At 61.3% G+C, this 115,343-nt stretch carries 108 protein-coding genes, 1 rRNA gene and 1 pseudogene (1 of these 110 running past the window's edge); 35 read left to right on the top strand and 75 right to left on the bottom strand.

Features of this window, described 5'->3' with window-relative positions; all coding sequences use genetic code 11:
- Positions 1–481, bottom strand: the 5' portion of a protein-coding gene (locus tag G7Y49_RS00530; RefSeq protein ID WP_165170160.1) for a radical SAM protein. Its footprint begins 803 nt before the window's first position; the window shows 481 of its 1,284 coding nt (coding positions 1–481); its start codon is at positions 479–481; its stop codon lies off the left edge, out of view.
- Positions 482–486: 5 nt separating this feature from the next.
- A complete protein-coding gene (upp, locus tag G7Y49_RS00525) occupies positions 487–1,116 on the bottom strand; it encodes a uracil phosphoribosyltransferase (RefSeq protein ID WP_165170158.1) in 630 nt (209 codons plus the stop codon).
- Between the two features lie 303 nt (positions 1,117–1,419).
- Between upp and G7Y49_RS00520 the strand changes: the two genes are divergently transcribed.
- Both G7Y49_RS00520 and G7Y49_RS00515 read left to right on the top strand, forming a co-directional pair.
- The gene (locus G7Y49_RS00520) at positions 1,420–2,643 is read left to right on the top strand and encodes an LL-diaminopimelate aminotransferase (protein ID WP_165170156.1); all 1,224 of its coding nucleotides are present in this window, start codon (positions 1,420–1,422) and stop codon (positions 2,641–2,643) included.
- 30 nt (positions 2,644–2,673) lie between these two features.
- Positions 2,674–3,150 (top strand): YkgJ family cysteine cluster protein, encoded by a 477-nt coding sequence (locus G7Y49_RS00515; protein ID WP_165170154.1) that lies wholly within the window; start codon positions 2,674–2,676, stop codon positions 3,148–3,150.
- A gap of 82 nt (positions 3,151–3,232) precedes the next feature.
- Here the strand turns inward: G7Y49_RS00515 and G7Y49_RS00510 are convergent, their stop codons facing one another.
- Entirely contained in the window at positions 3,233–4,621 is a 1,389-nt protein-coding gene (locus G7Y49_RS00510) for a Na+/H+ antiporter NhaC family protein (RefSeq protein ID WP_165170152.1), read from the bottom strand.
- Between the two features lie 117 nt (positions 4,622–4,738).
- Here G7Y49_RS00510 and G7Y49_RS00505 point away from each other — a divergent pair, with 117 nt between their 5' ends.
- A complete protein-coding gene (locus G7Y49_RS00505) occupies positions 4,739–5,359 on the top strand; it encodes a phosphatase PAP2 family protein (RefSeq protein ID WP_241157208.1) in 621 nt (206 codons plus the stop codon).
- 115 nt (positions 5,360–5,474) lie between these two features.
- Complete coding sequence (locus G7Y49_RS00500) at positions 5,475–8,192, top strand: RNA helicase (RefSeq protein WP_165170150.1); 2,718 nt, start codon at positions 5,475–5,477, stop codon at positions 8,190–8,192.
- Positions 8,193–8,300: 108 nt separating this feature from the next.
- On the opposite strand, the gene G7Y49_RS00495 is transcribed toward G7Y49_RS00500, so the two are convergent.
- Positions 8,301–8,720, bottom strand: a complete 420-nt coding sequence (locus tag G7Y49_RS00495; RefSeq protein WP_165170148.1) for a peptide deformylase — start codon at positions 8,718–8,720, stop codon at positions 8,301–8,303.
- Positions 8,721–8,931: 211 nt separating this feature from the next.
- Between G7Y49_RS00495 and bfr the strand changes: the two genes are divergently transcribed.
- From bfr to G7Y49_RS00460, 7 genes are all read left to right on the top strand, one after another.
- Complete coding sequence (gene bfr / locus G7Y49_RS00490) at positions 8,932–9,402, top strand: bacterioferritin (RefSeq protein ID WP_165170146.1); 471 nt, start codon at positions 8,932–8,934, stop codon at positions 9,400–9,402.
- Between the two features lie 229 nt (positions 9,403–9,631).
- Positions 9,632–11,101: an aldehyde dehydrogenase gene (locus tag G7Y49_RS00485; RefSeq protein ID WP_241157207.1), complete on the top strand. Its 1,470-nt coding sequence runs from the start codon at positions 9,632–9,634 to the stop codon at positions 11,099–11,101.
- Positions 11,102–11,187: 86 nt separating this feature from the next.
- A complete protein-coding gene (locus G7Y49_RS00480) occupies positions 11,188–12,063 on the top strand; it encodes a TIGR02452 family protein (RefSeq protein WP_165170144.1) in 876 nt (291 codons plus the stop codon).
- An 8-nt stretch (positions 12,064–12,071) separates the two neighbouring features.
- Entirely contained in the window at positions 12,072–13,112 is a 1,041-nt protein-coding gene (locus G7Y49_RS00475) for an RsmB/NOP family class I SAM-dependent RNA methyltransferase (protein WP_165170142.1), read from the top strand.
- Positions 13,113–13,290: 178 nt separating this feature from the next.
- Positions 13,291–15,243, top strand: a complete 1,953-nt coding sequence (locus tag G7Y49_RS00470; RefSeq protein ID WP_165170140.1) for a fructose-1,6-bisphosphatase — start codon at positions 13,291–13,293, stop codon at positions 15,241–15,243.
- Positions 15,244–15,245: 2 nt separating this feature from the next.
- The gene (locus G7Y49_RS00465; protein ID WP_165170138.1) at positions 15,246–16,214 is read left to right on the top strand and encodes a BadF/BadG/BcrA/BcrD ATPase family protein; all 969 of its coding nucleotides are present in this window, start codon (positions 15,246–15,248) and stop codon (positions 16,212–16,214) included.
- A gap of 105 nt (positions 16,215–16,319) precedes the next feature.
- A complete protein-coding gene (locus G7Y49_RS00460) occupies positions 16,320–18,200 on the top strand; it encodes an ABC transporter ATP-binding protein (protein WP_165170136.1) in 1,881 nt (626 codons plus the stop codon).
- An 88-nt stretch (positions 18,201–18,288) separates the two neighbouring features.
- Here the strand turns inward: G7Y49_RS00460 and G7Y49_RS00455 are convergent, their stop codons facing one another.
- The 10 genes from G7Y49_RS00455 to G7Y49_RS00410 all read right to left on the bottom strand — a co-directional run bounded on the left by G7Y49_RS00455 (position 18,289) and on the right by G7Y49_RS00410 (position 31,048).
- Complete coding sequence (locus G7Y49_RS00455) at positions 18,289–18,879, bottom strand: TIGR00730 family Rossman fold protein (protein WP_165170134.1); 591 nt, start codon at positions 18,877–18,879, stop codon at positions 18,289–18,291.
- A gap of 215 nt (positions 18,880–19,094) precedes the next feature.
- Entirely contained in the window at positions 19,095–21,926 is a 2,832-nt protein-coding gene (locus tag G7Y49_RS00450; protein WP_165170132.1) for an EAL domain-containing protein, read from the bottom strand.
- Between the two features lie 1,221 nt (positions 21,927–23,147).
- Entirely contained in the window at positions 23,148–23,696 is a 549-nt protein-coding gene (locus tag G7Y49_RS00445; RefSeq protein WP_165170130.1) for a GNAT family N-acetyltransferase, read from the bottom strand.
- Between the two features lie 116 nt (positions 23,697–23,812).
- Positions 23,813–24,268 carry a hypothetical protein gene (locus tag G7Y49_RS00440; RefSeq protein WP_165170128.1) on the bottom strand — a complete coding sequence of 152 codons (456 nt, stop codon included), beginning with the start codon at positions 24,266–24,268 and terminating at the stop codon, positions 23,813–23,815.
- A gap of 274 nt (positions 24,269–24,542) precedes the next feature.
- Positions 24,543–25,844 carry an MFS transporter gene (locus tag G7Y49_RS00435; protein WP_165170126.1) on the bottom strand — a complete coding sequence of 434 codons (1,302 nt, stop codon included), beginning with the start codon at positions 25,842–25,844 and terminating at the stop codon, positions 24,543–24,545.
- 96 nt (positions 25,845–25,940) lie between these two features.
- Positions 25,941–26,789: a DmsC/YnfH family molybdoenzyme membrane anchor subunit gene (locus G7Y49_RS00430; RefSeq protein WP_165170124.1), complete on the bottom strand. Its 849-nt coding sequence runs from the start codon at positions 26,787–26,789 to the stop codon at positions 25,941–25,943.
- Entirely contained in the window at positions 26,768–27,346 is a 579-nt protein-coding gene (locus G7Y49_RS00425) for a 4Fe-4S dicluster domain-containing protein (protein WP_165170259.1), read from the bottom strand. The genes G7Y49_RS00430 and G7Y49_RS00425 overlap by 22 nt, the downstream gene beginning before the upstream one ends.
- Before the next feature lie 23 nt (positions 27,347–27,369).
- Positions 27,370–29,706 carry a molybdopterin-dependent oxidoreductase gene (locus G7Y49_RS00420; protein ID WP_165170122.1) on the bottom strand — a complete coding sequence of 779 codons (2,337 nt, stop codon included), beginning with the start codon at positions 29,704–29,706 and terminating at the stop codon, positions 27,370–27,372.
- A 176-nt stretch (positions 29,707–29,882) separates the two neighbouring features.
- The gene (locus G7Y49_RS00415; protein ID WP_165170120.1) at positions 29,883–30,083 is read right to left on the bottom strand and encodes a 4Fe-4S binding protein; all 201 of its coding nucleotides are present in this window, start codon (positions 30,081–30,083) and stop codon (positions 29,883–29,885) included.
- Entirely contained in the window at positions 30,080–31,048 is a 969-nt protein-coding gene (locus tag G7Y49_RS00410; protein WP_165170118.1) for a LysR family transcriptional regulator, read from the bottom strand. Before G7Y49_RS00410 ends, G7Y49_RS00415 begins: the two co-directional genes overlap by 4 nt.
- Positions 31,049–31,559: 511 nt before the next feature.
- Here G7Y49_RS00410 and G7Y49_RS00405 point away from each other — a divergent pair.
- On the top strand, positions 31,560–32,225 hold the full coding sequence (locus G7Y49_RS00405; RefSeq protein ID WP_241157206.1) for a cyclopropane-fatty-acyl-phospholipid synthase family protein: 666 nt from the start codon (positions 31,560–31,562) through the stop codon (positions 32,223–32,225).
- Between the two features lie 139 nt (positions 32,226–32,364).
- The gene (locus tag G7Y49_RS00400) at positions 32,365–33,186 is read left to right on the top strand and encodes a MerR family transcriptional regulator (RefSeq protein WP_165170114.1); all 822 of its coding nucleotides are present in this window, start codon (positions 32,365–32,367) and stop codon (positions 33,184–33,186) included.
- Positions 33,187–33,192: 6 nt separating this feature from the next.
- Here the strand turns inward: G7Y49_RS00400 and fetB are convergent, their stop codons facing one another.
- The 5 genes from fetB to G7Y49_RS12380 all read right to left on the bottom strand — a co-directional run bounded on the left by fetB (position 33,193) and on the right by G7Y49_RS12380 (position 37,133).
- A complete protein-coding gene (fetB, locus tag G7Y49_RS00395) occupies positions 33,193–33,993 on the bottom strand; it encodes an iron export ABC transporter permease subunit FetB (protein WP_165170112.1) in 801 nt (266 codons plus the stop codon).
- A gap of 1 nt (position 33,994) precedes the next feature.
- Complete coding sequence (locus G7Y49_RS00390; RefSeq protein WP_165170110.1) at positions 33,995–34,678, bottom strand: ATP-binding cassette domain-containing protein; 684 nt, start codon at positions 34,676–34,678, stop codon at positions 33,995–33,997.
- 240 nt (positions 34,679–34,918) lie between these two features.
- Positions 34,919–35,674, bottom strand: coding sequence for a carboxymuconolactone decarboxylase family protein (locus tag G7Y49_RS00385; RefSeq protein WP_165170108.1), 756 nt, complete (start codon positions 35,672–35,674; stop codon positions 34,919–34,921).
- A gap of 238 nt (positions 35,675–35,912) precedes the next feature.
- Positions 35,913–36,467, bottom strand: coding sequence for a cyclophilin-like fold protein (locus G7Y49_RS00380; RefSeq protein WP_206214489.1), 555 nt, complete (start codon positions 36,465–36,467; stop codon positions 35,913–35,915).
- A 21-nt stretch (positions 36,468–36,488) separates the two neighbouring features.
- A complete protein-coding gene (locus G7Y49_RS12380) occupies positions 36,489–37,133 on the bottom strand; it encodes a sugar O-acetyltransferase (RefSeq protein WP_165170106.1) in 645 nt (214 codons plus the stop codon).
- 336 nt (positions 37,134–37,469) lie between these two features.
- On the opposite strand from G7Y49_RS12380, the gene G7Y49_RS00370 reads away from it, so the two are divergent.
- Positions 37,470–37,961, top strand: coding sequence for a MarR family winged helix-turn-helix transcriptional regulator (locus G7Y49_RS00370; protein WP_165170104.1), 492 nt, complete (start codon positions 37,470–37,472; stop codon positions 37,959–37,961).
- Positions 37,939–38,439, top strand: coding sequence for a flavodoxin domain-containing protein (locus G7Y49_RS00365; RefSeq protein ID WP_165170102.1), 501 nt, complete (start codon positions 37,939–37,941; stop codon positions 38,437–38,439). The genes G7Y49_RS00370 and G7Y49_RS00365 overlap by 23 nt, the downstream gene beginning before the upstream one ends.
- Before the next feature lie 5 nt (positions 38,440–38,444).
- Here the strand turns inward: G7Y49_RS00365 and G7Y49_RS00360 are convergent, their stop codons facing one another.
- Together G7Y49_RS00360 and G7Y49_RS00355 are read right to left on the bottom strand one after the other, a co-directional pair.
- The gene (locus G7Y49_RS00360; RefSeq protein ID WP_165170100.1) at positions 38,445–38,939 is read right to left on the bottom strand and encodes a CDP-alcohol phosphatidyltransferase family protein; all 495 of its coding nucleotides are present in this window, start codon (positions 38,937–38,939) and stop codon (positions 38,445–38,447) included.
- 413 nt (positions 38,940–39,352) lie between these two features.
- Positions 39,353–39,763: a TIGR04076 family protein gene (locus tag G7Y49_RS00355; protein ID WP_165170098.1), complete on the bottom strand. Its 411-nt coding sequence runs from the start codon at positions 39,761–39,763 to the stop codon at positions 39,353–39,355.
- A 94-nt stretch (positions 39,764–39,857) separates the two neighbouring features.
- On the opposite strand from G7Y49_RS00355, the gene G7Y49_RS00350 reads away from it, so the two are divergent.
- The 5 genes from G7Y49_RS00350 to G7Y49_RS00330 all read left to right on the top strand — a co-directional run bounded on the left by G7Y49_RS00350 (position 39,858) and on the right by G7Y49_RS00330 (position 42,238).
- Positions 39,858–40,079, top strand: a complete 222-nt coding sequence (locus tag G7Y49_RS00350) for a hypothetical protein (protein WP_206214488.1) — start codon at positions 39,858–39,860, stop codon at positions 40,077–40,079.
- Between the two features lie 31 nt (positions 40,080–40,110).
- Positions 40,111–40,410, top strand: coding sequence for a type II toxin-antitoxin system RelE/ParE family toxin (locus G7Y49_RS00345; protein WP_165170094.1), 300 nt, complete (start codon positions 40,111–40,113; stop codon positions 40,408–40,410).
- Positions 40,411–40,418: 8 nt separating this feature from the next.
- Entirely contained in the window at positions 40,419–40,700 is a 282-nt protein-coding gene (locus G7Y49_RS00340) for an addiction module antidote protein (protein WP_165170092.1), read from the top strand.
- Between the two features lie 263 nt (positions 40,701–40,963).
- Positions 40,964–41,281: a hypothetical protein gene (locus G7Y49_RS00335; protein ID WP_165170090.1), complete on the top strand. Its 318-nt coding sequence runs from the start codon at positions 40,964–40,966 to the stop codon at positions 41,279–41,281.
- Between the two features lie 24 nt (positions 41,282–41,305).
- A complete protein-coding gene (locus tag G7Y49_RS00330) occupies positions 41,306–42,238 on the top strand; it encodes an ATP-binding protein (protein WP_165170088.1) in 933 nt (310 codons plus the stop codon).
- Between the two features lie 298 nt (positions 42,239–42,536).
- Here the strand turns inward: G7Y49_RS00330 and thpR are convergent, their stop codons facing one another.
- The 10 genes from thpR to G7Y49_RS00285 all read right to left on the bottom strand — a co-directional run bounded on the left by thpR (position 42,537) and on the right by G7Y49_RS00285 (position 52,007).
- Positions 42,537–43,061 (bottom strand): RNA 2',3'-cyclic phosphodiesterase, encoded by a 525-nt coding sequence (gene thpR, locus G7Y49_RS00325; RefSeq protein WP_165170086.1) that lies wholly within the window; start codon positions 43,059–43,061, stop codon positions 42,537–42,539.
- A gap of 36 nt (positions 43,062–43,097) precedes the next feature.
- Complete coding sequence (locus G7Y49_RS00320) at positions 43,098–43,460, bottom strand: arsenate reductase family protein (protein WP_165170084.1); 363 nt, start codon at positions 43,458–43,460, stop codon at positions 43,098–43,100.
- A gap of 252 nt (positions 43,461–43,712) precedes the next feature.
- Complete coding sequence (locus G7Y49_RS12335; RefSeq protein ID WP_255465891.1) at positions 43,713–43,847, bottom strand: hypothetical protein; 135 nt, start codon at positions 43,845–43,847, stop codon at positions 43,713–43,715.
- Positions 43,840–44,052 carry a hypothetical protein gene (locus G7Y49_RS00315; protein ID WP_206214486.1) on the bottom strand — a complete coding sequence of 71 codons (213 nt, stop codon included), beginning with the start codon at positions 44,050–44,052 and terminating at the stop codon, positions 43,840–43,842. The genes G7Y49_RS12335 and G7Y49_RS00315 overlap by 8 nt, the downstream gene beginning before the upstream one ends.
- 598 nt (positions 44,053–44,650) lie before the next feature.
- Positions 44,651–44,866, bottom strand: coding sequence for a hypothetical protein (locus G7Y49_RS00310; protein ID WP_165170080.1), 216 nt, complete (start codon positions 44,864–44,866; stop codon positions 44,651–44,653).
- Positions 44,867–44,869: 3 nt separating this feature from the next.
- Positions 44,870–46,492, bottom strand: coding sequence for an ABC transporter ATP-binding protein (locus G7Y49_RS00305; protein ID WP_241157211.1), 1,623 nt, complete (start codon positions 46,490–46,492; stop codon positions 44,870–44,872).
- Positions 46,493–46,620: 128 nt separating this feature from the next.
- On the bottom strand, positions 46,621–49,881 hold the full coding sequence (locus tag G7Y49_RS00300; protein ID WP_241157205.1) for an energy-coupling factor transporter ATPase: 3,261 nt from the start codon (positions 49,879–49,881) through the stop codon (positions 46,621–46,623).
- Positions 49,878–50,621 (bottom strand): energy-coupling factor transporter transmembrane component T, encoded by a 744-nt coding sequence (locus G7Y49_RS00295; protein ID WP_165170076.1) that lies wholly within the window; start codon positions 50,619–50,621, stop codon positions 49,878–49,880. Before G7Y49_RS00295 ends, G7Y49_RS00300 begins: the two co-directional genes overlap by 4 nt.
- 68 nt (positions 50,622–50,689) lie before the next feature.
- The gene (locus G7Y49_RS00290; RefSeq protein ID WP_241157204.1) at positions 50,690–51,325 is read right to left on the bottom strand and encodes an MptD family putative ECF transporter S component; all 636 of its coding nucleotides are present in this window, start codon (positions 51,323–51,325) and stop codon (positions 50,690–50,692) included.
- Between the two features lie 91 nt (positions 51,326–51,416).
- The gene (locus tag G7Y49_RS00285; RefSeq protein WP_165170074.1) at positions 51,417–52,007 is read right to left on the bottom strand and encodes a TetR/AcrR family transcriptional regulator; all 591 of its coding nucleotides are present in this window, start codon (positions 52,005–52,007) and stop codon (positions 51,417–51,419) included.
- A gap of 624 nt (positions 52,008–52,631) precedes the next feature.
- On the opposite strand from G7Y49_RS00285, the gene G7Y49_RS00280 reads away from it, so the two are divergent.
- Together G7Y49_RS00280 and G7Y49_RS00275 are read left to right on the top strand one after the other, a co-directional pair.
- The gene (locus G7Y49_RS00280) at positions 52,632–53,333 is read left to right on the top strand and encodes an ABC transporter ATP-binding protein (RefSeq protein ID WP_165170072.1); all 702 of its coding nucleotides are present in this window, start codon (positions 52,632–52,634) and stop codon (positions 53,331–53,333) included.
- A gap of 87 nt (positions 53,334–53,420) precedes the next feature.
- Positions 53,421–55,802 (top strand): FtsX-like permease family protein, encoded by a 2,382-nt coding sequence (locus tag G7Y49_RS00275; RefSeq protein ID WP_206214485.1) that lies wholly within the window; start codon positions 53,421–53,423, stop codon positions 55,800–55,802.
- A gap of 251 nt (positions 55,803–56,053) precedes the next feature.
- Here G7Y49_RS00275 and G7Y49_RS00270 read toward each other — a convergent pair whose 3' ends face one another.
- From G7Y49_RS00270 to G7Y49_RS12025, 4 genes are all read right to left on the bottom strand, one after another.
- Positions 56,054–57,796: an ABC transporter ATP-binding protein gene (locus G7Y49_RS00270; protein ID WP_206214484.1), complete on the bottom strand. Its 1,743-nt coding sequence runs from the start codon at positions 57,794–57,796 to the stop codon at positions 56,054–56,056.
- Positions 57,793–59,718, bottom strand: a complete 1,926-nt coding sequence (locus G7Y49_RS00265; protein ID WP_165170068.1) for an ABC transporter ATP-binding protein — start codon at positions 59,716–59,718, stop codon at positions 57,793–57,795. The genes G7Y49_RS00270 and G7Y49_RS00265 overlap by 4 nt, the downstream gene beginning before the upstream one ends.
- Positions 59,719–59,812: 94 nt before the next feature.
- Positions 59,813–60,793, bottom strand: coding sequence for an AraC family transcriptional regulator (locus G7Y49_RS00260; RefSeq protein WP_165170066.1), 981 nt, complete (start codon positions 60,791–60,793; stop codon positions 59,813–59,815).
- 35 nt (positions 60,794–60,828) lie between these two features.
- On the bottom strand, positions 60,829–60,963 hold the full coding sequence (locus G7Y49_RS12025; protein ID WP_241157203.1) for an MptD family putative ECF transporter S component: 135 nt from the start codon (positions 60,961–60,963) through the stop codon (positions 60,829–60,831).
- A 598-nt stretch (positions 60,964–61,561) separates the two neighbouring features.
- Between G7Y49_RS12025 and G7Y49_RS00250 the strand changes: the two genes are divergently transcribed.
- Together G7Y49_RS00250 and G7Y49_RS00245 are read left to right on the top strand one after the other, a co-directional pair.
- Positions 61,562–61,840 carry a DUF6110 family protein gene (locus G7Y49_RS00250; protein WP_165170064.1) on the top strand — a complete coding sequence of 93 codons (279 nt, stop codon included), beginning with the start codon at positions 61,562–61,564 and terminating at the stop codon, positions 61,838–61,840.
- Positions 61,800–63,974, top strand: coding sequence for a heavy metal translocating P-type ATPase (locus G7Y49_RS00245; RefSeq protein ID WP_241157202.1), 2,175 nt, complete (start codon positions 61,800–61,802; stop codon positions 63,972–63,974). Before G7Y49_RS00250 ends, G7Y49_RS00245 begins: the two co-directional genes overlap by 41 nt.
- A 463-nt stretch (positions 63,975–64,437) precedes the next feature.
- On the opposite strand, the gene G7Y49_RS00240 is transcribed toward G7Y49_RS00245, so the two are convergent.
- Entirely contained in the window at positions 64,438–65,301 is an 864-nt protein-coding gene (locus G7Y49_RS00240; RefSeq protein ID WP_165170062.1) for an alpha/beta fold hydrolase, read from the bottom strand.
- Positions 65,302–65,499: 198 nt separating this feature from the next.
- Complete coding sequence (locus tag G7Y49_RS00235; RefSeq protein WP_165170060.1) at positions 65,500–65,934, bottom strand: helix-turn-helix domain-containing protein; 435 nt, start codon at positions 65,932–65,934, stop codon at positions 65,500–65,502.
- Positions 65,935–66,276: 342 nt separating this feature from the next.
- Here G7Y49_RS00235 and G7Y49_RS00230 point away from each other — a divergent pair, with 342 nt between their 5' ends.
- The gene (locus G7Y49_RS00230; RefSeq protein WP_165170058.1) at positions 66,277–66,696 is read left to right on the top strand and encodes a YjdF family protein; all 420 of its coding nucleotides are present in this window, start codon (positions 66,277–66,279) and stop codon (positions 66,694–66,696) included.
- A gap of 287 nt (positions 66,697–66,983) precedes the next feature.
- Here G7Y49_RS00230 and G7Y49_RS00225 read toward each other — a convergent pair whose 3' ends face one another.
- From G7Y49_RS00225 to G7Y49_RS00180, 9 genes are all read right to left on the bottom strand, one after another.
- Positions 66,984–68,471: an ATP-binding cassette domain-containing protein gene (locus G7Y49_RS00225; protein WP_165170056.1), complete on the bottom strand. Its 1,488-nt coding sequence runs from the start codon at positions 68,469–68,471 to the stop codon at positions 66,984–66,986.
- A gap of 260 nt (positions 68,472–68,731) precedes the next feature.
- Positions 68,732–69,193: a DUF4405 domain-containing protein gene (locus G7Y49_RS00220; protein WP_165170054.1), complete on the bottom strand. Its 462-nt coding sequence runs from the start codon at positions 69,191–69,193 to the stop codon at positions 68,732–68,734.
- 436 nt (positions 69,194–69,629) lie between these two features.
- On the bottom strand, positions 69,630–70,880 hold the full coding sequence (nrfD, locus tag G7Y49_RS00210) for an NrfD/PsrC family molybdoenzyme membrane anchor subunit (RefSeq protein ID WP_165170050.1): 1,251 nt from the start codon (positions 70,878–70,880) through the stop codon (positions 69,630–69,632).
- Positions 70,881–70,898: 18 nt separating this feature from the next.
- Positions 70,899–71,522, bottom strand: coding sequence for a 4Fe-4S dicluster domain-containing protein (locus G7Y49_RS00205; RefSeq protein ID WP_165170048.1), 624 nt, complete (start codon positions 71,520–71,522; stop codon positions 70,899–70,901).
- The gene (locus G7Y49_RS00200) at positions 71,522–74,038 is read right to left on the bottom strand and encodes a molybdopterin-dependent oxidoreductase (protein WP_165170046.1); all 2,517 of its coding nucleotides are present in this window, start codon (positions 74,036–74,038) and stop codon (positions 71,522–71,524) included. The genes G7Y49_RS00205 and G7Y49_RS00200 overlap by 1 nt, the downstream gene beginning before the upstream one ends.
- A gap of 486 nt (positions 74,039–74,524) precedes the next feature.
- The gene (locus G7Y49_RS00195; RefSeq protein ID WP_241157200.1) at positions 74,525–75,376 is read right to left on the bottom strand and encodes a slipin family protein; all 852 of its coding nucleotides are present in this window, start codon (positions 75,374–75,376) and stop codon (positions 74,525–74,527) included.
- A 22-nt stretch (positions 75,377–75,398) separates the two neighbouring features.
- Entirely contained in the window at positions 75,399–75,893 is a 495-nt protein-coding gene (locus G7Y49_RS00190) for a GntR family transcriptional regulator (protein ID WP_165170042.1), read from the bottom strand.
- Positions 75,845–76,966, bottom strand: a complete 1,122-nt coding sequence (gene nrfD, locus G7Y49_RS00185) for an NrfD/PsrC family molybdoenzyme membrane anchor subunit (protein ID WP_165170040.1) — start codon at positions 76,964–76,966, stop codon at positions 75,845–75,847. The genes G7Y49_RS00190 and nrfD (G7Y49_RS00185) overlap by 49 nt, the downstream gene beginning before the upstream one ends.
- A 133-nt stretch (positions 76,967–77,099) precedes the next feature.
- The gene (locus G7Y49_RS00180) at positions 77,100–77,645 is read right to left on the bottom strand and encodes a TetR/AcrR family transcriptional regulator (protein WP_165170038.1); all 546 of its coding nucleotides are present in this window, start codon (positions 77,643–77,645) and stop codon (positions 77,100–77,102) included.
- Positions 77,646–77,790: 145 nt separating this feature from the next.
- Here G7Y49_RS00180 and G7Y49_RS00175 point away from each other — a divergent pair, with 145 nt between their 5' ends.
- Positions 77,791–78,411: an HXXEE domain-containing protein gene (locus G7Y49_RS00175; RefSeq protein WP_165170036.1), complete on the top strand. Its 621-nt coding sequence runs from the start codon at positions 77,791–77,793 to the stop codon at positions 78,409–78,411.
- Between the two features lie 117 nt (positions 78,412–78,528).
- Here the strand turns inward: G7Y49_RS00175 and rhuM are convergent, their stop codons facing one another.
- The gene (gene rhuM, locus G7Y49_RS00170; protein WP_165170034.1) at positions 78,529–79,467 is read right to left on the bottom strand and encodes a virulence protein RhuM/Fic/DOC family protein; all 939 of its coding nucleotides are present in this window, start codon (positions 79,465–79,467) and stop codon (positions 78,529–78,531) included.
- A 662-nt stretch (positions 79,468–80,129) separates the two neighbouring features.
- Between rhuM and G7Y49_RS00165 the strand changes: the two genes are divergently transcribed.
- On the top strand, positions 80,130–81,560 hold the full coding sequence (locus G7Y49_RS00165; RefSeq protein ID WP_165170032.1) for a sensor domain-containing diguanylate cyclase: 1,431 nt from the start codon (positions 80,130–80,132) through the stop codon (positions 81,558–81,560).
- A 217-nt stretch (positions 81,561–81,777) separates the two neighbouring features.
- Here G7Y49_RS00165 and G7Y49_RS00160 read toward each other — a convergent pair whose 3' ends face one another.
- The 7 genes from G7Y49_RS00160 to G7Y49_RS12150 form a co-directional block, all read right to left on the bottom strand.
- Complete coding sequence (locus G7Y49_RS00160; RefSeq protein ID WP_206214483.1) at positions 81,778–83,283, bottom strand: hypothetical protein; 1,506 nt, start codon at positions 83,281–83,283, stop codon at positions 81,778–81,780.
- Positions 83,284–83,932: 649 nt separating this feature from the next.
- Positions 83,933–84,607 (bottom strand): Fic family protein, encoded by a 675-nt coding sequence (locus tag G7Y49_RS00155; protein ID WP_165170028.1) that lies wholly within the window; start codon positions 84,605–84,607, stop codon positions 83,933–83,935.
- 453 nt (positions 84,608–85,060) lie between these two features.
- A complete protein-coding gene (locus G7Y49_RS00150; protein WP_206214482.1) occupies positions 85,061–85,573 on the bottom strand; it encodes a hypothetical protein in 513 nt (170 codons plus the stop codon).
- Between the two features lie 127 nt (positions 85,574–85,700).
- Complete coding sequence (locus G7Y49_RS00145; protein ID WP_165170024.1) at positions 85,701–85,991, bottom strand: nucleotidyl transferase AbiEii/AbiGii toxin family protein; 291 nt, start codon at positions 85,989–85,991, stop codon at positions 85,701–85,703.
- Positions 85,988–86,776 carry a type IV toxin-antitoxin system AbiEi family antitoxin gene (locus G7Y49_RS00140; RefSeq protein WP_165170022.1) on the bottom strand — a complete coding sequence of 263 codons (789 nt, stop codon included), beginning with the start codon at positions 86,774–86,776 and terminating at the stop codon, positions 85,988–85,990. Before G7Y49_RS00140 ends, G7Y49_RS00145 begins: the two co-directional genes overlap by 4 nt.
- Positions 86,777–86,971: 195 nt before the next feature.
- Positions 86,972–87,595, bottom strand: coding sequence for an SOS response-associated peptidase (locus G7Y49_RS00135; RefSeq protein ID WP_206214481.1), 624 nt, complete (start codon positions 87,593–87,595; stop codon positions 86,972–86,974).
- A gap of 70 nt (positions 87,596–87,665) precedes the next feature.
- Positions 87,666–87,848, bottom strand: coding sequence for a hypothetical protein (locus tag G7Y49_RS12150; protein WP_241157199.1), 183 nt, complete (start codon positions 87,846–87,848; stop codon positions 87,666–87,668).
- A 121-nt stretch (positions 87,849–87,969) separates the two neighbouring features.
- Here G7Y49_RS12150 and G7Y49_RS12145 point away from each other — a divergent pair, with 121 nt between their 5' ends.
- Complete coding sequence (locus G7Y49_RS12145; RefSeq protein WP_241157198.1) at positions 87,970–88,137, top strand: hypothetical protein; 168 nt, start codon at positions 87,970–87,972, stop codon at positions 88,135–88,137.
- Positions 88,138–88,696: 559 nt separating this feature from the next.
- Here the strand turns inward: G7Y49_RS12145 and G7Y49_RS00125 are convergent.
- The 6 genes from G7Y49_RS00125 to G7Y49_RS12020 all read right to left on the bottom strand — a co-directional run bounded on the left by G7Y49_RS00125 (position 88,697) and on the right by G7Y49_RS12020 (position 93,234).
- A complete protein-coding gene (locus G7Y49_RS00125) occupies positions 88,697–89,095 on the bottom strand; it encodes a hypothetical protein (RefSeq protein WP_370519547.1) in 399 nt (132 codons plus the stop codon).
- Positions 89,096–89,200: 105 nt separating this feature from the next.
- The gene (locus G7Y49_RS00120; protein ID WP_165170018.1) at positions 89,201–91,183 is read right to left on the bottom strand and encodes a hypothetical protein; all 1,983 of its coding nucleotides are present in this window, start codon (positions 91,181–91,183) and stop codon (positions 89,201–89,203) included.
- A gap of 73 nt (positions 91,184–91,256) precedes the next feature.
- Complete coding sequence (locus G7Y49_RS12140; RefSeq protein WP_241157197.1) at positions 91,257–91,478, bottom strand: hypothetical protein; 222 nt, start codon at positions 91,476–91,478, stop codon at positions 91,257–91,259.
- A 63-nt stretch (positions 91,479–91,541) separates the two neighbouring features.
- Positions 91,542–92,084: a nucleotidyl transferase AbiEii/AbiGii toxin family protein gene (locus tag G7Y49_RS00115; RefSeq protein WP_241157196.1), complete on the bottom strand. Its 543-nt coding sequence runs from the start codon at positions 92,082–92,084 to the stop codon at positions 91,542–91,544.
- Complete coding sequence (locus G7Y49_RS00110; RefSeq protein WP_241157195.1) at positions 92,075–92,530, bottom strand: hypothetical protein; 456 nt, start codon at positions 92,528–92,530, stop codon at positions 92,075–92,077. The genes G7Y49_RS00115 and G7Y49_RS00110 overlap by 10 nt, the downstream gene beginning before the upstream one ends.
- Positions 92,531–92,982: 452 nt before the next feature.
- On the bottom strand, positions 92,983–93,234 hold the full coding sequence (locus tag G7Y49_RS12020) for a hypothetical protein (protein WP_206214480.1): 252 nt from the start codon (positions 93,232–93,234) through the stop codon (positions 92,983–92,985).
- A gap of 495 nt (positions 93,235–93,729) precedes the next feature.
- Between G7Y49_RS12020 and G7Y49_RS00100 the strand changes: the two genes are divergently transcribed.
- From G7Y49_RS00100 to G7Y49_RS00095, 3 genes and pseudogenes are all read left to right on the top strand, one after another.
- Positions 93,730–94,002 carry a hypothetical protein gene (locus G7Y49_RS00100; protein WP_165170016.1) on the top strand — a complete coding sequence of 91 codons (273 nt, stop codon included), beginning with the start codon at positions 93,730–93,732 and terminating at the stop codon, positions 94,000–94,002.
- A 1-nt stretch (position 94,003) separates the two neighbouring features.
- Positions 94,004–94,222 (top strand): annotated as a pseudogene (locus tag G7Y49_RS12425) (DUF1156 domain-containing protein); the annotation flags it as partial.
- 6 nt (positions 94,223–94,228) lie between these two features.
- Complete coding sequence (locus tag G7Y49_RS00095) at positions 94,229–96,136, top strand: hypothetical protein (protein ID WP_241157194.1); 1,908 nt, start codon at positions 94,229–94,231, stop codon at positions 96,134–96,136.
- On the opposite strand, the gene G7Y49_RS00090 is transcribed toward G7Y49_RS00095, so the two are convergent.
- From G7Y49_RS00090 to G7Y49_RS00080, 4 genes are all read right to left on the bottom strand, one after another.
- On the bottom strand, positions 96,133–97,077 hold the full coding sequence (locus G7Y49_RS00090) for a HindIII family type II restriction endonuclease (RefSeq protein WP_165170012.1): 945 nt from the start codon (positions 97,075–97,077) through the stop codon (positions 96,133–96,135). The two genes, G7Y49_RS00095 and G7Y49_RS00090, sit on opposite strands and share 4 nt — an antisense overlap.
- A gap of 491 nt (positions 97,078–97,568) precedes the next feature.
- The gene (locus tag G7Y49_RS00085) at positions 97,569–98,084 is read right to left on the bottom strand and encodes a hypothetical protein (RefSeq protein WP_165170010.1); all 516 of its coding nucleotides are present in this window, start codon (positions 98,082–98,084) and stop codon (positions 97,569–97,571) included.
- 102 nt (positions 98,085–98,186) lie between these two features.
- Entirely contained in the window at positions 98,187–98,315 is a 129-nt protein-coding gene (locus tag G7Y49_RS12330; protein ID WP_255465888.1) for a hypothetical protein, read from the bottom strand.
- 51 nt (positions 98,316–98,366) lie between these two features.
- Positions 98,367–98,996 (bottom strand): hypothetical protein, encoded by a 630-nt coding sequence (locus G7Y49_RS00080; protein ID WP_165170008.1) that lies wholly within the window; start codon positions 98,994–98,996, stop codon positions 98,367–98,369.
- Positions 98,997–99,563: 567 nt separating this feature from the next.
- Here G7Y49_RS00080 and G7Y49_RS00075 point away from each other — a divergent pair.
- On the top strand, positions 99,564–99,827 hold the full coding sequence (locus G7Y49_RS00075) for a hypothetical protein (protein WP_206214479.1): 264 nt from the start codon (positions 99,564–99,566) through the stop codon (positions 99,825–99,827).
- A gap of 74 nt (positions 99,828–99,901) precedes the next feature.
- Here the strand turns inward: G7Y49_RS00075 and G7Y49_RS12015 are convergent, their stop codons facing one another.
- The 3 genes from G7Y49_RS12015 to guaA form a co-directional block, all read right to left on the bottom strand.
- The gene (locus G7Y49_RS12015; protein ID WP_206214478.1) at positions 99,902–100,222 is read right to left on the bottom strand and encodes a hypothetical protein; all 321 of its coding nucleotides are present in this window, start codon (positions 100,220–100,222) and stop codon (positions 99,902–99,904) included.
- Positions 100,223–100,366: 144 nt separating this feature from the next.
- Complete coding sequence (locus G7Y49_RS00065) at positions 100,367–100,678, bottom strand: tyrosine-type recombinase/integrase (RefSeq protein WP_255465887.1); 312 nt, start codon at positions 100,676–100,678, stop codon at positions 100,367–100,369.
- Positions 100,679–101,249: 571 nt separating this feature from the next.
- Entirely contained in the window at positions 101,250–102,887 is a 1,638-nt protein-coding gene (gene guaA, locus G7Y49_RS00060; protein ID WP_165170000.1) for a glutamine-hydrolyzing GMP synthase, read from the bottom strand.
- A 518-nt stretch (positions 102,888–103,405) separates the two neighbouring features.
- Here guaA and G7Y49_RS00055 point away from each other — a divergent pair.
- The 3 genes from G7Y49_RS00055 (at position 103,406) to G7Y49_RS00045 (ending at position 106,016) form a co-directional block, all read left to right on the top strand.
- Complete coding sequence (locus tag G7Y49_RS00055; RefSeq protein ID WP_165055110.1) at positions 103,406–103,690, top strand: helix-turn-helix transcriptional regulator; 285 nt, start codon at positions 103,406–103,408, stop codon at positions 103,688–103,690.
- A 154-nt stretch (positions 103,691–103,844) separates the two neighbouring features.
- A complete protein-coding gene (locus G7Y49_RS00050; RefSeq protein ID WP_165169998.1) occupies positions 103,845–104,072 on the top strand; it encodes a cation transporter in 228 nt (75 codons plus the stop codon).
- A 24-nt stretch (positions 104,073–104,096) separates the two neighbouring features.
- On the top strand, positions 104,097–106,016 hold the full coding sequence (locus G7Y49_RS00045) for a heavy metal translocating P-type ATPase (RefSeq protein WP_165169996.1): 1,920 nt from the start codon (positions 104,097–104,099) through the stop codon (positions 106,014–106,016).
- Between the two features lie 6 nt (positions 106,017–106,022).
- Here the strand turns inward: G7Y49_RS00045 and G7Y49_RS00040 are convergent, their stop codons facing one another.
- From G7Y49_RS00040 to rrf, 8 genes are all read right to left on the bottom strand, one after another.
- Positions 106,023–106,742 carry a ThiF family adenylyltransferase gene (locus G7Y49_RS00040; protein WP_165169994.1) on the bottom strand — a complete coding sequence of 240 codons (720 nt, stop codon included), beginning with the start codon at positions 106,740–106,742 and terminating at the stop codon, positions 106,023–106,025.
- An 81-nt stretch (positions 106,743–106,823) separates the two neighbouring features.
- Positions 106,824–107,201, bottom strand: a complete 378-nt coding sequence (gene rplL / locus G7Y49_RS00035) for a 50S ribosomal protein L7/L12 (RefSeq protein ID WP_165169992.1) — start codon at positions 107,199–107,201, stop codon at positions 106,824–106,826.
- Positions 107,202–107,300: 99 nt separating this feature from the next.
- A complete protein-coding gene (gene rplJ, locus G7Y49_RS00030) occupies positions 107,301–107,822 on the bottom strand; it encodes a 50S ribosomal protein L10 (protein ID WP_165169990.1) in 522 nt (173 codons plus the stop codon).
- Between the two features lie 312 nt (positions 107,823–108,134).
- Positions 108,135–110,186, bottom strand: a complete 2,052-nt coding sequence (locus tag G7Y49_RS00025; RefSeq protein WP_241157193.1) for a Tat pathway signal sequence — start codon at positions 110,184–110,186, stop codon at positions 108,135–108,137.
- Between the two features lie 104 nt (positions 110,187–110,290).
- Positions 110,291–112,951, bottom strand: a complete 2,661-nt coding sequence (acnA, locus tag G7Y49_RS00020; protein WP_165169988.1) for an aconitate hydratase AcnA — start codon at positions 112,949–112,951, stop codon at positions 110,291–110,293.
- An 11-nt stretch (positions 112,952–112,962) separates the two neighbouring features.
- Positions 112,963–114,057, bottom strand: coding sequence for an isocitrate/isopropylmalate dehydrogenase family protein (locus G7Y49_RS00015; RefSeq protein ID WP_165169986.1), 1,095 nt, complete (start codon positions 114,055–114,057; stop codon positions 112,963–112,965).
- A gap of 108 nt (positions 114,058–114,165) precedes the next feature.
- Complete coding sequence (locus tag G7Y49_RS00010) at positions 114,166–114,771, bottom strand: HEAT repeat domain-containing protein (RefSeq protein WP_165169984.1); 606 nt, start codon at positions 114,769–114,771, stop codon at positions 114,166–114,168.
- A gap of 313 nt (positions 114,772–115,084) precedes the next feature.
- A 5S ribosomal RNA gene (gene rrf / locus G7Y49_RS00005) occupies positions 115,085–115,199 on the bottom strand.
- Positions 115,200–115,343: the final 144 nt, after the last annotated feature.

Raw genomic sequence — 115,343 nt, 5'->3', positions numbered from 1 at the left:
TGTGCGCGCCGGGCCACAGCTCGCCGGCGCGGCGCAGGAGCGCAAGCGCGTTGTCCAGGTCGAGCAGGGGCTCGCCGCCCGTGAGGCCCACGCAGGCGAGCGCGTCGTTCTCGGCGGCCGAGCGCCTCAGGCCCTCCTCCCACGGACAGCCCTCGTGGAAGAACTTCTCGTAGTCGGGCTGGTTGCGGTTGAAGCAGAAGTAGCAGTCGCGATGGCACCTGAACGTGGTGGAGAACGTCTCCGACCCGCGGTTGCCCGTGCACTCCACGCATGCGGGCGACAGGTGCCCCACCGACAGCGAGGCGCCGGCGTTGCGCACCTTCACGCCGCGCGCGGCCAGCTCGGCGCGCAGCTCGGCGCAGCGCGCCTGGCCCGCGCCCGCCTCCGCGAACACGAGCCCCTTCTCCTCGAGCGCCTTCACGTAGCGCGTGCCCACGGCGGCGTATTCCGCGAGCGCCTTGTCCAAAGCAGCGTTTCCCATGGCGCCTACTTCGTGCCGAAGATGCGGTCGCCCGCATCCCCCAGGCCGGGGACGATGTAGGCGTGCTCGTTCAGGCCCTCGTCCACCGCCGCCACGTAGATGTCCACGTCGGGGTGCGCCTGCTGCACGGCGCGGATGCCCTCGGGCGCCGCCACCAGGTTCATCAGGCGGATGTTGGAGCAGCCGCGGCTCTTCAGGCTGTCGATGGCGTCGTTGGCGCTGCCGCCCGTGGCCAGCATGGGGTCGACTACGATGACGACGGAGTCCTCCACGTTCTCGGGCATCTTGTAGTAGTACTCCACCGGCTGGTGCGTCTCCTCGTCGCGGTACATGCCGATGTGCCCCACGTGGGCGAACGGCATGAGCTCGAGCAGGCCGTCCACCATGCCGATGCCGGCGCGCAGGATGGGGGCGATGGTGATGAAGCGATGCGCGAGCGCGGGAAACGCCCCCTCGCAGACGGGCGTCTTCACCGTGACCTGCTTGGTGGTGAAGTCGCGGGTGACCTCGTAGCCCATGAGCAGCGAGATCTCCTTGAGGAGCTGGCGGAAGTCCTGGGAGGAGGTGTCCTCGCGGCGCATGCGCGTCAGCTTGTCGACGATCAGCGGGTGGGAAAGAACGTGCACTTCACTCATGTCTTAGCATCCTTCGTAGTTGGCTCGGGCCCGTGCGGCCGCAGCCTCCTATTATAATCGTCGAAGCGAAATTGGCCACCAGGCGCGCGGGACGGCGGGACGGCACGACGGCGGGGCGGCACGCGCGGCCGAAAGCGACTGGAAGTGGAAACACGCACGGCGACGCGTGCCCGAAAACGTCCCGAATCATTCTCGAAACAATTCGCCCCTAGAATGACGTGGAGACACAAGCTGGGGGCGTCCTGCGCCCGAAAGCCCGGCCCCGCAGCCTCGAAGGCTGCGCCCCACGCGAAAGGAGCACACGTGGCCCACGTCAACGAAAACTACGCCAAGCTTCCCGGAAGCTACCTCTTCTCCGAGATAGCCCGCCGCACCGCCGCCTATCAGAAGGCACATCCCGAAGCCGACCTCATCAAGATGGGCATCGGCGACGTCACCCGCCCGCTCGCGCCCGCCGTCATCGAGGCCATGCGCGCCGCCGTCGACGACCTGGCCGCGCCCGAGACCTTCCACGGCTACGGCCCCGAGCAGGGCTACGGCTTTCTGCGCGAGGCCATCGCCGAGCACGACTTCCGCGCCCGCGGCATCAAGGTCGACGACGACGAGATCTTCGTGTCCGACGGCGCGAAGAGCGACTGCGGCAACATCGGCGACATCCTGGCGGTCGGCAACCGCATCGCCGTGTGCGACCCGGTGTACCCCGTCTACGTGGACGCCAACGCCATGGCCGGCCGCGCGGGCGACTACGACGAGGAGGCGCAGGGCTGGACGAGCATCGTGTACATGCCCACCACCGCCGAGAACGGCTTCTGCCCCGCCATCCCCGACGAGCCCGTCGACGTCATCTACCTGTGCTCGCCGAACAACCCCACGGGCACCGTGCTCGACGCCGGCCAGCTGAAGACCTGGGTCGACTACGCCAACGAGCACGACGCCCTCATCATGTTCGACGCGGCCTACGAGCGCTTCATCACCGAGGAGGGCGTCCCGCACTCCATCTACGAGATGGAGGGCGCCCGGACCTGCGCCATCGAGTTCCGCTCGTTCTCGAAGACCGCCGGCTTCACGGGCGCGCGCTGCGGCTACACCGTGGTGCCCAAGGCGCTCGTGCGCGACGGGCAGAGCCTCAACGCCCTGTGGAACCGCCGCCAGACCACCAAGTTCAACGGCGCGTCGTACGTGATCCAGCGCGGCGCGGCCGCCGTGTACACCGAGGCCGGCGCACGCCAGGTCGAGGAGACGCTCGCGTACTACCGCGAGAACGCCCGCGTGATCAAAGACGGCCTCTCCGCAGCCGGGCTCGAGGTGTACGGCGCCGTGAACAGCCCGTACGTGTGGTGCCGCACGCCCGAGGGCATGGGGTCGTGGGACTTCTTCAACCTGCTCCTGGAGCAGGCGAACGTGATCACCACCCCCGGCGCCGGGTTCGGCCCCGCCGGCGAGGGGTACGTCCGCCTCACCGCCTTCGGCGACGCCGAGGCGACGAAGGAGGCCGTCCGGCGCATCAAGAGCCTGCTGAGCGCCTGACAAGCGCCGAAACGTGTTAGAGTTGGGTCCATGGACCCAAGAGACGACATAACGGGGGGCGCGGACGACGCGTCGGCGCCCCTTCGCTTCGACGGCGACAACAGCTACCCCGACTGCGAGCAGTGCGGACGCTGCTGCGGCCTCAACGTGATCAGCGCCTCGCCCGACGAGGTGGCGCGCATGCGCGCCTACATGGCCGAGCACGGCATCGCGCCGCGCAACTACCGCAAGGAGCGCTGCTGCTTCTCCGAGGAGGGCGGGATCTGCCGGATATGGGAGGCGCGCCCGCAGATCTGCCGCCTGTACAACTGCCGCGTGCCGCGCCTGGAGATCCTGCGCCGCAACCCCGACATCGTGGTCGACGACGACAAGCCGCTCATCGACCTGCACGACACGTTCATCTTAGGCGACGCGTCCGACCCGCGCTACCGCCCGCAGCACTCCCTCGAGGAGATCGACCGCGCCGCAACCGCCTCCTCCGCGCGCGAGGTAGCGCGAGCCAGCTGACGGCGCCCCGAGAGCACGCCCTCCCCCGCGTCATTCTGAGGCCGCAGCCCCATGCCATCCCGAGGCCGCAGCCCCCTTCCCCTTACTTCTGCGACTTCTGCTCCTGCGCCCTCTCAGGCACGAGGAAGATGAACGCGAGCGAGCTCAGCAGCAGGAGGAACGGGTAGAACAGAAACGGGATGATGTCGAAGGCCGACACGGCGTAGCCCAGCTCGGTGGCCGCCGATATGGCCACGAGCATCTGCGCGCCGTAGGGGATGACGCCCTGCGAGACGCACGAGAACGTGTCGAGCAGCGACGCCGTCTTGCGCTTGGAGATGCCGTAGCTCTTCGCCATCTCGGCGGCGATGGGGTTCGCCATCACGATGGCCACCGTGTTGTTGGCCGTGGCCACGTCCATCGCGACCACCAGCAGACCCATGCCGAGCTGGCCGCCCTTGCGGCTCTTGAACAGGCTGCGGATGCCGTTCAGAAGCGCCACGAAGCCGCCGTGCTCGCGGATGAGCGCGCAGATGGCGCTCACGAGCACGGCCACCATGGTCGTCTCGAACATGCCCGCGGCGCCCGAGCCCATGTTGGCGAGCAGGTCGGTGGGAGCCGTGGCGCCCGAGAACACCATGATGAGCGAGCCCGAGGCGATGCCCAGAAGCAGCACCACGAACACGTTCACGCCGACGATGCCGCCCACGAGCACGATGAGGTACGGGATGAGCTGGATGAGCTCGTAGTCGTGGCTCACGCCTCCCGCGAGGTCGGCGTTGAACGACATGACCAGGATGATCACGAGCGTCACGAGGGCCGCCGGCAGGGCGATCTTGAAGTTCTCGCGGAACTTGTCCTTCATCTGGCAGCCCTGCCCCTGGCATGCCGCGATGGTGGTGTCCGAGATGAACGACAGGTTGTCGCCGAACATCGCGCCGCCCATCACGCTCGCCACGCACAGCGGCAGGCTGAACCCCGACGCCGCCGACACCGCCACGGCGATGGGCGTGATCAGCGTGATGGTGCCCACCGACGTGCCCATCGACACGGACACGAAGCAGCTCACCACGAACAGCACCGCCACGGCGAACTGCACGGGGAACACCGACAGCATGAGGTACGCCACGCTCTCCGCGGAGTCGCGCCCCACCGTGCCCACGAAGACGCCCGCCGCCATGAAGATGAGGATCATGGTGACGATGGTCTTGTCGCCGATGCCGCGGCCCATGATGACGAGCTTGTCGTCGAAGGGCAGCCTGCGGTTCTGCACGCACGCCACCAGCAGCGCCACCAGGAACACCACCACGATGGGGATGTTGTAGAAGCCCATGGGGATGCCGAGCACGTACTCGAACAAGATGCCCAGCCCCAGGTAAAGCACGAGGAACACGCCGATGGGCGCGAGCGCGCCGACGTTGCCCTTCTTCGCGGGCCCCTCTTGGCCGCTCGCCGCGGGCGCGCCGGCCGTCACACTCTTCTCTTCCGTCATCTCAATCCTCTCGAGCGTTCGAATAGTCCGCACATTGTAGCAATCACTTTGCACGGCGGGGCGCTCTTCGCTCATAATGTTTGAACAAAATTGGAGAGCGCGGAAGGAGGCGGCACGTTGACCGAAGAGCAGTACGCGCGCTGGACCGCGCCCCTGCGCGCGCACCCGCGCGCCGCCCGCGCGCTGCTGGCGGCGAACAAGCTGCTCACGTGCGTGGGGTACGTGGCCTACCCGCTGCTGCTCGCGCTGCTGGCAGCCTCCGCGCTCGCGGGCGGCGCAGGCGCGGGCGCGGGCGGGCTGGCGGCGGCTGGCGCTGCGGGCGCGGGCTGGTTCGCGGCAGGAGCGGCCGGCGGCGCTGCGGGCGCGGGCGGGTTCGCGGCATGGTGGGCGCTGGCGTGCTGCGTCGCGGTGCCGGCAGCGCTGTTCGCCGCGTGCAGCCTGCTCCGCCGCGCGGTGAACGCGCCGCGACCCTACGAGGCGCTTCCCATCGACCCGCTCATCAAGAAGGACACGCGCGGGAAGTCGTTCCCGAGCCGCCATACGTTCTCGATGTTCGCCATCGCCGCCGCGTGGATGACGTTCCTGCCCGCCGTCGGCGCCGCGCTCATGGCGGCGGGCGTGTTCATGGGCGGCGTGCGCGTGCTCGGCGGCGTGCACTACCCCCGCGACGTGGTCGCCGGCGCCGCAAGCGCCCTCGTCCTGAGCGCCGCCGCCTACGCCCTCTGCGGCCTGCTCTGACGGACCGCCCGAGCGCCTTGCGCGCAAGCTCCCGAGCGGCCCGCGCGCCGCGCATGCCACGCCCGCTCAACCGTTACAATGAGGCGAACACGTTCGACGAAGCGAGGATGCCGCCATGACCTACCCTGAGACAACCGACCCGTTCGCCCCCGGCTCGCTCGGCGCCCTCGCGCCGAGCTGGTGGCTGCCCGAGGACGCCGCCGAAGGGGACATCGCCGCCGACGACCCCGCAGAAGCCAGCGACCCCAGCGGCCCCGCAGGCGCCAGCGATCCCGCCGACAGCGCCACCAGCTCGCCCGCCGGCCCCGACGCGCCTGCGCCCGACCTCGACGAGACCGACCCGTGGCTCACGCCCGACGAGGCCCTCGAGCGCTTCCTGGACTGGGTGGACGCCCGCGGCATCGAGCCGTGGCCTCACCAGGAGGACGCGCTCATGAACCTGGCCGTGGGCGACCACGTGATCCTCGGCACGCCGACCGGGTCGGGCAAGTCGCTCGTGGCGCAGGGCCTCTGCTTCATGGCGATGGCCACCGGGCGGCGCGCCTACTACACCGCGCCCATCAAGGCGCTCGTGAGCGAGAAGTTCTTCGACATGGTCGACGTGCTCGGCCGCGACAACGTGGGCATGATCACCGGCGACAGCACCATCAACACCGAGGCGCCCGTGATCTGCTGCACCGCCGAGATCCTCGCCAACCAGGCGCTGCGCGAGGGCGAGGGCGCCGACGTGGGCTGCGTGGTCATGGACGAGTTCCACTACTACGGCGACGTCGACCGCGGCTGGGCGTGGCAGGTGCCGCTGCTCACGCTTCCGCGCGCGCAGTTCCTGCTGATGAGCGCCACGCTCGGCGACACCTCCGCCATCGCGGCCGCGCTCGGGGAGCGCACCGGCAAGCCCGTCGACACCGTGTCCGACGCGCCGCGCCCCGTGCCGCTCGCCTTCGAGTACTCGCTCACGCCGCTCGAGGGCACCGTCGAGCTCGCCCTGCGCAAGGGCGAGGCGCCGCTGTACCTCGTCCACTTCTCGCAGGACGCCGCCATCGCCACCGCCCAGTCGCTCGCCAGCTACGGCGTGGCCACCAAGGAGCAGCGCGAGGCCGTGAAGGCCGCCGTCAAGGGCACCGCGTTCACCACCGCCTTCGGCAAGATACTCAAGCGCCTGCTCGAGTGCGGCGTGGGCGTGCACCACGCCGGCATGCTGCCGCGCTACCGCCTGCTCGTGGAGAAGCTCGCCCAGCAGGGCCTGCTGCCCGTGATCTGCGGCACCGACACGCTCGGCGTGGGCATCAACGTGCCCATCCACACGGTGGTCCTGACGCAGCTCACCAAGTTCGACGGCCACAAGATGCGCCGGCTGCGCGCCCGCGAGTTCCACCAGATCGCCGGGCGCGCGGGGCGCGCCGGCTTCGACACCGAGGGCATGGTGATCGCCGAGGCGCCCGAGCACGAGATCGAGAACGCCAAGCTGGTGGCGAAGGCGGGCGACGACCTCAAGAAGCTGCGCAAGATCAAGAAGAAGAAGCCGCCCGAGGGGTTCGTGGCATGGAACGAGGCCACCTTCACGCGCCTCATCGAAGCCGTGCCCGAGACGCTCACGCCGCGCATGCGCATCACGCACTCCATGGTGCTCGCCGTGATCTCACGCGGAGGCGACGCCCGTGCGCGCGTGCGCGAGCTCATCGCCGCGTCGGCCCAGACCGACGAGCAGAAGGCGAAGCTGCACGTGCGCGCCGACGAGATCTTCGCCACGCTCATCGAGGCGGGCGTGGTGGAGCGCACGGTGGGCGACGACGGCAGCGAGAGCTACGTCACCACGGTGGAGATGCCCGAGGACTTCGCGCTCGACCAGCCGCTCTCGCCCTTCATGCTCGCGGCGCTCGACTTGTTCGACCCCGAGAGCGACACGTACGCGCTCGACGTGATCTCGCTCGTGGAGGCGACGCTCGAGGACCCGCGCCAGGTGCTGCGCGCCCAGGAGCGCGTCGAGCGCGACCGTGCGATGGCCGAGATGAAGGCCGACGGCGTGGAGTACGAGGAGCGCCTCGAGCGCCTGGCCGAGGTCACCTACCCGCGCCCGCTCGAGGACGTGCTGAGCGCGGCCTTCGGGCACTACTGCCGCGCCGTGCCGTGGGCGCGCGACTTCGAGCTGGCGCCGAAGTCGGTGCTGCGCGACATGATCGAGACGGCCTCGGACTTCAAGACCTACGTGAACCGCTACGGCATCGCGCGCTCGGAGGGGACGCTCCTGCGCTACCTCTCCGACGCCTACCGCGTGCTCGACCGCACGCTGCCGCAGTCCGCGCGCGACGACACGCTGCGCGACGTCGTCTCGTGGCTCGGGCTCATCGTGCGCTCGACCGACTCGAGCCTGGTGGACGAGTGGGAGAGCGCCGGCAGCGTCGTGGACGTCGCCGCGCCCGCGCCCGCGGACGAGGTGGTGCGCGACCGGCGCGGCCTCACGGTGCTCGTGCGCAACGCCCTGTTCGCGCGCGTGCGCCTGGCCGCCGCCGACAAGGCCGCCGAGCTGGGTCGCCTCGACGCCGAGTGGGGTTTCGGCGAGCGCCGCTGGTCAGACGCGCTCGACGCCTACTACGAGGCGCATGACGAGGTGCTCACCGACGCCGACGCGCGATCGGCGGCGTTTCTGGCCGTCGACGAGTCAGACGAGAGGTCCCTGCGCGTGTGGCACGTGCACCAGACGTTCAGCGACGAGGCGGGCGACCGCGACTTCGGCATCATGGCCGACGTCGACCTCGACGCCACGCAGGAGCAGGGCGAGGTGGTGTTCAAGAGCTACCGCGCCGGGTTCATCGAGGACCTGCTCAAGAGGTAGAAAGCGGGGGCGGCGGTGCGGGGGCGCGAGCCTCGCCGCACCGCCGCCTCCCGTCGCCCCCGCGCCTGGGATTCCCTCAGGGCCTTAGAGAGCGCCCTTCGGGCTCCCCTAGATCAGCTTGCCCTTGCAGTGGTCGATCAGATGCTGGATGACCTGCGCCGTCCAGCCCTCGAACTTCCTCTTGCGCTCGACGAGCTCGCCGTCGACGAGCTCCTGGTAAGCCACCTGGATGCGCGCGAAGCGCGTCACCTTCTTCTCCTCCTCGCGCGACAGGCACGCCTCGACGGCCTTGAACGGCGCCAGCCCCTGCTTGAGGACGGGGTTGTACATCACGTGCGGGTTGTCGTCGTCGTCCAGGTACGCGACGACCGCCTTCGTCTCACCGATCTGGTTGGCGGCCAGACCTGCCGCGTCCTCGAGCGAGACGAGCGTCTCCACCAGGTCCTGGGCTACGGACGCGTCATCCGCCGTCGCCTTCTCGCACGCCTGCGACAGAATCGCCTCGTCCTTCACGATCTCCTTGATCACCGCATTCTCCTTCTGGCCGAAAACGTTACGCGTCCCATGATACCGCATGACGTCGGGAGGGTGGCAAGACGGCAACGGCAGCCCCCGCGGGCCGCGCGAGCTGCGCGGGCGCCCCTAAGATGGCAGGCAAGCCCCACGGCGCGCGGGCGGCCGGCCCCTGTCGGCAGCCCGCGGCCGAGCCGCACCCGCACCCGATTGAAGGAGCCTTGCCATGAAGGGAAACCAGAAGCTCATCGACACGCTGAACGACCTGCTCGCCGACGAGCTCACCGCCATCAACCAGTACATGCTGCACGCCGAGATGTGCGAGGACTGGGGATACGCCCAGCTCCACGAGGAGTACGAGCGCCGCGCCATCACCGAGATGCGCCACGCCGAGAAGCTCATGGCGCGCATCCTGTTCCTGGAGGGCACGCCCGTGGTGTCAAAGCTCAACAAGATGACCATCGGCGCCACCGTGCCCGAGCAGGTGGACAACGACCACGAGCTCGAGCTGGAGACGGTGCGCCGCTACAACGAGGCCATCGTGCTCGCCGGCGAGGTGCTCGACTACGCCACGCGCGACATGCTCACCGAGATCCTTTCCGACGAGGACCGCCACGTCGACGAGATCGAGGAGCTGCAGGACCAGATCGAGCAGATGTCGCTGCAGATCTTCCTCTCCACCAAGACGCAGGGGTAGCGCGCAGCGGCGCCCGGCGAGAGCGCTCGGCGACGGCGCCTGGCGACAATGCCCGGCGACGGCGCCTGGCGACAAGACGACGGCGCCGGGCAGTGGCGCTCGGCCCGAGCACTTGACAGGCTCCCTCGCGCGCCCGATATTGTCATTCAGATGATACAGCCCCTAGCGCCGCCGGACGCTTCCCGAGGCGTCCGGCGGCCTTCCGCGCTCGCCACGAGGGAGGTCGCCCATGAACCCGCTCGCATCCGCCTTGCGCCGCACCCGCCAGGCGAGGACCCGCCTGGCCGCGCCCGTCCCTCCCTGCCGCAAGCGCACCGCGCAGGCGCCCGATGGCATCGGAAGCGTCATGGAGCGCCAGCGCGCCTTCTTCGCCACCGGAGCGACCATCGACGTCGACTTCCGCCTGCGCGCGCTCAAGCGCCTCGACGAGGCCATCCGCTCGCACGAGGCCGAGATCAAGTCCGCCCTGCGGCAGGATCTGGGGAAGTCGTCCTTCGAGGGGTACCTGTGCGAGATCGGCCTCACCCTCTCCGAGCTCGGCTACCAGATCTCCCACCTGAGGCGGTGGGCGCGCCCGCGCCACGTGCTGCCCGACCTGGCGAACTTCCCCTCGAGCTACCGCGTCGTGCCCGAGCCCTACGGCGTGACGCTCGTGATGTCGCCGTGGAACTACCCGTTCATGCTCGCGCTCGAGCCGCTCATCGGCGCCGTCGCGGCGGGCAACTGCTGCGTGGTGAAGCCGAGTGCCTACTCGCCCGCCACCTCCGCGCTGATCGCCCGCATCCTGCGCGAGACGTTCGAGCCGGGGCACGTCGACGTGGTGCTCGGCGGACGAGCCGAGAACGCCGAGCTCTTGGAGCAGCGCTTCGACTACATCTTCTTCACCGGCTCGGTCGAGGTCGGCAAGCTCGTGCAGCAGAAGGCCGCGCGCCACCTCACGCCCGTGACGCTCGAGCTCGGCGGGAAGAGCCCGTGCGTGATCGCGCGCGACGCCGACCTCGACGTGGCCGCGGCGCGCGTGGCGTTCGGCAAGTGGCTCAACGTCGGGCAGACCTGCGTGGCGCCTGACTACGTGCTCGTCGACGAGGCCGTGGAGATGGAGTTAGCCGAGAAGCTGGCCGCGGCCGCGGCGCGCATGTACGGCGCCGACGCCTTGGGCAACCCCGACTACGGGCACATGGTGAACGAGAAGCACTTCAAGCGCGTGAGCAGCCTCATCGACCCCGCCAAGGTGGTGTACGGCGGGCGCGTGAGCCCCGAGACGCTGCAGATCGAGCCCACCATCATGATGGGATGCTCAGGCGACGACCCCGCCATGCAGCAGGAGATCTTCGGGCCGGTGCTGCCCATCATCAGCGTGAGGTCCATGGACGAGGCCGAGGCGTTCGTCAAGGGCCGCGAGAAGCCCCTCGCGCTCTACCTGTTCACGCGCGACAAGCAGCTCGAAAGGCGCTTCCTGGGCCACGTGCCCTTCGGCGGCGGCTGCGTGAACGACACCATCGTCCATCTGGCCACGAGCCGCATGGGCTTCGGCGGCGTGGGCGCCTCCGGCATGGGCGCCTACCACGGCCGCCGCAGCTTCGAGACGTTCAGCCACCTGAAGAGCGTGCTCAAGAAGGGCACCTGGTGCGACCTGCCCCTGCGCTACCAGCCCTACTCCGCGGCCAAGCTGAGCCTCGTCCGCCTGTTTTTGCGCTAGGGAGCACCGCGCGTCGAACACGGCGGGCGCCCAAGTGGGATATGATGGGGTCATCCACATCCGAGGTCCACTCTCAAGGAGGCATCATGGCAGACAGGGACGAGCGTCGCGAGCAGGCGGCCAAGCACAACGCGCTCATGAAGGGCGCGTTCGCGAGCGAGACGGCGGCGTGCGCCGCGGCGGCGACGATCTACGAGGAGGGCGCGGGCCGCACGCTCGAGCTGGGCGAGGCGCCCTTCGCCGCCACCGAGACGCGCGTCACCACCGCGTTCGCGCCCGAGGCCCTCTACCGCCAGGGCGCGGGCAAGACGGCCGTGGTCGACCCGGCGGCCTTCACGCGCCCCGGCGGCGCCTACGAGGACGGCGCGTTCGGCCCCGAGCAGATCCTGTGCGCCGCGAGCAACCTCTACCAGGTGCTCTGCGAGGTCAAGGGCCTCTACCACGACAAGAACCGCGACTACCGCCGCGGCGGGCTGTTCACCGACCGCGCGGCGTACCTGCCCGACGTGGCGTTCTCGCGCGACGGCAGCATCCGCAAGGCGGACGTGATCGTCATCCCCGAGCCGCTGCGCGCCCGCGCCCTCGAGAGCCACCGCTCCGAGCGCGAGTGCGACCGCGCGCTGGCCGACCGCGTCGAGGCGATCATGCGCATCGCCGCCGCGAACGGGTGCGAGACGCTCATCGTGGGCGCGTTCGGCTGCGGGCGCCTCGGCTACCCCGCCGAGCAGGTGACGTCGCTGTTCAGCGCGTGGATCGAGGCGCACCCCGGCGCCGTCGCGCGCGTGGTGTTCGCCGTGCCGCGCGCGGCCTTCGACGCGTTCGACGCGGCCTTCGGGAAGTCCGCGCGCGAGGAGGCCGCAGCCGCGGCGGCGCAGGCCGCCCGGGCGAGCGCGGAGGACGAGGACGCCGACGAGTTCGACTGGCGCAGCGTCGAGCTCCCCGAGGGCGTCACGATCCGCTAGGGCGCGCCGTGGGCACGACCGAAGCGCAGGAGCGCGCGGCCTCGCTCGGGCTTCCCCCCGAGCTGCTCGCGCGCCTTGCCAGCCGCTACGAACCTGAGGTCACGGACGACATCATCGCCGGGTACGCCGCCTCGCGCGCGTGCACGCTGCGCGCCAACACGCTGAAGGCCTCGCCTGCGGAGGTGGCCGCGGAGCTTGACGCGGCGGGCATCGCCTGGCGCGCGCCCGCCTTCTACGCCGACGCCTTCGTCACGGACGCGGGCAGCGAGCCCGCCCTGCGCGCGCTTGACGCCTACGCGCAGGGGAAGGTCTACCTGCAGAGCCTCTCGGCCATGCTGCCGCCGCTCGCGCTCGACCCGCGTCCGGGCGAGAGCATCCTCGACATGGCGGCCGCGCCTGGCGGCAAGACCTGCCAGACGGCCGCGCTCTCAGGCGGCAAGGCGCTGATCACCGCCTGCGAGAAGAACGCCGTGCGCGCCCAGAAGCTGCGCCACAACCTCGAGAAGCAGGGCGTCGCCCGCTGCAACGTGATGGAGTGCGACGCGCGCAAGCTCGACGAGTTCTTCACCTTCGACAAGGTGCTGCTCGACGCGCCCTGCTCGGGCTCGGGCACGGTGTCGCTGGCAGGCGGCGCCTATCGCGGCGGGTTCTCGGGCGAGCTGCTCGAGCGCAGCGTGAAGACGCAGCGGGCGCTGCTGCGCAAGGCGTTCGAGACGGTGCGCCCCGGCGGCATCGTGGTGTACGCCACGTGCTCGATACTGCCCGAGGAGAACGAGCTGCTCATCGAGAGCGTGCTCAACCCCTCGAAGGACGAGCTTGCCGGCGCGCCGCGCGACGGCGGGCGCGGCGGCAGGCGCGGGCGCGGCAAGCGCCGCGGCGGCGAGAGGCCGCGTCCCGCCAAGCCCGTGAACGCCGAGGTGGTCCCGCTGCCGGACGAGCTGCTCGAAGGCGTGCCGCTCTTGCCCTGCGCGCTCGAGGGGGCGGCGTGCGTGAGGCCCACCGAGCTCTACGAGGGGTTCTTCGTAGCGGTCCTGAAGCGCCTGAGCTAGGCGCCCCCGTCGCCCCCACCTGCGCGTTCGTGCCGCGCGCCGCCTGTTTCCGCCTGCGGCCCCATGCGGCGGCGCGCGCTTCGCTACAATAGCGCCAACCCAGCCCGCGGCGGGCGCGCCGCCGCGGGAAAGCGAGCACTTGCGCAGGCCCGGCCCGCGCGCAACCCGAAGGAGCATCATGGACGCAAGCGAAACCCGATACCTGGAACTGCTCTCCCGCCTGTTCCCCTCCGAGGCGAAGGCATCGGCTGAGATCATCAACTTGAGCGCGGTCTTGAGCCTGCCGAAGGGCACCGAGATCTTCGCCTCCGACATCCATGGCGAGTTCGAGGCGTTCTCGCACCTTCTGAAGAACGGCTCGGGCTCCATCCGCCTCAAGATCGACGACACCTTCGGCGACGAGCTCTCCTTCGCCGAGAAGCGCTCGCTCGCCACGCTCATCTACTACCCGCGCGAGAAGATGGACCTCGTCCTGCCGCAGGTGCAGGACGAGCGCGCCTGGTTCTCCACCACCATCCTGCGGCTCGTCGAGGTGTGCAAGCAGGCGTCGGGCAAGTACACGCGCTCGAAGGTGCGCCGCGCGCTGCCCCCCGAGTTCGCCTACATCATCGAAGAGCTCATGACGGAGAACAACTACGCCGTGAAGCGCGAGGCGTACTACGCCGACATCATCGACGCGGTGATGCGCACGGGCCGCGCGCGGGCGCTCGTGGAGGCGCTGTGCCTGCTCATCCAGCGGCTGGCCATCGACCATCTGCACATCGTGGGCGACATCTACGACCGCGGGCCCTACCCGCACACCATCCTGGACACGCTGGCCGGCTTCCACTCGGTAGACATCCAGTGGGGCAACCACGACATCGTGTGGATGGGCGCCTCGCTCGGGCAGCGCGGCTGCATCGCGCACGTGGTGCGCAACTGCGCGCGCTACGGCAACCTCTCCATCCTCGAGGACGCCTACGGCATCAACATCCTGCCGCTCGCCGGGTTCGCGCAGCGCGCCTACGCCGACGACCCCTGCGTGGCGTTCGGCCTCAAGGGCAACCCGCAGCTCACCGAGCGCGAGCACGTGGTGAACGTGAAGATCCAGAAGGCCATGGCCGTCATCCAGTTCAAGGTGGAGGGCCAGCTCATCGACGAGAACCCGAGCTTCGAGCTTGAGGACCGCAAGCTTCTGGACAAGATCGACTACGAGCGCGGCACCGTGCTCCTCGACGGCGTGGAGTACGAGCTCACCGACAAGGTGTTCCCCACCATCGACCCGGCCGACCCCTACCGCCTCACGCCCGAGGAGGAGAACGTCATGCGGCGGCTCGAGCAGGCGTTCGTCGGCTGCGAGAAGCTGCAGCGCCACATGCGCTTCCTCTTGGAGGCGGGCAGCCTCTACAAGATCTACAACTCCAACCTGCTGTTCCACGCGTGCGTCCCGCTCAACCCCGACGGCTCGCTCATGGAGGTCGACGTGTTCGGCGAGAAGCTCGCCGGCCGCGCGCTCTACGACGCGCTCGAGCACCACGTGCGCGAGGCGTTCTTCAGCCCCGACGAGGCGGCGCGCACGCGCGGGCGTGACCTTCTGTGGTGGATGTGGCTCTCGCCCGGCTCGCCTTTGTTCGCGAAGAGCAAGATGGCCACGTTCGAGTTGTACCTGATCGCCGACAAGGCCGCGCGCAAGGAGGTGAAGAACCCGTTCTACACGCTGCTCAACGACGAGCACGTGATCGCGGGCATCTTCGAGGACTTCGGGATGGACCCCGCCACGTCGCGCATCGTGTGCGGGCACGTGCCGGTGAAGGTGAAGGACGGCGAGGACCCGGTGAAGTGCGGCGGGCGCGTGCTCACCATCGACGGCGGGTTCTCGAAGGCGTACCAGCCCACCACCGGCATCGCGGGCTACACGCTGATCTCGAACTCCTACGGCTTCGTGCTCGCCGCGCACGAGCCGCTCGAGTCGACGCGCGCCGCCGTGGAGAACGAGCTCGACATCCACTCGTCGCGCCACGTGGTCGAGCGCGTGGAGGAGCGCACGCGCGTGGCCGACACCGACACGGGCGCGAAGCTGAAGGCCCAGATCGCCGACTTGGAGCGCCTGCTCGAGGCGTACCGGCGCGGCCTGATCCCCGAGCGGGGCTAGGCTTGGGGGCGGCGCGCGGCCTCCTGCTGGCCGTCGACGGAGGCGGCAGCTCGACGGAGCTCTTGCTGGCCGACGCAGGGGGAGCCGAGCTCGCGCGCTTCCAGGTGGGCTCGACGAGCTTCAAGTCGGTGGGATCGGATGCCGCCCGCACCGAGATCAGCGCGGGCGTGAGGCGGCTGCGCCGCGAGCTCGACGTGCGCGGGGCAGCGCTTGGGGACGTGCGCGGCGTGTGGGGGCTGTCGGGGTGCGACTCGGCGGCCGACGCGGCGGCGTACCGAAGCGCGCTGGCCGCCTGCGGGCTCGACCTTGCGCGCCACCACGTCTGCAACGACGCGCTGCTCGCGCTGCGCACGATCGCGGACGGCGCCGGCGTGGTGGTGGTCGCGGGCACGGGCTCGGTGGCGCTCGGCGTCGACGCGGACGGCGCGGTGGTGCGGCGCATCGGCGGCTGGGGCTACCAGGTGAGCGACCTGGGGTCGGGCTGCTGGGCGGGCGCGGTGCTTCTGCGCGAGGCGCTTCTGCGCGAGGACGGCTGCCGCGAGGACGACCCCGCGTTCGCGCTGGTGAGGCGCGCGCTTGCGCCCGAGGGCGCGGACTCGTCCTGCAGCATGGGCGAGGCGGCCGCGCGCCTCGTGCGCGCCGACGAGATCGCCGCGTTCGCGCGCATCGCGCTCGAGTGCGCCCCATCGCCTGTCTGCGAGGACATCCGCCGCCAAGCCGCGCGCTACCTCGCCGGCTACGCCGCCTCCCTCGTGCGCGCCCTCTCCGAGCGCGGCGACGCCGCGGCGATCGTGGCCCTCGCGGGCGGCCTCTTTCGCAACGAGCGCTTCCGCAGCCTGGTCGTCGCCGAGATCCTCGCGCGCACGTCCCTGCCCGCAGACGGCATCCGCCACGTCAGCGCCTCCCCCGCCGAGGGAGGCGTCCGCATGGCCCGCGCCTGGGCGCGCGACGGCCGGCCGCCCCTCGGCTAGGGGCGAAGCGAGGGCCCACGGGCACACGGCCCGGGCGGCGTGCGAAGCGCAGCACCGGCTCGGCAAACGCTCTATAATCATGCCGAGACACGAAAGGACCTCCGCATGAGCAAACGCACCGCCCCCGCCACGCCTGACGCGTCTGGCGCGCCCGCGAACGCCGCGCCCGCCAGCAGCACCACCGCATCCGCCTCCCCCGCGCGCGTGCCCGCCGCGCCCTCGACCACGCGGCGCACGCTGCACTACTTCTGGCAGATCACGCGCTCGCACCTGGGGCTCTTCGTGGCGCTGCAGCTCTCCACGTTCGCCTACGTGGCGCTCCTGTCCTACGGCAACCCCTTCGTCATGAGCCTCGTGGTCGACCGCGTGAGCGCGAGCCCCGTGGCGCCCGACCAGGTCGTCAGCGTGTTCGCGCCCTACGTCGCGGCGCTCGTCGCCATCAACGTGCTCGGCCAGACGGCCAGCAAGCTGCAGGACTACACGCTCTACAAGCTCGAGATCGCCGCGAGCTACGACCTCTCGACGCTCTGCTTCGACGCGCTGTGCAACCAGTCGATGTCGTTCCACTCCAACCGCTTCGGCGGCACGCTCGTGAGCCAGACCACCAAGTTCCTCTCCGCCTACAACCTGGTGCTCGAGAACCTGAACTTCCCGTTCATGCCCGTGTTCTGCTCCATCGTGTTCACCTGCGGCATCCTGGCGCCGCGCGTGCCCGCCTACGTGGTCATCCTCATGGTGCTGCTCGTGGTGTACGCCGTCGTGTCGTACCGCATGTACAAGCGCATCCTCACGCTGAACGAGAAGGCCGCCAGCGCCCAGAACCAGCTCTCCGGCGAGCTGTCCGACTCGGTGGCGAACATCCTGGCCGTGAAGACCTACGGGCGCGAGGACTACGAGCGCGGGCTGTTCGACCAGTTCAACCGCGAGGTGGTGAAGCGCGACTCCAAGCGCATGCGCGCGAGCCTCACGCGCGGCATCATCACGGCCGCCATCACCGTGGTCATCATGAGCGTGGTGGCGGTGTTCATCGCCGGCGGCAACGCGTGGTTCGGCATCACGCCCGGCACGCTCGTGATGATGTTCACCTACACCTACACCATCACGAACCAGTTCAACTTCATCAACAACGGCCTGCAGCGCTTCAACCGCGCGTTCGGTGACGCGAGCGGCATGACGCTCGTGCTCGACGAGCCGCGCCTGGTGGCCGACGTCCCCGGCGCGCCCGACCTCGAGGTGCGCGAAGGCGCCATCGACTTCGAGGGCATCGGGTTCCACTACACCGACGGCAACGCGAAGACCACGGTGTTCGACGGCTTCAACCTGCACATCCCCGCCGGCCAGCGCGTGGGGCTCGTGGGCATGTCGGGCGCGGGGAAGACCACGCTCACCAAGCTCCTGCTGCGGCTGGCCGACATCCAGGAAGGCGCCATCCTCATCGACGGGCAGAACGTCGCCGAGACCACCCAGCAGTCGCTGCGCCGCCAGATCGCCTACGTGCCGCAGGAGGCGCTGCTGTTCCACCGCACCATCGCCGAGAACATCGCCTACGGGCGGCCCGACGCCACGCGCGAGGAGATCCGCGAGGCGGCGCGGCTCGCCAACGCGCTCGAGTTCATCGAGAAGCTGCCGCAGGGCTTCGACACCATCACGGGCGAGCGCGGCGTGAAGCTCTCGGGCGGGCAGCGCCAGCGCGTCGCCATCGCCCGCGCGCTTTTGGCCGACTGCCCCGTGCTCGTGCTCGACGAGGCCACGAGCGCGCTGGACTCCGAGAGCGAGCGGCTCGTGCAGGACGCGCTCGCCACGCTCATGGAGGGGCGCACGTGCATCGTGGTGGCGCATCGCCTGTCCACGGTGGCGAGCCTCGACCGCATCGTGGTCCTGGCCGACGGGAAGGTGGCCGAGGACGGCCCGCACGGAAGCCTCATCGAGGCCGGCGGCGCCTACGCGCACCTCTGGAGCCGCCAGACCGGCGCCTACCTGGAGTAAGGCGGCGGGACGAAAAGCGCTGCTCGCACGCACGCGCGACGGGAGCCGCCCAGACGCTGCGAAGCGACAGGGGCGCCGGCGCGGGACCTCAGCGCGGCGAGATGAGCTCGCTTGCCGTGACGAGGCGCTGCGCGGGGCAGCTCTGCCCGTGCTCGATGCTCGCCGTCAGGTCGTCCATGCTTGCGGGGAAGTGGAAGCGCTCCATGTCGGACTGCTCGATGAAGCCCTGCGCGAGCATGTTCTCAAGCAGCGCCCGCAGCGGGTCGTAGAAGCCGTCGAGGTTGAGGAGGTAGCACTCGGCAGGCCCGAGCCCCAGTCGGATGCGCGACATGATCTCGGATATCTCCTCGAGCGTGCCCACGCCGCCGGGGATGGCGACGAACGCCTCGCCCAGCTCGATCATCTTCGCCTTGCGCTCGCCCATCGTCTCCACTTCGAAAAGCTCCGTCAGGTCGTGCTGCGCGACGCCCGCCTCGATGAAGAAGCGCGGCTCGACCCCGTACACCTCGCCGCCGCCGTCCAGCACGGCGCGCGACACGATGCCCATGAGCCCCACCGAGCTGCCGCCGTACACCAGCGCATGGCCGTGCCGTGCAATCCATGCGCCCAGCTCACGCGCACATTCGGCAAAGCGGGCGTTAGCCCCGCCGTTCGACCCGCAGTATACGACAACGTTCATGGCAGCTCCTTCGAAAACCTCTTCACGCAAGTGCGGCCGCGCCCGGGCGCAGCCGCACTCGTCACGCACAGACAAGCACGCGCCTCGGACGCAAGCGCGCCGACACCCCGGCGCAAGCACGCCGACACCTCGGCGCAGCCGCGCGCCCCGCGCGCAAGCACGGCCGCGATTCCATCCTGAAGCATCCTAGCAGACATCGGCGCGAGCGTGGGCGCCTAATCCCCTCGGCCTGCGCGGCAGATCTCCGCAAGACCCTCGATCGGGGTGGGCTTGCTGGCGTAGTAGCCCTGGTAGCAGTCGCCCCCCAGCGAGGTGATCAGCTCGCACTGCTCCTGCGTCTCGATGCCCTCCACGCAGGTGCGCAGGCCCGCCTTCCGGGCGCTTTGCACGATGGTCTCCATCAGCGTCAGGCCCTGCTTGCTCTCGAGGGCGCCCAGGAGGAACACGCGGTCCACCTTCAGCTCGTCAACGGGGAGCTGAAGCAGCAGCGCCAAGGAGGACATGCCCGTCCCGAAGTCGTCGAGGGCGATGGTGATGCCGCGCGAGCGGAAGAACCGCAGCTCGTCCTCGAGGAACTCCGGGTCCATGCGGCGGCACCGCTCCGTGAGCTCCAGGCAGAGGTTCTCGGACGGACAGCCCTCTTCCGCGAGGATGCTCAGGACGTCCTCGCGGAAGCCGCCGTGCTTCAGCTGCGTGTCCGCGACGTTGACGTTCAGGATGAAGCTCGGGTCCGCCTGGCGCAAAGGCGCGGTCTCCCGTATCGCCTGGCGGATGATCCAGTTCCCCACCGGGATGAAGGCGGGGTCGTTCTCCAGCCAGGGAATGAAGCTGTCCGGGGAGACCACGCCGTAGGGCTCCTGCCTCCAGCGCAGCAGCGCCTCCGCGCCGATCACCTTCCCCGTGGAGAAGGACACGATGGGCTGGTAGCACAGGAAGAAGTTCCGGCAGCCCTCCATGGCGCTGCGGTGGATCTCCGCGTGCAGCTGGATGTTCTCGACGTTGAGCATCTGGCGGACGTCCTCGCTGAAGACCAGCTCGGTGCTGTGGTTCTCCAGGGACTGCTCCGCAGCGTAGATCAGGCTGCTGCGCACGAGCTGCTCGTTGAGGGGGTGACGGGGGTCGATCTGCACCGCGCCGCCGTATATCCGCAGGGGAACCCGCAGGTTGTCGATCTGGATCTCGTTTTCCGCCACGTGGCGAAGCTGCTGGAAGAACTTCCGCGCCTCGTCTTGGTCGGCGTCGTTCAGGTAGAAGGCGAACCTCGCCCCCTCCAGGCGGAACACCTGCCCCCTGCCCGCGACGAGCCCCTGGAGCTCGATGCCGAAGAGCCGCAGGATCTGGTTTCCGCCCTCATGGCCGTACATGGCGTTGGCGTGGCGGAAGTTGTCGACTCCCACCTTGACCACGCAGGCGCAGAGCCGCTCTTCGATCAGGCGGTGGATGCTCTTGGCGAACTCCGCGTTGGCGTGCAGGCCGGTGACGGGGTCCACGTCGTCGACGATGCCGTGGTTGATGATCGTGCCCGCGAACAGGTCAGGCTCAGCGCCCTCCCCCTTCAGCACCACGCCCCTGCAGGTGCAGACGACGTACTCCCCCAAGCGGTTCTTCACCCGGTACTCCAGGTTGTGGACCTGGCTGTGCCCGCTGAAGACCGACATGATGTCGTCGTGGTACATCTGCCGGTCCTGCGGATGGATGAGGGACTCCCAGATCGTCCCCGCGTCGAACATGTACTCGCCCGGCAGGTTGAAATACTGCACCGCGCCCAGAGACCAGCGGGACACCCCGGTGCTCATGTTGCAGAGGTAGATGTAGCTGCGCTCCGAGGTGCTGGAGAATGCCGCGAACGTTCGGTTCGCCAACCCGGTTGTGTCGAGCTCCTCCGAAGCCGGCTTCTGCTCCTTGGCCAGCATTTGCTCGGGAGACGGCTGATGCTCCTTGAGCGCAGAGCGCGGGATGGGGCCGTGCTTGATCTTGCTCCGCTCCTTGTTCTGGTACATGGCGGAAGTCGCTGCCTGCTCGGCAACGCGGACGCTTTCCCGAGAGGGGTCAAAGCAGACGTACCCCATGGAGACGCGCGGGAAGCGCGGGTCCGCCGCGCGGCGCTCCTCCATGGCGGCGTGGAACTGCTCGTTGAGCGCCTCCATGGAGCCCTCGTCTACGTCGAGGATCACGCAGAACTCGTCACCTTCTATCCGACAGCACTTGCCATGCCGTCCGTAGACCTTGCGGATGGTGTTCCCGATCGTCCGAAGGCACTCATCCCCGTAGTCGCGCCCGAACTCGTCGTTGACGGTCCTGAAGAAGTCCACGTTGAGCAGCTGGATGATCGCGGGCTTCCGCAGCCGCGCCAGCAGGTTCTCGCAGCTGGCGTGGTTGAGCAGCATCGTCTTGCCGTCTAGGCGCTGGAGCATGTCGTTGTAGAAGATGTAGACGAGCGTGATGACGATCGCAACCGTGAGCCAGGCGGTCTTGACGTCCCTGTCCAGCTGGTTCGCAACCACGCCGAGCAGCAGGAAGCCCAGTATCAAAAGGAGCATCGCCCTGTTCTTGCCCTGGCGCTGGCGGCTGACGCGATACCCCGCTCGCAGCACGTGGACGGCGCCGCCCAGGTAGACCACGACGTAGATCCAGTAGAACGGGCCGTGGAGGAACACGCCGTCAGCGTCCACGTAGTAGATGAACCCTCCGAAGGCCGACAGGATCTCCAAGCCGGCGTGGACGACCAGGATGCCGAGGGGCCACCTGTCCTTCAGGGGCACGTCCGCGGTCTGCCGCAGGACCTCCGCGCACAGGAACGGAACGACGGGCGCCGTCGAGAGCTCCACCATCTTCGTCCACACGACGACTTCTCGGTACTCCCCTCCGAACAGGGCGGCCACGCTCCCCGACCACTCTGCGACGATGCCGAGGGCGACGCTGGAGAAGAGCAGCAGAAACTGCCCCTTCTTGCCTTTGGGGAACATGTCGTTCGCGTTCGCCATGAACGCGAGGAGCGCCATGAGGAGCACGACCTCCAGAACGATCACGGTGTAGAAATCCAGCATGACAGCATCACCTCAGCACCCTTATGCCCCCACCATGCGCAGACGGTGCGACGAGGAACGCCCTCCCTCGCTCGCTCGGCCTGCTCATTGGATCGGCAGCAACTCCCAAGCCTCTTTCGAGCTGCGCTTTGCAACGTCGTTTTGAGTGAGCCGCGTCTATGTTTTTTCGCAGTAGATTTTCATGCGGAAACCTTTTGCTCTTGTTCTTGTGGACCACATGATAGACCAACTGGAGCGCGGGAGAACCCGAAGGCAACGCGGAAGGGGTCCCGGAAACGCTGACTGGCACGCCGTGAAAACCGCGTCCCCCCCCCTCACGCCTTTCAGCCGCCCATTCGCGCCTCTCGCGCCGGGGAGATGCGGACAGGCCAACCCGGATAGAGCGATCACACCCGAAGCCCTTCGAGCACATCTGGGCGACACGAGGCAGCACGAGACGACGCAAGGCTGCTGGACAGGACTGCCGGGCGGGGACTCATCATCGATAGTTTTTATGGCAGAGGTTTCTGCGGACTGCCCGGCGCGCACCATCGTACAATCAGCTAGCCGGCAAGGTTCGACGTGGGCGGCGCTTCTGAAAGGAGGTGATCGCCTATGATCGAGAAAGCTCTTTTCATAATGGCCGCTATCGCGGCCATCGGGGAGTTCATCCTCGATGCGTGGAAAGAATGGAGTTCACGATCGAATGACAAGGGTAAGAAAAGGGGGCGGTAGTTCGCGCTACCGCCCTCAAATCCACTACCCGCGCCGCCCGTAACAGCTCAACCAACACGGGCCTTGCCGGCTACCCGCATTGTAGCACCCCGAAACCCCCGTTGTCAGCACACCGCCAGCGAAGAAGCCGTGGAGATTCTCCCGTGCAAGGAGACCGTCGAACTCTACAATGAATTCGGAGACGCGAGCCCGGAGCTTTTCAGGTTTCCCGAAAAGCAAGAATGCCGCCTCGTCTGCTTTGGGGCCCTTGAGACCCCTGAAGTTCAAACCACCGATAACGGCCTCTTTTCATCCACGACTTTGAAAACCTGGCTGGAAAATGCCCGTTGTCGGCGATACGAACCCCGAAAGTCACCGACAACGCGCCATTTCCATCCACTTTTCTCAGAGAATCGCCGATAACGACCTCGTTTCATCCAGAATCACCTGGGAGGTGGATGGAAAACGCCCGTTGTCGGTGGCTAGATCGCAAATGCCCCTAGCTCGATGATTATGCAGTTCAAGACCTCACGCTGACCGCCCGCCAATCCACCGCTCTCTGCTCAGGTAGGTTATGCGCGCGTTGCGGGTTTCACCCATGGGCTTGCAGAGAACGCCCTGCACGTTGCGGTCGAAGACGAACCCCAGCTTCTCCTGCACCCGCTGGGAGTTCGCGTTTCCCTCGTAGTTGCCGCACCAGATGCCGCCAAGCCCCAAGTCCTCGAACGCATGGCGAATGAGCTCGCGAGCCGCCTCGGGGATGAGGCCGCGCCCCCAATAGGGCACCCCGATCCAGTAGCCGAGCTCGGCCTCCCCTTCCGGCAGCGGAACGGTTCCGCCCTCCCCGAACAGCAGGCCTATGCTGCCGACGGGCCTGGCCATCTCCTTCAGCACCACGGCGTAAGTCTCCTCGACGGAGAGGACGTCGCGAATGACTTCGCGGCTGTTCTCGACGCTCGTGTGCGGCGGCCATCCGGCAATGGGCCCCACCGCCGGATCCTTCGCGAAGCGATAGAGATCCTCGGCGTCGCCTTCCTCCCAAGGGCGAAGGACCAGGCGCTCCGTCGTCAAAACCATCGCGCATCCTCCTCAGATCCAGAATCGAAAGCCAGGGCGAAGTCCAGCAGGCCCCGCCTCACCCGCGGCCTACGCCAGCTCCGCAGCCCACACCAGCGCGCAGCCTGCCCCGCAGCCTACGCCAGCCGCGTCTTCTTCGTGACGGGACACACGACGTAGCCGCCGCGCTTCGCGAAGTGGATCATGAACCCGATGCCGGCAAGCGCGAGGGCGATTCCCAGCCCCGTGTAGAAGAAGGCGACGAACCACGTCGGGACCAGCCCGAAGGCGCGCATCGAGATTCCGCCGCCCATCATGACGGCCATGATGGCGTATCCCTTCACGTCGAAGAACCTCAGGACGTGCGTCCTCTCCTCACCGTAGCCGCGGATGCGGTCGGAGTGCTTGCCGACGAGCTTCGAGAACATCAGGTGGAATACCAGGAAGATGAGCGGGATGCCCGCCGCCATGACCCAGGTCGGGGTGCTCCCCTCCAGGCAAGCCGAGACCCCCAGGCGAAGGATGTTCAGCCCGGCGAGAAACCACACCGCGGAAGCGATGGTCAGCAGATATTTCCCTTGAACCCTGAGCATGTCAGCCTCCCCAGAACGTGAGGTGATTATACCCCGACGGCGCGCCAGTTCGACGGCGCGCCGGTTCGCCCACCCAAGATCAGCGATGCAGCTCCCGCCGTCCAGAGCCTTCCCGCAGCCCCCGCCCGGCCAAAAGCCGCCCGCCGTTCCTCCGAGGTCATCTTGGCGCGAAGAAGACGCCTTTCGCGAGAAGCAGCGCTCGGGAGGCAGACAACAGGGCGGGCGCCCGACAAGGCGCCCGCCCCTCCCCTTCATATGCCCTCAGGCGTCTTGGCTAGGCGCGCTTGGGAAAGCGAACGAGGAAGCCTGCCAGCGCGCCGACGGCGCAGATGGCGGCGATGACCGCGAACATGGTCACATACGTGCCCGTCGCGTCAAACGCGATGCCGGCGATGGTGGGCACGAGCCCCGAGAGCAGCGAGAGCAGAAGCAGCACCGTGCCGATGATCTTAGGGAAGTTGGCGATGCCGAAGTAGTTGGCAAACGCCGTGGGCATGACGCTGGTGTTCCCCCCGAACCCGAGGCCCAGCAGGATGTAGTACAGGTACAGCATGACCACGTCGCCCGACTGCGCGAACGCCGCGCACAGGGCGCCGGCGGCGGTGAGGCCGGCGCAGACGCCCAGAATGCGGGCGGGCTCGATGCGGTCGGCCAGAGGCGCGATGACCAGGTTCACCGCAACGGCCGCGATGCCCTGCACGGCCACAGCGCCAGCGATGACCGTGGCGTCGATGCCCAGCCCGCTGAAATGCAGCACCCCGGAAGACACGGCCATGTTCAACGCCACGAAGATGGAGAGCGCCGCGGTCAGGATGAGCCAGAACGCCGGGGTGCGAAACGCCTGGCCCTGCGTCATGGACTGCGCGTTCTTGAACACGCCGCCCTTCTTCGCAGCTGCGCCCGCATCAGCCGGGGCGTCTCCCGCGGCGGCCGTTGCCTCCCGCAGCTGCGCGTCGGTCATCCCGTCGGGGTTCTGGCCCATGTCAGCAGGCTTGTTGCGCATGAGCAAGAACGCCACGACAAGCGACACGGCGCCCATGACGGAGATGAGGAAGAAGCCCATGGGCCAGTTCCCCGCCTCGCCTATGGCGGCGTTGGTGATGAGCGGGAACGAGAACGCGACCACGCCTCCCAGGCCCATGGTCACCGCCATGGCCAGGCCGCGCTTCATGACGAACCAGCTGCCGATGGTGGTCTGCGTCGCCACCTGGCCGCCAAGCGTGCTCGAGAAGCTGAGCAGCACGCCGAACAACACGATGTACGCGGCGGTGGAGGCTCCGGCGAAGAGCCCGAGCAGGATGCCCGTGGCTATGATGAGGACCGAGCCGGCGAGAAACGCGTTCTTAGCCCCGTACTTCTCGACGAACTTGCCGATGAGCGGCCCGGGCAGACCCTGCATGAGGATGAACACCGTGAACCCGATGCCTATCATGGTGCGATCCATTCCCACCGTGGGGTCCAGCGCCATGACGGGAATGGTGATCTGCGCTGCGGCCAGGCCGAAGTTTCCCAGCAGGGCGTACAGCACTGCGGTTACCACCACGACCTTCCAACCATAGAACTTCTTCTCTGCCATAAGATTCCTTCTTTCGAGGAGAGTTGCCTTCAAGGGCGAGGGGAAGGGCGGAAAGGCCGCGCCGTCCCCTCGCAGAGCCCGCAGTTGCGGCGATTCCTACATGTCGAGATTCAGGTCAACCGGATACATGGGGAACATCTTCACCTTGTGAGCGCCCCTGAAGAACAGCATGGTCCAGGCGGCAATGCCGCACGCGCAGCTCAACCATGCGATGACGCACGAGATCACGGGGGCCAAGGGGATGATGAGGAGCGAGAGCAGCATGGTCAGCGGGACGGCGGCCCCCATAACGACCCATGCGATGAAGTAAGGCCGATAGGGCTCCTTCGTGGCCTCGACGTTCACCCCGTAGCCGACCGAGCGCATGCGCGCCACGTAAGCGATCTGGCATGCAACGCAGACGGCGGTCGACGCGACGGCCGCCCACACGAAGACGACGGGGACCAGCCCCACCGAGACGAGCCACAGCACCACCACGCCGATGGTGCCCGCCGAGAGCGCCGTGAGCAGGAACAGCACCAGCACGAAGGGCGTGTTCCAAGCCGGACGCGAGCCCATCTGGTAGGCCAAGCCGGTGCAGACGAGGAACGCCGCAGCCAGGGCGGCGGCGACGGCGCCCGCGAGAAGGCTCGCTTCGCCCAGGTCATACAGCACGCCGTCAAGCCCGCAGGCCAAGAGGGCAACTCCCAGAAACGGCGTGACGATCGCCTCCTGGGCGAGGTGCGACTTCGGGTTCTTGAAGGCGTTGAAGAAGCGCTTCGGGCGCTGCAGGTGGAAGACGGAGGCGATGCCCCCCACCGCCAGCAAGACCAGCGTGATCCACGCTACCACGGAGAGGCCAACGGGGGACCCCACGCAGACGAAGCCAAGGAACGCGCAGATGAACAGGCCCAAGCCCACGCGCTGGCACGTAGTTGACACGATTAGCGGCCAATGGATTTGCATAGCGTCTCAGCTCCCTTCCGAGGCAGGAGGTACACGACCGAGGGCTTGTTGCCGAATTCAGGGTGCACCCGATAGGCTCGATCCTCGTTCTGCGCGAGGACCTGGGACACCTGGCTTTCCGGATCGCCCAAGTCCCCCGCCACGCGGCATCCCGTCGTGCAGGTGTAGGCGCACAGGGGCTGCTCGCCCTTCTCCAAGCGGTGGACGCACAGGATGCACTTCTCCACGATCTTGGTATGGGGATTCAGCGTGCGAGCCTCGTAGGGGCAGGCCCAGATGCAGTACTGGCAGCCGAAGCACAAGCTCGCATCCACCAGCACGACGCCCTCGTCGGTCTGATAGGTCGCCTTCGTGGGGCACACGTCGATGCAGCTGGGGTTCTCGCAGTGCATGCACTGGTTCGGGAAGTAGAACATCTCCAGCTTGTCGGGGAACTCGCCGATGGGCCCCATGCGGTAGACGCGCTCCCAGAACACGCCCAGATCTACGTCGTTCTCCATCTTGCAGGCCACCGCGCATGCCTGGCATCCCGTGCATTTGTCAAGGTCAATGACCATTCCATAGCGTTTATCGGACATAGCTACTCACCGCCCTCCTTCTTCACGATACGGCACAGCGTACTGCGCAGGCCGGGCGTCATGAACTCGTCGTTGTAGGCGCGCGCTCCGGTGATGACGTTCACGTTGCACATGTCATCGGGATACGCCTGCGCCCCGATCGCCGCGCAGCCCTGCCACCAGCCATGGGGAATCACGCACACGCGCGGGTCCACGCCGTCGGTCGGCCGCGCCTTCATGGTGATGCGGCCGGTCGGCGACTCGATCCACACCCATTCGCCGTACTCGACGCCCAGCTCGCGGGCGACGGAGGTATGGAACATGACCTGGGGCTCGGGCACGATCTCCCGCAGGTGCGGAATGCCGCGGTAGGCGGAGTGGTAGTACACCGGGTAGCGTCGGCCGGTCACGCCGATCAGCGGGTACTCCTCGGCGACCTCAGGCGTGGCATACGGGCTCTCCTTCGGCTCGCTCGCCTTCGGGAAGGGGCCCGCCCCCACGGCCAGCTCAGCCACGCAGTACAGCTCAGCGCGGCCCGACGGCGTGGCGAAGCCGTTCTCCTCGAAATGGCGCGACGGCATCATGGGCAGATGATGGATCCACTGCTCCTTGAGCGCATCCCAGGTGATGCCCGCGTGCGTCTGCTCAAGCTGCCAGTCGAACAGCTCCTCGTCAGTCTCCCACGGCCACCACTCGGGATTCAGCCGATGCCCCAGCGTGCGGAAGAACCACACGTCGCTTTTGCGCTCGTAAAGCGGCTCCACGGCCTTCTGCTGGGCGAACACCCACTCGCTGCACACCTCGTCAGCCAGGTAGTCGCGCTCGGTCCAGTGCGTGGAGGGCAGGACCAGGTCAGCCAGCTCGCAGGTAGGCGACATGTAGTAGTCCATGCACACGAGCAGATCCAGGCTCATGAGGGCGCGGCGAACGAACTTCGTGTCCTCCGACCAGGAGAGCGGGTTGCCTTGGACCATGATGTACCCGCGCACGGGATACGGCTCGTCGGTCAGCATGGCGTTGAATATCATGTTGGTGTTGCCCGAGCCGTTCAGGTGCCCCGGCGCCCGCTCGTCAACCATGCGGAGCTCGACCGCTGTCTCGGGGCTGGGGCCGGACAGCGCGAACATCTGGTTCCAGAAGGGCATGCTCAGGTTTCCGCCCTTCTTCTCCAAGTTGCCGCAGATGGCTATGATCATGAGGATCAGCTGGATGGTGTCGCGGCAGTTGGTCTGCTCCTCCACGCCCTGGAACACGTTGATGGTGGCAGCAGGCGCGTTGGCGTAGGTGCGCGCGGACTCGCGAATGACGTCAGCCGGCACCCAGCTCATCTCGCTCGCCCGCTCGGGCGTCCACTCGGCGACCAGGTCCTTGAGAGCCGCCCAGACGGTCTTCACCGGCACTTCGCTTCCGTCGGCAAGCGTCACCATGCCGCGGTACTCCATGTCCTCGTCAACGCCCTTGACGTGGGTGTCCACCAGCTGCCCGCTGGCCCTGTCGAACACGAGCATGCTCTGGGGATTGCCCTCAGGGTCGATGAGCTGGCCGTTGAGGGGCACGTCCGGCCCGTCGATGAGCAGCATGGGGGCGTTGGTGTGCTTCCGGGTGAACTCGTGGTCGTACAGGTCCTCGCCGATGATCACGTTGAGCCACGCCATGGCGACATAGGTGTCCGCCCCCGGGCGCACGCCAAGGAAGTGGTCGGCTTTCGCAGCCAGCGGGTGCTCGAAGAACGGGTCGATGACGATGAGCTTGGCGCCGCGGTCACGCGAGCGGCCGATCTGCCCCGAGCTGTAGGTGGCCTCAGTCCACACCGAGTTGGCTCCCCAGAACACGATGCAGTCGGCGTGGTCGAAGTCGCAGCCGTCGAAGATGGGGAAGCACCCCAGCTGCACGATGGACTGCACCATCATGGGCACCAGGCAGATGTTGCCCGGGGCCAGGCTGTGGTGCACGCGCCCGCCCGCATTGCCCATGCGGGCCGTCCACTGGTTCGTGCCGCGGCCGGTGCCCTGGCCGAAGGCTATCGCCTCGGCGCCGTGCTCGTCGGTGATGGCGCGGATGCGCCCCTCCAGCCAGTCAAGCGCCTCGTCCCAGGTGATCCGCTCCCAGTCTCCTGCGCCGCGCTCGCCCTTGCGCCTCAACGGCCAGCGCAAGCGCTCCGGATCGTAGAGAATCTTCTTCGCCGACAGGCCTTTGCTGCACAGCCTCCCCTCGCTTCGCGGGTCTTCGGGGTTGCCCTTCACGCTCACAAGCTCCCCGTCCTTGTTCACCTCGCACAGGACCCCGCATTTGGCATGGCATTCGAAGCAGTTGGTCTTCACCAGTTTGCCCCCGTCGGGCAATGGGATTACCGAGCCCATCCGTCCTCCTCTCGTCGAAATGCCCTTGACGAGCATTATCGAGGGGACGAGAATCGGCGACAAACAACGAGCAGCGGTTGGCCCCACAAGGAAATGTTGTATGGGGTGACCTCGGCAGACGCAGGCGAGCCTGAGACCGCGCGCTGCGCGCCAGGCAAAGCCGCCTTATAGGGATCCTAGCGGAAGAGGCCGCGCCTCTTCACGATCGCCCGCAGCTTGCACGCCTGGACGCACGCGCCGCAGCGATCGCAGAGCGCCTGGTCTATCTCGAAGCTCCGATCCGCGTTCCGAAGGACCGCGCTGGCGGGGCACGCCTTCGCGCATGACCCGCACGCACGGCATATCCCCTGGTCGATTACGTAGCGAAACGCCTTCACGAATTCACCTCCCCACCTGACGCGTCCGCCGCGAGCGCCGATGCCGTCCCGTGACGCTCGAGGTAGGTTGAGCAGGACAGGCTCAGATACTGCCGCATGAACCGAGCGAAGCGCGCCGCCGGCCCGCTTTCGTCGGCAACTCCCAGCATCCCCACCCGGAACAGGACCTCCGGGCGAATGGGCCGCACCACGGTGTTGGGATCCGGACGGTCGAGGAACGTCGAGAGCGAGTCGGTGAACGTTATCATCTCACCGGAAGCAACGGCTCGCCCGATCATGGCGAGGTTAGACGTCAGCAGCTGGATGTTGGGGTGGCCTCCCGCCATGATGTGGGTGAGGATGCGCATGAGGAACTCCTCGCAATAGCAGGCAATCGGCATGGAGCCCAGGTCTTCGGGCGTCGCGTGCCCCCGGCTGGCGAGGGGGTGGGAGGCGGCGCACGCCACCATGAGCTCGCACTCCACCAACGGGTTGAAATCGTCCACTACCCGCTGGTCGATGCCCTCCGCAAACGAAGGAAGCGCCACCAGGAACAACGCGCCCGATTCGTCTTGGGCGTACATGCGGGCGATCTCGAGCAGGCTCTGCTCCACGATGCGCAGCCGAGGGCCGACCGCCATGGAGTCGTACTCGGAGAACATCGCATCCAGGCGGTTGGTGACGAAGGGCATGGACACGACGGTGAGCTGCTCGCCCTCCCACCTCTGGTCCCCCAGCGCCGCCGCCACCTGCACCCGTCGATAGGCGTCGAGGAGAGCCTGGACCTCCTTGGCAATGGCCTGGCCCGCGCCCGTAAGCTGAAGCCCCGTCGGCGTGCGGTCGAACAGCGCAACCTCCAGCTCCGCCTCAAGGCCCTTGATGGCGGCCGAGGCGCCTTGCTGGGAGATGTAATGCTGGCGAGCCGCATGGGAGATGGACCGATACTGGGCTACGGAAAGAAACAACGCCAACGTCTCAACGCGCATGGACACCCCTCCATAAGCTCGCGGACCAGGAAAGCCGAGTTGCCGGAAAACGAGAACCTCCACGGCGATGAATCAAGGCAAACGGAAGTCACTTGAGCAGTCTAGCACGGTTGCGATGCGCGCATCAAAGAGGATGGGCTGATCGTGGAATTGCCTGGGCAGGGCAGCGTATGGCGGGCACAGAGGGCGAGGTGCGGCAGGGCGGGGCAGGGCGAGGCGGGCGCGGCAGGGCAGACGCCGCAAGGCAGGACATGGCGCGCCCTTGAAAACCGCTGCGTCCCGCCGTAGAATAGGGCCGTTGTAAAACCAAGTCCTTCAAGGGGATGTCTTTTTGGTCATTGTTCTGTAGAAGAACGCCAACCGAATAGCTCTTATCGAGAACGGCCGTCAGGTCGCACGGTTGGTGTTCGCCTCATTCGACTCCATTCATGCGAAACTACAGAAAGAGACAACGATGAACCACTTCCCCAAATCAGGGACGTTCCCTCCAAGCGTCGTCAAATCCAAGATCATGGGCCCCAACCCCCTGAAGCTCTGCGAGGAGCTCCTTCGCGAGCATGAGATCCCGCGAGGCGCCGTGGTGCTCGACCTCGGCTCGGGCACGGGCATCACCTCGTGCATGCTGGCCCGCGAGTACGGCTTTGCCACCTATGCCGTCGACCTGTGGAGCGACCCCGGCGAGAACATGCGCTTCTTCGAGGAGATGGGGCTGTCCAACCGGCAGATCTGCCCCGTCAAGGCCGACGCCTCGCAGGGGCTGCCCTTCGCCACGGAGTTCTTCGACGCAGTCGTCAGCATCGACTCCTACAACTACTTCGGCCGCGACTCCGCGTACCTGGGCGAGAAGCTCCTGCCGCACGTCAAGCGCGGCGGGCTTCTGTACTTCGCCATCCCCGGCATGGTGCGAGACTGCCACGACAACCTGCCTCCCGAGCTGCTGCTGAGCTGGACGCCCGAGCAGCTGGAGTACATGCATGACATGGACTGGTGGCGCGCCATGATCGAGCCCACGCGCGGCGTGCGCATCGAGCGCATAGCCCCCTTGAGCTGCCATGATGAGGCGTGGGCGGATTGGCTCGCCTGCGACAACGAGTACGCCGCCGGCGACCGCGCCTCGATGGAGGCCGACGCGGGCAGGCTGCTGAACAGCATCGGCATCGTGCTGAGAAGGCTGTAAGGAAAAAAGCCCGGCGGCCGGCGCGCCTCGTCGCCGGCCGCCGCCGCTTCGCGCGAGTAAGAGATAATTGAAAAACGCTCCTTGACTCTCCCGCTGCGGGAGGGATGAGACTGGTGGCATCGCGAGAGAAAGGCAAGGCATGTTCCGCATCGGCGAGTTCTCGAAGATGGCCATGACCACGGTGAAGACGCTGCGCTACTACGACGAGGTGGGGCTTCTGAAGCCGCGCGCGGTGGACCGGTTCACGGGCTACCGGCTCTACGACGCGGCACAGCTCGTGGACCTGCACCGCATCCAGTCGCTTCGCCAGGCGGGGCTTCCCATCGGCCAGGTCGCCCGCATCGCATCCGGAGGCGATGCGGAGGAGATACTGCGACATCACGCCACGGAGCTCGAGCAGGAGATCGCCGAGCGGCAGGCCATGCTCTCTCGCGTCCAGTTCATTCTGAAGGAGAACAAGGAGGGCACCATGCCATACACGACGACGGTGAAGCACATCCCCGAGCAGATCATCTACTGCAAGGAGTACACGATGCGCACGTTCGCGGACTACTTCAGGGAGATGCCGGCGCTCGGCGAGAAGCTGCGCGCAAAGTATCCTGACCTCAGGTGCGCCACGCCCAAGTACTGCTACACGGTGAACCTCGACCGCGAGTGGCGCGAGACGGACAACCACATCCTCTACTGCGAGGCCGTGACCGAGCTGAAGGACGACTTCGACGGGATCCGCTTTATGGTGGCGCCCGCGCTCGACGTGGCCTCGGTGATGCACCAGGGTCCCTACGAGGACATGGGACCCGCGTTCGCCCACGCGCTCGAATGGGTCGAGCAGAACGGATACGAGGTCGCCGGCGATCCCCGCACGAGCTACATCGACGGCATCTGGAACAAGGACGACGTATCCGAGTGGCTGACCGAGGTCCAGATCCCCATCCGCAAGACCGCGGAGCCCCAAGCGTAGCGAAAGCTACTGCTCGTCGCGCAGCGCGGGAGAGAGGAAGCACCCGTCTGGCGTGAAGCGCTTGCGATAGGTGGTGAAGCAGATCGCGACGATGGCCAAGGTCGTGGCCGCGGAGATCATGAGCAAGACGACGATCTGGTACTTCGCCGCGATCATGGGGTCGGCGCCGGCAAGCACCTGCCCGGACATCATGCCGGGGATCTGGACGATCCCCGCTGCTGACATGGTGGCGAGGGCGGGGGTGAGGCCCGACCCTATCGCCGAGCGGATCGAGGGGAACGCCGCCTCCCTCGGCGTGGAGCCGAGCGCCAGATACGCCATGATCTCGTCGGAGCGCGCGTCCATGTCCGAGAAGAGCCGGTCGATCGCCACGGCAGTCGCGCTCAGGGTGTTGCCGAGCACCATTCCCGATATCGGCACGAGCACGCGCGCGTCATACCAGGGCGAGGCGTGGACGATGGCCTCGACCACGGTGAACGCCACGATCATCGACGACAGGAAGATCGAGCCGAACACCTCCGGCCAGATGCGCAGCGCCTTGCCCTTCACGCGCCCCATGGCGATCTGCGTGGCGGCAAGCGCCATCCCCACGAGCACGAGGCAGACGAGCCACCACGACTGGTACTTGAACAGGTAGACGAGGAGCAGCCCCATCGCCAGAAGCTGCAGGAAGCAGCGGACGGTGGCGACCACGATGGCCTTGGTCTGCCTGAGCCTGAGCGACCACGCGACGACGGCCGCCACGAGCATGAAGGCCGCGGCTCCGAAGAGCTCCAGATACCCGATGTCGATGACGCCTGCGTCCACCTTACGCCCCCTCTTCCGCGTGGTCGAGCTGAGTGATCTTGCCGCGCTCCAACTTGAGCGTCCTGTCGGCCGCGCCATCAGGGGGCCTGTGGCGGATGCGCAGGCACGTCGTGCTGTCGCGAACCAGCCTGCGCGTGAGGCGGGAAACCGACCGCGCCGTGCCGTCGTCGAGCGCGGCGTCAACCTCGTCGAGCAGAAGAACGTCCGGCTTGGTCGCGAAGGCGCGCAGGAGCGCGACCCGGGCGAGCTCGCCGCCCGACAGCTGCGCAGCGTCCCGGTCGAGGCCCACGTCGCCGAGGGAGGCTTCGCCCATGAGCGAGCGAAGCGCCTCGTCGCTGGGCGGGTTGTCGCTTCGGCGGACCCGCAGGCTCCAGGGAAGCAGGAGGTTGTCGCGCACGGTGCCGGGGATGACGGTGGGCTTCTGCGGCACGTAGCAGACGCGCCTCCGCCATTCCTCCGGCGAGAGCGAGCCCGCGTCAACCCCCTTGAGCGAAAGGGCGCCGCTCGCCTTGGGAAGGAGGCGCGCGCAAGCGCAGAGCAGGCTCGACTTGCCCGACCCCGAAGGGCCCACGAGGTCTGCGACCTGCCCCTCCAAAAGCTCGAAGCTGATGCCGTTGAAAGGCTCGAACGGGATGCCGTTTCGCCCATAGGATACCGTGAGCCCTCTTACCTCGAAAAACGCCATCTGAGCTGACCTCCACGCGTCCTTTGCGACAAAGATTACGAACAGCGCATGCGCTTGAGAACAAGCCGCTCCAAATCTTACTATTCATGGAGGGGCAAAGGAACCCGGCACACGCGATCACTTCAGCGTCGAAGGGCAGAATCGGGCTTTGCCCGCAAAGCCCGATTCTACGGCAATCGCGAAAGGGCAGGGGAAGGGCGCAGCGGCGGCGCCTCCCTCGAGGCTTTCGCAGAGGCTTCCTCAGAGGTTTTCGTACTCAGCTTCGCTTACCGGCTCGAGCCACTCGTTGGACGCGTCAGCCCCCTCGATCTCGAAGGCCAGGTGAGAGAACCAGCTGTCAGCAGCCGCGCCATGCCAGTGCTTCACGTTCGCAGGGATGTGGATGACGTCGCCCGGCAGCATCTTCTGGGCAGGCTTCCCCCACTCCTGGTACCAGCCGCGACCGGCGACGCAGACGAGCATCTGCCCGCCGCCCTCGCTCGCATGATGGACATGCCAGTTGTTGCGGCACCCCGGCTCGAAGGTCACGTTGAAGAACGCCACCTGCTCCGTGGAGACAGGCGCAAGGTAGCTGTTCCCGACGAAATACTGGGCATACGCCGCATTGGGCTCGCCGATGGGGAAGATGCAGGTGCGCTCATGGGCGGCGCGCCCGCCCTCTTCCTCCGTTGGCTCTTCGGCCCAGACCTTCGCAGCCATGCGGAAGGCGGCCCATGCCTTGGGCCAACCGGCGTAGAAGGCGGCATGGGTGAGTATCTCGGCTATCTCGGATTTCGTGATGCCGTTGTTCTTGGCGCTGATCAGGTGATACTCGAAAGACGGGTCAACGAGGCCCTGTGCCATGAGCGACACCACGGTCACCAGGCTGCGGTCGCGGAGGGAGAGCTTGTCCTGTCGGTTCCACACCTCGCCGAACAAGACGTCGTCGTTCAGGCGCGCGAACTCAGGTGCGAAATTCCCCAGCTGCTCGCGCCCTGCGGTCTGCTTGATTGCCATGGTTACCATCTCTTCCTTCCCTTGTGACGCTATTATCTGCCAGCCACCATTATAAGGCTGCGCCGTGCTCCGTCGAGCGCTTCATAGGCCCCCTCCGACGAGCTCGGCAAACACGGATTCTAGAGCTAGAGGCGCGAAAGCCCGCCGGGCATCATCCCCGTGGATCTGGGCAGGGGAAACCTGCGCAACCGTCTCTCATCCTTTTCCGCGGGCTCTGCCTAGCCTGATTGCCATTACATCAGGCCAGCGTGAATCTTGCGCTTACCGATCCGCTTCCAACCGCAGCAGCCAAGCCCGACGCGTCGGAGACTCTGCCGATCCTCGTATAGGAGTACGCGGTCTGATGCGGCTCGTAGAACACAACGAGACAGTTGTCGCCATAGAGCATCACGTCGCCCGCCTCTATGGTGCCCGGGCTTGCCGGACTCGCAGGTAACGCCGCGTCGAGGTAGACGTACTTCTCGTTGCCGTTCAGCTCGGACATCTCCGCCTCCATGGGGAGCGTTGCCGCGAAGGCCGCCGTCGTCTCGTTGTCAGCCAGATCGATGCTGAACTGCACGTCGTCGATCGTCATCACCGCTGTTGCAGCCGACTGCTGCATCGGAAGCCCCTCCTTCTGCCCAGCGCCTTTCAGCTCTTCGCGCTCGCCTTCTTGCGCTTCCGCCTGCACGCCAGAGGACTGGCCGTCAGCCGGACTGCCGCCGCCTTCGCTGCCCGATCCCGCGCATCCCGCGAGAACGAGAACGCCGAGAAGGAGAGCGGCTGAGACGATGCGCGTGACTGCCTTGGCCATGGTGCTCACCTACGCCCCCCGTCAGACGGCTTGCGGCCGAGCTGCCGCGTCTCTTCCTGGCGCCGAAGAGGGAGGCAGCGGCTCCTGGGAGCCCGAAGGCGCGTCGATCTTCTTGATGGGCTTGGCGGGGACGCCGCCGACCACGGTCATGGCCGGGACGTCCTTCGTGACAACCGCGCCCGCCGCAACCACCGAACCGCGTCCGATGCGAACGCCAGGAAGCACGATGGCGCCCGACCCGATCCAGACGTCCTCTTCGATGCGTATGGGCGCAGGCTCGAGGCTTGAGCGCCTGGCAGGGTCGAGCGGGTGGTTGAGCGTTGCCAGGACCACGTTGTGCCCGATGAGCGCGCGGTCGCCGATATAGATGCCGCCCTGGTCCTGGAACTTGCAGCCGCTGTTGATGAACACGCTCTTCCCCAGATGGATGTTCTTCCCACAGTCCGCGTTGAACGGCGGGAACAGGGCAAAGCCCTCTGGGACAGGGCGGCCCGTCAGCTCCGCGAAGAGCATCGTGAGCTCTTCGGGCGTGTGGTAGGAGGAGTTGATGTCGGCGCAGATGCGAATGGCCTCTTGGCTGACCAGGTGCATGAACTCGTGCATCTCCGATCCGCCGTCGACCGTCTTTCCGCTGTTCAAATGGTCAAGGTAGTCTTCAAGCTCCATGACGTCCCCTTCTCTTGATTCTCTTTCGCTCAAGTATGCATCAGCAAGCGGGAAATCCTCATTACCTATAATGCAATTAGCATCATGCCCATGGGGCATACCAAGGAGAGCCACCCGGCCTCCTCGCTTCTGAGCTGGGCCTCCACCTTCAGACGCCTCGCTTCGCAGGCGGCCCTCCCCCAGCCCCTCATGGAGGACGCAACAGCTCATGGCAGAACCATGCCGTCATCAATACAGCTCTATCATCTTACAAAAAAAGCGTCTTAACAATAAAGGTAACCTCTTGTATAATAACATGGTAGGTAATATCTTCCATACTTTGAAGAACGGATGGACATGGGCAACGTCTTTGCGGGGATCGATTCTGAGCAGATAGGAGAAAGCTACTTCCTCATCGGCCTGATCAACCGCTTCAACAACAGCTTCCAAGCGGCGGCAGACGCTTATTTTGCGGAGCTGAGCTGGAAGCAGGTCTTCTTCATGAACTGCGTCACCTTGTTTCCAGAGCCGCCGACCATCAAGGACATGGCCGACTTGCTCGGCTGCTCGCACCAAAACGCAAAGCAGGTTTTGTCCAAGCTGGAGTCAGCCGGCTACCTGCAGTTTCAGCAGGACGAAGCAGACAAGCGCAAGCAGCGAATAACCTTGACCGAGAAAGCCCTGCAGTTCAGAAGCCAGCATGAGCAGGCAAGCGATCAGGCAATGCAGCAGATCTTCGCGGATATTCCCGATGACGTGATCAGCAGCATGGCTCGAACATTCATGCAGCTCATTGAAAACACCGAGAAGCTCAGAGGAGGAGAGCATGGGGACGATCGTAATCTATAGCTCCAACACCGGATTCACCGAGCAGTATGCGCTTGAGCTATCCGAGCGCCTAAGCTGCCCTTGCGTATCGCTGAAAAAGCTCGGCAAAGCCGAGCTTGGCGCATATGATCGGATCATCTTCGGCGGCTGGGTCATGGGAAACGCGATCGTGGGGTTGGACAAGCTGCGCGACATCGCAACGCCTGACGCCGTGTTCGCCGTCGGCTGCACTCCCCCCTTCGAAGAGGTTGTCGCCAGCATTCGAGAGCAGAACAAGCTGGCGGACACTCCGCTCTTCTATCTGGAGGGCGGCTTCCGCCTCGACAAGCTCGGGCTGCCCCAAAGAATGATCTTGAAGGCGGTGAAGAGGTCTACGGCCAAGAAGAGCGACCGCGACCGCCAGGGGGACTTCATGGTCGAGATGCTGGGAACATCGTTCGACCATTCCGACAAGGCGCAGCTTGAGCCCTTGGCAGAATACGCAGGGACGTGGAAATGAGGGCATCATAGGTCGACGGAGCCTGTTCTGATGAGGTGCCCTTCCTGAACTGCCGCGAACGTCGCCACGACGCACGCGGGGACAGCTGGGACGGCGACGCCGAAGAACGGGATGGCGAACGGCACGAGGAACGTCACGAGCCCTGCGGCCTTGTTGGCGACGGTGTGAGGCATGACCAGGCGCTTCGCCACCACGAAGCCGCTTATCACATTCGCCGCCTTCACCATGGCTATCACCGCGATCCAAGCCCACAGCCACGGCGGCGCCGAGACGACGGGCAGTATCTTCACCAGGCAGACGATGACGAGAGCGGCATCCGCAACGCTGTCGAGCCTGGCGCCGAGCTCGCTTTCCGTCCCCGTCCTCCTCGCCACGAAGCCATCGAGCATGTCTGTCAGGCCGGCAACGACGTAGATGGCGAGGAAGGCCGGCGAGAGCGCAGCCGACATGAGCAGCACGACGCTAAGCACGATCCTGCCTATGGTGAGCGCGTTCGCCAAGGCCCCTCTCCACCTCCGGTATCGTACAATTCTTTGCGCACCTTAAAGCGGGCGCTCCCAACACGTCAAATCACGTCAAAAACACCTGACTCAAGCCTCATGATAATGCGTACATCTATTGACCATTTGATTGTACCCGCATTTGGCAAAACCAAAACAGGGAGTCAGCCTATCGAACCTCCCCAACCTCGCCAGATCTACCTCTTGTTCCGCCCCTGTTTTGGACGCGCCTTCTCTTCGGGACGATCACGTGGGCCACGGTCGGATTGACGTCACAGATGTCCCAGGTGGCGAGCGCTGTGCCATGGCTCAGAAACGCTCCGTCGCCCGCCCAGAAGAGCGCCTGGCGCGATTTGCCACGCTATGCCTTCTCGCCCCTGTCAACGCATGAGCCCTAGGCAGCTGGAGCGCCGCTAACCAGTGTAGGCGTCCTCTGCAGTGTTCGTGAAGTCCTGCTTAGCCAGCCACTCTTCTTCTTCGCCATTCTCGGGTATGTCGATGCGCTCGATCTTAAAGATGACAGGGCGCGTGCCGTCGTTGCAGCAGGCGATCATCATGCGGTCGTCGTTCGTCCAGCTCTTCATGATGGAGCCACCCTGCAGAGCGGCGTACACGTAGCGGCTTATGGCATCCCACGCCTCGCCGCAGAACCTCCCGTTCATCAGGTGGTAGAAGTCGTCTTGTTGGGGCGTGCGCTTAAGTAGGAAGGTGTCTCCCGGCTTGAAGAACGGGCACGGGCCCGACTTGGGGTCGGCCAAGTACTTCTCCTGGTAGTCCTCGAAGCACTTGGTCTCCAAAACCGTGATCCTGCATTCGTGCCGCATGGCCCGTCTCCTTCCGCAACTCTTCGCATCAAGCATTTTAAGGCACAGACGGGGTTGCGACGAGAGCGGATGCTTTGCCGTGCATATTGGTGCGATGCATGGAGGCGTCGGCACGGGCGAGCCCATTCCTAACGAGATCGAGGTCCGCATCCAGCTCGACGACAGCATTATCCAGGACACGGCAGCCGAGAAGACGCAGAGTGCGACAGAGGTCGGCGTCACCATGGACGTCCGGAAGTACCGCATACGTTGGTACGGCGAGGAGGAGCCCGTCGCCCGCGCGCGTGCGATCTTATGGTACTCTCTAGACAATTGACAATGTGTAGAATATAGTATACACTTCGGAAATGATCGACATCCGGCAAACAGACGAATTCGCAAAATGGCTCAAGCATCTGAAAGACGTCGATGCTCGAGCACGCATCAACGTGCGGCTCAAGCGAATCTCTCTGACGGGGAACCTTGGCGATACTAAGCCCGTCGGCGATGGCGTGCACGAACTTCGAATCGATTATGGTCCAGGCTATCGCGTGTATTACTCGCAACATGGCAGGGAGATTCTTCTGCTCCTGATCGGTGGAGACAAATCATCGCAGGAGAAGGATATAGAGAAAGCCAAGAGACTCGATGCTGAATATGAGCAATAGGAGCAAAGATGAAAAAAGCTACGAAATGGGATGTGTCCGAATACCTTGCAACAGATGAGGACATGGCCGCCTACCTTAATGCTGCTCTGGAAGATGGCGACACGTCAGTGATCGCAGCTGCCCTTGGCGACATCGCTCGTGCAAAGGGTATGACCCAGCTCTCTAAAGAGACCGGAGTCACTCGCGATGGCCTCTACAAAGCGCTTTCGCCTACGGGAAACCCATCGTTTGACACCGTTCAAAAGGTTGTAAGGGCCTTCGGGTTGAAGCTGGACGTAACCACCGCTTAACGATTCATGTGCGAGCTCAGAAGCACCAACGAAAATGCGGCAAAGGCAGCAAAAAAGCGGCGCCTGGTGAGGCGAGCAAGCTAAATCACGACGCTGCAGGGTGCGGGATTATTGCCAACGAACTCGCTCACAGAGCATTCTCCGTCATTGTTTCCGTATATGTAGTCGTAAGCCTCTGGCTCCAGTTGCGAAAACAGCGAGACTGCCTCTTGGCATGATTCCAGCGTTGAACAAGCAGAACCAACAGGCGCAAACAAATGCTCATGATGGGCAGCACGGTTGCGAACTGTATTTATCTCCGAGATGCGATTGTTGATGTCGCTGCGAGAAGTGCCTTTTGGCCACACCTTATGAAGGGCAGGAATCCACAGATCGCGTTCATGGTTTCGATCGGTCATGTGCGCCCAGAAGCCCAAGGTCAGATTAGATATGACATCATCAGATGTGGCATTTCCCCTGAGGCCAGCTCTCAAGTGGTCGATGACGTTGCGATTGATCCTGTTGGCGTCATTGTCTGCCTGCGCCTATATGTTCTAAGAATCGGTCGCCTGACGGGAGATGATTCATCGAACAACCAGTGACCGTCACCATCAAAGGCTGCCGTGATGGCGCGCTACAAAGCCGCGCTGGGAACCAGATCCTCAGACGAGCAAGTGCTTCGCAGCCGGGGCTTCCTCGTCGACGGGCACCTGACGAACGCCGGCGTCCTGCTGTTCGCCGAGTACCCGCCGAAGTACTTGCCCTGGGCGCGCGTTCGCGTGCTGCGCTACGATGGCATAGGGAGGGAAACGGGGCGCAGGCTCAACATCGTCAAGGACCGCACCTTCGACGGCCCCATCCCCAAGGTCCTCGACGGCGTGAAGGCGATGGTCTCCGAGCAACTGCGAGATTTCCAGTCGCTGGGGGACGACGGCTTGTTCCAGGTAGTTCCCGAATACCCCGAGTTCGCCTGGCTCGAAGGCGTGGTGAACGCCGTTACTCACAGGAACTACGGGTACAGCGGCGACTACATCCGCGTGTCGATCTTCGACGACCGCATGGAGATACAAAGCCCGGGCAAGCTTCCGAACCTGGTGACATTGGAGAACCTTCGCCACACGCGCTGGTCGCGAAACCCCGTCATAGCAAGGACGCTCGTTGAGCTAGGCTGGGTGAGGGAGCTCAACGAGGGCGTCGACCGCATCTACGGGGACATGGACGCCTACCTGCTGAACCCTCCGATGTTCTCGGAGCCGAACAACGCATCGGTGATGCTGACGCTCGAGAACAGCATCTCGTCTCGCATGCTCTGGCGCGGCGGTAGCTTGGAGGAGGTTGTAGGCGTTGACGTGCTCGAGACGCTCAACGAGTACGAGATCGCCGCAATGCAGCTTGCCATGGCGCAAGGGCGCGTCACGACGAAGGGACTCGTCGACCGGACCGGCAAGGGCAGCAAGCTCTGCGCCCGAACCTTGCGGGGGCTTGTTGATAAGCAGATCCTCGTCTGGCACGGAACGGCGCCAAATGACCCCTCCCAACACTATACGCTTGCGAAATGACGGAGTAAGGCGGAGTAAGGCGGAGTAACGACGGCAGCGATAGCGCAGAACAGTCGCTACCGCGTTTCGTTGCTGCGCCTACTGCGCTGGCTAATCCCCAAATGACGGAGTAAGGCGGAGTAAAGCGGAGTAAGGCGTGCCCTCGCGACATCGCATGCGAGGACTGGAAGCGCAAAGTGTACAATTTAGAAACGGCAGGCGTTCTGCAAACAGACGTGTCACGAAAGAAGCCCCAGACGATTCGAGGCCCGGACGATTTCCTGGACAAGAATTGAAACTCAGCGAAAGGCCCCGGCTATCACCACTCGACTTCATACAGCGGCTTGTAGATGGCACCTTGCCGGTCCAACGTGCTCTTGAAGAGCGTGGCTTTGGTAGCGAAAACCGGCTCCGGAAAGGGGACGAGCGGAAGCGAGCCGTTCGGAATGTGCGCGCGACGCGCCAAGGTGATATGCGGCTTGAAGGGCTTGGGGTCGAACGGGATTCCGCGAGAGGCCAAACCCTCGCGCACCGACGCCGCAAGCGCCATCAGCCCGGCATCCTCGGCAACGCCCAGCCACAGGGTGGCGTCCGAGGCGCGCCCGAACTTCCCCAGCCCGTCAGCCGCCAAGCGCACCGGGGCTGCGCTTGCGCATGCTTCGTCGAGCACGCCCATGACCTGCCTCGCGGTCACATCATCCACTTCTCCAAGAAAAGCGAGGGTTACGTGGTAATTCCCCCTCGAGACGAACCGCCCTTTGACGACACCGCCCAACACGCGCGCCATGCCCGCCACCTCATCGACAAACGCCTTCGGCAGTTCGAGCGCTATGAATGCCCGCACGAGCCTCCCCTCCTTTCAGCCAGGGAACAGGGAGAGCTAGCCGAGGGCAGCCCTCCAGTCGGCCTCTTTGAAGCCCGGCGTCGCCGGCACGCCGTCGACAATCAGCAAAGGCCGCTTCACCAGCATGCCGTTGCTTGCCAGCAACACGTAAGCTTCCTCGTCAGCCATGCCGGCGTCGAGCTTCTGCTTGATGCCCTGCTCGCGGTAGAGCATCCCCGACGTATTGAAGAATCGCCTGATGGGCAGCCCGGACGCCTCATGCCACGCCCTCAGCTCCCCCGCTGTCGGGTTCTGCGCGACGATGTCGCGATCCTCGAACGCGATTCCATTATCCTCAAGCCACTTCTTGGCTTTCTTGCACGTCGAGCACTTGGGATACTCGACGAAGAGCACTGACATAGATCCCCTTCCCGCCGGCTTCTCCGAAAGGCCCGCTTCCTGGTAGGCAAACTTTCCCGCAGGCGAGCTTCTCCGCAGGCCAGCTTCACGCAAGCACCGCCCAGAACTGTTGAACACGCACATCATGATGCCACAAAACGAATGACAGTGAAGCCGAAAAGCGCTTCCAAGACAAAGATCATCCCGGCGGCGAACCCATTAGGAGCTGTCAAGCGACCGCAAACACCTAAAGCTCGACCGCAGTAACGCCGGTTATAGCTCTCTCTCAACCTTCCAAAGCTCATCGAAGTCCGTCAGCCCGAACTTGTTTACGAGGACGTTGGTGCCCTTGTACACGTAAGGATCGTCGGGGTCGTATTGATAGCCGTAGACCTTGGGGTTAGGCATGCGAAGCCGCCAGGCGCTTGGCATCCGCCACGTATTCACCGATGAGGTCGCGATACGTCAACTCGCCCCGACCGACCCTGCGGAGGTTCTCCTTCTCTGCATCGGACATGCGCATATGCTCCACGGCCAAGCTGTGCTCGACTTCTCTGATTATGTCTTCCATCTCGGCAGAAGTCATCATGTCCTCTTTCTCTTTTCCCGCCATTCTACTATCTGGCGGCACCCAGGGAAAGAGCCGACCCCCACCCACCCCGTCAGATCGCGCCTCGTAGGTCTAGGCATAGACGCTATTCCAGCAGTAGTCAATTTGCGGGGCTAGCTGAACAGCCGGGTATTGCAGTATCGTTTTGAACTCACCTAGATCAACCGATGGGGGAAGCCCGGCAAAGGAATAAATCCCAGACGCCGACACCAGTTCTCTGAACCGGTATTCTATCGCGCCCTCCCGCCATCTGAGTTCACGGCCAGAAGGAGAACTTCCGTTTCTCAAAGATTTATTCCTCCTCGATGGAGGAGTCATTCAAATACGTACCGTTGCGTGTTATGTAGTTCATCGAGGTACGTTCCTTATCACCGAATCCGCATCACTTTGTAATCACCGGGGTGACTACAAATCCGCTTTGCAAGCCGTTGTAGCCCGAAAAGCGCGACTACTCCCTTGATTTACTCCCCGTTTCCCCAGCAACAATAGTCGCAGCAACCCATTGGGGACGGGGCTATTGGGCGATTGAATGAACGGGGCTGCAGTGGAGGCTTGACGCTCACTCTACTCACAGGCGTACCCATAACCCTTGGTTTGTTCGTCAGTCCTTGCGCACAACGGCGTACATAATGAAGCCTATGAGCAAGACAAGAAGACCCAGCACTACCAACGCAGTGGACAGAAAGCCGGATTCAGGGATTGCACTGGCTCCCGCCATCATGTCCAGAGCGGCAGGCACATGGATACCAAACTCTACCATGAATATGCTCATGGCCATGCACGCCAGTCCAATCATTTTTATAGTCGCCTTACCCATCGCTTAAGCCTCCCCTTTGCAGCTCGACCACGCCCCTGCTGTAAGTTCGGCAGCGACCATCTTCGCGTACATGCCGTCACGCGCGATCAGTTCCTCGTGGCTTCCCATTTCGGCAACACGGCCAGAATCGAGCACCACAATCTTGTCAGCTGACATGATGGTGCTCAAGTGGTGGGCGATAACGATAGTTGTCTTATCCCGACAAAGTTCGCTCATGGCCTGTTGTATGGCGCTCTCATTGTCGGCATCTAAGTTTGCCGTCGCCTCGTCTAGGATGACGATCAGCGCGTCCTTTAGAATGCAGCGCGCGATGGAAAGACGTTGTGCTTCGCCGCCGGAAAGTGTTGACGCACCCTCACCTATTACCGTGTCGAAACCATAGGGCAACTTCATGATGAAGTTCAAGCACTGCGCCTTTTCGGCAGCTTGGACAATGCGTTTGTCGCTTGCTTCTGGCGCACCCATGCTCAAGTTTGCGCGTACCGTATCCTCGAACAAGTACACGCGTTGGAATACCATGCTCAAGACGCCCATAAGCACCTCGCTCGGAAGCTCGCGTACATCCACTCCGCGCACCAGAACCTGCCCGGAGTCCACATCCCAGAAACGGGCGAGCAGATTGGTCAACGTGGTCTTGCCCGATCCGCTTTGTCCGACGAGTGCGACCGTTTCGCCTACGTGGGCGGTAAAGGAGATATCATGCAGAACCTCTTCGTCTTTGTAAGAGAAGCTCACATTGCGAAACTCGATTTCTGGCACATCTTCCGATGAGGCGGGCAAAACTTTCCTTCCATTGTCTTCTATTTCTTCTTCATCAAGGACCGATTGAACCCTGTCGAGGCTCACTTTCATGATGGCCGCAGTGCCGTCTAGGCTATACATGTGCTTGAGTGGTGCAAAAAGGTTGAATGCAAAGAACATGACGCCGATGAAATTTCCAGGCTCCATTGCGCCCTGCCCATAGAGCCACACGCACAGCGCAACCACGACGCTCATACCGATTGCGTAGATGACGAGCAGCGCGCGCTGCCACGGACTGATGAACCGCTCGAAAGACAGGTTGTGGTCCCGCGATTCCGCGAACGCCTCGCGCAGCTCGCGTGCACCAGCGCCCGCGCGATTAAAGCTCTTGTTCACCGCAATGCCCTCGGCGTATTCAAGCACCGCTCCCGTCAACTGCTCTATGGCCTGTTGCCGATTGGCGGATTTTCCAAGAGCCTCGCGGTTCATGAACTGAGCCACCACGACCGCGACAAGAACAGTTGCCAATGCGGCAAATCCAATGGCGGGATGGAGCCAGAACATGAAGGCCACGATAATGATTTGCGCGAAAACATCGCTTATGACCTGGGAAAGAACATCCATGCTCTGCTCTTCGACAAACACCATATCGGCAGAGAGCACCGAGCTGATCTTGCCCAAATTGCCTGCCGTGAAATATCCCATCGGAAGATGGCGCAAATGCGTTGCAAGCTTCATGCGCGCGTCGGCGAACATCAGGTAGCCAGCGGCTGACTGCAAGCGATCAACAATGTTTTGGAACACCGATTGCAGCACGATGAGCAGCAAGAGCACAACCCCCGCAACGACACACCCTGATGGCTCAAGCGTACCTTCGAGCAACATATTCACGAGCACTATGGCAACGATTACCGGCCCATTCGCACACAGCGACTTCAAGAAGGCAAAGATATATGAAACACGTATGCGTAGCGCGTACGAGCCTGCGAACAACATGATTTGATGAATGAGCCTTAGCATGCAGCATCACCGCCTTTGAGCGACCATGCGCTGGCGCGTTCAGATGCCGCCCACAGATCGCGGTAGAGAGCACATCGTGCAAGCAGCTGTTCGTGTGTCCCTTCATCAACGATGGCCCCACCGTCAAGAACAAGAATCTTATCTGCATCCACGATGGTGCTCAGACGGTGCGCAATGACTATCACTGTTTTGTTGCGCACCAGTTCAGCGATGGCGGCACTCATCTTCTCGGTGTTTTCTGGGTCAACGTAAGCTGTTGCCTCGTCGAGTACGATCACGGGCGCATCTTTGAGCATCGCCCGTGCAAACGCAATGCGCTGGCGCTGGCCGCCAGAAAGCATACCTCCCGCAGCGCCCGCTTGAGTATTGTAGCCATGCGGCAGCTGGGAAATGAACTCTTCGCACATAGCCTTGCGTGCCGCTTCCTTCACCTCAGTGTCGGTAGCGCACGGCTTTCCTATGCGGATGTTTTCCAGAATGGATTGGTTGAACAAAAATTGCTCTTGGGATACGTACGCTATCTGGTTATTCAGCTCTTCGAGCCGCATGTCGCAGATGTTCTGACCGCCCAGACTTACCTTCCCGCTTTCGATGTCGTAATAGTGCGCCACCAGCTTTGCAATTGTGGACTTGCCAGATCCACTCGGCCCAACCACAGCTGTCATCTGGCCTTCGTACGCGGTGAAGCTTATGCCCTTGAGCACCTCATCGTTGCCGTAGCCAAAATGCACGTCGTCGAGCACGATATCGTGCGACGTACCTGAAAACGTGGCGTTACCTTCACGCAGCGGTGGTCGATCGAGCGCTTTTTCAAGCGCCTGGATCTTGTAGTTTACCTGCGGTATCGACCCCATGAACCCTATGATGTGCGAAAGCAGCTGGCCAATGCCAAAGCTCATACACAACACCAGAATGTATTCAGATACACTCAGAGTTCCCAGCAAAATGAACAAGGCACCCACGGGCAGCGTATAAAGTGTGATCGTCCAGAAAATAGAACCGTATACCGCCATCCACGGCCAGCAGACCTCGTACCACGCCAATGCGAAATCGCGATACCCCTGTATGGCACGTTCAATTTTCTCGATGGCATCGCCAGAGCGGTTGAACACGCGCACTACTTCCATACCGTTCACGTATTCGACAATGGTGTTGTTTAGGCGCTTTGTGGCAGCGAAGTAGCTTCCCATGCGGTCCATGCCCACCTCGTACATCTGCCCTGACACGCTTACGCCGAATGCGACGATAATCACCGTGAGCAGGCACAATCGCCAATCGATTGCAGCCATGGCCAGCAGGGCGACTGCGGGAACGGAAATGTTCGCAATTCCTTCGGGAATCATGTGCGCAAGCAACAGTTCGATGGATTCGATATCGTCGGTGAACAGCTTCTTAAGGGCGCCCGATCCTCTGTCGCGTACACAGCCGATAGGCTGGCGATCAAGCTTTTCCTGCAACGAGCAGCGAATGTTGTACAAGGTTTCGTATGCGCCTCGATGAGACAGGCTCAAGCCAAGCATGTAGCACATAGCATGCATTACTAGGCAGGCAAGGATGCCGATTAGAAGTGGAGCTGCCGATTCCAGTGTGAGCGGCTGGCCTTGCACCACCGCGTCTATCAGCCGATAAGCCAAAAGGTACGGTATTACCGAGAAGAGCGCTCCGACCGTCATGGCAGCAGCTGCGGCGATGGTCTTGCGCTTATGCTTTCCCTCATAGGAGAGAATTCGCGCTATGGCACCCCTCTTGTCGCGTTTACGACTGGTGTTTTGGGTGCTCTTCGACGTGAAGTAGTAGATCACGCGCTCGCGCCCTTCAGCATTAAGCGGATAGATGCCTACGACACGACCGTTGTCCATACGCAGCACATGCGTGCATGCTGCCATAATGAGCTCGGGGTCATGCGTCACGATGACTTGCGTACCCACCTTGTCTTTCATGTCGCGCAGCAGCGTGGCGAACAATTCCATGCCTTCGCGGTCGAGGCCGCTTGTGGGCTCATCGTAGAAAATGATGTCCTTGCCCGCGCACAGCGCGCTTGCTATGGCCACGCGTTGCTTCTGTCCGCCAGAGAGGCTGTTCGGGTGCCGATTCGCGCAGTCTGTCAACCCGATCCTGTCGAGAACAGCGAGCGCTTCCTCGCGCGTGGTGCTGGCGTTCAGCAGCACTTCCTCAATCGAACTGTCGGAGAAAAGCTGACGGTTCACATCCTGCATAACCATGAAGCTACGCTTTGCACGCGCTTTGTCACCCAGATAAGAGCCTTCGAATGCGATGCCGCCATTTGACGGTATCACTCCGCAAAGTGCTTCGGAAAGTGTGCTCTTGCCGCTGCCATTGTCGCCGATGAGCGCGATGATACTGTTCGTAGGCAGATTGAGCCGCTCGATATCGAGGATATGGGCTCCACCTTTCACGCACGACAGATCGAGCGCTTCGATAGCGGGGGTAGACCGAGTAAACGCGGAATCTTCCTCCCGATTCTGTTTGGACGCGACAAGCGAGTCCAGGTTAGTCGTTCGCAATCCGAGTGCGCGTAATTCGTCATTGGTCAAGGCAGCAAGCTCTTCAGGCGTGTATTCGCCTGCTATACGCCCATCGTCTAAGTAGATGAAGCGGTCGGCGATATCCATGAGGAAATGAAGGCGATGCTCAGATACAACCACGGTCTTGCCCGCGGCCTTCACACGCGCGATGACGTCATGAAGCCGGTGCATGGCTGCGCGATCAAGATTCGACGACGGTTCGTCCATCACATACACAAGCGGATCTGTCGCATATACGGAACCAAACGCGATTTGCTGCTTCTCGCCACCAGAAAGCTCGAAGATATTGCGATCGACAAGTGCCTGCAGTTGAAGATCATCAGTAGTGCGAGCGACGCGGGCCCGTATCTCGTCGCGCTCCATGCCCAGGTTCTCGCAGCCGAAAGAAAGCTCGCCTGTGGTGTCTACATTGAAAAACTGGCTCTTCGGATTCTGGAAAACGCTGCCCGCAAGCGATGCCGTCACAGAAAGCGGCTCGGTTGTCACGCATGTTTCGCCAATATAGACAGCACCTTCCATAACGCCTTCGAAGAAATGGGGTGCAAGACCGTTAATAAGGCGCGTGATAGTAGTCTTGCCACATCCGCTACGGCCACAAAAGACAACACATTCGCCCTCCGTTATGGCAAGATCAATGTTATCGACGCCTTCGCCGGTGCCGTGCTCACCGCCATAATGGAAGCTTACGTTTTCGAAGCGAATCATCATGCAACCCCCATTGCAACACTGGCTACTACATAGATCGTAATTGCGCCGAACAAAGCCATGACAATGTAGTCCGCCGCGCTCAGATGCACTTCTTCGTAAGAACTACGCCTGCAATCGGCATCTAGACCACGCGCCTCGGCTGCCGCGGCAAGTTCCTCCATGACGCTTACACTTGAGAACAACAGTGGGACCAGCAGATATTCGATGGCAGTGCCGGGATTACGTATCACCGCGCCGAATGTAAGTTCGATACCGCGAAACGACATCGCTTTTCGTATGCCCGCCCATTCGTCTTGTACTGTTGGGATGAAGCGGAACAACACGGCGAGAGGAATAGTGAACGCAGCAGGCAAATGCATGGCCTGGAAGGCGTACAGGAACTGGCTAATACGTGTTGTTTGGACAAGCATGAGCAACGAGATGGTTATAGGAAACACGAACAGGAAAAGCGTGCAGAGCGCTTGCGTTACAAGCACAAAACCGCCCGCCCCCGTTCCCTGCATCTCGACACAGGTACGCAAAAACACCACAGCAGCAAACACCGCGAACGCGCCGACGGCAAATGCGCGCTTTCCGCATAGCCCAAGAAGCAGGCACAGAAGGCCGCTGAAAACAACCATGCCCCAAATGCCATAAAGATTGAGGCTCACGATGCTGCTGGCAAGAAACAAAAACAGCTTCGTGCGAGGGTCAAGCTTGATGATCCCCTTCGAATCGTCGCCGTAGAAATCAAGATTCATTCAATACCTTCCAGATTGGTGCTAGTAAGCCAGCAAGCAAAAGTCTCTCGCTCGTCAGAGCAATGAATCTACATAACACCCGCCGTCTGGAAATGCTTCTTAATGAGCTTACTCGCTATGAAAGCGCCGATGATACCGCCTGCAATGGCAAGACCAATCTCGACCAGAACGATCCAATCAGGCGCGAGAGCTGCGAGTTGATTTGCGTAGTCTTGCCCGTAAAACTCAACGCACTTGGCCAAGAACTCGTCACGCGCTACTTGCAAGCCTATGAAAGGGCACGCCATGTTAAGGTTAAAAACAATAAACGACAACAAGTACATGAACTTCGATTTGTACTTGCCCAAGAAGATGATGAGTTCGGCCAACACGGCTGCCGCGATAGCGGGGACGATCGACACGAAGCCTTCGGATGTGCACGCAACGAGAGCAAACAGGATTCCCAGAATGAGAGCAGCGCCGAATTTACGCACTTTCAGCACGCACATTTCGTAGATGGTGCCACACACGGCACCCACGGTGAGAGGTACGGCTAAATAGAGGACGGGAATCATGCCAGATGCCATCACGATGATAAGCATGACAACCAGATAGATTGCGCCGAACGCGCCTGCATAAATGAGGTCGCGCGTGCGCAATTTCTTGCTTGAAGCTGCGTTTTCCTGAGCATTCTTAGTATTGCCGCCCACTTTTATTTTCGCCACGATATAACTCCTTTCGTTTGTGCGTATTCGACCTGTGGCCAGGCAGAATAACGACTCGTCCCAATCGTTACGACAAAAGAAAACGCCCGGCTCATGCCGGGCGTTTGTCGAACCTTGTTTCTAGCAGGGCTCCTAACCCTGCTTGAGTAAATACTTGCAATCGGTCCATTGTTGCGCGAATTCGTTCCCTGTCGTATTCGCTATACAACAGATACATACACTGCGAAAACTTCATCTGCACGAGAGCTTTTGTGACATCGCTGTTCACCGCGCCAGGCGCATACGCGTCTAAATAGACCTGGAAGGTCTTTTCAAAATGGGTAATGAACTCGTCTTTGAACCGAGCGTATTTCGTGCCATTTGAGCATTCGAAGAGCAAGCGGAACAGGTCGCGACGCTCCACGAGGTAGTCCATCATGTCTGTTTCAGTATCGCAAGGAAGCTGTATCTTTCGAGCAAGTCGATCGAGCATGGCATTGTAGCGCCCCAAGTAGTCGGACAAATCGTCTTTGACGAGAGCTTCGAACAGGTCTTCTTTGTGCCTGAAATGAGCATAGAAAGCGCCCGTGGTCACATGCGCGCGCGTGCAAATGGCGCGTAATGAAGCTCCCTCGAAACCATGCTCAAGGAACTCGACTTTTCCGCTTTTCATAAGCGCTGCTTTTGTATCGAAATCAGCCAACATCGCCTTCTTTACGAAAAAATACGAGCGAATAAGTTAACCAGTACTAACAATAGGATAACGATGGTTATGAAAGGTGTCAAGCATGGTTTGGTTGATCATGTAGACGCACATCTAAATGGTTGTAACCCAATATCCCCGTCCCCATTAGGTTCCCATTGGGTTCTGGCGATGAAGTGGCGCATCTCGACGAAGGCGCGCATTATTCGGACGCTTGTCTAAACAGTAATATCGCTGCGCAAGACTCCTGAAGCATCGCAACACCCTGTTCAGTGTAGACGAAGGGCATATATGTTCTGCTGACCTTCGCTTCATAGTCTTGATGGAAAGAGCGCCTTCCCCCATCAGTTTCTACTCGGTTACAGCCGCTTGACGGGTCTTAGCCTGAACAAGCATGGCCTCTAGCTGCTTACGGCAAGAGCTCTGCTCAGATACGCCGTAGCCTGCGCCGCTCGCCGTCAATAAGTTTGCCAATGCTAACTAATTTGGATTATTATTGACAAAAACCTCAAGAAAGACTGGGCTTCGTAAGGGCGAACGCATAAGTAAGCGATGCGAGCATAAATCAGTGTTTCCCTAGAGGGTATCGATCGATTCAGGAAGCGAATCACGAGGAGACATGCTATGGCATTCTTGGAGGTAACAGACGTTCGCAAAGGATACGGCGAGGGAGACGCGCACATCGAGGTGATCAAGGGCGTCTCGACCTCTCTTGAGAAGGGTGACTTCGCGTCCCTGCTCGGGCCTTCTGGGTCGGGGAAGTCCACCTTCCTGAACATCGTGGGCGGCCTGGAGCCCTGCGACGGCGGGAGGGTCGTCGTCGACGGTGTGGACATAACGGGCCTCTCCGACAGGGAGGTGGGTGAGTATCGGCGCGCCGAGCTCGGCTTCGTCTTCCAGTTCTACAATCTGATTCCCGACCTCACGGTTCGCGAGAACATCGAGGTGTGCGCACATCTGAGCGAAGACCCTCTTCCGCTCGATGACCTGCTGCGCTCCCTTGGATTGTGGGATCAGCGCCGCAAGTTCCCGCGGCAGATGTCGGGCGGCCAGCAGCAGCGCTGCGCCATCGGCCGCGCGCTCGTCAAGAACCCGAAGCTGCTTTTATGCGACGAGCCGACCGGAGCGCTCGACTACCAGACGTCCCTTGAGATATTGACGCTGATGGAAGAGGTCAACCGCGAGTACGGCTGTACCGTTGTCGTGGTCACGCACAACGACGCCATCGCGCGCATGTCGAACCGCATCATGCGCCTGCATGACGGCATGCTCGTGGAAGATTCCGTGAACGAGGAGCGCGTGCCGGCGCTTTCCTTGGAGTGGTAGCCCATGTCGAGTCCCCTCATTCGTCGCATCCCGCGCCAGCTTGTCCACAATGCCGGGCGCTATCTGGGCATTTTCGCTCTCATCGCCGTGTCTATCGCCTTCGTTTCGGGTTTTCTCGTGGCAGCCTCGTCGATCGAGCGCATCGTTGCCGACATGCCCGAGGACTACCGCATGCAAGACGGCCAGTTCACCTGCGCCTTCGAAGCGCCCGACGAGGCGATAGAGGCGGTGGAGGAGCTGGGCGTTTCCGTGGAGGAGGAGTTCAGCCGCGAGACCGAGATGACGTGGGAAGGCGCATCCGGCGACGATGCCGCCGATTCTGCCGATTCCGCCACCGTGCGGCTCTTCAAAGAGCGCGACGCCTTCGACCTGGCCAGCTACGCCGAGGGCGAAGCGCCCGACTCCCCTGACGAGGTGGCTCTCGACCGCGTCTTCTGCGCCCATCACGACCTCACCGTCGGCGACACGGTGCAAATAGAGGGAAACGCCTTCGAGATTTCCGGCATCTGCACGCTGCCGGACTATTCGTCGCTTTTCGAGGACCCCAGCGATTTCGTCTTCAACGCGATCACCTTCACCATCGGCGTGGCGACGCCCGAGGGATTCGCCTCGGTGGATGCGCCGCTCACCTACACCTACGCCTATCGCGCCGACGAAGCGGGCTTGGACCGCGCGGAAGCAGCCGACCTCCTGGAGGACATAGCCACGGCGCTGCACGAGAACGGGGCTATGCCCACGTCGCTCATGGACGCGGCCTCGAACAGCGCCATCAGCTACGCGGCTGACGACGTGGAAGGCGACCAGTTGATGTGGGAGGTGATGCTCGTCCTGCTCATCGCGATCATGGCGTTCGTGTTCGTCGTTCTTGCCGGCTCGAGCATCGAGGCGGAGAGCGCCATCATCGGCACGCTGCTCGCCTCGGGCTATCGCAAGCGCGAGCTCATCGCCCACTATATGGCGCTCCCGGCACTCGTCGGCGTCCTGGCAGCCGTGGCGGGCAATCTCGTCGGATACCAGGTTCTGTACGCGCCAATGCGCGACCTGTACTACAACTCCTACAGCCTGCCGCCGTTTGAGATGTTCTGGAACTGGCGTGTCTTCTTCATGTGCACCGTCGTTCCGGTCGCGCTGCTTGTGCTGGTGAACCTCGTCGGGCTCATGCGGAAGCTGAGGTGCACCCCTCTGGAGTTTCTGCGCCGCGAGACCACGAAGCGAAGCCGCAGGCGCGGCGTGACCCTGCCGGAACGCCTGCCGTTCACGGCGCGTTTCCGCCTGCGCATCCTGCTCTGCAACCTTCCGAGCTTCCTCACGCTGTTTTGCGGAATAGCCTTTGCCAGCCTTCTGCTCGTGTTCGGACTGTGCATGATGCCGGTCGTGGATCACTACGCCGAGAACCTGAAGTCCGACATGGTGGCCGAACACCAGTACATCCTTAAGGTGCCGGTTGAGATAGACGTCGACGAGAGCGAGCGCGTGGCGCAAGCCGCCGCTGAGAAACTCTCCATGACGCCACCTGGCGAGCTGGAGGCGATGGACGCATCGGAGCTCGGACAGCTTGCCGCAGAAGCCTCGCGCGTCGACCCCGACTCCGACGTCGTTTGGAACACGCTGGCGAATTCGGATGAGGCCGTTGCCCAGGCCGAGAAGTTCGCCGTCGCCTCGCTTGAGACGGCGCGTCCGGGAGACTTCGGCATGGAAGACGTGAGCATGTACGGCATCCAGCAGGATTCCGCCTACTGGAGCGACGTCGACGCAGCCGAAGGGAGCGCCGTTGTGGGCCGGGGGCTTGCCGAAAAATGCGGGCTTTCTATCGGCGGAAACGTCGAGCTGAGCGATCCTCTGAGCGACGAAACCTACGAACTTCACATCGGCGGCACGTGCGGGAGCGCTTCGAACATGAATGTGTACCTGCCTATTGTGGAGTTCAACAGGCTGTTCGGAAACGCGGGCGAATACTTCAACGGATACGCCTCCGACATGCCGCTTGCGATAGATGCGCTCTACGTCGCGAGCGACCTGACGCCTGACGCCATGGATAAAATCGTCGCGCAGCTCTCGGACTCGATGGGATCCGTGACCGGCATGTTGGTGGCGCTGGCGGCCATCATATACGTGGTTCTCATGTATCTGCTCACGAAGACGGTCATCGACCGCAGCGCGCGCTCGATTTCGTACATGAAGGTGTTCGGGTACCGCCCCCGCGAGGTGAACAGGCTCTACATCCGCTCCATCACCATTACCGTGGTCGCGTCGCTTCTGCTGTGCCTCCCGGTAATTGTGCTGTTCCTCACATGGCTCGTCAAGTTCGTGTTCATGGAGTACAACGGCAACTTCGAGGTGGTCATTCCTGCTTCCCAGCTAGTGCTCGAGGTGTGCGTGGGCATCATCTGCTATGTCGCGGTTGCTTTCCTGCATGTGCGCCACATCAGGAACGTGCCGCTCTCTATAGCGCTGAAAGCGCAGGAGTAGCTGCGCGGAGTTTGAAGAAGGGAGGGCTTCTTCGTATTTGGTTTCCCTGACATGATCAGCATGCCAGGGATCGGGTGCTTTGACATGTGCTCCCTGGTATGTGGGAGCCCTCGGCCGGATATCGGGCGACGCCCGATATCCGGGGGTTGAGGTGAATGTAGCGGCCGGAGGCTGCACGCCATCGGCGATGGTGCTGCTAAAGTCTAAGTAGACGCGAGATTATGGAATACGAGGCAAGGCGCTTGTCATCGCTAGAGCGTCCAAGCAGAGGACTGGCTTTGCAGGTTCACCATGCGGGCGAACAAACCGTTTTCCGCAAGGAGGCTGTTCGGCGATCCCTCTTCCACCACGCGGCCTTCGTCGAGCACCACGATCTTGTCAGCGTTCATCACCGTGCGCATGCGGTGCGCGATGACGATGACGGTCTTTCCTGCAAGCAGGTTCGATAGCGCTTGTTGCACCTGCGACTCGTTCTCCACATCAAGCGAAGCAGTTGCTTCGTCGAGCAAGACTATGGGCGAGCCCTTCAGAAGTGCCCGGGCGATCGATATGCGCTGGCGCTCGCCGCCGGAGAGCTTGCTCCCATTCTCGCCGATCATGGTGTCATAGCCTTGCGGGAGCTTGCGCACGAAGTCATCGCACATGGCGGCCTTGGCGGCAGCCAGCACCTCTTCGTCGGTCGCATCGCGGCGGCCAAGGCGAATGTTGCCCATCACCGTGTCGTCGAAGAGCAGCACATCCTGAAAGACAACTGAGTAATCCTTCAAAAGCGTTTCGGGGTCGATAGTGGAGACGTCAACGCCGCCTACAAGCACACGTCCACTGTCGGCATCCCAGAAGCGCGCCGCCAGCTTGGTGAGGGTCGATTTGCCCGATCCGGACGGACCGACCAACGCCGTCACCTTGCCTTCTGAGGCAACGAAGGAGACGTTGCTCGCAACTGGCTCGCCACCATCGCCATATGAGAAGGTGACATCTTCGAACGTCACATCGTACCCGCAAGGTTCGAACGTTTTGCTGCCCGTGGCCACCGGCTCGTCGTAGAGTGCCTTCATGCGGGGCGCAGCTACCTCGGTAGCCATGAACAACTCGGCGAGCATGAGCATCGACTGGTCAAAGGGGGCATAGATACGCGAAACCACGAGCAAAAACCCGAACATAACCATGAATCCGATGGATCCGTCGGCGAGCATGAGCGAACCTGCAAGAATGGTTGTTGCAATGCCGAAGCGCATAATGACTTGAGTGGACTGTACCGGGATGCCCATCCCCACCTCCGATTTGAACAGCGACTTCTCATGGCGGTCAATAAGGCTGTCAGCCTGCCCGAGATACGCATCGACCTGATTGGTAGCGCGAATCTCGCGGACGCATTCCAGCATCTCCTGGGTGTTCTCCGTCATGTCAAGCGCGTGTGAGCGTGTCTTGCGCATGAGCGGGGCAGAAAAGCGGCGCGACCAAAACAGGGTGGCAAAAGCGACCGGCACCGACCAGAGAGCCGCAAGAGCCAACTGCCAGTTGAACACCAAAAGGCACGCAGCGATGATTCCCGTCGATATGCAGGTGCCGTAAAGGTATGGCAGCACATGGGAGTAGACGTGCTCCATCGTGGTTGCGTCGGTCATGATCGTTTCGGTAAGATCCGCTAAGTCCCGCTTGCCGAAGAACGACAACGGCAGCTCGCGCAAACGTTCAGCCAGGCCAATTCGTTGTTTTCCGCTCTCGCGATAGGTTTTGCCGTAGGTGTAGTCATATTGGAACCAGTGCGCTGTCCAAAGAGCAATGGCGAACACAACAAGCCCTATCGCATACGGCAGCATATCAGGCAAGGGCTCACCTTGCGTGAGTGCCCTGACAAGCTGATCCATCAAAATAAAGAAGAACCCGATGCCGAACATGGCAACGATGTTCACCACCACGGTCCAGAAAGCGCCAAGACGGACGTTTTTTGCGCCCTCGTCAGTGAGCGCATACTTCTCTTTCATGCTCATCATCGCGCGCCTCCTTCTAACGCAGATGCTTCGCCCACGACCGCAGCCCCATCCTGAACCGACACATCGGACTTGATGCGCCAAAGCGCAGCGTGTTGGTACTCTTCCCACATGCGTGCATAAAGTCCGCCGAATGCAACGAGCTCGTCGTGCGTACCCTGTTCTACAGCGCATCCGTCGTCGATGACCACGATCTTATCGGCGCCTACCACCGTGGAAAGTCTGTGCGCGATCATGAGCACGGTGCGGCCACGGGCGAGTTCGGCAAAGCCTTTTTGAATGAGCGCCTCGTTTTCCGGATCGGCGAAGGCGGTCGCCTCGTCGAGTACCACGATGGGCGCCTGCTTGCAGATGGCGCGAGCAAGCGCGATGCGCTGTTTCTCGCCCCCGGAAAGATGGATGCCAGCCGTTCCCACCACAGTGTCAACGCCGTTGGGGAGCTTAGCCAAGATGTCGTCGCATTGGGCGGCAGCGAGCGCGGACATCACGTCTTCGCGCGTGGCATCGAGGCGCGCCGCAGCGACGTTCTCGTAGATGGACTTCTTGAACAGTCGGTTGTCCTGGAACACGAAAGCGATGCTTTGCATGAGTTCATCCGCATCGATCGCACGCACGTCAATGCCGCCGATGCGCACCGAGCCCGCAGCGACGTCCCAGAAGCGCGGGACCAAGCTTGCCGCCGTGGTCTTGCCGCCACCGGAAGGTCCCACCAAGGCAACCGTCGCGCCTTGAGGAACCTCGAAGCTCACGTCGGACAAAGCGTCACGGTCTGCGCCCTCGTAGCGGAAGCTGACATGATCGAAGGCGATATCGTAGACGAACGGAGTTTCGGGATGTTCGGGTTCGGCAAGGATCGGCGAGTTCAGAATGTCGTACGTCCTCTTCGCTGCATCAGAAGAGATTTCAAACTCTTCCATTACGAACATGAGGCGCGTAACGGCTGTGGCAATGATGGCGGAGAAGATCGCATAAAACGCGAAATCAGCTATGAAGCCCGCGAACGCGGCGAAGCCTTCCGCCTGCGCACCTGGCGCGAGAAAGATGGCCACCGGCACAAGGAAGATGGCGACGCCCGTGATGACGGTGAGCGCTGTCACCTGCGGCTTGGCGCATGTCTTCACCGCATACTTCTCGGCCATTTCCGAGTATTCGATTATGGCGTCGTGGAATGCCTTGAACGAGTAGACAGTCTGCTGGAACACCTTCACGACGGGAATGCCGCGCACGTACTCCGTTCCGGCCTTCGACATGTTCACCTGCGCCTGCATGTAGCGCTGCATGAAGTGAGCGTTCTTGCCGCCCATCATGGCAAACATGCAAGCGATAGATAGGATCGCGGACATCAGACATGCAAGCCCCATGCGCCAGTCGAACACGAACAGCGTGACAACGAGGCCTAACACCATGGCGAGCGAGCCCGCCGTATCGGGCGTCTTGTGCGCAATGAGACCTTCGGTGGAGCCAGCACACCCGTCGATGACGCGACGAAGCGCACCCGAAGCGTGCGTGTCGAAGTAGCCGAGCTGCACCTTCATGAGGTGGCTCAGGCAGGCTTTGCGCAAGTTGCTCGCCGTATGAAACGCGCACGCATGGGTGCAGAGCAGCGCGAAGAAGTACAGCACAAGGCTCACAAAGGCCAGGAAAAACGCAAGCCAACCATATAAGGCGAGGTTTTCCGCTGCCGTCCAATCAGGGGCAACCGCGATGAGGTCGCGCGCGACGAGCCAGATGCAGATATAAGGCCCAAATGAAAGCAGCATAGCCACTGCCGACAGAGCGCACCCGAAATAGAGCAGCCAGCGCTTGCGCCCCGCGAATCCGAGAAGATAGGCGAATCCCAGCTTGCTTGACGGCTCACTTGCGTTGTCGGAGGGAGATACGGGCGCCTTCAGAGATGATTCCCGAAACGATTCATCATGTTGCATATGAGCAAACTCCTTTCAATACACCAGGAAGATCCCTTGAGACGCGACTGGAAAGACATCAGCCCATCCGCGCAAAGCTGGCGGATACGGGGAATTAAATCTCAGATAGCGCACTCGCACGAAACTCACGTGGCGTGAAGCCTGTCGCTTCCTTGAATGCCGAAGAGAACTTGGATGCGTTCGCATAGCCAACCGATAGGGCGATCTCGCCGATAGACACATCCGATTCGCGCAACATGCGCGATGCTTGAGACATGCGGTAATGCACGAGATAGGAATGAATGCTCATTCCGTAAACCTGTTTGAAGCAAGTCTGCATGCTTACGTACGGGAAATCGAATTCTTCAGAGAGTTGCTTGAGCGTCTTGGTCGATCCGAGGTCGCGCGTGATCGACTCTTGGATGGCATGCACCTTCTCGATCTGCGACTTGCGAAGATACAAGTCTTCTCCAGCGTTGCTCGAAGACGAAAGCGAATCCAAGAGAAGCAGAAGCTCAAGCAACTTGATCCTCAGATACGTTTCGCGATGGGTATCCGGAGCTGTGTATATCTCGGAGAAAACGTGATCGAGCGCTGACACCCCCTGCTTCACCACTTTGTAGTACGAACTGCGACAAAAAGCAGCTTGGATACGCTTTATATCGACCGAAAACCCGCTGAGAACACCCTGGTTGATGCATTGCTGGGCGACATCAACCTCAAACGACGCAGTGATGCCCCGGTAATACTTCAGAGGAAAGCTAAAGTTGCCCGAGTGCATCTTGTGATCGTCGATGCCTATATCGCCGGCACCGAGGAAGAGGCTTTCGTCTTTTGCTGTATCCCACTCAATCCGACCCTCGCGACAGTAGCTCAGACAAAGCATCTCGACATTCCCCTTGAGCCTGAACGTTGATTGCGTGGAAGCCACCCCAACAAAGTCGTGAAAACTCAACGTCATCCCGGGATACAACTCGTACATGGTCATGATTCCCTGACCATCTTCGCACGTGACACGATAGGTGTGCATGATGCCGTTGTGGTTTATGCACGCTACATTCTCGCCCAGATTGACATAGCTGTTGATCCCGTCCACTTCGCACCTTTTCTAAACTGTGTCCGAATAATTATCTAAGCCATTCTGAATGTAGGGATATAGCCGAGCATGGCCACCGCCATACAGATAATGAAATAGATCGCACTGAAAATGCCTACGTTGATGAGGTCCTTCAGTTTTATCCCCTGCTTCGCTCTCTGACCTTCCAAAACAACCTGCCTTTCAACGGTGTTAATTGTGACTAACTTTTTTATGCGATGTTGAGCAATTCCTGTTAACCCATTCGTTTTTCAATGCCCCGTTCGTATCAATCGTTCATTAACAAACCATCGTAGAAACGAAGCGACGACCCCTCGCTGAACCGTCGTCAGAGAGGATGAGAGAGGGCGAGAAAGCCGTGAGCTTACTAGGCTTGTTTCTAGACTCCTTTCCCGTTAATGAACGCATTCGTTGTGAAAAAGTTTAATAAGGATAACTTATTTTGGATACTGCCAGCAAAAAAAGTCCTCAAGAAGACTGAGTTTAGGAAGAGCGAACGCAAAAGCAAGAGATGCAAACATAACCCAAAATGCGAAAAAGGGATGGCACCCTCACGCTGGAGGGGACAATGATCATATCGGTGCATTTCGTACCGCTGGCTCTCCTATTTCATACCGCTGGCTCTCGTTCAAAAGTTATACCAAGGAAACATTAAGTATGCTAAGGCTAACTATTGAGGACTAAGGGGAGTTGCGAAGAAACGCAAACGGCCGGAAAGGCGCTCCTTAATCCAACAGACAAAGACACATTCAATTTTAGGAGGTCATCATGCATCCCGGATTATTGGTCGTCGGAGGTTTTCTTCTTGGGACCGTTGGCGTGAAAGCTGCGAAAAGCCGTCCAGTTCATCAGGCATGCGTGCGTGCGACGGCATGTGGACTTGAGTGCAAGGGCTACGTCGAGCATATTGTGGACGAAGCAAAAGCCCAGTGCGACGACATCATGGCCGAAGCGAAAGTGCTGAGAGCCGAAGAGGATGCCGCGCACGACGTCGGCGACATGATCATTGAAGAAGCTGCAGAAGAATCGAAAGAACCGGAAGAATAGCGAGCGGATCGTGCGCTGTGTCATCAAGCACTCCCTACCCGGACGCCTGCGTTTGCAGCTGCCCCGCAACTTGACCGACCATGAGGCGATGGCGCTCGAGGAAACGTTTCTTGAGATGACTTTCGTTCGCAAAGCCACAGCATACCCTCACGCAGCCAGCTTCGCCGTTGAGTTCGAGCCAACGAAATCATCACGCAACGCCGTCGTGGGACGTATAGCGAAGACCACCTTCGCCGAATTGAACGCATGGCGCCCGAACGACGCTTTCGCACTTGCACCGCGCAGTCGCGAGCTGTATGCGAAACTAGCCAACCTTACGGCATGGTTCATCCTTCGCCTCTTCATGCCTAAGCCGTTGAAAACCATCGTGTGGTTTCGGCGCGCCCTCCCCTTCTGGAAGGCAAGCCTTGGATCTCTGCGCCACAGACGACTCGATGTGCCCGTGCTCGACGGCGCAGCTATTGCCATGGGCTTCACACAAGGAGCAAGTAACGCTGGTGAAACCATGCTTCTGCTGCATGTGGGAGAGATCCTGGAAGACTACACCCGCAAGCGCTCCGAATCCAGTTTGGCACAGTCGCTGCTGGGCATTCCCACTACGGCAAGAGCAAACCGCAACGACGTAGAAGTGGAAGTGGATCTTTCCGACCTGCAGATCGGCGAGCACGTAATCGTGCGCACCGGCGATGCGATGCCCGTTGACGGCACCATCGTGTCCGGCGAAGCGATGGTGAACCAGTCGTCGCTGACCGGCGAACCGCTACCCGTCATGCGGCAGATGGGCGACAGCGTGTATGCCGGAACCGCCGTGGAAGAAGGAGAGATCTGCGTGCGCGTGACCAGCGACCCTGCGCAAAGCAAGATCAACTCGATCCTCGCCATGATGCAAGACACGAACGCTGCGAAGTCGTCCGAACAGAAACGCATCGAAAACATAGCCGACAAGCTGGTGCCGTGGAACTTCGCGCTAGCGGGCGCAGTGGCGCTGGCAACGCGCTCGCTCTCGAAAACGGCGGCGTGCCTTATGGTTGATTACTCATGCGCGCTCAAGATGTCCGGTGCCATCGCCGTCATGGCCGCACAGCGCGAAGGTGCACGACGTGGATTTCTGGTAAAAGGCTCACGATATTTCGACGCCATCGCAAAAGCCGACACCCTCGTGTTCGACAAGACAGGTACGTTGACAGCCGCCACACCTGCGGTGCACCACGTGGAACCGTATAACGGGTTCTCGCGCAAAGAGGTACTGCGTCTTGCAGCTTGTCTCGAAGAGCACTTCCCGCACCCTGTCGCACGTGCCGTGGTAAACGCCGCACTAGAGGAGCACTTGGAACACCGCAAACTACACTCCGACGTCGAGTACGTGGTCGCCCACGGCATCGTAAGCTCTCTCGAAAACGGCAAGCGCGTGGTTATCGGCAGTCAACATTTCGTGCTGGAAGACGAAGCGGTCCAGATTGACGCACAGCAACTGGAGCATATTCACGGCTTGGCGCTTGGAACGTCACCGCTGTTTTTGGCAGTCGACCATCAGCTTCGCGGCGTCATCTACATTGATGACCCGTTAAAAGAAGAAGCGCGCAGCGTCGTTGAGAACCTGCACGCCGAAGGATTCCGGCGCGTGATCATGTTGACGGGCGACGCCGACCGCACCGCGCGACGGATCGCCGAAGAGGCGGGCATAGACGAATACCACGCTGACCTGCTACCCGAAGACAAGCATCGATTCGTTCGCAAATTACAGGCAGAAGGTTGCAAGGTGTGCATGGTGGGTGACGGCGTCAACGATTCGCCCGCCTTGGCCACAGCCGATGTGTCAATCGCCATGTCGGCTGGATCTGCGGTCGCGCGCGAGGCGGCAGACATCGCATTGACCTCCGATGACCTGCATTCCATCGTGTACTTGCGTACATTATCCCGCACCTTGCAACGACGCATGAATCGCGGATACCGCTTCGCAATCGGATTCAACAGCCTGTTGCTGGCCCTGAGCATTGCAGGTGTCCTTACGCCGCAGCAATCTGCGCTCTTCCATAACGCGTCAACCATTGTGCTTTCAGCGGCAAGTGCGTGCCCCTATCTGTCCGCCCCAAATGGGACAACGGAGCGTTTTCATACAAATGCCCCACGGTGACGGTAAGAAACGTTGTCGACCGGGCTAGGGCCCGTGATCTGGAACTTGGCTTCTCCGATCCTCTTTTAGACAATCCCATTGCTATCTTTCAAGATAGTATCTATCTTTAATAATAGTACTAGTCGCAACTTCGCCTTTGAATCATACTTCATATCGATCACGCACGTAAGGTTACTCGGCATGCAAGATCGAAAGAATCAGACGTGGACGGCATCTTGTTGGCGAAGGGCTCGCACATCGCAATCCAGTGCGCGCTCAAGAAGTTCGCCAAGATCGTCGAAGAAGTCGGCGGTGCCTGGGATGCAGGCAAGGCGCTGATGTAGCCTGCTCGATCGCCAGGCGCATTTTTAACCCCCGTACCATCTTTCTAGCAACGGAAGACAGTACGGGGGTTTCTTGTACTTGAAGGCTACGACATACACACCCTGACGTGCCAGTGCCGAATTGCCGCCCGCCGCTGTCATCACCTGACGCGCGAGATTGAATCCTTGATGGCCGAGACGAAATCCCTGGACTTCTCAATATGGATCCCGTGACCGCAGTCGAACCGAACGAGCTCGCAGTCGGAGATAAGCCCCAAGCACTTCGCAAGGTCGTCTTCATCGAGCGCGGCGAAAAGAACGCCGTCGTCAGACCAATCCGTCTTCGCCTTCATGAACAGGGCCGGGCACCTGATTTCACTAAGCAGCTCCTCGTGGGGAATCCCGCAGTGGAAGCTGTCGTCGTAGAACGCCTCCCCGAATCGCGGATCGTAGCTCCCCATCCCAACAAACGCCGCCAAGGCGGTCTTTGGCCAGAAGGGGACCTTCAGGTCTTTCTCGGGATGCTTCTGCAAAAACTTTCTGGCCGACGCAATGCTTTTCGGACGCATCTTCTCGCGCGTCTTTTCCGGAAAGAATCTCCAAGCGTACTGGTTCTCGAAGTAGAACAACACGAAGCTCTCATCCGCCGGGCCCTGCAGGTACTCATGGCATATCGACGAGAGATCCAGATAGTTGAACGTCTTTTTTCTTCGCTCGCCCTGGCACGAGAAGAAGGGCGGGTCCTCAAGGATGAGCAGTTCGCACAGCTGCGTCTTCCCGGCGGCGTATGCGGCGATCAGCCCGCCCGATGAGTGCCCGAGCAGCGCACACGGCCTGCCGACCACATCCTCGATGAACCTCACGAGGGCGTCTCCCAGCGAGACGATGTTGTACAAGCTTGGATCGTGGGCGCTCTTCCCATGCCCAAAGCAGTCCACGGCATACACGGTGAAATCTTTTGACAGCGGCCTGATCACTTTGTCGAAGCTGTGCTGATCGGTGCTCTGTGCGTGAACGAGGACCAAGGAGCGCGCGCCACCTTCGTGCCTTGTGAAAGAAAGCGCAGGCTGCCCAGCCTTTTCTTCGATACTGCGCATTTTGCATCAGAGCTCCTGGAAGACAAGGTCACTGACGAGCAGCTTGCCGGCGGGGCCGAGCTTCACGGAGATGAGTCCTCTGCAGGCGTAGCCCTTGTTGTCCATGGCGTAGATCCTTTCCTTGGATCAGTCAGAAAGCCTCTCGTTCACGGCGCGTCCGTAGCTCTCCAGCATGGCTGCCGCGTCCTCGATGCGCTGGAGCGCAAGCCCTTGCGACTCGTCGCCCAACACCAGAAGCTCGCTTCCGGCATGCAGTTCGAAGATGTCGCGCGCCTTCTTCGGGATGACCACCTGGCCGCGCTCGCCCATGCGAACGACGCCGAAGATGTGCAGGCCGCGAGGGGCGACGGGGTACCCGACCTGCTCCTCGTCGTGGTGGACGAGCGCGTCGAGACTCACGCCGAACAGCTGCGCGAGGCGCGTCGCGTTGTCGAGGTCAGGGACAGCAGCTCCTGCCTCCCATTTCGCGACGGTCTGCCGAGCCACGCCTATTCTCTGGGCGAGCTCCTCTTGCGTCATGCCAGAGCGCATTCTCAGCGAAAGTATGTTCTGACTGATCATATCTTTCATACCTCCAAGCTCAGTATATTTTGACTCGACATGCTTATCCACCATGTCAGAGTGGCACATCTCATATAGTATTGTCACGCCTAGGTGACATACCTCGTGCATTCTTGAGGATAGGAGCTGATCGGCTGTCTCCCGCTGGAGATCAGCCGCTTTGAAGATGTCGCATCGCGGACCTCTTGAAGCGCCTTGGCAGCAGGGTATAATCAATCTACCAGAGATGAAAACACAGTCCCCGTCGGGTAGTCGTGGGCGTGCGGTTCTGCCGCATCAGTAACCTGCCTCCTTGGTTGTCCCTTCTCTGCATGGTCTGTCTACATAAAGGAGGAAGCGTCCATGCAGATCAGCGTGTCATCCACCCTGACCATATATCACGACGGCCAGTTTTGGGTGGGCATCGTCGAGCATGTCGAAGACGGAGGGTTCGGAGCTGCCCGAATCGTGTTCGGCGCGGAGCCGTCGGACGAGGAGGTGCTCCGATTCGTCGTAGAGAAATGGCAGACGTTGTCGTTCCGAAATGACCTGGATGCCGACCCGAAGCCGTTGGCGAAGAACCCCAAGCGCCGCATGCGAGACGCGGCGAAGGCGCTCAAGAGGCCAACCATGAGCACCAAAGCGCAACGCGCTCTCTCGCAGGAAAGAGAGGCGCATAAGAAAGCGGCGGCCCACCGTCGCTCTGCCGAAAAAGAGCAATCAGAGGACAGACGCTACGCACAGCGCGCTGCCAAGAAGAAGCTGAAAAGGAAAGGCCATTGAAGACGGGGGGTGTTATGGGCGAAACGCCCTGTTTCCGAGTCGCACAATGGCCCAATCGATGGCCTTCAGCACATCGGGGTCGTCAATGCAGGCTTGCGCCGCGCGAAGCACTGGAAGGTGACGCGGGCGGGTTGCGGCGGCAGCGGGTTGCGACGCGGGCAGGGTTGCGACACGGGCAGGATTGCGACACGGGCAGGATTGCGACGGCAGCGGGTTGCGGCGGTCGTGCTCTATTTCGGATGCTTCGCCTTCCGCGTCGAGCCCGGGGCTTCGTCCGCTCCCCCTCTTCATTTGACCCTCAACTCAAAGGCATCTTCGCTCCGCTCTATCCTCCACTCCGTTTGCGCCACCGCATTCGCCAGCTGCCTGTCGTGCGTCACCAGGAGGATTGCGCCGGGAAAGCCGACGAGCATGTTCTGGAGAGCCTCGATCGAGCCGACGTCAAGATGGTTGGTCGGCTCGTCAAGCACGAGGAAGCTCGGGTCTGCGACGAGCTGCTCGGCGAGCATGAGCTTGCGAAGCTCGCCCGGACTGAGGTCATTGCCGTCGAGAAGCCTGCCGGGGTCGGAGTTCAGGCGCGCCACGATGGAGAGGACGTGGCCCCTCTGCCCCTGCGCCTGAGCGCGAAGCAACCGCAAGGCTCCTTCCCGCTCCCTGGGCGAGACGTCTTGGGGCACGTACGCCACCTTGACGCTGTCCGGAACCGATTCGATGACGTTTCGCACCACGAGGCTCTTGCCCGCACCGTTTGCCCCGGTGAGGACCACATGGTCAGCAGGAGATATCCAAAGCTCCGGCACCTTGACGGAGAACTCGCCTGCCCACAGCCGCGTCGCCTCCAAGTGAGCCACATGGTTCGACCTGGCTGTCACTCCAAACTCGCCGATGCGGTGGTCGTATCGCTTCGAGACGGATTTTCCCGAAAGCTCGGATTCGGCCCTGGCAAGCCGCTTGCCCATGGTCGACGACAGCCTCCCCGCGACACCATCCTTGCCGGAGATTACGGCGCGGCCGATTTTCTCGCGCGCATCGCTGTCGCCCTTGCCAAGGCCGCGCTTGCTTCGCTTGCCCTTCTGTCGGGCGGCTTCCTCGCTCCTGCGCCGGGCCTCCGCCTTCAGGCGCTCAACTTCGCGGGCCGCCTTCTCCCGATCCCTCATGGCAGAAGCGCGCTCGCTTGCCGCCTGGCTGCTCGCCTTCGAGTACCCGCCAGGACGCATGGCCCAGCGATCCCCCTCGCACAGCAGGCTCTGGCTCACGAGGGCGTCCAGCAGATCCCTGTCGTGCGAGATGAGGATGCCTATGCCGCCGAACGAGGCGAGGGTTGCCTTCACGACGTCGCGCGTTTCGCCGTCGAGGTCGTTCGTCGGCTCGTCCATGACGAGGACGTCAGGGCGCGCGTAGAGCGCGCATGCGATCTGGAGCCGCTTTCGCTGGCCGCCCGAGAGCGTCTCGTAGCGCCAGAACCAGTCGTCCTCGATGCGCAGCAGCGCCCTTGCCCGTCGGCCTTCCTGCCCCCAGTCAGAAGCGAGGTCGAGGAGGTTCTTCGGTGCTCGGGTCGAATCTTGCTGGCAGTAAGCCGAGAACAGATGCGGGCTCACCGTTCCGGAATCGGGCTCGATGAGGCGCGCGGCAACTCGGGCGAGCGTGCTCTTGCCGCATCCGTTGTCGCCGATGACGCCCGTCCAACCTGACGGGAACGTGACGCTGACGTCGGTGATCGCAGGTGACGCCGTGTTGGGATAGGCGTAGCTGACGTGTGAGAGATTCAGTTGCATGGCGAGCTCCTTAGGAAGGAGGCCGCGCAGGGGTGAGGCACGCGATGTATTGGTTCTGAAGCGAGAAGACGTTGGAGCGATGCGGCACCCTCGAAAGCGCGACCGGACGTGTGAAGTGGTCGTATGGGCGCCCGTAACGGGCATCGCTAGTTCTTCATCTAACCTTACCTAACTCGAAGCGGCGCGCATCCGTTGGCCCCGCCGAATGGCTGACAGCGCGATTATAACATGCAGCTATCCGAACAGCCCACCCGCACTCGCTAAACTTTCTTGGGCATCACTTCCTCACAAGCAGTTGCATCCTCGATGGCCAAAGCCTTGGTGCGACCACCACGAATCCAAGCCCACACCACCGGACCTCGCAGCACCAGGTGCACCAGCAGGGCCGCTAACAGTACCTTGGCCGACAGGGCATGCAGTGGATCCCAGAAGAAGTACCCCGTTGCATACAGACCGAGCGCGGGGAGTACCGTGCCTGACACCATAACGCCTGACACCATGCACACCGCCAGCGACACCAACAGCACAACGTTAAGCGCCAGATACCCCCAGCGACCATGACCCACCAGGCCGCCAGCACTAAGCGCAATGTGCACCGCCATAACCACGAAGACACCAAGCCCCAGATACTCATGGAGCGGGATGCCCGTCATTACCGGATTGGCTGCCACCAGGTACGCCACCAACATGAGCACATCGAGGATCATCTTACGCTTTTTCATGGCGACCTCCTTTCGACAGAACACGCGTGAGCCACCACAGCCCCACCGTCAATGCTACAGGCATGAGAATCCACACGTTCAACGACATATCCGATGCTTGATGGTAGCGTCCCGTAAGGGAATCCCACGCATGGCACTCTGTCGAAGCACAACTGGTCTCCGGGCAGACCATCTCAGTCACGCCATTAGGCTCGGGTACGTCTGCAAACCCATGACACGTACCACTCGCGCACCCAGCCGCCGGACAGACAGACTCAGCCGTAATAGGCTGAATTGTCGATGTCGGTTCCACTGCGAATCCCACTGCCGTCACGCAGACAAGCACCGCCACGACAACCGCGCAGGCAAGCAAAGCTCTTTTCATAACATGAGCCCTTTCATTACGGAAAGACCCGCGCCGGGAGGGGGGAAGGCGCGGGTCTTTCCATAAAGAGAGTTACTTGGAGGCTACGTCTTCGGCCGGGCGAAGCGGCAGAAGCTTCAGACCCAAGAAGAACACCAAAAAGCCCAAGGCCACCACACCCAGCGCCACACCAAACTCAAGCGGGGTGGGCCAGTACACAAGCTGGCCATAGATGCCCGAAAGGCCCGACTCCCAGGAGACGTGCTGCATAGACGTGATCGCGCTGGGATAGTCCAGGTTGGCAATCTGGAAGCCGCCCACAAGCAGCTGCACGCGCTTGCAGAAGATACCGATGATGGCCAGAAGCGACGCAATCACCAAAAGCACGTTGGTGCGCAAGCTCGGCGCAAGGCAGATGACGGCGCACGCCGCGCAACCGATGATCTCAATCCAGAAGAAGGGCGCCAAAGGACCAGACACCAGCATATCCACCACTTCAAGGCCCGATCCTGCGGGGAAGGCCTCGGTGAGCAGATCGCAGCCGAAGAAGTACAAGTCAACCAGCACAAAAGCGCCCAAAAGCTTCGCGAGTTTCACCATATAGGCCTGATCGAGCGCCAGATAGCCCGCGCGACGCAGCGCCATAACTGCACAGATTACAAGCGCCGTGCCGCATACAAGCGCGGAAGACACAAACCACGGTGCCAGAAGGGCTGTGTGCCACATCTCGCGCCCCTGCTGCAAGCCGAAGATCCAGGCGGTCACCGAGTGCACCAGCACCGCGCACACCAGCGCGATCACGCTGATCACGCGCAGGGCAGTATGCGACACCTTACCCTTCTCGGCTGCCAACTGCGCCCACAGGTATACGCACGAAAGGATAAGGTAGGTGCCAATCACCACGATGTCCCACATGAGCGGGCTTCCTAGGTTGGAATACACAAACAGCTCCCACACGCGGAAAGACTGGCCCAGATCCACCACCACAAAGCCGATAGCAGCCACCGTGGCGGCTATCGAGGTCATGACGGCCACCTTAGATATTCCGCCGAAGCCCTGAATGCCAAATGCCTTAGGCACCGAGCTTATGATGAGGCCACCAGCGGAAAGCCCCACAAGGAACATGAAGCAGGTGATGTAAAGGCCCCACGAATCCAAGTTGCGCATGCCGGTCTGAACCATGCCACCCGTAAGCTGCATCGCCCACAGGGCCAAGCCCGCCACCACAAGCACCGCTGACACGGCAATGCCAATGGTCAGCGCGCGGCCGCCCCACTGCGGCTTCTTCTCGACTTTGGGCGCGAAGGCCCCAGACGGCGTCGCCGCCGAAGTTTTCTCAGTCATGACAATTCTCCTTAGACGCTACACCAGGTAGTAGACGGAAGGCTTGGTACCCTCTTCCGGAAGTAACTGTTTGTACTTGCGCTCGCGAATGAGGCGAGAGACCTCAGAATCGGGATCGTCAAAATCCCCGAAGTGTCGAATACGAGCGGGACAGACCTCAATACACGCCGGCTGCTCGCCTTTAGCAAGACGATGCCAACACATGGTGCATTTCTCCACCGTATGTTTCTGATGTGTCGGAATATCGGTTGCGCCCATTGCTTGCCCTATAGCATATTTGGGCTCCTCCCAATTAAAGGAACGAACACCGGTATAGGGGCAAGCCGCCATGCACATACGACAGCCGATGCACTTGTCATAATCTTGACGGACTGCTCCAGTATCAGCGTCTTTATAGGTGGCGCCAACGGGACAAACCTTGACACACGCCGCATTCTCGCAGTGTTGACACATTACAGGCGCATAATCCATTTCCAGGTTTGGATAGGTGCCACCCGGGGTGTCTTTTTCTTCGCCGCCTATAGTGAGAATTCGGTTCCACCAGATATTGTCCGGAAGGTTATTCTCTACCTTGCAAGCAACTGCGCATGAATGACAACCAATGCATCCTTTGCTCTCGACGACGTAACCATAGCGGGTCATTAGTTATCATCCTCTTCCCATAAACGAATGTCACAAAGCACGTCCATAAAATTATTGCTTACCGAGTAGACGTTGAAATCTGTTGAACTTAGGCAAGACCAACCGCCTTTTTTATGCTGATACATTTGCCATCCTTTGGGATAAAGCAATGTGCCAGGCCTTACTGCTTCCGAATAAACCACTTTGGCAACTGCGGAGCCTCGATCATTGAAGGCTTCTGCATAATCACCATTCTCTAATCCTTTTTTCTTGGCATCAATCGGATTTATCTTAACGATGGGCTCAGGGTCAATCTCGCGCAGCAGGGGCGTGCTGAACCACTGCGAATGAACCCTATACCGGGGACGCTCGCTGATGAGGTAGAACGGATATTTCTCATACAATGGGTTTTCTGGCCAAGCTTCTAGCGGCGGCTCAAAATAGGGTAAATGCTCTCGCGCTTCTTGCTCTTCAGTTGGAATCTTCGTTGACGCAGCGCGTACTGCCGGTGTCTCACGATAGAATTCAAAGCGTCCGCTTGACGTGGGAAATTGCCCACCTTCATAAGCGATATACGGCTGCTTTTCCGGATCTCCCGGAATGAAGCGAACTTCTTTCCGCTCGCGAATAGAATCAATATCGGAGCCAACCATTTTATTGATATCACCGCTGAAGAGGGTTTCCAATATCTCTTCATTTGAGCGGGTAAAATACTCCCCGAGCCCCAAGTATTCAGCGAGTTCCGAAAGGATCTGCGTGTCTGGCTTGCACTCATTGGGCGGCTCAATTGCTTTCTCGTTGTAGTTGTATGCGCATGTCTGGCCAGACGTTGCTATTTCTTCATGTTCAAACCATTGCGCAATCGGAAGAACCATATCTGCATATTTCGCTGTATCCGTCATAGCGGAATCAGCCACAACTACGTAATCCATATGAGGAATAATAACGTCAGTCCATGCATGGGTGTCAGGATTTGTGCATACTGGATTGGCGCAGTTGATGAAAAGCATCTTTATGTCGTAATCTTGACCCCCGAATTTCTTTTGCTCGCATACATTTTTCAAATCACAACTTGGTATGCTCATGCTTGAAATTGGGCCCAGAGGTGCACTATAGGTGGGATCGCCAATCGTATTTGCAATTCCATAGCCCCAAAACGAACCGTAAGAGGCTCCTGGTTTTCCGAGATTTCCAGTAAGAGCGCATAAGGTAAGTCCAGCGATGGTAGTTTGATAACCGTTGTCATATGCTTGGGGACCGTAGCCTTCATAATGGAACACAGGTCCATTTATGCAAATATTTGCCAGTTCGTAAATTTCGTCAACGGGGATCTCGGTTGTTTCCGAAACCGATTCTGGCGAGTACTCTTTTATCCGATCGACCAAGAGGTCAAATGCTGTTCGGCACTTAATGCCTTCTGCTGTATAAGTGCCTTCGATATCGCAAGGAGTGTTATCGGATACCTGCACTAATGAGCCGTTTGAAAGCACCATATAAGGATCGTAGATTATCTCAACACCAGTATATGGGTCCACTTCGCCTGTTGCTATTGGCTGAATTCCCACATCGCTTCCTCTTAAGAATTTCCCATTATCTTCTCGTACCAAAAACGGTGCTACAGTGTGTTGAGCCAAAAACTCGCGATCCTCCGCTTGTTGCTTTAGTACGATATTCATGAGAGCGAATTTCAATAGCGTGTCGCATCCCGGACGTATGGGCACCCATTTATCTGCCTTTGAAGCTATCTGAGTATAATTGGGGTCGACAACAACTAGCTTCACTCCGCTTTCATGCGCTTCTCGTATGAGGTGCCAGTTTTGAACCTGCGCATCTGTAATGTTTGCCCCCCATACCACTATCGTTTTTGCATTCTTGGTATCAGTGAGTTCGTTTCCATTCCAAATCATCATTCCAAGAAGGGGCGACATATAATTACCAGCAGAACATGCTTGCCCATATTGACTAGCCTGATCAGAACATTGCCCAATATCACTTGCATTTAATACTGCTCGGAATCTTGTATAGGTACTACTAATTGCTGCACCTTGGTTCCCGGAAGCAGTTAAGATGGCTACAGCATTATCACCATAGTTGCCCTGAATTGATTTGATATTCTCAGCAATCTCTTTATATGCCTCATCCCAGCTAATGCGCTCCCATTGCTCATCGCCTCGATTGGTTCCGCTCACCCGTTTCAAAGGATATTGCAGACGTAACGGGTCATAGATTCTTTGCACATGAGACAAACCTCTTTGGCAAATGCGGTCATAGCATGAATTATTGTACGGTGCTCGAGAAGTTTTAGTAACCCTGCCATCGGAAACATGAACATTCAAATGACAGTAGCCGAAACAGTTTGGTCTGCAAACACCCCTAAAGACCTTTTCTTCCTCTACGCCCTTAGTCTCCTCTGCAAATGCGATCTCCCTAAGAGCGCTTCCGCCACCAGCGACTACGGAGGCTCCACCTACAACAGCCGTGGTCTTCAGAAAGCTTCGACGAGTAAGCCCAGCTTTCGAGCTGCCCGCTTTCACCATTTTTCCTCCTCTTATGAGAATGCACAACCGTAGTGCTAGCGAGAAGCTACCTCGCAACAATGCGCCCGCACATCTCTCCGACTCTCCCATCCCTCCATGGGCGAATCCGATTGCTTTTTCGCGGCATGATTAATGGGATTCCAATAATGTCTTTTAGAACCGGCCGGATTCTGTCAAAGCCAGTCTGTCATACTTTGTCATATGCTGTCAAGACAAAATGTAGGGCAGAATATGACAAGATGATTATCATCTGAGAACCACCTGATCAAATTCGTGTTTCTCTATTGAACTGCTTCAAGAACTATTTCAAATCAAGCAAGCAAAAGCTTTAAAACAAATATTTGTTCGCATAATAGAGACAAACGGGGAGCGGAAGCTCTCTGCAAACATCTTCCTGACACCAATTCAAAACATGGGTGGGAGATGATGCAGATGAGCGTTTTCCTGGCCTTGGTTCAAACTTTGTTGGCCGCTGCCTCATTAGGGCTAGCCCTTCTTCACAGCCTTCGCGATTGCTTCGGCGGCGTCAGAATCGGTGAAGCCTTCGCTGAAGGCGCTAGGAATTACCAGGGTGCCGCCGGACTGCTTCACGGACTCGTAGGCTAGGTGCATGGTGCGCAGACGCATGGCTTGCGCGTCGTCGGCATAGTTGGTACTAGCATCCTTCAACATGTCAGAGATATCTGCCTCGGCTTCGGCCATAATCATGCGGGCGTTCTTCTCGCGGGTGGCTATAGCCTCGGCAGCCATGGCCTGTTGCAAGTCGCGCGGCACCACAATGTCGCGCACCTCCACGTCGATAACGTCGATACCCCACTCGGAGAGCTTCTCAGTAAGCACACCTTTCAGTTCTGCATCCAACTGGTCGCGGCGGGTGGCAACTTCCGAGAGACTCGCACGTCCGATAGCCTTTCGTAGCGTCGCCTGCGCCATCCACGATACAGCACTCGCGTAATCCTCCACCTCCATAGCGGCCTTCTTCGCAGAGAACACCACCCAGAACACCACAGCATCCACGTTTACGGGAACCAGGTCGGCCGTGAGGGTTTCCTCGGCGCCGAAGTAGGTAGCTATCACGCGCTGGTCGATGCGCAGCGAGTAGAACTCGATGACAGGAAAAGTGAACACCACCCCCGGCCCGGCAACGCGGCTGAACTTGCCGAAGCGCATGACCACAGCTTTCTCCCACTCCATGACCAAGTGTACGGAGCTGGCAGCGAGCGCGCCCACCATGACAGCCATCACGAGCGCAGCAAGACCCAGCTCGCCGACAAACGCCTGCCACACCGCCAGCACAATAGCCACCGCCAAAGAGAACACGACGATGGTGAACACCACTGCGCCGTTGCGAGAAGTGCGCCTACGCCCCGTTTCCAGTCGCACGTTCGGCTGAATCGTCCTCGGATCCCGGGAAGTGGACGATATGGCCGCGGCTGACTCCTTTTTCCTTCGCATTATCTACTCCCGTCTCGCGTTCGCGCTTGGCCTTGGCTGCTCCCAGAGCGGCTGTAAACTGGGTATCAATATCTTCCAGCGACAACCCCAGTTCTTGGCAGCGCTGAAGGTACTCAACGGTTACGGCCTCGGCTAGCACGTTAGCTGACACGCCCGGTTTGTCGGACACATCGGCCACGAAAGCGCCTTGGCGACGCTTCGACACAATGTAGCCATCCTCTTCGAGGCTCTGATACACCTTACTCACAGTGTTGTAGTTCACCTCTACTTCGGCAGCCAGACCGCGCACCGTAGGCAGATGGTCGCCGGGCTTATAGAAGCCCGAAGTAATGAGGTAGATGAACCGGTTTTTCAGTTGTAACCAGATGGGAATGGAACTGGATTCATCCAGTTCGAACAAATCCCCAGCTGAGACAGTTTGCCATAGCTTAACCACGTGGAAAAGTCCTCTCTATTCACGCTCACATCTGCACTCGCTGCTGAGGACGATATGATCTCTTGGGTTTTCTCATCTTCTTCAGCCGATACCATTGCAGGGTCTTGCAGTTCCAAATTGCGCTGGGCGGCGGCATCCACAATGGCATCTCGCATACCAACCGCACCCACAAGCACGAGGGCACCCGCCAAAGCGATTGCCACCGCAGGGTAAGCTGTGGCACCCACAACCCAACGGTCGCACACGAAGCAGACCGCCTCGATAACCAACGGGGCCGAAACGCCACAGACAATAAAACCAATCCACCAAGGCAGAGCCGCCTCGCCCGTCATAAGACTTGCCGCCGAAACCTGCACGCCCGGGTGCTCGCTTCCCAGAACGAAGGCCAGAAAAAGGGCTGCTACCAAGGCTTCCACTGCGATAACAGCTACGTCAATGCGGACCACCCAGCTAACGAGGCGCGCCACAGCTCTGTCACCTTCCACAAACAGCGAACCCGCCATAAACAGGGCACATCCGCAGGAAGCGGCTGACAACACAAACAACACCGGCACCCACGCGCACGACCAGAGCCGCATGCCTGCCAACGTTCCCAACAGCAGGCCGACGTACACCGCCACAACAGCGGCTAGCGTAATAGCGACCACCTCTAGCGCCACTACCGCCATGCGTCCAACCCAGGGCAGGTACAGCACTCGCACGAGCACGAGCGCCATCAAGACCACCAGCAGCAACGCCACCGACCAGGCGCCCACGTTCATGAATGTTGTCGGCGGCGCGAGAAAAAGCGATAGCACACGATCGAATCGTCCAAGATCGAGAGCTAGGGACGCCGCCCCCAAAGCCATGGCAACGCACGACGCAATAAGCGTCAGCGCCGTCAAGCGTTCCACCGGGCACTTCTCCGCAACGTCAGTTACCGCATCTATGCCGAAGGACTCGCGCACCATAAGCAAGTCGGCAAGTGAGGTCACCACTGTTCCACCAGCACCAACACCGGCAAAAAACAGATAGGCTATCACCAGCTCTCCGAACACGACGCCCCTTTCGAACACTCTCGCCCGAAGTATGACACAAAAGCTTGTCGTTGTATATGACAGAGTGTGACAGACCTTAATGCAGCTACACAGCAAGTTGCCGCAGATTACAGCAGGCGAAATGCCTCTCTTTTTACGATGCCGTGACCGCCCTGAGCATTCTTGCGACAAGTGCGCCCAGCTCATCCGACGAGAGATCGCAGCCGCGCTCATACCACAGCGTAATAGCGGAAAGGGCCCCGACGAGGGCGAACTCCAGCACATACGGCACCTGGTCGTCCGGTTCGCCCAAGTCCAGCGAGCCTCCAACTGAGCAGATGATGGCATCCGCGATTCTCCTCGAAAACGAGGGATCCCCTTGGGATCCGAGCAAGACGGAAAGTCTCTCTTGGTGCTCCACGTACACATGTCGAACCAATGACGCCGGGTCGTTCGCGTCGTTCTTCATGGCAAGGAGCGCCTCCGCCTGGATAAGGGCTATGAGTTCGTCTTCAAGGGCGTCGAATGCGTCCTGCGCCGAATCGAAGTACTCGTAGAACGTGCTCCTGTGGACCTTCGCGCGGGTGATTATCTCCTTCACGGTCAACCCGCTTGCGCCCTTCTCGACGTAGACGTCCCAACATGCGTCCATGATCCTCTTTCGAGTGGCAGCTCGTTTCTCGAGGTTCTTCTTGGCCATGGCTTTCTTCTTTCCTACAAAACAGCCTGCTGTGTCGGTTGATGTTGGCGGGCAGCGCCCCGATACTATTATCAGACACTATATCGGATTTGCGCGCATGCTTGCCGCGCCTTCGCAGATCCCAGGAAAAGACGGGTGGTTCGCTATGAGAAACTGGATTGCGAAATACAACCTGGAAGTGCTCACGTTCATACTGGGCACGTTCATCGTGTGCGCCGCCGCAATCTGTCCGAGCCTCGATGCGGTTCAGCGCTTCATGCTCGGATTCATGTGGTTGTTCGTGCTGCATGAGTGGGAGGAGGGCAAGTACCCCGGCGGCTTCGTCGACCTTATGGCCGCGAACCTGCTCAAGCGCAAGGTGAGCCAAGAGATCGCGAACCTCTCGCGCATACCCACCATGGCCCTCATCATCGGGTTCACGGTTGTTCCGTTCTTCTTCGATCGCGTTTGGATCCTCGTCCTGCTGCCGGTCTATCTGGGCCTCTTCGAGGGAATCGTCCACGTGATGGGCATCAAGCTGATGCAGCAGACGCGCCCCTACACGCCCGGCATGGTCACCGCGCTCGCGGAATTCGCCCTCGGCGCGGGATGCCTGGCTTATCTGATCGCATTTTGCTCGGTTGCATGGTGGGAGTACCTCGTTGCGGTCGTGCTCTACTTCGCATGCTTCGCCTTCATGCAGAGCCGCCTGACGAAGCTCGTCGGCATGCGGTATCGCGATTTCCCCAAGCTGATGCGGGCGAGGATCAAGGAGCTCAGGGGCTGAGCTAAAAGATCATGAGCTACCAATGAGCCAATGGAACAAGTGGCGAGATGCTATTTGACGCCGCTGTCGGAATTAAGCGCTTCCCAATAATTCGAAGCACAAGCATTTGCTAGTCTCTCAGCTGAGGAAGTTCATTACAAGCAAAGTCATCATGTCCTTCTCTTCGGGCTTTGATTCCGCAATCATGATGGTGGCCGCAACCAATGCGCTATCGCTGATTACCTTCTTTCCCGAATCATAGAGAATTCCGTTTTTGTCAAGGAAATACAAGAAGATAGTTGCAGCTATGCGCTTGTTCCCATCATGGAAGGAATGGTTCTTCACGATGAAGTAGAGCAGGTTGGCCGCCTTCTCCTGTACCGACGGATAGATTTCTCGCCCGTCAAAAGACTGGTATATCGCGCCAATGCTGCTCTTAAAGGTATCATCTTTCTCCACGCCAAACAGGGCGCTTTCATTGCCGAACCTCAGTGCGTCGATCAAACCTCGGCATTCGTCGTAATCCAAAACGTAGACCGCATCACTGCCCTCCGGTTTCTCGATGCGCTGGTGATCGTAGTCGTCAAGAAGGTCAAGAGCAGGAGCATAGCTCTTCACGATCTCAAGCACCTGGCTGGTATCCAAGTCTTCCGCGACTCGCTCTAGCAGCTGCACCGCTTGAGCCAGCTGTTGCAGCCTGCGCCCGTTTTCCACGCGACCTTCAATTATGTACCTGCGCAGCACGTCAGTTGCCCAACGACGGAATTCAACGCCACGTTGAGACTTCACGCGATAGCCGACCGATATAATCACATCGAGGTTGTAGTATCCGACTTGATATCTCTTGCCGTCGCGAGCAGTTGTCAAGGATTTCTTGACGACTGAATCTCTCTCCAATTCTCCCTCTTTGAAGCAGTTGTTGACATGCAAGCTGATGTTCTGCTTAGACGTATCGAACAAGAGAGCCATCTGGTCTTGATTGAGCCAAACGGTTTCGCTGTCCGCCTGAACGTCTAGCGACACCTCTCCGTCGGAAGACTCGAACAGGACGATTTGCGAGATGTTCTCTTCTGCCATACAGCACCTGCTCCCTTTAGATGGATGCGCTGCCCAAAGCAAATGCGCGCCGAGCGCCGCCGAGCAGCTTTCGGCAACAGCTTGACGGCGACACTTGTTTTTTCGAACTCATGTGCAGTAAATAATCTCTCCTTAGATTATATTCGCCAGCAAGAAGCTCGACAGGAAGTCACGAGCATTTTCCACGCCACGAGACGACAAGATCGAAATTCCCCTACACTACGTCAGACTTTCTCGGTCCATAGAGTTCTTCGCGCCCAATGCTATGGCGAACGAACAGCATCAAGCGAGATGCCTTACTGGCGTTGAGCCAGTTGCGATCTTCCTGGAGTGGCAGCAAGGCGTTACATCTCTTCTGACCAAACGCCGAACTTAACTAGCGAAGATGATCTGGCAAGTCATTCCAGGGCTCGCATCTGCTTTGATGGCTGGTCAGCTTGGATAAAACCATCAGGAACAGACCTGCAAGAGAAAGCCGTCCGACGATTGCACGATGAGAATAGAGGCCATTGATCCTGAAGGAGCTCGAAAGCAGCGCCTCGAGAGACAGGCGTTCTTCACCGGTACTTCCTTCGGCAGTTATTTGTCAGCCCCCCGCAAGACACATATATAATGACAGATGGCTCTCTGGGAGGTACCTGAAGGAAAAGAAGCTGTTGCACATGGAAAAGAAAGCGAAGATCTCCGGCGTTGGCTTCAAGCTGATCTGCTCCGTTATGCTCATCGTGCTTCCGCTGCTCATCATGCTTCTCCTTCTGGTCCAGCAGGAGGTTATGGATCTCTCCAAAGAGAAGCTGGCCCTTCAGTCCCAGAGCGGCGCGGAAGCGGTGGGCGTATGGGCGGAGGAGATCCTCGGCGAGCTGGACATCTACAAGGACATGATTGAGCAGGTGGGGATGGACGATCCCCAGGTCTTTGAGCTGATGGGAACCTCCTACCCCGGCCATGAGGCTTACCCTTACGGCCTGTACTGGGGAGACCGGCAGAATAACTACTTCGACTCCTCCGGATGGGTCCCGGATGCAGACTATGTCCCAGCGGAGCGGAACTGGTATTGGGAGGGACTGGCGCGGGATCACTTCGGCTTCGGAGAGCCCTACGTGGATGTGATGACCGGAGAGGTGTGCGTCAGCGCCTCCGCGCGGGTCAACAACAGCCCGGTGGAGAGCGTGGTGGCGGCGGACGTCTACCTGGACTACGCCTCCAAGGTGGTCGCCGACATCACGGAAGACAACATCAGCTACGCTTTCTTCGTTACCGGCCAGAGTCGGATCATCCTGGCCAATTCGGACACCTCCACGGTGGGGCAGCCGCTGAACAGCGAGGAGAGTGCTCCGCTGTACCAGAACGTGGACCGTCTGATTGCCCAGGACCAGACCGGCCAGCATGAAGTCCAGGGAGAAGACGGCAGCTACATCACCAACGTCATCCACATCGAGGCGATGGACTGGTACTTCGTCACCTGCATGAGCAGCAGGGAGGCCCTGCGAAACCTGGACCAGATCATGGTCATCATGGTGGGGACGTCCCTGGCAGCCTGCCTGCTTCTGGTGCTGGTCACCTTTCGCTCAGCCAAGCAGATCGCCCTCATGGACGTCCGGGAAAGAACCGACAACCTCACCGGTCTGCTCAACCGGTCCGGGTTTCGGCAGGCCTTGAAGAACGCGGTGGCGGCGCACCCCGGACAGGGCATGCTGATCATCATGGATCTGGACAACTTCAAGCAGATCAACGACAAGTTCGGCCACCCGGAGGGAGATGTGGCCCTGAGGAGCTTTGCCCGGCAGCTGGACGAATTCTTCAACCGAAGCGGTGACATCACAGCCCGGCTCGGCGGGGACGAGTTTGCCGTCTTCGCAGGGCGCCCCCTCACCGCCGACGCGGCGGAGGGGATGCTGCGCAAGTTCATCGACCGGGTGCGGGAGACCTTCGAGTCGGAGTACCCCGGAGAGGGGCTGTCCGTCAGCGCGGGCGCGTCCTTCATCCCGGAGAAGCTCGTGATCGATGAAATCTACCAGCAGACGGACGCAGCCTTGTACGAGGCCAAGCGAAAAGGGAAAGACCGTTTCCTGATCGTCGACAGAGCCTCATGACGAAGCATCTTGGCAGGAAAGGTTCGGTTTGCCATTAACCGTCTGCTCTGCCAGGCCTCTTGCATATCGTCTAAGTATTTCAACGAAAAGATCCTGGAGGTTGGTTTCGCTCCGAAACTGCGATCACCGCAGAACTCTGCGCGAAACCCTGAGGGAAGACGTCGCTGGCAGCATGATTTCTGTTGATTTCGCGTTCGAAATCTTGACGCAGATCGCCCTATCGCGCTTCGACTTCCGCGATCATCTCATCGCGTGATTCGTTGATAGCGGCAATTATCTCTTCCCTATAAGCCTCTCGGTTCATCGCCTCGTCGGCTTTCACGAAAAGATAGTCCGTCAAAACCCCAACCGCTATGCCACCCGCAGTGCCAACACCGGGAGCAATCAGCGACCCAACACCCGCGCTCGCTGTCTTCAAAAGACCGCGCCTGGCAAGAGCGGTTGCCAGTTTGGATGAGATGTTTTTGAAAACGGGCTTCTCGAGAAGCTTGGCGGTAGATTTACCGGCGATCACACCTCCGACGGTGCCCGCACCAAAGCTCGCTAGCATGCGATCCTTGAATCCAAGCAGTTGACTTGTCGGCTCTGGCGGGGTGGTTAGGCTCTCTAGGTCCATTTCCCTCTTGTCTATAATCAGCCAATCGGGAATATCTGCAATCTCACATTCAGCAAGACTCGCTTTTAGATCTTCCTCGACATCGTTGACGCCCGACGAAAGCTCGTCAAGCTGCGATTGGATTGCCCCTGCGTCTATTCCTTCGTTGATGCGATTAGCAAGTTGCTCACGCATACCGTCCTCGATGGTTCCCGTGAAAACCTGAGCGAGCCTTTCGTAGTCTGCGGTGAGGCTATAGTACCAGTCGAGATAGGCGTCCACATTCGCGATCTGCTTATTGCACGTGTCATTAATCGAATCAATAATGGCCTCGTGCGACTTGCGAGTCAGATCATCGTATTTCGCTACTGCATCATCGTAGATTTGTTCTACAGCTTCAGGGTCGTAGTACTTGTCGTCTATGACCGCAACAACGACTCCCGCTTTGTCGCGAATAAGGCTCTCCGCGAAAGAGTATTCGCTGCTTTGCACTATGTACGCAGCCGACCCCTCCGCATAGAGAAACGCGGCAACTAGAACGATTGGCAGCGCACAGACAGCAGCGATATAGCTAGTCTTCGCCGAATACGAGACGTCTGGGTTTTTAGCTGACTCGATCGGAAGAAAAACGCGCTTAAGCTCGCTGGTCGGGATGAAGAAAATGGCAAGGATGCTAGAAAAGCCGATGAAACCGGCGGCTGCCACAAAGACCCTTGCGGCCAGATATCCTCCAAACGACACTTCTGCTGCCTTAGACAGGCCGAAATCGGTCATGCCATCCGCTAAGGCCCCTAGCTTCCCAGCCTCGGAAAGAAGAACCGATTGGGATTCGGACAAAGGACTGGACGAGCGCAGGAATGCATCCGTAGCGCTGAGGGGCGCGGTACTCGGTTCAAGAGCAGAGCAGATGAGATACCCCGCGCATAGCAGGCCGACTACTATCCAACTTGCGGTATTGGCAGTTATCGCCAATCGATAAGGCGCTTCATAACCGCTGCGCACAACTCGCCCCACAGCGAAGGCCAGAGGACAGAAAACCACGACGGCAAGGCATGCCATGATCCATACGAAAGTCTCCCATTTCGACATGGAGAACAATAGGCTGGCCATGAGGATGGAGGAGATCATGAACGAGACGATTAAGGGGATTTTTCTGCCCTGGTTTAGCCTTGATCTCCAACCCCCGTCTATGTAGGCATGTTGTTTGACCGTGCGCCTAACAATAACGTAATACGTAAACCCGATTGAGACGAAGGCACTTAGAGTCGCCCAGACAATAGCCAGTAAGAATGGATGCATCGCAGGAGCGATCTTCGTCAAGGAAAATAGGACAAACGTGAGAAGTATCGTTTTGGCGAAATAAGAAGGCCATACATAAGGATATTGACGAAGGAGCTTGACAGCTTGTCGTGCCCGACCATCCTCGCAATCTCTGTTTTCCGTGTCTCCAATCGGGATGTTGCTCGACTCGATCAAGTGCTCAGACACACCTCCTCGTATTTATTCCAGCCAATCACCTGGCCCATGGTCAATAAGAGCCCCGTGAAGAGTATCCCGTAAAGGTGCAGAGAGCATTATACCCCAACCCTATTAACCCCATTTTGCATACAGACACAAAGAAAGCGCCGGAGGTGGGTGTCTTGCGCACCGTTCGACCGCTTTGCTAACTACAACCACCAAGCAAATCAAAGCCAAGCAAAATAAGAAGATTGCGTTTTTCGAAGCTAAGGCCCTGAAGCCGATCGAGACCACGCGACGCTAGCACGAGATCGCCAAGCTAATCGAGATCAGAAAAGTACTCTATGCGGCGTCGCTCCTCTTCTGATAACCCTCGAAATATCTCCGCCAGCCCATCGGCATCGCCCCTTGCGAGAAGGTCCATGTACTCCGCCCGTCTCTCGAAGGGAATCACGATGGGAGGAAAGCCGTCCTTCATCAGCCCTTGGTTTATCAGAATGCGCCCAGTCCGACCGTTTCCATCCTCGAACGGGTGAATCCTTTCGAAGCGAATATGGAAGCGCGCTTCTCTTAGAAACGGGCTGGTTTCATCGTCATGGTTGTATTCGTAGACGAGCTGCATCATGAGCTGATTCACCTGATTGGCAGCTGGTGGAAGATGCTCGGCTCCGCGAATCAGCACTCCTGTTCGGCGATATCCATCCAGCTCGTTAATGTTTCTGTTCACATCATGGGCAATACGCTTGATCAGAGCCTCAGTAAGCTGACCGGTCCCCTCATTCATCGCGGTAGCCAGAGCATATTTATGGTTGATGGCCTCGTAGAGCTCTCGTGCCGTTGCCTTCACTTCCAGAGAATTGTCATTCCAGAGAATGGCATATGTCTCCGCATAGGACAGAGTGGAACCTTCGATGGCGTTCGAATGATAGGTGCTGCGCGTGACAAAGTCCTCGAAATAGTCTCGATGTTCACGCATGAACCGCAGAGTGTCCATGGCTTATTTCCATTCGATCGTCGCAGAATTTGTTTTTCATGCTACGCACATCGCTTCGTCCATCTCGTGTCGCTCAATCCTATGCGTGTTTTGATGTTACAGTATCGTTTTGAACTCACCTAAATCAACCGATGAGGCCACCTGACAAGGGAATTAATTCCAGATGCCGATGTCAGTTCTCTGAACTGGTATTTTACTACGCCCTCCCGACATCTGAGTTCACGGCCCAGAAGAAGAGCTTCCGTCTCCCGAAGATTTACTCCTCTGGAATAGTCCAGGAGTAAATTCCGCATAGCGGAGTAAATCACTGACCAGCGCAAACGCGAAACGCTGAGTTCGCGTTGAGTTCAGATTGAGCTCGCATTCTCGATTAACACGAAAGACATTCTTAAATGGTCCGGCAACAATGCCGACAATTTCTCGAGTTCGAACCGAAGACACATCGCAAGACGCTCACCTTGATCTACCTGCCGGATTCGGCCGATAGGTGAGTTCGCCCAGTCTATGATCCGCAGCATCCTCGGCGTCGAGCGACACCCGCCAGCGCGTTGCCCCCGTCAATAGAGGATTCCCCCGCCGAACCTTCCCCCGGGAAGCTCCTCCAGGAGCCTGATCGCCAGGACGCGGTCGCGGGGAGAGGATTTGAGCGAGCTGTTCTTCCTGCGAGTCGAGCTCGGCCAGGAACGCAAACCCGATGCGCACGCGATCGGAAAGCTCCTCCGGCTTGGGAATCGGCACGGCGAGCGCCCCGATGTCCTCCATGTCGAACTCCTTGGAGCCGCGGGGGCGCAGCCACCTTTCCGGGTCGAGCGCCGACTTCGCATGCGCCGGGCCCCAGGCCGCGTTGCCCGCATGAATGCCGTTCGAATCCGTCCAGACCTTGAGGACCGCGAGCCTCCTTACGAGGGCCTTGTCCAGCTCTCCCCAAAGCCGCCCCTGCGAGCAAACCCAGGCGAGGTCGTACATGTCGCGGGCGAGAAGTCGAGCTTCGTCGCCAGGGTGGGCTCGTCGACGAAGCCATTCGAGAACGTCACCGACCACTTGCCTCTGCGCTCCGTCACGCCGTAAAGGAACGGGCCGATCTCAAGCCCGTCTACCGACGCCGCGAACGAGAGTGCGACATCATCGCGATCCTGACCGACCTCGGTACTGCGAAGTCGAGGTCCAGCGAGAAACGGCCCTCGTTGCCCGCGTAGAGCTTGCGGATCGCCGTGCCGCCCTTGATGGCGACGCCGTCCAGCATCCCCCCGTCGTGGAGGTGACGCAGCAGCAGATCCTGGGCGATGTCGACGACCGCGGCCTCGCGTCCTTGCGCGCCGGCGTTCCTGGGCGTGTGGCGCGCTATGTGGCCGGGCTGGATGTTGATGTTATATTCTCCTGTCATAGAGCCCTCTTCATCTCGCGGGGGTCGAAGGGCAGGGTAGCGTCGGACACCTGCCACCTCTCGTCGTTCCTCTTCGCCGCACCTGCGCCGAACCGCGTCTTCGAGCGAGGAGGGATCCCCTCCATGATGGCGTCGGCGACGTCCGGCCGCATGCCCTGCAGGAGGTACCCGGTCCGGACGGCAGCCGCGCGCGGACGGCCTTCCAGCTCCTTGAGCATGGTCGCGGCATCCAGCTCGTACGCGACGTCGGGCAGCCATTCGGCCACCCCCTGCCACGACCTCACCGCGCTCGGGCGCTGAACCATGTGCACGACGATGCTCTCCGGAGCGAGCGCGGCGACCCCCTTCGCCGTGGCTGTCGGAACGTTCGGCCGGTACGTGCTGGCGCACACCCCTTCCGGAACCGATGCGGGGGCCTGCTCGAACGCCGCGTCGAGGACCGCCGGCGCCCTGTCGGCCAGCCCGAGGGCCCATGCGGCGGTCTGGGAGGCGAGGGCGAACCGTTCGTTCGCGCGGGCGGCGGCGAGCGCCTTGAGAGGGAGCAGGGGGTCCGCGCTCGAGTACGCGCCCGCGAGCTCTGCCGGCGCGAACTCCCACACGCCGCGCTGCGTCGTGGGCAAGAGCCACCCCCGCTCGCGTAGCCGGGAGGCGACAACCTTGGCGGGAGTGCGAATGCCGGCCCTCTCGCACAGCTCTGCAAGCTGGGATGTGGTCACGAGCTGGGGCCGTTCGAGTTCGAGCTCCTCGAGCACTCTGGAAAGCCCCTTCGGTATGGTTCGTGCCATAAGCCCTCCATCAGTAACCCATATAGATACCAATATAGCAGAAACAGCACGACGCTTGGGTAGTTTGCCAAAAAAAGCCTGCCTCTGCAAGAATACGCAAGCTCCAGCATTCTCCATACTGCGCCTGAAAGAAACTTCCCCCCGGCTCAGGAGCTGAACATGGCCCTTGGCCGAATGAGATCACCAATCGCGGCCTCAGGCCCACTCGACTTCGAGCCTTATAGGCGAGCGGTCGGCGAGCTGCCGGTAATCAGGCCCGAGCCAAAGCGGCAGCTCCTCCTGGCGCACGATGAGCGGCATGCGGTGGTGGATCGGCGCCATGTCGGCGTTCGCCTCGGTGGTCACCATGGAGAAGCTGCCGCCCCTCCAGGTGCAGCCGATGAGGATGACGTTTTGTCCCGGCACACGAAACTCGTACTGGCGCTTGACGGGCCTGCCGGTCTTCGGCGAGGGGTAGGTCTCCTCGCGATGCGTCTCGAAGAACGCTCTCACCGGGATGACGCAGCGGCGATGCTCCATGGAATCGCGCCAGGTGGGCTTTGCGGCGCTCTCGATGCGCGTGTTGAACACGACGCCGGGCTTCCATGGTTCCTCGAACCCCCATGAGAGCTCGCGGGCGGAAAGAGATTCGGAAGTGAGGGCGGGAGGCGCAAGCGACGTGTCAAACTCGGGGACGATGAGCGGAGCCGTCGACTTCGGGTAGGCCTGCAGTCTTCGGGCAGGCCAGTCCGGCTCGACGTTCACGGGCGAGTTTATCTCGATCTCCCGGATGACCTCGAGCACCTCGTCGAAGGTGAGTATGACGCATCTTCCGCACATGGCATACATGATACCAGCGCCGTCAACGGGAGCCGCCGACCCGATGCGGGCCGACGGCTCCCAGGGGTGCCTACCTGCGCGGCATGATGCGGGCGACGCCTTCCTGCACGTAGTTGTTGCAGTTCCAGGAGTAGTCGCCGTCGTGGTCGTAGCGCGCGACGTAGGGGACGCCGGCCATGTCGGATCCGTTGCGCACGCCATCGCCGAAGCCGACGACCGGGTACACCTTCCACGCTGACTCGTAGTCGCGCATGTACACGAGGTCTCCGACGCGGACGTCGGAGACGGGGACCTCGACGGAGTCGAGGAAGGAGCCGAGCCGAAGCTCGGGGGGGCATGGACTTATCGAAGATTCGCAGCATGTCGTCGAAGTCGTGTTCGTGCTGCTCGCGGGACGCGGGGAACTCGTGCCAGCCCGTGGCGTCGCAGTCGTCGCCGAGCTCCTCCTCGATGCGGCCGACGATCCTCCAACCGTCGATGACGTAGACGCCGTTGTCGCCCTGGTCGCCGAGCCGGTCGAACCGGTCGATGCCCACGCTTAAGGAGCCTCCGAAGAAGTTGCCCATGACCTGCGCCATCCGCGCCCATCCGTAGCTGTCCTGGCTCGGGGGACGGTATCCCTGGAGCTCGCAGCACTTGAGCAGCGGCTTCACCGTGTCGCGACCGCCGTTCCAGTGCAGGTAGAGCGCCAGATCCTTCTTCGGCGTTGTGATGACTGCCCGATTTCCCATTGTGAAGACCTCCTGATCGTCTCGGCGACGGCCCTTTGCTCATCGCCTCGTTGACAGACGGCCCGCGCGGGTTCCGCCAAGCTGCAAGGAAGAAGCACGTGTCTTCGCAAAGGGCGAAGGCCCGCAACCTGCGCAACGACGTGGATCAATAATTCCCGCTTGCGCGGGTTTTGTGCAGGACATGGGCGCCTTGCGGCGTGTGGCGGATTCCGTGCGAGAGTTGCCTGACTAGAGGCGTGACGAAGGGACTCGAACGTCTGGAGGTCTCCGGAACGGGCGGCAGGGCTTTCGAACAAGAAGAAGGCCAGGGCGCGCCCCGCAGGAAGAGGCTCGGCGGCCCAGGCCGGGCAAGACTTCGCTGCTGGGAGCCTCAAGGTGTGAGCCCGTCCGCCACGATCTCCTCTACGAACCAGCGCGGGTCCTCGCAGAAGAGCTGGATGATGCGCTCGCCGATGCGTATGGTGTAGCAGATGCCGTCCCCTCCGACCTTGCGCGACGATGAGCGCCGCACGTCCCTCACGTCGTCGATGGCGTAGGTCCTGCCGTCGTACCACTGGATCGACAAGGGCCGCACGCGCCCGTCCTCGTCCACGCGAGCGGTAACGCTGACGTAGCGCTTGGTTCTTCCCGAGATGCCCTGGACCATGGCCGGCGCCTGCCTGAGGAACCCGACCGGGTGCACGATGTTGTCCCGCTTGATGTCGAGGCCGCCCATCACCTCGTCGGTGAACTCGACGGCTCTGCGGACGCACTTGTGCCGAACCTTCACCAGACTACCTTTTTCCCGCAGCACAGAGGAAGACAGGGCTTGTGCGCTGATACTGGGCCGCCGCAAAGAGCGACAAACCTCTCGCGACGATACCCGCTCACTCAGTCACTCGACCGCAGAAGATACCAATCTCATGAGGGTTTCGAAAATGCTTTCGTCGTAATACTCCCAGTCGACGAAATCGTCCACGCCTCCTTTGCCAGTCGCGTCCATCAACTCCTCGTTGACCTTCAGAATGATTACGATCAGGACCGTTACTAACCTGTAGTAGTCGCCTTCGATTTCCGCGCTGCTAGGATCGATGATCGCACTGCTCGCATGATCGTACCTGTTTCTCAACCCCAGAGAGTTGCTGAAGGCGGCATCGTTAAGCATGAAGTTCAGGTAGGAGGCTTCGTCGGGGGCGAACAGGCTATCGCAGTAGCTGAGGACGTCTTGCTCCACAAGACCGTCTATCAGGTCAAGCGAGGCGGTGCTGTACCGCTTCAGGACGATGGCCCCTGCGTTCCACACCTTTCGGAGGCAGACCGCACGAGGGGTAGGCAGAAGAGTCCCCGTCTCAGCGTCTTCCTCGATAAAGTCGTTTCCGATGAGTCGATCTATAACTCCTCCATATATGTCCGCATAGTCCGCTCTAGAGACATTGCACGCGAGCATGTGATCAAAGAAACTCCGCAAATCGGCCCTGCCTCCCTTCGGATGAGAGAGCATTGATTGGTCGGAGAACAGATGCTGGGCCCATCGCTCGAAATCGTCCCCTGCAGTGGCATACTTCCTCTTTCTCATCGAAGGAACGTCCTCCATCCGCTTGATGGTTATAAAGGGGAAGAATGCGTCATCGACACGACCGTTCTCGGCAAATGAGACGTACGCTTTCAGCACGCGCTCCACCTCGGGGCCGATAGCCTTGCATTTATCGAGGTAACTCGATTCCGCAGACGGAAGCGCGACGCTGAATCCGTCGACACCATACTCTTCAACGAAGTATTCGTTGACAGCCCATTCCATAGCCGACTCAAGGCGGGTTCCCTGGCTGACGAGAAAATCGGCGTACATGCGGACCTCAAGATATGCAAGGTTTCGCCTCCGTCGAGACGCGAGGCCATCGCGGTACTCATCCAAAGCCCGAACGCCTATCACGGCCATGATTCCCGTCTCCTCATGGGAATGTGCAGCCATTTGTATAAGGCCCGATGAATCGACGAGGTCAAAGATATAGATTAGGTTGTTCATGACGGTCGCATGATCGACGAACCTCGCCAACCACGCGCCGCTAAATGTATGGGTGGAGTTGCGTCTGTCCCAAGTAATCCCCTTGCATGCGGTTTGATTCATGTCAATGCACACGCTCATATCCATACGTAGCCCTAAACCACCCCTGAACACTTCCTCCCGCATCGCCTCGCCTTTCCTGCGAGAGCGGACGCGGACATGCGCGGAGGGGTTATAGGCTGCGCAGGAGGACGAAGGCCAATTGGCCAAGACGTTGACGTAATTCGGATTCGGACGCTCACCCTCCAGATATTCGATCATGATGGAGTCCATGTCGTCATTAGTGAGCGATTCGGGAAGAAATATCCGACGATATGCGCTGTCATGCGCGCACGCGAAGCTACTGACGATTAGCTCAGCCGACAAACTGCATCTAGAGAGCATCACCTCTCGCAAAACGCCATCGAACATCGAGACCATACGCTTGTGTCTGAGAACGAGCCTCAAGCAAAACGCACTTTCCGCAAGTAACGCCCTCAAATCACCAGAATCGATGCGCTCACCCGCTCCCGATACCTCGACTAGATCCCAAAACTGCTCAAGATACTGCTGTTCTACCTCGTCGAACAGCTGCGCCACCCCAACGCTCTCGACCCGTGTATTCACATATCTGCACGCATCGGAGAACAGCGACCTGGCAGACTCTCGCATAAGGGAAACGGAATCCGGGTCAAGAAAAACCTGATTAGACTCGACGAAGAGCTTGCACTGGCACGCCTCAATAGCGTCGCTCACCGACCTTATGGCAAAGCAGCGAGAGCCGAGAAGCAGCTCCTCAACTCGATCCTTACACCATCCCGCAGTCATATCCGTCATGGGGTAGAATACGACCCTTTCCTCGTTGTATTCCTTCGTAGCAGTTTCCTTCCCTCATCGCCACCTTTGCGTCTTATGCGCCCGCGGCGTCGGTTCTCTCGATCAAGCCGTTGGCCCATTCGACAGCTTCGTCCACATTCTGCAGGACGTTAAGGCTCTCAGCTTGATTCGCGTACAGAGCGTTCCATCCCTCATTCGCCGTCACGACAGGCGGCCATTCCTGCAGCTTCCTGTACGAGAACAGTCTGACGCATATTCCCCTGGCTCTCGCCAGGTCGACAACCCCCTCGACCATGATTATTTGCAAATCGATCAAGTCGTGCGCCCGCTTACTGCCAGACTCGCTGGCGCCATGCAATTACTGGGCGACCTGGTATTCGAGCGGCATCAAGGGCACTGGAGCCGGTGCGGGTAGGCCTACCTGGTCGAACAGAGCCGCAACGTCATCCGCCAAGAAGCGCTCCGCCTTGTCGGCGTCGCCGATCTCGTCGTGGTCGACCTCCAACCGCACGGTCGCCCAGGGAACGCCGTTGTACGAGAGCTTCACATCGAAGGGCCTCATGACGCACCACTCCGACACATCGACGGGATGCGCGGGCGGCCGTGGGACGACGTGCCCGGCAAAGCCGTGCCACCCCGCTTCAAGCCTCTCCTCAAGCTCCGTCGCGAAGGCGTCTAGGTCGGCCGCCCTGGCGGCGTCGAGATCCGATGTGAATCTGGTGGAGGCACCCCTGAAGCGCAGCTTCAGCGCGCTTCCTCCCTTGACTACCCCGCTAGGCAGCATCTGCCCTACGATGGCGCTCGCCATCGTGGTGCGCGCTCGCACGAAGTCGGTCTGGCCAACCGCCCTGCGTATCGCGTTGTCCAAGTTTCTCCTGCTGTTGGGCACCTTCATCCGCACGTCCCCACTTCCTTGATGAGCTCGACCTCCTCGCGAGACGTGATGAGACCCTCGCCCCTCGCGCTGCGCACGGCGTCGGCGAGACGCTCCGGCAGCATGGTTCCAATGCAGGCCCTGATCGCGTCCGCCACCTTCTGGGACGGGATGGCGTCGTAGACCACGACGTCGTCTCCGCCCTGCCTTTGTATGACGCGCAGCTCCGCGGGCAGCTTCCTGCGGATTCGCCTTGGCGTGGCCACGAAGATCCTCGCCGGGTTGGTCGGAGCGAGCCCGTGCATAGCGATGACGGACTCCCCGTACAGATAGGCGTCGGAGCCGACGAGGGCCACGCTCACCGCGTAAGGGTCGTTCTCCTCGGGCATGCGCTGCGCGATCATGTAGACGCCTTGCCCCACGCGCTCGATCTTTCCCCGTCTGGCGTACTGGACCAGCTCGTTGTTTGTCACGCCCATCCCCCTTGCCTATTCAGAGGTGATGATCCCGTGGTTGTCGATAGCCGACTCGAATATGTCATCGTATTTCGTCATGTCAGTAGTATAACGAAAACATAATAGTATTGTCATAGCAACGCCCGGATCGTGCAACTATCCGTCACTTCGCTCTCCAGCTCAACGGTCCCGTCGCGCTCCCAACGCACGCACATACACACGTGCGCGTCCGCCATGCAAGAGATCAACAGGGACGGGTATGCACGTCAAGGAGTCATCGTGGACGGCGCAAATGTGCGCAGGTGCCGCCGTGACGCTGATCTTGGGGATCATGACCTCCTTGGCGTTGTGTCCCGCGCGCACCATGCGCCGACCGCTGTTCAGGTAGCCGGACACGGAGGCCCTCTGGTAGACCTCGTCGATGACGGACATGTAGTTGCCGCAAACGCGATGCTGTTTCCGGCCATGGCCTAGCCCTCCTTCTTCGTAACGTTGGAATTTTCGTCGGCCAGGCCCGCTACCTCGCGCCAGCGCTTGAGCGTCCTACCCTCGTCTGATACGACGTCCGCGTTGGGCAGCCCGGTCGTACCGGAGCCAACGGCGCCTTTGCCCTTGGCGTGCTTACCGGAAGCCTCGAAGAGCCAGGGCTCGGCTTTTTTCAGCTTGCCCACGGCGCCCCCGTGGTCGCCGAGAAGGGCGCGCGCCGCCTTCACATTGCGCACGCCCGCGAGCTACAGCGCAAAGTCGATGCGGTCGCTCTCGCCCTGCGCCTTGAGCTCGGCGATCTCGCCGCGAAGCGTATCGACCGTCTCGGCGCTCTTAGCTGCCTCGGCCACCCGGGCCTCAAGGGCCGCGATCCTCTCGTCGCGCTCAGCGATCTGCTTCTCCCAGTCGGGTGCCGCCGCACCGCGCCGTCTACCTGCAGCTGCCCCTGCGCTTCCTGCCGCTCTTGGTCCTGCTGCTGCGATGTGTTCTCCGCGCTCTGCGCACCATCCTGGCCGCCATTGTTCTCACCGTCCATGTTCACGCCTGCCTTTCGTCTCGTGGGGCGGCCAACATGAAGGCAGCCCACCAACCTGCAAAGAGGCTAGTGAGCTGTCACAAAGTGTGCTTTCGTTGCATCGTTCACAGTTTCAATCTGAACGGAATTACCGCGAGTGGCTGCTCTTGCGTGCTATACTGCTGAAAGCTTAAATATAAGCTTTCAGAGGAGCGTCATGCGCATAAGGATCACGAAATCAGCCAGACGTTTCGGCTATCTTATCTGGAATGGCAGACTTGACGAAGATATCAAGCGCTTAGTAGAAGGCAACAATGAGTTTGAAGTATCCATCAACAATATTTCGCTTGGGACAAAGAGAGTCGATTGGGGCTATCACCGTATCTACATTGGTACAAAAATAACTCAAGGCCTTGCCTCAGACCAAATCTATTGTCAACTTGTTTTTAGGAATGGCAGGCTAGATATCGCAACGGACGGAGGTTGCTAGCATGTTTTCTAGCCCAAAGATTGGGAATCTCTCAGCAGCTGCCACCAGGTTGATTGATCTGGGAATGCTTCACTATGAGTCATCGGTTGCTGGTTTCAATGAGCGCTATCACAGGGGGGAGACATCGCATACCATTCACGTCTGGTGGGCACGAAGACCTCATAGCGCAATGCGCTCAGTTGTATTTGCGTCTCTTTGCAAAAACTGCAGCACTAATGCGGCGGAGATGATGGCAAAACTAGCCGTTGCTCCTACGCAAGAACTATTCGAACAAGCCCGGAATGCTATCGCATGCGGTTACGAAGAATCGCCTCGTGTCTTGGATATGTTCGCCGGCGGCGGAACAATACCATTTGAAGCGAATCGACTTGGGTGCGACACATACTCGATAGATGCAAATCAGTTATCCGTATTCATCCAGAAGTGCAATCTTGTCTACCCTTCGAAGATTGATTTTAGAGAAGCACAGAAACGAGTTGCTACCAGTGGTCGCAATGTTCTAAATAGACTGAAAGAGCGTACGAATTGGCTCTATCCGCTGCGTAAGATAAGTGACGAAAAGTGTTTCGGATATATTTGGTCATATAGGATGCCATGCGAGGAGTGCGGCTACACTTTCTACCTCACAAAACGCAGATGGCTTTCAAAGAAGAACGGCAAGCATTTAGCCTTTCAACTAAGCGAAGACTTGAGTTCAGGTGAAGAGAAGGTCGAGATCGTAGATTCTGCAACTCCTTCATATGAGCCGCATTGGAAGGGCCGTTCGCTCACTGCAGTATGTCCAAAATGCGGCCATATGCACAATCATCCAGATGCAATTAGCTGCGAAGATGTCATACTCGCAAATGTTTATTTAAACGACACGAGAGGCAAACACTTTACAGTTGCAGAGGGTAGAGCTCAGCTTCCTAGCTCCGAGGAAATGGAAAAGGCCGAACGAGAATTGTTACTATCCTTGGACATGAAGTTGCCGGAAAGTCAGCTTCCAAAATGGTCGGGGATTGTCAATCCCGCGTTGAGCGGCATAAACACTCATTCAGACTTTATCAATCAGAGACAGCGTCTCCTGCTGCTCTATCTGCTGGATGAATTAAAAGTTGAATATGAAACACTGCGATCTAAAGATTCGGATTATGCAAAGTTTACTATTGGCATGCTCTCTAGCCTAATCGACCAGGTTGTCGATTGGAATTGTCGGCTATCCATGTGGATACCGCAGAATGAACAAGTCGGCAGAGCGTTTTGCGGACCAGGCATTGCTATGTACTGGGATTATGCCGAAACAGACCAATTATTGGCAGGGCCAGCAAATTTATGGTCAAAGCTCGATAGAATTATCAAAGGAGTGGCATCAATGGAACATGTTCCCGGTGCCGTTCATGTCAAGAAGGCCGCCGCGCAGGCCCTTCCATTCGAAGACAATTATTTCGATGCCATTGTCACTGATCCGCCTTATTATGACAACATCTACTATTCGATTCTTGCTGACTTCTTCTATGTATGGAAAAGACCGCTATTGAAGCTAGTGGAACCGGAATTGTTTGACGCAAATATCACAGATTGCGCAAACGAACTTGTTGCCTCGGCAAGACGTGCTGGTAGTGTGTCAGAAGCGTTTAAACAATATTGCGAAGAGCTGAATAAGGCATTCCTTGAAGCAGCAAGAACGCTAAAACCAGACGGAGTATTTTCATTCGTATATTCGCATGCTTCAGTGGATGCATGGCTTGCAGTTATAGACGCGTACAGAGCTGCAAATTTCGAAATTACAAGTGTGCAACCTCTAAGTATCGAGCGAAAGAGTAGGCCACGGGCCATGACATCACAAGCCGTGAATACCTGTATGACATTTGTGTCCCGAAAGCGGATTGGCCATCGAGTGAAGGCCAGCGCAATAGACATAGCTGATTTTCTTGAAGCAACAGCGATACCGTTCGGTCGAAGCCTCGTAACCGAGCTTGGATGGTCAACGGAAGATGCGGGCATGGCAACTATCGCATGCCTTGTCGGGAAACTTTCGAATAGTGATACAACTGATGATGTTGCATCAGAGAAGCGTCTGATAATTGAACTCGCAGATCGCGTTCAGAAAGAGTTCGGGAGCTTTAAGCTGGTTAATCGATCATCGCTCTAAAGCCTAAAACATTTGATTCGCTGAATGAGCGTGCGGTACGAGGCTGTTTCGTTGTCGGACATGTACTTAATCAACTCCGACCGAACATCCTCATCCGCAAGCTCTTCAATTCGTGCTCTTACGCGATCTTCTATAGCCTTGACCTCTTTCTGCATTGCTTCAATGCGGTCAATTACAGTTTTATCAATGGTTGCATCGGCATTAACTATGAACTCCTGCAGTGTCTCTTGCGATTGATGCGTTATCTCAAGCAATGCTCGATTAATCGCTGCCCAGTATACGGATTTATTGCCGCCCTTCATTCTTTTAAGGAGTTTCTCTGGGAACAATTCTCCATAATCCCAGAGTCTGAGCAAATCAGTGGGCTTATATTGATTTCGGTAGTGAAACAAGAATGCTAATATTTTGTAGGGCAGCATGACAGTTGGCACTTCTTTAGTACTACAGTACTGATAAATATCGCTACTGGTTGTCCATTCATGCTTGCATGGATATGTAACTAAACCACCAATAGCATTACCGTGATACTCCATCCATTTGCGCACATCTTCGAGTTTAAGGAAGTCTTTGGCATTAGGCGCTTTTTGGCTTCTGCCCAAGCGGAAGCTCTTTGCATCGCAAACAATAATTTTGTCATCCACTTCAATGGTGACGTCTTCACGGCTCCCCTTGGTTTTAACCATGCTTGCATCAAGCCCAATTCGATTAGCCCAAGTACAAACAAGGGCTTCTATGAACTTAGTGAATAGCGTCTCCTCACTCGAATCGTTCTCGTAAACATCAGGTATAAAACCTGCTGTAGTGAGAAGATGCTCGAAATCATCATCAGGCAAGCTACCGAGCTCGCTGTGCAGTCTGTTTGCCAACAGCTCGTGGTTTACTGTTTTGTTGCCCGCAAACGCCTCATCGACCTTGAGTTGCAAATAGGCGTAATTGATCATGTTGTGCACCTCGCTGTTTCGAATATACCACCTCGTAAGTATAGCAATCACCTGGTGGTACTCCTGTTCTTGCTCACTCACGGCGTGACACACACGTTGGGCGGCACCCAATACTGGTTCGTTCGATAAGAGGCTGATTATCCGTGAGCAAGAAGGATCGATGGCGTCGATATCATTGGTGCTCTTCAGCGTGGGCTTAGTAAGAGGTTGCAAATCATTGTTTTACCTGCCGCCGGGCTGTGCGCACGCCCCACGGCCTGGCGAGCCCATGGTGCTGCCGTGCTCTGCTCGTGCGCTTGCGCGTCCCGTGCGCACCGTCGGCGGCAGAGGTCTTGGCAGCGACCGTCACGCAGCAGGGGCGACCCGCAGGCCGCCCTTGCGTGATCGCGTATTCGGTTGTATGCGTACCAGCTACTTCACCAGGCGGAACACGAGCCGTCCGTCGGGCTCAGTGGCGTACATCCGAGTGAGCATAGCTGAGTTCATCTCATCTAAGTTCTCGATAAGTTCCTCATGTGTCTTTCTGCGCTCACGAGCCGTGGGAGCCACTCGCGCACCGCCACACTCGCTTGCATCGTCCAGGCGTGCGGCTGCAGGATCGAGTCTGTGCGCGACGGCGAAAGGATCAGGCTCGAGTCGAAGTGGTGCCCTCGCTCTTTAACCTTGCCTGCACCGATCTCGGCAGCTCTTGCGCGAGCCACGCTCTCTTCCTCGCCGTACCAGCGCATGCGGTGCTCCCAGACGCCCATGGTCACGCCCACTTCGCGCATGTCCTGCTCCTTCTCGGCGGCGGTGTCCTGGATGATCGAGTCGTCGAACCGCACGCACACCTCTCCCTCGTCGAGGACGTTCTCGCCGAGGGAGAGGTGCGCGTGCATGACCGCCCTGGCTATGCTCACGATGGCCCCCTCCAGGCCGTTCTCGTGACGGCGGACGTTGCGCATGAGCGCGGAGTTGTCCGAGCTGACCTCCGTGGCCGTCTTGACGTACCCCCGCGTATTGTCCATGTCAAAGTATCTTATGCAAAACCCGGTGAGGTCGCCGAGCATCTGTAGGGCAACTCTGAACGCCTCGACCCGCCCGACCGTGCGCAGCGCCGGCGTGAACTCCTAGATGGCGCCTTCAGTCGACATGACTTTGCGGAACACGGTGCAGTCCTGCTTCCCGAACGGGATGGTGACGTTCCTGTTGCCATCGGCCTCGCGGTCAAACAGCACATCAGACAAGAACACGCGCATCTTGGACAGGTCGATCTCGTTGATGAGCGCGTCGAAGGTGAGGTCTACCGCCTACACGACGTCGACGGCACCCGCAAACACCGACTGCCCATAGGGACTCATATCCACTCTAACATTTGTCACCGCCAACTTCACAATGCCGAAGACGGGGAAAGGGCACCCCGTGTCGTATACGGGGAGAATGCCCACGGGCGCGAGCTCGTTGCCCTCATGGTCGAAGCACACGGTGACGATCCGGTACGTCTTATCGCTTTCCATGGCGAGAAGACCTCCCGGGTTTCCATGGGAAGGTGAAGACGGGGAAAGCTCCGCCGAGCAGCCCGCGCCGATCTCCATTTCGCCAGGCGAGAAGGGCGCGCCGTTCGAGAAGCCCGCGCTGCCCTCCATCCCGTCGGGCAAAAGCGGTGAGGTCTTCGAGAAACCACCGCCGCCAAGCAGGTGCATCTGCAGCTGGTCCACAGCCTTGCCGCGGTAGAAGGCCCGCATGACAAAGGCGCACTCGGTCGCCCCCTGGTCCTCGCACACCACCTGCACGTTCTCGTTCAGCATAAGCGACCCCCACTCCTTGCACACGCGCATGGCAGGGCGAATGGATCGTCTGTATGCCGCGTACACCCGCCCCATCCCGTCCTTGTCCCTATAATCGTAGAAGTTCCCGATGCGCCCATCCAGTCGTCCCACGACCTAATCCAAGGCTCCATGTCGTCCAGCGGAAGCACGAATCCCAGCCTGCGCAGATAGTTCTTCACATGCCCCGGCACCCAATACTCGCCCAGCCCATTCACGCCCATGTGGAAACCTCCTTCTGCTAATCCACCAAGCAAGGTGAAGCGTCCGCACATGTCACAACAAGCCCCGTGCCTTAAAATTGCCCAGAAGACCTTTTACAAAGATTTGGAAGGTGAAGAATACGTTGAAGAGCACGCCCGTAGACGACGAAATCGAGAGGTTCCTGCTCCAATGCCTTTTTCGTGGCCTAGACGATACGTACGGCCTCGCCACGAACCGCGCCTACCTCGATTTTTGCCGCACTCTGCGCATAGCCGACAAGGCCAAGACGGAGAGTGCAAGAAAGGGTGCCGAGAAGATTCTTCGGAAAGAGGCCATGTCATCCTCGCCACAGGCTGCACCCATCAGGATCAGTACGACTCCTGGCATTTCGACGTCTGCGAGAAGCTGATGAAGCAGTACGAGCCCTCCGGATGCGTGCTCGCCTTAAGCCACGCTCAGAAGTGGGTGAACATGACTATGAAGTACCTCTGCGTCTTCAAGGACGAGCAGGCCATCGCTATGCTGCCGTATCTTCACGCGCCGCTCGACAACTACATCTTCCAGGCGGCTAAAGACCTGCTCGACCTCGACCCACCCTGCCACGCGTGGAGTAAGCTCGCGAACTACCAAGACTACATCTCGTACCAGACGACCATCCGCGAGAGGTCGGGAAAGCCCGCCCTGATATGGGAGTTCGGCGCCCGGAACGCCACCGCCAGCCAAAAGGAAGCCCATCGATAATGCCAGGAACCCTTCGCTAAGGGCGAGAAGAACGATTGCCACCAAGGTGCAAACCAGCAGCCGCAGGCGCTCAATTATGGACATAGGCTGAGAATGATGAGGAAGACGCACGCTGCCATCGCACACGCCAGTAGTCGCAAGAGTTCTACCATGGAGAAGATGCCGAGAATGGCGAATAAGATGATGAATGACGAGCACAAAAACCCAGCGAGTTCGCTTACAGGTATGATGCCCTTGAATATGGCGACATCATCGACCGAGCGTCCCTCATCCTCGACGGCGGGAAAGATGCCGTAAAGAGGAGGCTTGTCAAATATGGTGAATGAGGAAATCGCGGTGACGTTCGCACCTGGGCGTGAAGCTACCCTGAAGAGCGATGCGACCGAAGCACCCACTGACTCTATGCAGGCTATACAGCTTGATAGGGCTGCTTTCGAAGCTGCACTCGCCACTTTTTCGAAAACACCCAAGCAGGCAAGCAGATAGTCACAACGCCGTTACTGGCGCATGCGCACAAGCGCCACGCTGAGCGCTGAACGTCACCTACGCATCTCACTGATCTCTTGGAGCGAGTCCGCCATGTTCTCCTGCTCGTTGGGGAACAGATGGACGTAGCGGAAGGTTATGTCCTGCGACTCGTGTCCCATGCGCGCCCCTATGGCGACAGCCGAAAAGCCCATGTGAACGAGCATGGAAACATGACTGTGGCGCAGGTCATGCACTCGTATGCGCTTCACGCCGGACTTGCCGCATCCGCGCTCCATCTCGCGCCAGAGGCGGTGCACAAGCATCGCCTTTTTCTCATGCGTACGTGAACTCAACGAACGCAGCTGAATACGACGCTTTGTCACGATGCTTAGAAGCGACAACCTCCTGACCTCGCAGTATCACCCCGCAAGCACCGGAGCGCACGCTATTTGGGTGCCAAGCGCACGAAATCGTGCCCGTCCGGCGGCTCGTGAGCGGCCGCCGATGCTGCAAAGCCGGGCAAGAATCCTTGCAGAATCGGTCTTGAAACCCCTAAAAAACGCAGTATCGCCGAAAAATTTACTCCCCACCGTTTTCCTGGGGAAACGCAGTTTCCAGACCCCCGAAAACGGGGTGAGTTCAAAGTGATACTGTTCCGTGAACTCAGTCGTTTTCACAATCCTAGTTGATGGTTTCCGGTGGCTTTGCCGAGCGCACGGAGCGCACCGCTTTTTCTCTGTCGCACGTCAGCTACTCCAGAAAAACTACTCTGGCAGAGAAAATGAGCGCTACAGCCATCCCAACTGGGAAAACGTAGGCCCTCCGGGGTTTCGGAGGGCCTACTCGAAGTGAGATGCTTTATCGGTGGCTTGCAGATTTTAGTCACCTTCGTGAACGTGGCGAATCGACATCACGGGAGTAAATCAGGTGAAATGCTCAAAACGTATGTTCGCTTTATTCCCACTCGATCGTGGCGGGCGGCTTTGACGTGATGTCGTAGACCACGCGGTTCACGCCCGGCACCTCGGCCACGATGCGGCTGCTCACGCGAGCCAGCACCTCGTAGGGCAGCTTCGCCCAGTCGGCGGTCATGGCGTCCGAGCTCTCCACGGCGCGCAGGATGACCGGGCGCGCGTAGGTGCGCTCGTCGCCCATGACGCCGACGCTCTTGATGTCGGGCAGCACGGCGAAGTACTGCCACACGGCGCGCTCCACCTCGGGGCCGCCCGCCGCCTCGCGCGCGCACTCGCCGTTGCGCTCGCCCGTCTTCGCGAACAGGCTCTCGTTGTACGCGTCGAGCTCCTCGCGCACGATCGCGTCGGCGTCTTTCAGGATCTCGAGCTTCTCGGGCGTCACGTCGCCGATGATGCGGATGGCCAAGCCCGGGCCGGGGAACGGCTGGCGATGCACGATGTAGTCCGGCAGCCCGAGCGCCGTGCCGAGCGCGCGCACCTCGTCCTTGAAGAAGTGGTCCAGAGGCTCGATCAGATCGAAGTGCACGCCCTCGGGGAACGGAATCAGGTTGTGGTGGCTCTTGATGGTAGACGCCTTGCCGCCCGTCTTACGCGCGCCGCTCTCGATGATGTCGGGGTAGATGGTGCCCTGCGCCAGAAACTTCACCGGACGGCCGTCATCGGCGAGGTCCTCCGCCACGGCGAAGAACTCCTTCCAGAACTGCGTGCCGATGATCCGGCGCTTCTGCTCCGGCTCGGTGACTCCCGCGAGCAGCGCGGCGTAGCGCTCCTCGGCGTGCACGTGCACGAAGTCGACGTCGAACTGCTTCGAGAACACCTCCTCAACCTCTTCGGGCTCGTTCTTGCGCAGCAGCCCGTGATTCACGAACACGCAGGTCAGCTGCTTGCCGATGGCACGCGCGCACAGCGCGGCCACCACGGAGGAGTCCACGCCACCCGACAGGCCCAGAATCACGCGGTCCTCGCCCACCTGCGCGCGGATGGCCGCCACGCTGTCCTCGATGATGGAGTCCATGGTCCAGTTGCGCTCAAGACCGCAGATTCCGAACAGGAAGTTCGCGAGCATCTCGTTGCCGTGCGGGGTATGGCGCACCTCGGGGTGGAACTGCGTGGCGTACAGCTTGCGCGCGGCGCACTCCATGGAGGCCACGGGGCACACGTCGGTGGTCGCCGTCACGACGAAGCCCTCGGGCACCTCGGTCACGGCGTCGCGGTGGCTCATCCACACCGTCTGCTCCTCGGGCGTGCCCTCGTATAGCGCCGAGTCCGCGCAGCGCGTCAGCGGCGCCGGGCCGTACTCGCCCTTCTCGGTGTGCCCCACCTTGCCGCCGAGCGTCACGGCCATGATCTGCTGCCCGTAGCAGAAGCCGAGCACCGGGATGCCCAGCTCGAGGATCTCCGGGTCGATGGACGGCGCGTCCTCGGCGTACACGCTCGCCGGGCCGCCGGAGAAGATGATGGCCGCCGGAGCGATGGCGCGCACCTCGTCGGCGGAGACGTCACACGGCACGATCTCCGAGTACACGTTCAGGTCGCGCACGCGACGCGCGATGAGCTGTCCGTACTGGGCGCCGAAGTCGACGACGATTACTTTCTGATCAGTTGGCACAGTGCTCACAGTTGCTCCTTTGACTCACATGGCGGCGATTCCGTCTCTCGGACAAGTTTACCCGAAGAGCAGCGCCGTGGGGCGGCTCAGCCCGAAGCGCCTCCGCGAAAAGGCGCTTAAAAGACGCTCCCTCCCTTTCGGAAAATAATCACGCCGCGCGCTTGACAAGCAGGCCCTCATCCCTATACTTATGAACAGTTGCTCATATGTTTACTTGAATACGTGAACGGAGGCAAGCTATGACAACCGCAACGAGCGGGCCAGCCCCCGCCGCCGAGCACAGTGACGCGAACATGACGGCCGCCGAAGCCTCGCACGCTGCTGCGCGCGCTGACGCGAGCGGCATGGCCCCGGAGGCTGCGAGCGCCCCCGCCTCGCACGCCGTCGCGAGCGCTGACGCGAGCGCCCCCGCCGCGCACAACGTCGTCCGCGAGGCGACGCGCGTCGTGGAGCGCTCCCCTTCCGCGCGCGCCATCGACTGCCCCTGCGGCTGCAACCGCGAGGAGACCGCGTGCCTGTTCGACACCATGCCCGACGAGGAGCTGCTCTACGACCTCGCCGACTTGTTCAAGGTGTTCGCCGACACCACGCGCATCAAGATCCTCTACGCGCTCATGGAGCGCGAGCGCTGCGTCGCCGACATCGCCGAGATCATCGGCGCCACGCAGAGCGCGGTGTCGCACCAGCTGCGCACGCTCAAGCAGGCGCGCCTCGTGAAGTTCCAGCGCGACGGCAAGAACGTGATCTACTCGCTGTCGGACAACCACGTCTACACCATGCTCGCCCAGGGCATGACGCACCTCTGTGAGTAGCGCGCACGCCCCCCGTCCGCAAGCAACCGCCAACCACCCCGAAGGGTCGCCCGCGAACAACCCGCTTGCAACCTGCAAGCAACCCGCAGCCAACCTGCAAGCAGCCTGCAAGCGACCCGCAAACAACCCGCAACCAACCTGAAAGGACATCATCATGCGCAAGGCATTCAAACTCCAGGACCTCGACTGCGCCAACTGCGCCGCCAAAATGGAGGCCGACATCAACGACCTCGACGGCGTGAGCAAGGCCACCGTCAACTTCCTGACCCAGAAGCTCATGATCGACGCCGACGTGCCCGACGCCGCCAGCTTCGGCACCATCGTCGACCAGGCCCAGCAGATCTGCTCCAAGTACGAGCCCGACTGCCTCATCCTGCGCTAAGCCCGCCGCACGAAGGACCTCCCCATGAACGCCAAGCAGAAGCGCTGGCGCAACCGCATCGTCGTTGCGCTCATCCTCTTCGCGCTCGTCTACCTCATCGCCGAGTCCGGCTGGCTCGCCTCGCAGCTCGGGCATCCCGGCGCGCTCTACGCCGAGTTCGCGCTCTTCCTCGTCCCCTACCTCATCGCCGGATACGACGTGCTCGTCAAGGCGGCGCGCGGCATCACGCGCGGCAACGCCATGGACGAGAGCTTCCTCATGACCGTGGCCACCGTGGGCGCGTTCGCGCTGGTGCTGTTCCCCGACACCGAGCCGCACATGGCCGAAGGCGCCGCCGTCATGCTGTTCTACCAGGTCGGCGAGCTGTTCCAGAGCTACGCGGTAGGCAAGAGCCGCAAGTCCATCGCCGACATGATGGACATCGCGCCCGAGTTCGCCAACATCATGGTGGACGGCGAGCTCACGCAGGTCGACCCCTTCGAGGTGAGCCCGGGCGACGAGATCATCGTCAAGCCCGGCGAGCGCATCCCGCTTGACGGCGTCGTCGTGCAAGGCGCGTCGCAGGTTGACACCGCAGCGCTCACCGGCGAGTCCGTCCCGCGTCAGGCGCGCGAGAACGACGAGGTCATCTCCGGCTGCGTGAACCTCACGGGCGCCCTCACCGTGCGCGTGACCAAGCCGTTCGAGGACTCCACCGTGAGCCGCATCCTCGAGCTGGTGGAGAACGCCTCCGAGAAGAAGGCGCGCACCGAGAACTTCATCACCCGCTTCGCGCGCTACTACACCCCCGTGGTCGTGGGCATCGCCGTGCTGCTCGCCCTCATCCCGCCCGTCGTCCTCGGCGGCGGCTGGGCCGACTGGATCCAGCGCGGGCTCGTGTTCCTCGTGGTCTCGTGCCCCTGCGCGCTCGTGATCTCCGTGCCGCTGTCGTTCTTCGGCGGCATCGGCGGCGCGTCGCGCGTCGGCATCCTGGTGAAGGGCTCCAACTACCTCGAGGCGCTCGCGCAGGTTGACACGGTCGTGTTCGACAAGACCGGCACGCTCACCAACGGCACGTTCGCCGTGACCGCCGTCGAGACCGCCGGCGCGCTCACGCGCGAGGAGCTGCTCGGCCTGGCCGCGCATGCCGAAGCCTACTCCAACCACCCCATCGCCGCGTCGGTGCGCACCGCATACGGCAGCGCCCTCGACCACGCGCGCGTCGAGGACGTCGAGGAGGTCAGCGGGCACGGCGTGAGGGCGACCATCGACGGGCAGGAGGTGCTCGTCGGCAACGGCAAGCTCATGCGCGCCCACGGCGTGGCATGGGAGGAGAACGCCGTCGCCGGCACGGTGCTCTACGTGGCGAAGGGCGGCGCGTACGCGGGCTGCATCGTCATCGCCGACGAACTGAAGGAGGACGCGACAGCGGCCATCGCGGCCCTGCACGAGGCGGGCGTGAGGCGGACCGTCATGCTCACCGGCGACCGCGCCGACGTGGCACGCGCCGTGGCATCTGACCTGAGCATCGACGAGTTCCACGCCGAGCTCCTCCCGCAGGGCAAGGTGGAGCAGGTCGAGCGCCTGCTCGAGGCGAACGCCGGCGCCAGCGCGAAGGCCAAGCTCGCCTTCGTAGGCGACGGCATCAACGACGCGCCCGTGCTCACCCGCGCTGACGTCGGCATCGCCATGGGCGCCATGGGATCCGACGCCGCCATCGAGGCCGCCGACGTCGTCCTCATGGACGACCGCCCCTCGCAGATCGCGCGCGCCATCCGCGTCGCCCGCAAGACCATGCGCATCGTGCGGCAGAACATCGCGTTCGCGCTCGGCGTGAAGTTCGCCGTGCTCATCCTGGCCGCCTTCGGCATCGCCAACATGTGGATGGCCGTGTTCGCCGACGTGGGCGTGGCCGTCCTCGCCATCCTGAACGCCATGCGCGCCATGAGCGTGAAGAAGCTCTGATGAGCCCTATATCCCCAGCAGCGCGCGGATCACGTACCCGGCCAGCATCTGCCCCATGATCGGCGGCATGTACGACATCGTGCCCAGCTCGGTGCGCTCGGCGCGCGCTGCGCCCGCCGCCGCCTCCACGCGCACCGGCTGCTCGGGCGAGTACAGCACGCGCAGGGCCTCGACGCCCGCCGCCCGCGCGGCCTTGCGCACCGCGCGGCACAGCGGGCAGCCCTGCGTCGAGAACAGGTCGGCGAAGCGCAGCTGCGCGGGGTCGAGCTTGTTCGCGCCGCCCATCGAGGCCACGATCGGGATGCCGCGCTCCTGCGCATAGCGCGCCAGCGCGACCTTGGCCGTCACCGTGTCGACTGCGTCCACGATGAAGTCGGGGGCCGGCGCGCCGTCGAGCACCTCGCCCACGTTGTCCAGCACGAACGCCTGGCGCGTCACCACGCGCACGCCGGGGTTGATCTCGCGCGCCATGGCCTCCATCACGTCGACCTTCGCGCGCCCCATCGTGCTCGCAAACGCGATGGCCTGCCGGTTGACGTTGCTCGGCGACACCACGTCGCGGTCCACCAGCACGAGCGTCCCCACGCCGCCGCGCGCAAGCGCCTCGGCGCAGCTCGACCCCACGCCGCCGATGCCGAACACCGCCACGCACGCCCCATCGAGCCGCTCGACGCCCTCGTTCCCTATCACCCGCCGCAGCCGGCTCTTCGCGTCCTCGCAAGCCACGCGCCACCTCCCTTAAGAAAAAGGGCGCGCACCCCGAAGGTGCGCGCCCCGCTGAGGAATCTGTCTGAGAACCCGGAAGGGCTACTTGACGGTGACAGCCGCGCCAGCCTCCTCGAGCTTGGCCTTGACCTCGTCAGCCTTCTCCTTGTTGACGCCCTCGACGATGGCCTTGGGGGCCTCCTCGACGGCAGCCTTGGCCTCCTTCAGGCCCAGGCCGGTGATCTCGCGGACAACCTTGATGACGGCGATCTTGTTGTCGCCGAAGCCCTCGAGCACGACGTCGAACTCGGTCTTCTCCTCAGCAGCAGCGCCGCCCTCAGCAGGAGCAGCAGCAGCGACGGCAACCGGGGCGGCGGCGGACACGCCGAAGGTCTCCTCGATGTCCTTCACGAGCTCGGAAGCCTCGAGCAGGGACATCTCCTTCAGAGCCTCAATGATCTCTTCACGAGTAACAGCCATGTTAGTTTCCTTTCAAAGCGGCCGGGCGCACCTTTGCGCTTCGGCCATAGCGTTTTTTCACGTCAGGCAGCACACCTTATGCCGCCCGCTTCGCCGCCTCTAGGCGGCTTCCTTCTGGTCGGCCACGGCCTTCGTGACCTGGGCCAGACCACGCGGCACGCCGTTGAGCGCAACGGCGAGGCCACGAGCGACACCGGAAATGGCGCCGGCGATCTGAGCGATGAGCTCCTCGCGAGAAGGCAGAGAGGCGATGGCCTCCACCTCGGCAGCGGTGACTGCCGCGCCTTCCATCAAGCCGCCCTTGATCTCCAGCTTGTCGTTCCCCTTCGCGAACTCCTTCACGGCCTTGGCGGCGGCAGCCACGTCAGAACCGGCGAAGACGAACGCGCTCGGACCCTTCAGCATGCCGTCAAGCGTGGGCAGCTCGGCCTGCTCCAGCGCGATGTGCATGAGGGTGTTCTTGTAAACCTTCATGGTTGCGCCGGCCTCGCGGATGGAACCGCGCAGAGCCTGCACCTCCTTCACGGTCAAGCCGCGATAGTCTACGATCCACATGGCGGTCACGCCGTCGAGGTCGGCCTTGATGTTGGAAAGCATCTCGGTATTCTGAGCATTGGGCATCTTCTACGTACACCTCCTTTTTCTCAAACTCGCGTTCCGCCCTTGCGGGGTGGGATCGCTCCTTGAGAAAAGAACGACCCCCGCACATCTCAAGACGGCGGGGGTCGGCAAGCAACGTGTTTGCAACCACCTCGGCGGGCCGCTCGCGCGATTAAACCCTTGCGGGTACCTGCTGTCTTAAGCAGCGGAACAATTGATCCAAGTCACTGCAGCGCCTCAGCGATGCAGCCTGTCTATTGTACCGCTTGCGCATCGCCTGTCAAGGGTCTCTTTGCCCCCGAAGGCTCCTCGCACAGCTTCTCCCGAAGTCCCTTACGCGCTTCCTCCCGAAGAGCCCTGCGAACTCTGCGAGGCGCCGGCACCCTGCGCGGCGTCCTGCGCCTCGGGCTCGGCCTTGGCGTCAGCCGCGCCCGCGTCCCCCGAGCCTCCCGCGTTCGCGCCGCGGATCTCGTACGCCACGTTCGCGCTCGTGCCCTCGAGGTACGTGAACTCGATGGGGTCGCCCACGCGGTAGCTCACGATGTCGAGCAGGCCCGGCAGCGCGAAGTCGAAGATCGCGGTGTTGCCGTCGAGCGTCACGTAGAAGTGCGAGTTGCCCTCGATGACCGCCTGGGCCATCGAGCGGATGGTCCCCGAGGCCGTGAGCGCGTCGGTCAGGGCCGCGCCGTCGCCCTCGGCCACCACGCCGTTGGTGGCGAGCAGCGCCTCGTAGGTCTTCTGCGTCTCAGCCACCGTGTCGCCCACCGCCACGTTCTGGTAGCGCTGGATATCCACCATGGCGAACTTCTTCACCAGCCCCGCGCCGTCCTTGAGCGCCATGAAGTACGTGGGCTGGTCAGCCACGTTGATGAGGATGGGGAAGGTGGCCGTGTAGCGCAAGTTCTGCACCTGGCCCTCAGCCGACTGCATGGCCGACTCCTCGGTGGCGCCCGACACGCTGTAGAAGTGCGACTCCTGCGTGCGCTGGTTCACCATCACGAAGCCGATGATGGAGTTGTCGGCCGTGGCCGAGGTGACGCCGGTGTACACCCACACGTCGTCGTCCTTGGCGATGTAGTTGTAGCCGAGCGTGCCGTCGGTGCCCGGCGTGGTGCGCACGACGCCCTCCTGGCCCAGGAACGAGTTCAGCCAGCCGTTGTGGTAGGTGCCGTACCAGTTGTACTGCTGGATGAGCAGGTCAGCGGGGTACACGCGGTCGACCCACTCGGGCACGTCGGAAACCGCGAGGTCGGTGCACTCGCCCGTGGTCGCGTCACACAGGATGACGCGGCTGATGGTGGTGCCGCCGAACAGGCCGATGGTGAACTCCTTCACGGGGCAGATCCACCATGCGTGCCCGTCCTCGTCGATCTCGAAGGACTTCTCGTCGAACATGTAGAAAGGGTACTTCAGCTGCACGTGGCGGTCGATGTTGCGCACGAGCGGCTCGGACTGCGAGTAGTGGATGGGGGCGTCGCCCAGGCGCACGATCTCGGCGTCCTGCGTGGTCATGTTCACGAGCGAGTACGCCGGGATGCCGCCCTCGCGGTTGGTGAACCACTTGAACAGGTCGGCGTAGACCAGCGGGCTCACACGCACCGGCTCGCCCTGGTAGTTGATCTGGCTGTAGAGCGTGGACACCTCGAACTGGCTCACGTAGTCGGGGATCGAGCCCATCTCGCGGTTGCCCAGAAGGATGGCCGAGTCGCGGTCGATCACGGGGATCTCGGAGTAGTTGACCTCCTGGATGTCCGTCGCGAAGTCGAGCGTGTCGGTCTTCAGCACGTTGGCGTACTTCTCGGCGTTGCCCGGGATGAAGGACAGCGACATCACCGCGCCGAGCACGCCCACGAGCGCCACGGCCACGGGGATGAAGGCCAGCACCTTGTAGGTCTTGGCCTTCCCGGCGTTCTTCTCCACCTTCGCGCTGCCCGCCTTGTAGTTGCGCGACTTGTTCGCGAAGAACAGGAAGATGGGCAGCAGGATGAAGATGGCCACGAAGCTCCAGGTGTCAACCGAGTGGATGTTGATCGCCGGGTGGAACCACCAGTACAGCGCCGCCAGGACGACCACCGCCAGGATGACGAGCACCACGGCAGCGCCCTTGCTCTGCGGGCCCTTGATGTTGTCCATGAACGACAGGTCGATGTGCGGCGTGGCGCCGCCGCCGTGCCCGCTGCGCCCGCCGTGCCCGCCGCGGTGCGGGCCCGCGCCCGAGCCGCCTGCGGAGCGCGCCGGCCCCTCGTCGTCGCCGTCAGATGCGCCGCCGCCGGGTGCGCCGCCGAAAGGCGACCCCCCGAAAGGCGACCCTCCCACGCCGTCTGTGTTCATGCCCGACTGCTTCAACGCCTCGAGCAAGGCTTCTAATCCGGATGTCTGCTTCACGGCATCCCCTTCTCCCATCGTGTTTCAGCTTGTCCGACCAGTATACGCGAACGCGCCCGCCCCCTTGCCGGGGACGGGCGCGTTATTCACCCTTTTGAAGGAAACTACGCCAAGCTGCGCAGCACGAACTGCAGGATGCCGCCGCCCTCGTAGTAGCGGCCCTCCGTCGGCGTGTCGACGCGCACGACGGCGTCGAACTCGACGCACGAGCCGTCCGCGCGCCGAGCGCGCACGCCCACCACGCGCGGGCTGGGCAGCCCCGCGGAGAAGTCGATCGGCGCCACCGTGTAGCGCTCGGTGCCGTCAAGCCCCAGGCTCTCGGCGCCCTCGCCCTCCTTGAACTGCAGCGGGAGGATGCCCATGCCGATCAGGTTGGAGCGGTGGATGCGCTCGAAGCTCTCGGCGATCACGGCGCGCACGCCGAGCAGCGCCGGGCCCTTCGCCGCCCAGTCGCGCGACGACCCGCTGCCGTACATCTTGCCCGCGACCACCACGAGCGGCACGTCGCAGTCGGCGTAGCGCTCGGACACGTCGAAGATGCGGTCCACCTCATGGCGCAGCACGTCGAGCGTCCAGCCGCCGCGGCGGCCTTCCGCCAGCTTGTTATCCAGCTTCACGTTGCCGAAGGTGCCGCGCATCATCACCTCGTGGTTGCCGCGGCGGCTCCCGTAGGTGTTGAAGTCAGCCTCGGCCACGCCGCGCGCGCGCAGGTAGCGCGCCGCCGGCGAGTCGGACGCGATGGCGCCCGCCGGGGAGATGTGGTCGGTGGTGATGAAGTCGCCGAAGTACCCGATGGCAGCCGCGTCCTCAACCGCCGCCGGGGCGGTCACCTCGCGCGTCATGCCGTCGAAGTACGGCGGGCGGCGCACGTAGGTAGACTCCTCGTCCCACGTGAAGACGTCGCTCGGCTGCGCGCCGAGGGCCTGCCAGGCGCCATCGCCCTCGTACAGGCCCGCCGCGCCCTCGGCGTACAGGTCGGCCGTCACGTAGGTGCGCACCAGCTCGGCGAGCTCGTCTGCGTCAGGCTCGATGTCGCGCAGGTAGACCGGCTGGCCCTGCGCGTTGAAGCCGATAGGCTCGTCGGCCAGGTCGATGTCCATCGTGCCCGCGAGCGCGTAGGCCACCACGTTCGCCGGCGCGGTCAGGTAGTTCTGCGACACGTCAGGCGAGATGCGCCCCTCGAAGTTGCGGTTGCCCGACAGCACGCTCGCCAGCTCGATCTCGTCGGCGACGGCGTGCATGGCCGGCATGAGCGGCCCGGAGTTGCCGATGCAGCTCATGCAGCCGAAGCCGCAGGTGTAGAAGCCGAGCGCCTCGAGCGAGGGAAGGAGCCCCGCGCGCGCGAGCAGAAGCTCGGTGGCGTGGCTGCCCGGGGCCAGGATGGTCTTCACCCACGGGCGCGTGGAGAGCCCTGCGCGCACCGCGTTGCGCGCGATCAGGCCGCATGCCAGCATCATGGCGGGGTCGGTCGCCGTCGTGCAGCTCGTCACCGCCGCGATCGCGAGCGTGCCATGCGTGAACGCGTAGGTCTCGCCGCCGATCTCGACCTCCACGTGCTCGTCGCCCAGCCCGCGCTTCTCGCAGATCTCGCGGAAGCGCAGGCCCGCCGCGTCGCGCGCGATGCGGTCATGCGGGCGCGAGGGCCCGGCCACCGACGGCAGCACGCACGAGAGGTCGAGCTCGAGCACGTCGGCGTACGCGCGCGGCGCGGCGTCGGGGTCGTTCCACAGCCCCTGCGCCTTCGCGTACGCCTCCACGAGCGCCACCTGCTCGTCAGAGCGCCCCGTCAGGCGCAAGAAGTCGAGCGTGTTGCCGTCAACCGGGAACAGCGTGCAGGTGCAGCCGTACTCGGGCGTCATGTTGGAGATGCAGGCGCGCTGCGTGGCCGAGAGCTCCGCCACGCCCGGCCCGAAGCACTCGACGAAGCAGCCCACCACGCCGCGGGCGCGCAGCATGGAGGCGAACGTGAGCGACACGTCCATGGCCGACACGCCCGGCGCCAGCTTGCCGGTGAGCTTCACGCCGATGCACTGCGGCACGAGTGTGGTGATGGGCTGGCCGAGCGCCGCAGCCTCGGCCTCGATGCCGCCCACGCCCCAGCCCAGAACGCCGATGCCGTTCGCCGTGGGCGTATGCGAGTCGGTGCCCACGAGCGTGTCGAAGTACACGAGCGGCGTGCCGTCGGCGCCCGTCTCGCCGGAAGGCGAGGTCATGCACACGTGGGCGAACTGCTCGATGTTGAGCTGGTGGCAGATGCCGCGTCCCGGCGGCACGATGCGCACGTTCTCGAACGACGCCTGCGCCCACTTGAGGAAGTCGTAGCGCTCCGCGTTGCGCTCGAACTCGAGGCGCATGTTCTCGTCCATGCAGCCCGCGCACCCCGCCGCGTCGGCGATGACCGAGTGGTCGATCACCAGATCGCACGGGATCTGCGGGTTGATCTTGCGCGCGTCGCCGCCGAGCTCGGCGCACGCCTCGCGCATCACCGCGAAGTCGACGAACACCGGCACGCCCGTGAAGTCCTGGAACAGCACGCGCGCCGGGGAGAACTCGACCTCCTCGCCCGTGCGCCCCGCCACGCCCGCGCTCACGATGCGCTGCGCCAGCTCGCGCGCCTGCGCCTCGTCGCTCGCGTTGCGCAGCACGTTCTCCAGAAGGACCGTCAGCGCGAAGGGGAGCTTCTCGTGCCCCTCGACGCTCGACACGGGCACGTAGGTGTAGCGCGCCTCGCCTGCGGCGAGCGACGCCTGAAACGTCTCGTTCATCCCACGCCCCCCTACTCGGCCTCGAGCGCGGCGACGAGCGCGTCGGTGAACTCGGTGCAGCTTGCCGCGGTAGCGCCTGATCCCGTCGCGCGGCGGATGTCGGCCGTCAGGTGCTCCCCGCGCGCGTACACGCTGCGCACCGCGCGGCGGATGCGCTCCGCCGCCTCGAGCTCGCCGAGATGGTCGAGCATCATGGCCGCCGAGAGGATCTCCGCCGTCGGGTTGGCGAGGTTCTTCCCCGCGATGTCGGGCGCCGAGCCGTGGACCGCCTCGAACACCGCGCAGTCCCTGCCGATGTTCGCGCCCGGGGCGATGCCCAAGCCGCCCACCAGGCCCGCTGCCAAGTCGCTCGCGATGTCGCCGTAGAGGTTGGGGAACACGATCACGTCGAACTGGGAGGGGTCCATCACCAGGCTCATGCAGAACGCGTCGATGATCTTGTCGTCGAAGGCGACCTTGCCCTCGTAGCGCTTGGCCACCTCGCGCGCCTCGCGCAGGAACAGTCCGTCGGAGTGCTTCATGATGTTGGCCTTGTGCGCCGCCGTCACCTTCTTGCGCCCATGCTTCAACGCGTACTCGAACGCGTACTCCACGATGTTGCGCGTCGCCGTGACGGAGATGGGCTTGATGGAGATGCCGGAGTCGGGGCGGATCGACCCCGCGCCGCTCTTCTCCACGAAGTCGATGAGCTTGCACGCGCCCTCGGAGCCTTCCTCGAACTCGATGCCCGCATAGAGGTCCTCCGAGTTCTCGCGCACGATCACGAGGTCGACGTCCTCGTAGCGTCCTCCCGCACCGGGAATGGACAGCACGGGGCGCAGACAGACGTACAGGTCGAGCGTCTTGCGCAGCGCCACGTTCACGCTGCGGAAGCCCGTGCCCACCGGCGTGGTGATGGGGCCCTTGATGGCGACCTTGTTCCGCTCGACCGCCTCGATCGTGCTCTCCGGCAGGGGCGTCCCATGCTCCTCCATGCACGCCGCGCCTGCAGGGGCGAGCTCCCACTCGATGTCCGCGCCGCTCGCCGCGACGACCCGCTGCATGGCGGCTGACGTCTCCAAGCCGATGCCGTCACCGGGAATGAGGGTCACTGTATGCCGAGCCATTACCACTCTCCTTCAATATCATGCTCATTTCAGCGAAACATGCCAGCCTCGACGAAGTCGGGGCAGCGAAGCCGACGCGCGTCACGCGCCAGCGCGTCAAAAGGATGACTAACGGGAAACGTTCTCGATGATCTGGGCCGCGCGCTTCTTGAGCGAGCCCTTGCTGTTCGCGGCGTCGAACTTCATGCGCGCCGCGAGCGACTCCCTCACCGACGGCGAGAGCTTGCCGTTCGAGAAGTCGATCACGGCAAGCAGCATGTCCTGGAACTCCAAGTCGCCGTGGTAGCACTGGATGGCCTCGTCGATGAGGGGCCACGTCTTCTCCGAGCGGTTCTCGGTGGTGGCGCCCAGCCTGCACAGAAAGCGCATGGCCGCGAGGCGCAGAGGGCCGCTGTCCTCGTCGAAGAGCGCCGTCTCGGCGCCGACGAGCGCCTTGTCGCACGTGCGCGACTCGTACGGCACGAGCTCAGTCAGCGCATCGAGGACCTCCCAGCGCGTCTGGGCCTCGGGTCGGTTGAGCGCGTCGACGAGCGCGTTCGCATGGGGAACGAGGAGCTCCGCCTTCGCCTTGCCGATCAGCGAGATGACCTGGGCGGCCTGCTGCCGCTCCCTTCGCGACCCGCTCGAGAGAACCTCGACGAGGCCCTCCACCTTCTTCTCATATTCGGCGATCTCGTCAGCCGATAAGGTCGTGCCCTGCGCTTTTCCACTCAATGTGCTCGTCCCTCTCTGTCCTGCGTGCGATAGATATGTCCGCAAACATTATACGTGCCGTTCAGAGACGCAACGGGAGGGTACGAAGAATTAACACCGCCGCAACCGACAAGCGGCGCCCCGGGCGCCGAGGCGCCGGGAGGGCGGGGATACGCGGGAGGGGCCGAAGGCCCCTCAACGCAGAGGAGGGCCCGAGAGCCCTCCAAAAGCAAAAAAGGACCCCGAAGGCCCAAAAAGAAAAGGGGCCTCGCAGGCCCCGTAAACGCGAGAAGGGGGCCCGAAGGCCCCCGGCAAATCAAGAAAGCACCCCTCATGAGCGGAACTCCCTGGCCTCCCGCAGCCTGGCGCTGCAGTACTCTCGGCGACGCGGGGCTTAACTTCCGAGTTCGGAATGGGATCGGGTGATCCCCCGCTCCATGGTTCCGCTCATGGGAGGTGCTCCCACGAGCCTGATGTCTAGGCTCGCCAGCGGCCCGAGGGGGCCCTGGCGCCTGCATGCGCGCGGCACGTTCGCGGATCGCGGCGTGCGCTGACGGGAAGTTGCCATGAAGAGCTCGGGTGATTAGTAGCGC

Source organism: Adlercreutzia sp. ZJ242 (genome assembly GCF_011038995.1).
In the GTDB taxonomy this organism is placed as follows: Bacteria; Actinomycetota; Coriobacteriia; order Coriobacteriales; family Eggerthellaceae; genus CAAEEV01.
This window is presented reverse-complemented; position numbering and strand designations above follow the sequence as displayed.

What these genes read in the sequence shown, in the direction of transcription:
- upp (WP_165170158.1), bottom strand. Translation starts at nt 1,116, where the DNA reads ATGAGTGAAGTGCACGTTCTTTCCCACCCGCTGATCGTCGACAAGCTG.
- G7Y49_RS00515 (WP_165170154.1), top strand. Translation starts at nt 2,674, where the DNA reads ATGGACCCAAGAGACGACATAACGGGGGGCGCGGACGACGCGTCGGCG.
- G7Y49_RS00510 (WP_165170152.1), bottom strand. Translation starts at nt 4,621, where the DNA reads ATGACGGAAGAGAAGAGTGTGACGGCCGGCGCGCCCGCGGCGAGCGGC.
- G7Y49_RS00500 (WP_165170150.1), top strand. Translation starts at nt 5,475, where the DNA reads ATGACCTACCCTGAGACAACCGACCCGTTCGCCCCCGGCTCGCTCGGC.
- bfr (WP_165170146.1), top strand. Translation starts at nt 8,932, where the DNA reads ATGAAGGGAAACCAGAAGCTCATCGACACGCTGAACGACCTGCTCGCC.
- G7Y49_RS00485 (WP_241157207.1), top strand. Translation starts at nt 9,632, where the DNA reads ATGAACCCGCTCGCATCCGCCTTGCGCCGCACCCGCCAGGCGAGGACC.
- G7Y49_RS00480 (WP_165170144.1), top strand. Translation starts at nt 11,188, where the DNA reads ATGGCAGACAGGGACGAGCGTCGCGAGCAGGCGGCCAAGCACAACGCG.
- G7Y49_RS00470 (WP_165170140.1), top strand. Translation starts at nt 13,291, where the DNA reads ATGGACGCAAGCGAAACCCGATACCTGGAACTGCTCTCCCGCCTGTTC.
- G7Y49_RS00460 (WP_165170136.1), top strand. Translation starts at nt 16,320, where the DNA reads ATGAGCAAACGCACCGCCCCCGCCACGCCTGACGCGTCTGGCGCGCCC.
- G7Y49_RS00455 (WP_165170134.1), bottom strand. Translation starts at nt 18,879, where the DNA reads ATGAACGTTGTCGTATACTGCGGGTCGAACGGCGGGGCTAACGCCCGC.
- G7Y49_RS00450 (WP_165170132.1), bottom strand. Translation starts at nt 21,926, where the DNA reads ATGCTGGATTTCTACACCGTGATCGTTCTGGAGGTCGTGCTCCTCATG.
- G7Y49_RS00445 (WP_165170130.1), bottom strand. Translation starts at nt 23,696, where the DNA reads ATGGTTTTGACGACGGAGCGCCTGGTCCTTCGCCCTTGGGAGGAAGGC.
- G7Y49_RS00440 (WP_165170128.1), bottom strand. Translation starts at nt 24,268, where the DNA reads ATGCTCAGGGTTCAAGGGAAATATCTGCTGACCATCGCTTCCGCGGTG.
- G7Y49_RS00435 (WP_165170126.1), bottom strand. Translation starts at nt 25,844, where the DNA reads ATGGCAGAGAAGAAGTTCTATGGTTGGAAGGTCGTGGTGGTAACCGCA.
- G7Y49_RS00430 (WP_165170124.1), bottom strand. Translation starts at nt 26,789, where the DNA reads ATGCAAATCCATTGGCCGCTAATCGTGTCAACTACGTGCCAGCGCGTG.
- G7Y49_RS00425 (WP_165170259.1), bottom strand. Translation starts at nt 27,346, where the DNA reads ATGGTCATTGACCTTGACAAATGCACGGGATGCCAGGCATGCGCGGTG.
- G7Y49_RS00420 (WP_165170122.1), bottom strand. Translation starts at nt 29,706, where the DNA reads ATGGGCTCGGTAATCCCATTGCCCGACGGGGGCAAACTGGTGAAGACC.
- G7Y49_RS00410 (WP_165170118.1), bottom strand. Translation starts at nt 31,048, where the DNA reads ATGCGCGTTGAGACGTTGGCGTTGTTTCTTTCCGTAGCCCAGTATCGG.
- G7Y49_RS00405 (WP_241157206.1), top strand. Translation starts at nt 31,560, where the DNA reads ATGGGCCCCAACCCCCTGAAGCTCTGCGAGGAGCTCCTTCGCGAGCAT.
- G7Y49_RS00400 (WP_165170114.1), top strand. Translation starts at nt 32,365, where the DNA reads ATGTTCCGCATCGGCGAGTTCTCGAAGATGGCCATGACCACGGTGAAG.
- G7Y49_RS00390 (WP_165170110.1), bottom strand. Translation starts at nt 34,678, where the DNA reads ATGGCGTTTTTCGAGGTAAGAGGGCTCACGGTATCCTATGGGCGAAAC.
- G7Y49_RS00385 (WP_165170108.1), bottom strand. Translation starts at nt 35,674, where the DNA reads ATGGCAATCAAGCAGACCGCAGGGCGCGAGCAGCTGGGGAATTTCGCA.
- G7Y49_RS00380 (WP_206214489.1), bottom strand. Translation starts at nt 36,467, where the DNA reads ATGGCCAAGGCAGTCACGCGCATCGTCTCAGCCGCTCTCCTTCTCGGC.
- G7Y49_RS12380 (WP_165170106.1), bottom strand. Translation starts at nt 37,133, where the DNA reads ATGGAGCTTGAAGACTACCTTGACCATTTGAACAGCGGAAAGACGGTC.
- G7Y49_RS00370 (WP_165170104.1), top strand. Translation starts at nt 37,470, where the DNA reads ATGGGCAACGTCTTTGCGGGGATCGATTCTGAGCAGATAGGAGAAAGC.
- G7Y49_RS00365 (WP_165170102.1), top strand. Translation starts at nt 37,939, where the DNA reads ATGGGGACGATCGTAATCTATAGCTCCAACACCGGATTCACCGAGCAG.
- G7Y49_RS00355 (WP_165170098.1), bottom strand. Translation starts at nt 39,763, where the DNA reads ATGCGGCACGAATGCAGGATCACGGTTTTGGAGACCAAGTGCTTCGAG.
- G7Y49_RS00350 (WP_206214488.1), top strand. Translation starts at nt 39,858, where the DNA reads ATGCATGGAGGCGTCGGCACGGGCGAGCCCATTCCTAACGAGATCGAG.
- G7Y49_RS00345 (WP_165170094.1), top strand. Translation starts at nt 40,111, where the DNA reads ATGATCGACATCCGGCAAACAGACGAATTCGCAAAATGGCTCAAGCAT.
- G7Y49_RS00340 (WP_165170092.1), top strand. Translation starts at nt 40,419, where the DNA reads ATGAAAAAAGCTACGAAATGGGATGTGTCCGAATACCTTGCAACAGAT.
- G7Y49_RS00335 (WP_165170090.1), top strand. Translation starts at nt 40,964, where the DNA reads ATGATGGGCAGCACGGTTGCGAACTGTATTTATCTCCGAGATGCGATT.
- G7Y49_RS00330 (WP_165170088.1), top strand. Translation starts at nt 41,306, where the DNA reads ATGGCGCGCTACAAAGCCGCGCTGGGAACCAGATCCTCAGACGAGCAA.
- G7Y49_RS00320 (WP_165170084.1), bottom strand. Translation starts at nt 43,460, where the DNA reads ATGTCAGTGCTCTTCGTCGAGTATCCCAAGTGCTCGACGTGCAAGAAA.
- G7Y49_RS12335 (WP_255465891.1), bottom strand. Translation starts at nt 43,847, where the DNA reads ATGCCTAACCCCAAGGTCTACGGCTATCAATACGACCCCGACGATCCT.
- G7Y49_RS00315 (WP_206214486.1), bottom strand. Translation starts at nt 44,052, where the DNA reads ATGGCGGGAAAAGAGAAAGAGGACATGATGACTTCTGCCGAGATGGAA.
- G7Y49_RS00310 (WP_165170080.1), bottom strand. Translation starts at nt 44,866, where the DNA reads ATGGGTAAGGCGACTATAAAAATGATTGGACTGGCGTGCATGGCCATG.
- G7Y49_RS00305 (WP_241157211.1), bottom strand. Translation starts at nt 46,492, where the DNA reads ATGTTGCTCGAAGGTACGCTTGAGCCATCAGGGTGTGTCGTTGCGGGG.
- G7Y49_RS00300 (WP_241157205.1), bottom strand. Translation starts at nt 49,881, where the DNA reads ATGATGATTCGCTTCGAAAACGTAAGCTTCCATTATGGCGGTGAGCAC.
- G7Y49_RS00295 (WP_165170076.1), bottom strand. Translation starts at nt 50,621, where the DNA reads ATGAATCTTGATTTCTACGGCGACGATTCGAAGGGGATCATCAAGCTT.
- G7Y49_RS00280 (WP_165170072.1), top strand. Translation starts at nt 52,632, where the DNA reads ATGGCATTCTTGGAGGTAACAGACGTTCGCAAAGGATACGGCGAGGGA.
- G7Y49_RS00270 (WP_206214484.1), bottom strand. Translation starts at nt 57,796, where the DNA reads ATGATGAGCATGAAAGAGAAGTATGCGCTCACTGACGAGGGCGCAAAA.
- G7Y49_RS00265 (WP_165170068.1), bottom strand. Translation starts at nt 59,718, where the DNA reads ATGCAACATGATGAATCGTTTCGGGAATCATCTCTGAAGGCGCCCGTA.
- G7Y49_RS00250 (WP_165170064.1), top strand. Translation starts at nt 61,562, where the DNA reads ATGCATCCCGGATTATTGGTCGTCGGAGGTTTTCTTCTTGGGACCGTT.
- G7Y49_RS00235 (WP_165170060.1), bottom strand. Translation starts at nt 65,934, where the DNA reads ATGATCAGTCAGAACATACTTTCGCTGAGAATGCGCTCTGGCATGACG.
- G7Y49_RS00230 (WP_165170058.1), top strand. Translation starts at nt 66,277, where the DNA reads ATGCAGATCAGCGTGTCATCCACCCTGACCATATATCACGACGGCCAG.
- G7Y49_RS00225 (WP_165170056.1), bottom strand. Translation starts at nt 68,471, where the DNA reads ATGCAACTGAATCTCTCACACGTCAGCTACGCCTATCCCAACACGGCG.
- G7Y49_RS00220 (WP_165170054.1), bottom strand. Translation starts at nt 69,193, where the DNA reads ATGAAAAAGCGTAAGATGATCCTCGATGTGCTCATGTTGGTGGCGTAC.
- nrfD (WP_165170050.1), bottom strand. Translation starts at nt 70,880, where the DNA reads ATGACTGAGAAAACTTCGGCGGCGACGCCGTCTGGGGCCTTCGCGCCC.
- G7Y49_RS00205 (WP_165170048.1), bottom strand. Translation starts at nt 71,522, where the DNA reads ATGACCCGCTATGGTTACGTCGTCGAGAGCAAAGGATGCATTGGTTGT.
- G7Y49_RS00200 (WP_165170046.1), bottom strand. Translation starts at nt 74,038, where the DNA reads ATGGTGAAAGCGGGCAGCTCGAAAGCTGGGCTTACTCGTCGAAGCTTT.
- G7Y49_RS00180 (WP_165170038.1), bottom strand. Translation starts at nt 77,645, where the DNA reads ATGGCCAAGAAGAACCTCGAGAAACGAGCTGCCACTCGAAAGAGGATC.
- G7Y49_RS00175 (WP_165170036.1), top strand. Translation starts at nt 77,791, where the DNA reads ATGAGAAACTGGATTGCGAAATACAACCTGGAAGTGCTCACGTTCATA.
- rhuM (WP_165170034.1), bottom strand. Translation starts at nt 79,467, where the DNA reads ATGGCAGAAGAGAACATCTCGCAAATCGTCCTGTTCGAGTCTTCCGAC.
- G7Y49_RS00165 (WP_165170032.1), top strand. Translation starts at nt 80,130, where the DNA reads ATGGAAAAGAAAGCGAAGATCTCCGGCGTTGGCTTCAAGCTGATCTGC.
- G7Y49_RS00160 (WP_206214483.1), bottom strand. Translation starts at nt 83,283, where the DNA reads ATGATCTCCTCCATCCTCATGGCCAGCCTATTGTTCTCCATGTCGAAA.
- G7Y49_RS00155 (WP_165170028.1), bottom strand. Translation starts at nt 84,607, where the DNA reads ATGGACACTCTGCGGTTCATGCGTGAACATCGAGACTATTTCGAGGAC.
- G7Y49_RS00150 (WP_206214482.1), bottom strand. Translation starts at nt 85,573, where the DNA reads ATGTACGACCTCGCCTGGGTTTGCTCGCAGGGGCGGCTTTGGGGAGAG.
- G7Y49_RS00145 (WP_165170024.1), bottom strand. Translation starts at nt 85,991, where the DNA reads ATGACAGGAGAATATAACATCAACATCCAGCCCGGCCACATAGCGCGC.
- G7Y49_RS00140 (WP_165170022.1), bottom strand. Translation starts at nt 86,776, where the DNA reads ATGGCACGAACCATACCGAAGGGGCTTTCCAGAGTGCTCGAGGAGCTC.
- G7Y49_RS00135 (WP_206214481.1), bottom strand. Translation starts at nt 87,595, where the DNA reads ATGTGCGGAAGATGCGTCATACTCACCTTCGACGAGGTGCTCGAGGTC.
- G7Y49_RS12150 (WP_241157199.1), bottom strand. Translation starts at nt 87,848, where the DNA reads ATGCGCGACTACGAGTCAGCGTGGAAGGTGTACCCGGTCGTCGGCTTC.
- G7Y49_RS00120 (WP_165170018.1), bottom strand. Translation starts at nt 91,183, where the DNA reads ATGACGGATATGACTGCGGGATGGTGTAAGGATCGAGTTGAGGAGCTG.
- G7Y49_RS12140 (WP_241157197.1), bottom strand. Translation starts at nt 91,478, where the DNA reads ATGGTCGAGGGGGTTGTCGACCTGGCGAGAGCCAGGGGAATATGCGTC.
- G7Y49_RS00100 (WP_165170016.1), top strand. Translation starts at nt 93,730, where the DNA reads ATGCGCATAAGGATCACGAAATCAGCCAGACGTTTCGGCTATCTTATC.
- G7Y49_RS00095 (WP_241157194.1), top strand. Translation starts at nt 94,229, where the DNA reads ATGATGGCAAAACTAGCCGTTGCTCCTACGCAAGAACTATTCGAACAA.
- G7Y49_RS00090 (WP_165170012.1), bottom strand. Translation starts at nt 97,077, where the DNA reads ATGATCAATTACGCCTATTTGCAACTCAAGGTCGATGAGGCGTTTGCG.
- G7Y49_RS00085 (WP_165170010.1), bottom strand. Translation starts at nt 98,084, where the DNA reads ATGGACAATACGCGGGGGTACGTCAAGACGGCCACGGAGGTCAGCTCG.
- G7Y49_RS12330 (WP_255465888.1), bottom strand. Translation starts at nt 98,315, where the DNA reads ATGCGCGTGTTCTTGTCTGATGTGCTGTTTGACCGCGAGGCCGATGGC.
- G7Y49_RS00075 (WP_206214479.1), top strand. Translation starts at nt 99,564, where the DNA reads ATGAAGTACCTCTGCGTCTTCAAGGACGAGCAGGCCATCGCTATGCTG.
- G7Y49_RS00055 (WP_165055110.1), top strand. Translation starts at nt 103,406, where the DNA reads ATGCCCGACGAGGAGCTGCTCTACGACCTCGCCGACTTGTTCAAGGTG.
- G7Y49_RS00050 (WP_165169998.1), top strand. Translation starts at nt 103,845, where the DNA reads ATGCGCAAGGCATTCAAACTCCAGGACCTCGACTGCGCCAACTGCGCC.
- G7Y49_RS00045 (WP_165169996.1), top strand. Translation starts at nt 104,097, where the DNA reads ATGAACGCCAAGCAGAAGCGCTGGCGCAACCGCATCGTCGTTGCGCTC.
- rplL (WP_165169992.1), bottom strand. Translation starts at nt 107,201, where the DNA reads ATGGCTGTTACTCGTGAAGAGATCATTGAGGCTCTGAAGGAGATGTCC.
- rplJ (WP_165169990.1), bottom strand. Translation starts at nt 107,822, where the DNA reads ATGCCCAATGCTCAGAATACCGAGATGCTTTCCAACATCAAGGCCGAC.
- acnA (WP_165169988.1), bottom strand. Translation starts at nt 112,951, where the DNA reads ATGAACGAGACGTTTCAGGCGTCGCTCGCCGCAGGCGAGGCGCGCTAC.
- G7Y49_RS00015 (WP_165169986.1), bottom strand. Translation starts at nt 114,057, where the DNA reads ATGGCTCGGCATACAGTGACCCTCATTCCCGGTGACGGCATCGGCTTG.